This is a genomic window from Streptomyces sp. NPDC059582 (genome assembly GCF_042735715.1).
Lineage (GTDB): Bacteria > Actinomycetota > Actinomycetes > Streptomycetales > Streptomycetaceae > Streptomyces.
In genome coordinates this window covers 1-113,087 of the sequence record NZ_JBHWCC010000008.1, presented here as the reverse complement: position 1 = coordinate 113,087, position 113,087 = coordinate 1, and the positions used below count along the sequence as shown (strand labels likewise).

At 70.9% G+C, this 113,087-nt stretch carries 109 protein-coding genes and 4 pseudogenes (1 of these 113 running past the window's edge); 31 read left to right on the top strand and 82 right to left on the bottom strand.

The window, feature by feature from the left end:
- Together ACFV0T_RS10220 and ACFV0T_RS10215 are read left to right on the top strand one after the other, a co-directional pair.
- On the top strand, positions 1-427 hold the 3' end of the coding sequence (locus ACFV0T_RS10220) for an NlpC/P60 family protein (RefSeq protein ID WP_385776497.1). The gene continues 647 nt to the left of window position 1, outside the view; only the last 427 of its 1,074 coding nucleotides appear in the window; its start codon lies off the left edge, out of view; the stop codon is at positions 425-427.
- A gap of 247 nt (positions 428-674) precedes the next feature.
- Positions 675-1,307, top strand: a complete 633-nt coding sequence (locus ACFV0T_RS10215) for a hypothetical protein (protein ID WP_385776495.1) — start codon at positions 675-677, stop codon at positions 1,305-1,307.
- A 31-nt stretch (positions 1,308-1,338) separates the two neighbouring features.
- Here the strand turns inward: ACFV0T_RS10215 and ACFV0T_RS10210 are convergent, their stop codons facing one another.
- Complete coding sequence (locus tag ACFV0T_RS10210) at positions 1,339-2,052, bottom strand: LuxR C-terminal-related transcriptional regulator (RefSeq protein WP_385776493.1); 714 nt, start codon at positions 2,050-2,052, stop codon at positions 1,339-1,341.
- Positions 2,049-3,341, bottom strand: a complete 1,293-nt coding sequence (locus ACFV0T_RS10205; RefSeq protein ID WP_385776491.1) for a PspC domain-containing protein — start codon at positions 3,339-3,341, stop codon at positions 2,049-2,051. Before ACFV0T_RS10205 ends, ACFV0T_RS10210 begins: the two co-directional genes overlap by 4 nt.
- Positions 3,342-3,539: 198 nt before the next feature.
- Between ACFV0T_RS10205 and ACFV0T_RS10200 the strand changes: the two genes are divergently transcribed.
- A complete protein-coding gene (locus tag ACFV0T_RS10200) occupies positions 3,540-4,988 on the top strand; it encodes a PspC domain-containing protein (protein WP_385776489.1) in 1,449 nt (482 codons plus the stop codon).
- Positions 4,975-5,217: a hypothetical protein gene (locus ACFV0T_RS10195; protein WP_385776487.1), complete on the top strand. Its 243-nt coding sequence runs from the start codon at positions 4,975-4,977 to the stop codon at positions 5,215-5,217. The genes ACFV0T_RS10200 and ACFV0T_RS10195 overlap by 14 nt, the downstream gene beginning before the upstream one ends.
- Before the next feature lie 26 nt (positions 5,218-5,243).
- Here ACFV0T_RS10195 and ACFV0T_RS10190 read toward each other — a convergent pair whose 3' ends face one another.
- Together ACFV0T_RS10190 and ACFV0T_RS10185 are read right to left on the bottom strand one after the other, a co-directional pair.
- On the bottom strand, positions 5,244-5,771 hold the full coding sequence (locus ACFV0T_RS10190; RefSeq protein ID WP_385776486.1) for a DoxX family protein: 528 nt from the start codon (positions 5,769-5,771) through the stop codon (positions 5,244-5,246).
- 163 nt (positions 5,772-5,934) lie between these two features.
- Positions 5,935-7,212, bottom strand: coding sequence for a hypothetical protein (locus ACFV0T_RS10185; RefSeq protein ID WP_385776485.1), 1,278 nt, complete (start codon positions 7,210-7,212; stop codon positions 5,935-5,937).
- A 201-nt stretch (positions 7,213-7,413) separates the two neighbouring features.
- On the opposite strand from ACFV0T_RS10185, the gene ACFV0T_RS10180 reads away from it, so the two are divergent.
- Complete coding sequence (locus tag ACFV0T_RS10180; RefSeq protein WP_385776484.1) at positions 7,414-8,301, top strand: DUF4429 domain-containing protein; 888 nt, start codon at positions 7,414-7,416, stop codon at positions 8,299-8,301.
- Between the two features lie 164 nt (positions 8,302-8,465).
- Here the strand turns inward: ACFV0T_RS10180 and ACFV0T_RS10175 are convergent, their stop codons facing one another.
- Entirely contained in the window at positions 8,466-9,260 is a 795-nt protein-coding gene (locus ACFV0T_RS10175) for a class II aldolase/adducin family protein (RefSeq protein WP_385776481.1), read from the bottom strand.
- A 260-nt stretch (positions 9,261-9,520) separates the two neighbouring features.
- On the opposite strand from ACFV0T_RS10175, the gene ACFV0T_RS10170 reads away from it, so the two are divergent.
- The gene (locus ACFV0T_RS10170) at positions 9,521-9,988 is read left to right on the top strand and encodes a pyridoxamine 5'-phosphate oxidase family protein (protein WP_385776478.1); all 468 of its coding nucleotides are present in this window, start codon (positions 9,521-9,523) and stop codon (positions 9,986-9,988) included.
- 10 nt (positions 9,989-9,998) lie between these two features.
- On the opposite strand, the gene guaA is transcribed toward ACFV0T_RS10170, so the two are convergent.
- Complete coding sequence (gene guaA / locus ACFV0T_RS10165; protein ID WP_385776476.1) at positions 9,999-11,579, bottom strand: glutamine-hydrolyzing GMP synthase; 1,581 nt, start codon at positions 11,577-11,579, stop codon at positions 9,999-10,001.
- 289 nt (positions 11,580-11,868) lie between these two features.
- On the opposite strand from guaA, the pseudogene ACFV0T_RS10160 reads away from it, so the two are divergent.
- Positions 11,869-12,183: pseudogene (locus ACFV0T_RS10160) on the top strand (chorismate mutase); the annotation flags it as partial.
- Positions 12,184-12,950: 767 nt separating this feature from the next.
- Positions 12,951-13,997, top strand: a complete 1,047-nt coding sequence (locus tag ACFV0T_RS10155; RefSeq protein ID WP_385776474.1) for a hypothetical protein — start codon at positions 12,951-12,953, stop codon at positions 13,995-13,997.
- Between the two features lie 137 nt (positions 13,998-14,134).
- On the opposite strand, the gene ACFV0T_RS10150 is transcribed toward ACFV0T_RS10155, so the two are convergent.
- The 4 genes from ACFV0T_RS10150 to ACFV0T_RS10135 form a co-directional block, all read right to left on the bottom strand.
- Complete coding sequence (locus ACFV0T_RS10150) at positions 14,135-15,916, bottom strand: GMC oxidoreductase (protein WP_385776472.1); 1,782 nt, start codon at positions 15,914-15,916, stop codon at positions 14,135-14,137.
- A 75-nt stretch (positions 15,917-15,991) separates the two neighbouring features.
- On the bottom strand, positions 15,992-17,629 hold the full coding sequence (locus ACFV0T_RS10145; protein WP_385776470.1) for a succinic semialdehyde dehydrogenase: 1,638 nt from the start codon (positions 17,627-17,629) through the stop codon (positions 15,992-15,994).
- 137 nt (positions 17,630-17,766) lie between these two features.
- Complete coding sequence (locus tag ACFV0T_RS10140; protein ID WP_385776468.1) at positions 17,767-19,734, bottom strand: protein kinase; 1,968 nt, start codon at positions 19,732-19,734, stop codon at positions 17,767-17,769.
- A gap of 43 nt (positions 19,735-19,777) precedes the next feature.
- Positions 19,778-20,680: an MBL fold metallo-hydrolase gene (locus tag ACFV0T_RS10135; protein ID WP_385776466.1), complete on the bottom strand. Its 903-nt coding sequence runs from the start codon at positions 20,678-20,680 to the stop codon at positions 19,778-19,780.
- 104 nt (positions 20,681-20,784) lie between these two features.
- Here ACFV0T_RS10135 and ACFV0T_RS10130 point away from each other — a divergent pair, with 104 nt between their 5' ends.
- Complete coding sequence (locus ACFV0T_RS10130; RefSeq protein ID WP_385776464.1) at positions 20,785-21,696, top strand: AraC family transcriptional regulator; 912 nt, start codon at positions 20,785-20,787, stop codon at positions 21,694-21,696.
- Positions 21,697-21,964: 268 nt separating this feature from the next.
- Positions 21,965-23,962: a glycosyltransferase family 2 protein gene (locus tag ACFV0T_RS10125; protein ID WP_385776672.1), complete on the top strand. Its 1,998-nt coding sequence runs from the start codon at positions 21,965-21,967 to the stop codon at positions 23,960-23,962.
- A 68-nt stretch (positions 23,963-24,030) separates the two neighbouring features.
- Here the strand turns inward: ACFV0T_RS10125 and ACFV0T_RS10120 are convergent, their stop codons facing one another.
- The 5 genes from ACFV0T_RS10120 to ACFV0T_RS10100 all read right to left on the bottom strand — a co-directional run bounded on the left by ACFV0T_RS10120 (position 24,031) and on the right by ACFV0T_RS10100 (position 34,350).
- Positions 24,031-25,713: a serine/threonine-protein kinase gene (locus tag ACFV0T_RS10120; RefSeq protein ID WP_385776462.1), complete on the bottom strand. Its 1,683-nt coding sequence runs from the start codon at positions 25,711-25,713 to the stop codon at positions 24,031-24,033.
- Positions 25,714-25,823: 110 nt separating this feature from the next.
- Positions 25,824-27,452 (bottom strand): serine/threonine-protein kinase, encoded by a 1,629-nt coding sequence (locus tag ACFV0T_RS10115; RefSeq protein ID WP_385776460.1) that lies wholly within the window; start codon positions 27,450-27,452, stop codon positions 25,824-25,826.
- Between the two features lie 114 nt (positions 27,453-27,566).
- Positions 27,567-29,297, bottom strand: a complete 1,731-nt coding sequence (locus ACFV0T_RS10110; protein WP_385776458.1) for a protein kinase — start codon at positions 29,295-29,297, stop codon at positions 27,567-27,569.
- 190 nt (positions 29,298-29,487) lie between these two features.
- Complete coding sequence (locus ACFV0T_RS10105; RefSeq protein ID WP_385776455.1) at positions 29,488-32,115, bottom strand: protein kinase; 2,628 nt, start codon at positions 32,113-32,115, stop codon at positions 29,488-29,490.
- A gap of 165 nt (positions 32,116-32,280) precedes the next feature.
- Positions 32,281-34,350, bottom strand: a complete 2,070-nt coding sequence (locus tag ACFV0T_RS10100) for a protein kinase (RefSeq protein ID WP_385776453.1) — start codon at positions 34,348-34,350, stop codon at positions 32,281-32,283.
- 240 nt (positions 34,351-34,590) lie between these two features.
- Between ACFV0T_RS10100 and ACFV0T_RS10095 the strand changes: the two genes are divergently transcribed.
- Positions 34,591-35,634: a serine hydrolase domain-containing protein gene (locus ACFV0T_RS10095; RefSeq protein ID WP_385776451.1), complete on the top strand. Its 1,044-nt coding sequence runs from the start codon at positions 34,591-34,593 to the stop codon at positions 35,632-35,634.
- Between the two features lie 206 nt (positions 35,635-35,840).
- On the opposite strand, the gene ACFV0T_RS10090 is transcribed toward ACFV0T_RS10095, so the two are convergent.
- Positions 35,841-37,547: a glycerol-3-phosphate dehydrogenase/oxidase gene (locus ACFV0T_RS10090; RefSeq protein WP_385776449.1), complete on the bottom strand. Its 1,707-nt coding sequence runs from the start codon at positions 37,545-37,547 to the stop codon at positions 35,841-35,843.
- Between the two features lie 274 nt (positions 37,548-37,821).
- Here ACFV0T_RS10090 and ACFV0T_RS10085 point away from each other — a divergent pair, with 274 nt between their 5' ends.
- On the top strand, positions 37,822-39,030 hold the full coding sequence (locus ACFV0T_RS10085) for a nucleotide sugar dehydrogenase (RefSeq protein ID WP_385776447.1): 1,209 nt from the start codon (positions 37,822-37,824) through the stop codon (positions 39,028-39,030).
- Between the two features lie 135 nt (positions 39,031-39,165).
- On the opposite strand, the gene ACFV0T_RS10080 is transcribed toward ACFV0T_RS10085, so the two are convergent.
- From ACFV0T_RS10080 to ACFV0T_RS10065, 4 genes are all read right to left on the bottom strand, one after another.
- Positions 39,166-40,290: a GuaB3 family IMP dehydrogenase-related protein gene (locus ACFV0T_RS10080; RefSeq protein WP_385776443.1), complete on the bottom strand. Its 1,125-nt coding sequence runs from the start codon at positions 40,288-40,290 to the stop codon at positions 39,166-39,168.
- A gap of 127 nt (positions 40,291-40,417) precedes the next feature.
- Positions 40,418-41,926 (bottom strand): IMP dehydrogenase, encoded by a 1,509-nt coding sequence (guaB, locus tag ACFV0T_RS10075; RefSeq protein WP_385776441.1) that lies wholly within the window; start codon positions 41,924-41,926, stop codon positions 40,418-40,420.
- Between the two features lie 166 nt (positions 41,927-42,092).
- On the bottom strand, positions 42,093-42,680 hold the full coding sequence (locus ACFV0T_RS10070) for a sigma-70 family RNA polymerase sigma factor (protein WP_385776439.1): 588 nt from the start codon (positions 42,678-42,680) through the stop codon (positions 42,093-42,095).
- Positions 42,681-42,975: 295 nt separating this feature from the next.
- A complete protein-coding gene (locus ACFV0T_RS10065; protein ID WP_003948568.1) occupies positions 42,976-43,587 on the bottom strand; it encodes a response regulator transcription factor in 612 nt (203 codons plus the stop codon).
- 381 nt (positions 43,588-43,968) lie between these two features.
- Between ACFV0T_RS10065 and ACFV0T_RS10060 the strand changes: the two genes are divergently transcribed.
- Positions 43,969-44,298: a WhiB family transcriptional regulator gene (locus ACFV0T_RS10060; RefSeq protein WP_385776437.1), complete on the top strand. Its 330-nt coding sequence runs from the start codon at positions 43,969-43,971 to the stop codon at positions 44,296-44,298.
- 144 nt (positions 44,299-44,442) lie between these two features.
- Here the strand turns inward: ACFV0T_RS10060 and ACFV0T_RS10055 are convergent, their stop codons facing one another.
- A complete protein-coding gene (locus tag ACFV0T_RS10055; protein WP_385776435.1) occupies positions 44,443-45,339 on the bottom strand; it encodes a LysR family transcriptional regulator in 897 nt (298 codons plus the stop codon).
- An 80-nt stretch (positions 45,340-45,419) separates the two neighbouring features.
- Between ACFV0T_RS10055 and ACFV0T_RS10050 the strand changes: the two genes are divergently transcribed.
- The 3 genes from ACFV0T_RS10050 to ACFV0T_RS10040 all read left to right on the top strand — a co-directional run bounded on the left by ACFV0T_RS10050 (position 45,420) and on the right by ACFV0T_RS10040 (position 47,755).
- Positions 45,420-46,088 (top strand): MOSC domain-containing protein, encoded by a 669-nt coding sequence (locus ACFV0T_RS10050; RefSeq protein ID WP_385776433.1) that lies wholly within the window; start codon positions 45,420-45,422, stop codon positions 46,086-46,088.
- A 98-nt stretch (positions 46,089-46,186) separates the two neighbouring features.
- Entirely contained in the window at positions 46,187-46,960 is a 774-nt protein-coding gene (locus tag ACFV0T_RS10045) for an SDR family NAD(P)-dependent oxidoreductase (protein WP_385776431.1), read from the top strand.
- An 87-nt stretch (positions 46,961-47,047) separates the two neighbouring features.
- Complete coding sequence (locus tag ACFV0T_RS10040) at positions 47,048-47,755, top strand: ester cyclase (RefSeq protein ID WP_385776429.1); 708 nt, start codon at positions 47,048-47,050, stop codon at positions 47,753-47,755.
- A gap of 110 nt (positions 47,756-47,865) precedes the next feature.
- On the opposite strand, the gene groL is transcribed toward ACFV0T_RS10040, so the two are convergent.
- The 4 genes from groL to ACFV0T_RS10020 form a co-directional block, all read right to left on the bottom strand.
- Positions 47,866-49,491, bottom strand: a complete 1,626-nt coding sequence (gene groL, locus ACFV0T_RS10035; RefSeq protein WP_385776426.1) for a chaperonin GroEL — start codon at positions 49,489-49,491, stop codon at positions 47,866-47,868.
- Between the two features lie 139 nt (positions 49,492-49,630).
- On the bottom strand, positions 49,631-49,939 hold the full coding sequence (groES, locus tag ACFV0T_RS10030; RefSeq protein WP_171145943.1) for a co-chaperone GroES: 309 nt from the start codon (positions 49,937-49,939) through the stop codon (positions 49,631-49,633).
- Positions 49,940-50,294: 355 nt separating this feature from the next.
- Entirely contained in the window at positions 50,295-51,104 is an 810-nt protein-coding gene (locus tag ACFV0T_RS10025; RefSeq protein WP_385776423.1) for a polysaccharide deacetylase family protein, read from the bottom strand.
- Positions 51,101-51,970 carry a polysaccharide deacetylase family protein gene (locus ACFV0T_RS10020; RefSeq protein WP_385776670.1) on the bottom strand — a complete coding sequence of 290 codons (870 nt, stop codon included), beginning with the start codon at positions 51,968-51,970 and terminating at the stop codon, positions 51,101-51,103. Before ACFV0T_RS10020 ends, ACFV0T_RS10025 begins: the two co-directional genes overlap by 4 nt.
- Positions 51,971-52,201: 231 nt before the next feature.
- Between ACFV0T_RS10020 and ACFV0T_RS10015 the strand changes: the two genes are divergently transcribed.
- Positions 52,202-53,371 (top strand): methyltransferase domain-containing protein, encoded by a 1,170-nt coding sequence (locus ACFV0T_RS10015; protein WP_385776421.1) that lies wholly within the window; start codon positions 52,202-52,204, stop codon positions 53,369-53,371.
- On the opposite strand, the gene ACFV0T_RS10010 is transcribed toward ACFV0T_RS10015, so the two are convergent.
- The 5 genes and pseudogenes from ACFV0T_RS10010 to ACFV0T_RS09990 form a co-directional block, all read right to left on the bottom strand.
- Positions 53,368-54,663, bottom strand: coding sequence for an RNA polymerase sigma factor (locus ACFV0T_RS10010; RefSeq protein WP_385776419.1), 1,296 nt, complete (start codon positions 54,661-54,663; stop codon positions 53,368-53,370). The genes ACFV0T_RS10015 and ACFV0T_RS10010 overlap by 4 nt on opposite strands.
- A gap of 44 nt (positions 54,664-54,707) precedes the next feature.
- Positions 54,708-55,064 (bottom strand): YciI family protein, encoded by a 357-nt coding sequence (locus tag ACFV0T_RS10005; RefSeq protein WP_385776417.1) that lies wholly within the window; start codon positions 55,062-55,064, stop codon positions 54,708-54,710.
- Between the two features lie 197 nt (positions 55,065-55,261).
- Entirely contained in the window at positions 55,262-56,272 is a 1,011-nt protein-coding gene (locus tag ACFV0T_RS10000) for an LCP family protein (protein WP_385776668.1), read from the bottom strand.
- A gap of 229 nt (positions 56,273-56,501) precedes the next feature.
- Positions 56,502-56,743: pseudogene (locus tag ACFV0T_RS09995) on the bottom strand (cellulose binding domain-containing protein); the annotation flags it as partial.
- Between the two features lie 75 nt (positions 56,744-56,818).
- Complete coding sequence (locus ACFV0T_RS09990) at positions 56,819-57,874, bottom strand: LacI family DNA-binding transcriptional regulator (RefSeq protein ID WP_385776415.1); 1,056 nt, start codon at positions 57,872-57,874, stop codon at positions 56,819-56,821.
- A gap of 109 nt (positions 57,875-57,983) precedes the next feature.
- On the opposite strand from ACFV0T_RS09990, the gene ACFV0T_RS09985 reads away from it, so the two are divergent.
- The 3 genes from ACFV0T_RS09985 (at position 57,984) to ACFV0T_RS09975 (ending at position 62,918) form a co-directional block, all read left to right on the top strand.
- Entirely contained in the window at positions 57,984-60,293 is a 2,310-nt protein-coding gene (locus ACFV0T_RS09985; RefSeq protein WP_385776413.1) for a glycoside hydrolase family 3 N-terminal domain-containing protein, read from the top strand.
- Positions 60,294-60,453: 160 nt separating this feature from the next.
- Positions 60,454-61,917, top strand: coding sequence for a M48 family metalloprotease (locus ACFV0T_RS09980; protein WP_385776411.1), 1,464 nt, complete (start codon positions 60,454-60,456; stop codon positions 61,915-61,917).
- Complete coding sequence (locus ACFV0T_RS09975) at positions 61,914-62,918, top strand: hypothetical protein (RefSeq protein ID WP_385776409.1); 1,005 nt, start codon at positions 61,914-61,916, stop codon at positions 62,916-62,918. Before ACFV0T_RS09980 ends, ACFV0T_RS09975 begins: the two co-directional genes overlap by 4 nt.
- Positions 62,919-62,935: 17 nt before the next feature.
- On the opposite strand, the gene ACFV0T_RS09970 is transcribed toward ACFV0T_RS09975, so the two are convergent.
- The 4 genes from ACFV0T_RS09970 to tsaB are packed head-to-tail and all read right to left on the bottom strand — an operon-like array spanning position 62,936 to position 65,457.
- Positions 62,936-63,193 carry a hypothetical protein gene (locus ACFV0T_RS09970; RefSeq protein WP_385776407.1) on the bottom strand — a complete coding sequence of 86 codons (258 nt, stop codon included), beginning with the start codon at positions 63,191-63,193 and terminating at the stop codon, positions 62,936-62,938.
- Positions 63,190-64,293: a tRNA (adenosine(37)-N6)-threonylcarbamoyltransferase complex transferase subunit TsaD gene (gene tsaD / locus ACFV0T_RS09965; protein WP_385776405.1), complete on the bottom strand. Its 1,104-nt coding sequence runs from the start codon at positions 64,291-64,293 to the stop codon at positions 63,190-63,192. The genes ACFV0T_RS09970 and tsaD overlap by 4 nt, the downstream gene beginning before the upstream one ends.
- Positions 64,286-64,804 (bottom strand): ribosomal protein S18-alanine N-acetyltransferase, encoded by a 519-nt coding sequence (gene rimI, locus ACFV0T_RS09960; RefSeq protein WP_385776403.1) that lies wholly within the window; start codon positions 64,802-64,804, stop codon positions 64,286-64,288. Before rimI ends, tsaD begins: the two co-directional genes overlap by 8 nt.
- Positions 64,801-65,457, bottom strand: coding sequence for a tRNA (adenosine(37)-N6)-threonylcarbamoyltransferase complex dimerization subunit type 1 TsaB (gene tsaB, locus ACFV0T_RS09955; protein WP_385776401.1), 657 nt, complete (start codon positions 65,455-65,457; stop codon positions 64,801-64,803). Before tsaB ends, rimI begins: the two co-directional genes overlap by 4 nt.
- A gap of 192 nt (positions 65,458-65,649) precedes the next feature.
- Between tsaB and ACFV0T_RS09950 the strand changes: the two genes are divergently transcribed.
- Positions 65,650-66,204 carry a hypothetical protein gene (locus ACFV0T_RS09950; RefSeq protein WP_385776399.1) on the top strand — a complete coding sequence of 185 codons (555 nt, stop codon included), beginning with the start codon at positions 65,650-65,652 and terminating at the stop codon, positions 66,202-66,204.
- Between the two features lie 181 nt (positions 66,205-66,385).
- On the opposite strand, the gene ACFV0T_RS09945 is transcribed toward ACFV0T_RS09950, so the two are convergent.
- The 7 genes from ACFV0T_RS09945 to ACFV0T_RS09915 form a co-directional block, all read right to left on the bottom strand.
- On the bottom strand, positions 66,386-66,547 hold the full coding sequence (locus ACFV0T_RS09945; protein WP_385776397.1) for a hypothetical protein: 162 nt from the start codon (positions 66,545-66,547) through the stop codon (positions 66,386-66,388).
- Between the two features lie 150 nt (positions 66,548-66,697).
- Complete coding sequence (gene tsaE / locus ACFV0T_RS09940; protein ID WP_385776395.1) at positions 66,698-67,210, bottom strand: tRNA (adenosine(37)-N6)-threonylcarbamoyltransferase complex ATPase subunit type 1 TsaE; 513 nt, start codon at positions 67,208-67,210, stop codon at positions 66,698-66,700.
- The gene (locus tag ACFV0T_RS09935; protein ID WP_385776393.1) at positions 67,176-68,423 is read right to left on the bottom strand and encodes an alpha/beta fold hydrolase; all 1,248 of its coding nucleotides are present in this window, start codon (positions 68,421-68,423) and stop codon (positions 67,176-67,178) included. The genes tsaE and ACFV0T_RS09935 overlap by 35 nt, the downstream gene beginning before the upstream one ends.
- Positions 68,420-69,745 carry an alanine racemase gene (gene alr / locus ACFV0T_RS09930; RefSeq protein WP_385776391.1) on the bottom strand — a complete coding sequence of 442 codons (1,326 nt, stop codon included), beginning with the start codon at positions 69,743-69,745 and terminating at the stop codon, positions 68,420-68,422. Before alr ends, ACFV0T_RS09935 begins: the two co-directional genes overlap by 4 nt.
- Before the next feature lie 96 nt (positions 69,746-69,841).
- Positions 69,842-70,579 (bottom strand): L,D-transpeptidase family protein, encoded by a 738-nt coding sequence (locus tag ACFV0T_RS09925; protein WP_385776389.1) that lies wholly within the window; start codon positions 70,577-70,579, stop codon positions 69,842-69,844.
- A gap of 177 nt (positions 70,580-70,756) precedes the next feature.
- Positions 70,757-72,196 carry an NAD(P)H-hydrate dehydratase gene (locus ACFV0T_RS09920; RefSeq protein ID WP_385776387.1) on the bottom strand — a complete coding sequence of 480 codons (1,440 nt, stop codon included), beginning with the start codon at positions 72,194-72,196 and terminating at the stop codon, positions 70,757-70,759.
- 117 nt (positions 72,197-72,313) lie between these two features.
- Complete coding sequence (locus ACFV0T_RS09915; RefSeq protein ID WP_385776385.1) at positions 72,314-72,685, bottom strand: holo-ACP synthase; 372 nt, start codon at positions 72,683-72,685, stop codon at positions 72,314-72,316.
- Between the two features lie 178 nt (positions 72,686-72,863).
- Here ACFV0T_RS09915 and ACFV0T_RS09910 point away from each other — a divergent pair, with 178 nt between their 5' ends.
- Together ACFV0T_RS09910 and ACFV0T_RS09905 are read left to right on the top strand one after the other, a co-directional pair.
- Positions 72,864-73,835 (top strand): tetratricopeptide repeat protein, encoded by a 972-nt coding sequence (locus ACFV0T_RS09910; protein WP_385776383.1) that lies wholly within the window; start codon positions 72,864-72,866, stop codon positions 73,833-73,835.
- Positions 73,836-73,849: 14 nt separating this feature from the next.
- Positions 73,850-75,577 carry a M16 family metallopeptidase gene (locus ACFV0T_RS09905; protein WP_385776381.1) on the top strand — a complete coding sequence of 576 codons (1,728 nt, stop codon included), beginning with the start codon at positions 73,850-73,852 and terminating at the stop codon, positions 75,575-75,577.
- Between the two features lie 59 nt (positions 75,578-75,636).
- Here the strand turns inward: ACFV0T_RS09905 and ACFV0T_RS09900 are convergent, their stop codons facing one another.
- The 3 genes from ACFV0T_RS09900 to ACFV0T_RS09890 all read right to left on the bottom strand — a co-directional run bounded on the left by ACFV0T_RS09900 (position 75,637) and on the right by ACFV0T_RS09890 (position 79,763).
- On the bottom strand, positions 75,637-76,794 hold the full coding sequence (locus tag ACFV0T_RS09900; RefSeq protein WP_385776379.1) for a hypothetical protein: 1,158 nt from the start codon (positions 76,792-76,794) through the stop codon (positions 75,637-75,639).
- A 238-nt stretch (positions 76,795-77,032) separates the two neighbouring features.
- On the bottom strand, positions 77,033-78,880 hold the full coding sequence (glmS, locus tag ACFV0T_RS09895) for a glutamine--fructose-6-phosphate transaminase (isomerizing) (RefSeq protein WP_385776377.1): 1,848 nt from the start codon (positions 78,878-78,880) through the stop codon (positions 77,033-77,035).
- Positions 78,881-78,980: 100 nt separating this feature from the next.
- Complete coding sequence (locus ACFV0T_RS09890; RefSeq protein WP_385776375.1) at positions 78,981-79,763, bottom strand: hypothetical protein; 783 nt, start codon at positions 79,761-79,763, stop codon at positions 78,981-78,983.
- Between the two features lie 295 nt (positions 79,764-80,058).
- On the opposite strand from ACFV0T_RS09890, the gene coaA reads away from it, so the two are divergent.
- Positions 80,059-81,027, top strand: a complete 969-nt coding sequence (gene coaA, locus ACFV0T_RS09885; RefSeq protein ID WP_385776666.1) for a type I pantothenate kinase — start codon at positions 80,059-80,061, stop codon at positions 81,025-81,027.
- Between the two features lie 16 nt (positions 81,028-81,043).
- Entirely contained in the window at positions 81,044-81,988 is a 945-nt protein-coding gene (locus ACFV0T_RS09880; protein WP_385776373.1) for a DUF389 domain-containing protein, read from the top strand.
- On the opposite strand, the gene glmM is transcribed toward ACFV0T_RS09880, so the two are convergent.
- From glmM to rplM, 3 genes are all read right to left on the bottom strand, one after another.
- Complete coding sequence (gene glmM, locus ACFV0T_RS09875) at positions 81,985-83,343, bottom strand: phosphoglucosamine mutase (protein WP_385776371.1); 1,359 nt, start codon at positions 83,341-83,343, stop codon at positions 81,985-81,987. The two genes, ACFV0T_RS09880 and glmM, sit on opposite strands and share 4 nt — an antisense overlap.
- 219 nt (positions 83,344-83,562) lie before the next feature.
- Positions 83,563-84,084 (bottom strand): 30S ribosomal protein S9, encoded by a 522-nt coding sequence (gene rpsI / locus ACFV0T_RS09870; protein ID WP_385776369.1) that lies wholly within the window; start codon positions 84,082-84,084, stop codon positions 83,563-83,565.
- Positions 84,085-84,126: 42 nt separating this feature from the next.
- Positions 84,127-84,570 (bottom strand): 50S ribosomal protein L13, encoded by a 444-nt coding sequence (rplM, locus tag ACFV0T_RS09865; RefSeq protein ID WP_162468603.1) that lies wholly within the window; start codon positions 84,568-84,570, stop codon positions 84,127-84,129.
- Between the two features lie 820 nt (positions 84,571-85,390).
- On the opposite strand from rplM, the gene ACFV0T_RS09860 reads away from it, so the two are divergent.
- Entirely contained in the window at positions 85,391-86,272 is an 882-nt protein-coding gene (locus tag ACFV0T_RS09860) for a hypothetical protein (protein ID WP_385776367.1), read from the top strand.
- Positions 86,273-86,346: 74 nt separating this feature from the next.
- Here the strand turns inward: ACFV0T_RS09860 and truA are convergent, their stop codons facing one another.
- The 31 genes from truA to rpsJ all read right to left on the bottom strand — a co-directional run bounded on the left by truA (position 86,347) and on the right by rpsJ (position 103,707).
- On the bottom strand, positions 86,347-87,204 hold the full coding sequence (gene truA / locus ACFV0T_RS09855) for a tRNA pseudouridine(38-40) synthase TruA (RefSeq protein ID WP_385776365.1): 858 nt from the start codon (positions 87,202-87,204) through the stop codon (positions 86,347-86,349).
- 86 nt (positions 87,205-87,290) lie between these two features.
- Positions 87,291-87,791, bottom strand: coding sequence for a 50S ribosomal protein L17 (gene rplQ / locus ACFV0T_RS09850; protein WP_385776363.1), 501 nt, complete (start codon positions 87,789-87,791; stop codon positions 87,291-87,293).
- Between the two features lie 181 nt (positions 87,792-87,972).
- Positions 87,973-88,995, bottom strand: a complete 1,023-nt coding sequence (locus ACFV0T_RS09845; RefSeq protein ID WP_053661878.1) for a DNA-directed RNA polymerase subunit alpha — start codon at positions 88,993-88,995, stop codon at positions 87,973-87,975.
- A gap of 150 nt (positions 88,996-89,145) precedes the next feature.
- A complete protein-coding gene (rpsK, locus tag ACFV0T_RS09840) occupies positions 89,146-89,550 on the bottom strand; it encodes a 30S ribosomal protein S11 (RefSeq protein ID WP_003956432.1) in 405 nt (134 codons plus the stop codon).
- 64 nt (positions 89,551-89,614) lie between these two features.
- On the bottom strand, positions 89,615-89,995 hold the full coding sequence (gene rpsM / locus ACFV0T_RS09835; RefSeq protein ID WP_030811707.1) for a 30S ribosomal protein S13: 381 nt from the start codon (positions 89,993-89,995) through the stop codon (positions 89,615-89,617).
- Between the two features lie 193 nt (positions 89,996-90,188).
- On the bottom strand, positions 90,189-90,302 hold the full coding sequence (rpmJ, locus tag ACFV0T_RS09830) for a 50S ribosomal protein L36 (protein WP_003998809.1): 114 nt from the start codon (positions 90,300-90,302) through the stop codon (positions 90,189-90,191).
- 58 nt (positions 90,303-90,360) lie between these two features.
- Positions 90,361-90,582: a translation initiation factor IF-1 gene (gene infA, locus ACFV0T_RS09825; protein ID WP_003948620.1), complete on the bottom strand. Its 222-nt coding sequence runs from the start codon at positions 90,580-90,582 to the stop codon at positions 90,361-90,363.
- A gap of 141 nt (positions 90,583-90,723) precedes the next feature.
- Positions 90,724-91,560, bottom strand: a complete 837-nt coding sequence (gene map, locus ACFV0T_RS09820; RefSeq protein ID WP_385776360.1) for a type I methionyl aminopeptidase — start codon at positions 91,558-91,560, stop codon at positions 90,724-90,726.
- Between the two features lie 162 nt (positions 91,561-91,722).
- Positions 91,723-92,385 carry an adenylate kinase gene (locus tag ACFV0T_RS09815; protein WP_385776358.1) on the bottom strand — a complete coding sequence of 221 codons (663 nt, stop codon included), beginning with the start codon at positions 92,383-92,385 and terminating at the stop codon, positions 91,723-91,725.
- Positions 92,385-93,698, bottom strand: a complete 1,314-nt coding sequence (gene secY / locus ACFV0T_RS09810) for a preprotein translocase subunit SecY (RefSeq protein ID WP_385776356.1) — start codon at positions 93,696-93,698, stop codon at positions 92,385-92,387. The genes ACFV0T_RS09815 and secY overlap by 1 nt, the downstream gene beginning before the upstream one ends.
- 243 nt (positions 93,699-93,941) lie before the next feature.
- Entirely contained in the window at positions 93,942-94,397 is a 456-nt protein-coding gene (rplO, locus tag ACFV0T_RS09805; RefSeq protein ID WP_327184613.1) for a 50S ribosomal protein L15, read from the bottom strand.
- Between the two features lie 2 nt (positions 94,398-94,399).
- Positions 94,400-94,582: a 50S ribosomal protein L30 gene (rpmD, locus tag ACFV0T_RS09800; RefSeq protein ID WP_006140898.1), complete on the bottom strand. Its 183-nt coding sequence runs from the start codon at positions 94,580-94,582 to the stop codon at positions 94,400-94,402.
- Entirely contained in the window at positions 94,582-95,187 is a 606-nt protein-coding gene (gene rpsE, locus ACFV0T_RS09795; protein ID WP_020132624.1) for a 30S ribosomal protein S5, read from the bottom strand. Before rpsE ends, rpmD begins: the two co-directional genes overlap by 1 nt.
- Before the next feature lie 41 nt (positions 95,188-95,228).
- Positions 95,229-95,612: a 50S ribosomal protein L18 gene (gene rplR / locus ACFV0T_RS09790; protein WP_152888011.1), complete on the bottom strand. Its 384-nt coding sequence runs from the start codon at positions 95,610-95,612 to the stop codon at positions 95,229-95,231.
- A 3-nt stretch (positions 95,613-95,615) separates the two neighbouring features.
- Positions 95,616-96,155 carry a 50S ribosomal protein L6 gene (gene rplF, locus ACFV0T_RS09785; protein WP_317444886.1) on the bottom strand — a complete coding sequence of 180 codons (540 nt, stop codon included), beginning with the start codon at positions 96,153-96,155 and terminating at the stop codon, positions 95,616-95,618.
- A 24-nt stretch (positions 96,156-96,179) separates the two neighbouring features.
- The gene (gene rpsH, locus ACFV0T_RS09780; RefSeq protein WP_007384075.1) at positions 96,180-96,578 is read right to left on the bottom strand and encodes a 30S ribosomal protein S8; all 399 of its coding nucleotides are present in this window, start codon (positions 96,576-96,578) and stop codon (positions 96,180-96,182) included.
- A gap of 213 nt (positions 96,579-96,791) precedes the next feature.
- Complete coding sequence (locus tag ACFV0T_RS09775) at positions 96,792-96,977, bottom strand: type Z 30S ribosomal protein S14 (RefSeq protein WP_003948630.1); 186 nt, start codon at positions 96,975-96,977, stop codon at positions 96,792-96,794.
- Positions 96,978-96,982: 5 nt separating this feature from the next.
- Positions 96,983-97,540 (bottom strand): 50S ribosomal protein L5, encoded by a 558-nt coding sequence (rplE, locus tag ACFV0T_RS09770; RefSeq protein WP_189311919.1) that lies wholly within the window; start codon positions 97,538-97,540, stop codon positions 96,983-96,985.
- Complete coding sequence (gene rplX, locus ACFV0T_RS09765) at positions 97,540-97,863, bottom strand: 50S ribosomal protein L24 (protein ID WP_033272457.1); 324 nt, start codon at positions 97,861-97,863, stop codon at positions 97,540-97,542. Before rplX ends, rplE begins: the two co-directional genes overlap by 1 nt.
- Positions 97,864-97,865: 2 nt before the next feature.
- Positions 97,866-98,234 carry a 50S ribosomal protein L14 gene (gene rplN, locus ACFV0T_RS09760; RefSeq protein WP_003998823.1) on the bottom strand — a complete coding sequence of 123 codons (369 nt, stop codon included), beginning with the start codon at positions 98,232-98,234 and terminating at the stop codon, positions 97,866-97,868.
- A gap of 101 nt (positions 98,235-98,335) precedes the next feature.
- On the bottom strand, positions 98,336-98,620 hold the full coding sequence (gene rpsQ / locus ACFV0T_RS09755; protein ID WP_385776350.1) for a 30S ribosomal protein S17: 285 nt from the start codon (positions 98,618-98,620) through the stop codon (positions 98,336-98,338).
- Positions 98,620-98,844: a 50S ribosomal protein L29 gene (gene rpmC, locus ACFV0T_RS09750; protein ID WP_003998824.1), complete on the bottom strand. Its 225-nt coding sequence runs from the start codon at positions 98,842-98,844 to the stop codon at positions 98,620-98,622. The genes rpsQ and rpmC overlap by 1 nt, the downstream gene beginning before the upstream one ends.
- Complete coding sequence (gene rplP, locus ACFV0T_RS09745) at positions 98,844-99,263, bottom strand: 50S ribosomal protein L16 (RefSeq protein WP_006140905.1); 420 nt, start codon at positions 99,261-99,263, stop codon at positions 98,844-98,846. The genes rpmC and rplP overlap by 1 nt, the downstream gene beginning before the upstream one ends.
- A 5-nt stretch (positions 99,264-99,268) precedes the next feature.
- Positions 99,269-100,096: a 30S ribosomal protein S3 gene (rpsC, locus tag ACFV0T_RS09740; protein WP_004927271.1), complete on the bottom strand. Its 828-nt coding sequence runs from the start codon at positions 100,094-100,096 to the stop codon at positions 99,269-99,271.
- On the bottom strand, positions 100,096-100,443 hold the full coding sequence (gene rplV, locus ACFV0T_RS09735; protein WP_003974262.1) for a 50S ribosomal protein L22: 348 nt from the start codon (positions 100,441-100,443) through the stop codon (positions 100,096-100,098). The genes rpsC and rplV overlap by 1 nt, the downstream gene beginning before the upstream one ends.
- A gap of 42 nt (positions 100,444-100,485) precedes the next feature.
- Entirely contained in the window at positions 100,486-100,767 is a 282-nt protein-coding gene (rpsS, locus tag ACFV0T_RS09730; protein WP_005481224.1) for a 30S ribosomal protein S19, read from the bottom strand.
- Between the two features lie 12 nt (positions 100,768-100,779).
- A complete protein-coding gene (gene rplB / locus ACFV0T_RS09725) occupies positions 100,780-101,616 on the bottom strand; it encodes a 50S ribosomal protein L2 (protein WP_007494772.1) in 837 nt (278 codons plus the stop codon).
- Between the two features lie 38 nt (positions 101,617-101,654).
- The gene (rplW, locus tag ACFV0T_RS09720; RefSeq protein WP_152888000.1) at positions 101,655-102,074 is read right to left on the bottom strand and encodes a 50S ribosomal protein L23; all 420 of its coding nucleotides are present in this window, start codon (positions 102,072-102,074) and stop codon (positions 101,655-101,657) included.
- Entirely contained in the window at positions 102,074-102,727 is a 654-nt protein-coding gene (gene rplD, locus ACFV0T_RS09715; RefSeq protein WP_385776346.1) for a 50S ribosomal protein L4, read from the bottom strand. Before rplD ends, rplW begins: the two co-directional genes overlap by 1 nt.
- Positions 102,728-102,735: 8 nt before the next feature.
- On the bottom strand, positions 102,736-103,380 hold the full coding sequence (gene rplC, locus ACFV0T_RS09710) for a 50S ribosomal protein L3 (RefSeq protein WP_007384065.1): 645 nt from the start codon (positions 103,378-103,380) through the stop codon (positions 102,736-102,738).
- A gap of 18 nt (positions 103,381-103,398) precedes the next feature.
- Positions 103,399-103,707: a 30S ribosomal protein S10 gene (gene rpsJ, locus ACFV0T_RS09705; protein WP_003948644.1), complete on the bottom strand. Its 309-nt coding sequence runs from the start codon at positions 103,705-103,707 to the stop codon at positions 103,399-103,401.
- 449 nt (positions 103,708-104,156) lie between these two features.
- Here rpsJ and ACFV0T_RS09700 point away from each other — a divergent pair, with 449 nt between their 5' ends.
- The 3 genes and pseudogenes from ACFV0T_RS09700 to ACFV0T_RS09690 form a co-directional block, all read left to right on the top strand.
- Positions 104,157-104,861 (top strand): hypothetical protein, encoded by a 705-nt coding sequence (locus tag ACFV0T_RS09700; protein ID WP_385776343.1) that lies wholly within the window; start codon positions 104,157-104,159, stop codon positions 104,859-104,861.
- 449 nt (positions 104,862-105,310) lie between these two features.
- Positions 105,311-105,902: pseudogene (locus tag ACFV0T_RS09695) on the top strand (helix-turn-helix domain-containing protein); the annotation flags it as partial.
- Positions 105,862-106,313: pseudogene (locus ACFV0T_RS09690) on the top strand (Uma2 family endonuclease); the annotation flags it as partial. The pseudogenes ACFV0T_RS09695 and ACFV0T_RS09690, both read left to right, overlap by 41 nt.
- Before the next feature lie 192 nt (positions 106,314-106,505).
- Here the strand turns inward: ACFV0T_RS09690 and tuf are convergent.
- The 4 genes from tuf to rpsL all read right to left on the bottom strand — a co-directional run bounded on the left by tuf (position 106,506) and on the right by rpsL (position 110,853).
- Positions 106,506-107,699, bottom strand: coding sequence for an elongation factor Tu (gene tuf, locus ACFV0T_RS09685; protein WP_385776341.1), 1,194 nt, complete (start codon positions 107,697-107,699; stop codon positions 106,506-106,508).
- A 143-nt stretch (positions 107,700-107,842) separates the two neighbouring features.
- Positions 107,843-109,969, bottom strand: a complete 2,127-nt coding sequence (fusA, locus tag ACFV0T_RS09680; RefSeq protein ID WP_385776339.1) for an elongation factor G — start codon at positions 109,967-109,969, stop codon at positions 107,843-107,845.
- A gap of 39 nt (positions 109,970-110,008) precedes the next feature.
- Positions 110,009-110,479 carry a 30S ribosomal protein S7 gene (gene rpsG / locus ACFV0T_RS09675; protein WP_005481264.1) on the bottom strand — a complete coding sequence of 157 codons (471 nt, stop codon included), beginning with the start codon at positions 110,477-110,479 and terminating at the stop codon, positions 110,009-110,011.
- Positions 110,480-110,481: 2 nt separating this feature from the next.
- The gene (gene rpsL / locus ACFV0T_RS09670) at positions 110,482-110,853 is read right to left on the bottom strand and encodes a 30S ribosomal protein S12 (protein ID WP_003948652.1); all 372 of its coding nucleotides are present in this window, start codon (positions 110,851-110,853) and stop codon (positions 110,482-110,484) included.
- 633 nt (positions 110,854-111,486) lie between these two features.
- Here rpsL and ACFV0T_RS09665 point away from each other — a divergent pair.
- A complete protein-coding gene (locus tag ACFV0T_RS09665) occupies positions 111,487-112,242 on the top strand; it encodes a Crp/Fnr family transcriptional regulator (protein ID WP_385776337.1) in 756 nt (251 codons plus the stop codon).
- 167 nt (positions 112,243-112,409) lie between these two features.
- On the top strand, positions 112,410-113,087 hold a 678-nt coding region (locus ACFV0T_RS09660; RefSeq protein WP_385776335.1), incomplete at its 3' end, for a hypothetical protein.

Below are 113,087 nucleotides of genomic sequence, written 5' to 3'. Positions count from 1 at the left end.
GGCCTCGCGGGCGTCGACGGCCGGACGTGACAGCCTGGCGGCACCCGGGAGCACGACGGCCACGTCCGCCGCGCCCAACTCCCGCGCGGCGGACGCCGTCTCCTACGCCTACTCGAAGCTCGGCAGCCCCTATGTGTGGGGCGCCACCGGACCGGACGCCTTCGACTGCTCGGGCCTCGCCCAGGCCGCGTACCGCGCCGCCGGCCTCTCCCTGCCCCGCACGACGTACGCGCAGATCGACGCGGGCCGCCGGGTCTCCCGCTCCGAACTGCTCCCGGGCGACCTGGTGTTCTTCTACTCGGGTATCACCCACGTAGGGATCTACGTCGGCGACGGACAGATGATCCACGCCCCGAACCCCTCGGCGCCGGTACGGCTGGCGCCCATCGACCAGATGCCGTTCGCGGGGGCCACCCGGGTCGTGTGACGTGACCGCGACGGGTGTGACGGGTACCGCGAGCCCCGCCTGCCGGGTGCCGTGTGTGAGGGGAGAACCAAAGGGCCTGAAGGGGGTCGAGAGCCGCTCGGGGATGGCCTGATGAGGCCGGGCGGGGCGGCGCCGGGACGGGCATGAGCGCGGCGGCACGGTAGCGTCGGCGCGCGGGATGGCGGTGTGCCTCCCGTACGCAGTCCGCCGATCCGTCGCCGTCCCGGCGCCGTCCGAAAGGGTGCCGATGTCCTCGTCCACGCTGCCGCCGCCCCCGCCGCCCGCGCACGTGCGGACCTGGCCGGACCGGGGAGCGCTGCTGGCCGACCGGGGGCGAGTGCTGGAGGAGCTGCGGCGGCGCAGCCTCGGCGTGCACCGGGTGCTGCTGCTGTGGCTGCTGGCGCTCGCGGCGATCATCGGCTGGTCGCTGCTGGTGCTGCCGCTCCAGCAGTTCGAGGAGGAGGACCCGACGGGGCTCGTCCTCGGACCCGTATTCCTGCTCCTCGGCCTGGCGGCTCTGACCCCGCCCGTCGTCGCCGTCGTCCTCGCCGTCCGCCGGGACGACCAGATACGCCGGCTCCTCGACGCCTGGCTCGCCCTGGACCGCCACCAGCCGACGGACGCCCGTCTGCGCTCCCCCGGCCTCAGCCTCTTCTGGCTGCTGTCGTCCCTCACGGTCTGCGCGACCGGCCTGTGGGCGGCCCTCGCGGCCACGGCGGGCGCGACGCCCGGCCGCTCGGCCCACAGTGAGGTCGTCCTCGGCCTGGGCATCGGCACGATCCTGTGGCTGACGGGCCTGATCGGCGTGGTGAAGGCCGTACGGCACTACCGGTGGGCGCTGCGGGTATTGGCGCCGGCGCCGATCGCACAGCACCGCTAGGGGCGACGGCCGCGGCCCCGGCGCCCGCCGCTCACACCAGTCGTCGCGCCGTCGCCCACCGGGTCAGCTCGTGCCGGTTGGACAGCTGCAGCTTGCGCAGCACCGCCGAGACATGGGACTCGACCGTCTTCACCGAGATGAAGAGCTGTTTGGCGATCTCCTTGTAGGCGTAACCGCGGGCGATCAGCCGCAGCACCTCGCGCTCGCGCTGGGTGAGGCGGTCCATGTCCTCGTCGACGGGCGGGGCGTCGGTGGAGGCGAAGGCGTCGAGGACGAATCCGGCGAGGCGCGGGGAGAAGACCGCGTCGCCGTCCTGGACGCGGAAGACGGAGTCCACGAGATCCGTGCCGGTGATCGTCTTGGTCACGTACCCCCGGGCGCCGCCGCGGATCACGCCGATCACGTCCTCCGCCGCGTCCGAGACGGACAGGGCGAGGAAGCGGACGGGCTGCTCGGCGTCGGCCATCAACGGGGCGCAGCGGCGGAGCACTTCGACGCCGCCGCCGCCCGGGAGGTGGACGTCGAGCAGGACCACCTCGGGCCGGGTCGCGGTGATGACCGTGACCGCCTGGTCGACGTCGGCGGCCTCGCCGACCACCTCGACACCGGTCTCGTCGGTCCGTCCGATCTCGGCCTGTACGCCTGTGCGGAACATGCGGTGGTCGTCGACGAGGACCACGCGCACGTGGCGCCCGGCCGCCTGCTCCGCCCCCGCCGAACCGATCGCCTCGGTCGGATCGCTCATGACGTCTTCTCCACCCTCTCCATCTCCAGCTCGACCTCCGTGCCGCCGTCCGGCACCGCCCGCAGCCGGGCCGTGCCGCCGTACCGCTCCATGCGGCCGATGATCGATTCTCTGACGCCCATGCGGTCGGCGGGTATCGAGTCGAGGTCGAAGCCGGGACCGCGGTCCCGGACGGACACGAAGACCGTCTGTCCCTCGACCTCGGCGTAGACCTGTACGGCGCCGCCCTCGCCACCGTACTTGGCGGCGTTCACCATTGCTTCCCTCGCGGCCTGCATCTGTGCGCCGGTGCGCTCGTCGAGCGCGCAGTCGCCGACGACCACGACCTCGATGGGGACGCCGTGCTTGTCCTCGACCTCGGCGGCGTTGCGCCGCACCGCGTCGGCGAGGGTGGTCGGCTCGTCGGCCTCGTCCTTGCCGGTGCCCTCGGGCTTGTAGAGCCAGGTGCGCAGGTCGCGCTCCTGGGCGCGGGCGAGTCTGCGCACCTCGTTCGCGTTCTCCGCGTTGCGCTGGATCAGGGTCAGGGTGTGCAGTACCGAGTCGTGCACGTGTGCGGCGACCTCCGCGCGCTCCTGGGCGCGGATGCGCATCAGGCGCTCCTCGGAGAGGTCCTGGGTCATACGGACGAGATAGGGACCGGCGAGCAGCGTGATGCCGACGAGGACGGCCAGGGCCGCCTGGAGCACCGAGCCGAGGTGGGCGGCGGAGCCCTGGAGCACGAAGATGCCGGAGACGCCCGCGGTGACCAGCAGTACGCCGCCGACGGCACGCAGCAGGGACAGCGTGCGCCGGCGCCGCCCGACCTCGACCCAGCGGGCCCGGCGGGCGTTGTCCGCCTGCCGCCAGACGAGGGCGACACCCGCGCCGACCAGGACGGCCGGCAGCAGGTACGCCTTGGCACCACTGCCCAGGTTCACACTGCTGACGAAGACCATGGCCACGGCGACCATGAGCAGCAGGGCGACGATCTGCCCCTTGTCCGGCTTGCGGGCGACGAGCCGGCGCCGGCCCTCGGGCGAGGTCTCGGCGCTGACGAGGGACGGAGGCTTCTGGTCGCCCACACCGCCCACGCCGAGCGGGACGAAGAACCAGAACGCGGCGTACAGCAGCGCGCCGAGGCCGTTCGCCATGAACAGGCCGACGAAGACCAGCCGCACCCAGATCACGGGCAGCCCGAGGTGCCCGGCGAGCCCCCGCGCCACGCCACCCAGCCAGCGTCCGTCGCTGCTGCGGTAGAGCTTGCGCGGGGGCCGCGGCTCGACGAGTGGCGCTGTTGCGGCTTCCGGCATGCCACCGATGGTCACACGGACCGGCGGGCCGGGGCATCAGGGTGCAGCCCCGAGACTCCCCTGATCTCGCCACACCGAGCCGGTGAGCCGGGCTCGCGGGGTTCGGACGTTTTCCCGCCGCGGCTCAGGGCCGAAATCAGGGTCGTGCCAGGGTCATCCCGACTGCCGCGACGGCGGCTCGCCCGTCACCATGGACCCATGACTGATCACCAGCACGCCGCGGACGCCGTGCCCGACGAGAACGCCTCGTCCGGCGCGCCCGCCGACGCGGCCGCCGCGGGTGCGGGTGAGGGACCGCCGCGCGCGCACGAGCGGGCGGGAGCGGGTGAAGGGACGAGCGGACCCGACGGCACCGGGGCGACCGATTCGCCCGGGACGCCGCACGGGTTCCGGCGTGATCGGCGGTTCAAGACGCTCGCGGGGGTGTGTTCCGGACTCGGGCGGCACTTCGACATGGACCCGGTGATCTTCCGGATCACCCTCGCGGTCCTCGCCGCGACCGGCGGCATAGGCCTGATCTTCTACGGCTTCGTCTGGCTCTTCGTCCCGTACGAGGACGAGAGCGAGAACGAGGTGCACAAGCTCCTGACCGGCCGTGTCGACGGTCAGGCGCTGGCCGCCGTGCTGTTCGCGCTGGTCGGCTGCGGGGTGTTCCTGTCGATGCTGACCAACGGCGGGGTGCTGACCTTCGCCTTCGTCCTCTCCTTCCTCCTCGCGGGCGCGGGGTACTGGTCGCAGCGGCGCGGTGCCCCGGACCCCGATCCGCTGGCCGCCCAGGCCGCGGCGGACGCCCCGCCGGAGGCCCAGGCACCACCGGTCCCCAGCGCCTACCCGTCCTGGTGGCGCGACCCGATCGTCAAGGACGGGACGCATGTCGGCGGCACGGGCTATCTGTGGGGCCCCGGGGACTCGCGCGAGCGGGACGTCGCGGCGGCCGTCGACACCAGCCGCGGCCCGTACGGCGGCGGCCAGGGCGACCTGCGCACCCCACAGGCCCGGCGGACCGGGGCGCGCGGACCCCGCTGGATCGGCGGCTGGGTCTTCCTGCTGGCCCTGGTCGCGGGCGGCCTCGGCACCGGTCTGACCTGGCACGGGCATCCGCTCGGCACCAGCCTGCAGGCGGGACTGGCCGCCGCGCTCATCGTGTTCGGCGTGGGCATCGCGGTCAGCTCGGCCCTGGGGCGTACGGGTGCGGGGTCGGTGCTCCTGGCGTTCGTCACGGCCGCCCTGCTCGCGGGGGCGACGGTGCTCCCCAAGGACATCGGCACGCAGTGGACGCACACGACGTGGCGGCCCGCCGCGGTGGCCGACGTGCGGCAGAAGTACGACCTCGGCAACGGCGTCGGGACCCTGGACCTGTCCCGGCTGGACCTGTCCGACGGCGGAACGGTGTCGGCGGAGGCGAGTGTGGGAGTGGGCCGGCTGCACGTGATCGTGCCGCCGGACGTCACGGTGAAGCTGTCCGCCGAGGTCGGGGTGGGCGACATCCAGTTGCCGGGCGACGAGGCGAAGGACGTGGACGTGGCACCCGACAAGCACCAGCAGGTGACCCTGCCACCTGCCTCGGCCGGTGCGCGGGCCGGGACGCTCGACCTGGATCTCCAGGTCGGCGTGGGACAGGTGGAGGTGACCCGTGCTGCGTCATGAGTTCCAGCCGGGGAGGCTGGTGGCCGGGGCCTGTCTGATCGTCGCGGGTGTCCTGTACGCGGGAGACGCGGGCGGGCTCTGGGACACCCCGTGGTTCGTGATCATTCCGCTGGTCCTGGGCGGCCACTGCCTGGCAGGCGCCGTCGGGGTCCTGGCCAAGGGCATCCGCGGACGCCGCGGCCGGAACCGGAGCCTCAGCGGGCAGACACGTCCGCAGGCTCCGGTCTGACCGGGCAGAGCGCCGGAAACCGCCGGCTACAGATACCCGCCACCTCGTCGCCGCCGTGCGCGCAGCGCGGCGTCCAGGGAGAACACGGGGGCGCCCGCCAGGATCAGGGGCAGCCAGGCCATCAGGTAGGGGAGGTCGTTGCCGAAGTAGTAGGGGTCGGTGGACCAGCTGACGGTCAGCCAGAGGCTGAGGGAGATCAGCGCGCCGCCGAGTGCGGCGAGACGGGACAGCAGGCCGACCAGGGTGCCGAGGCCGACGGCGAGTTCGCCGAAGGCGATGGCGTAGCCGAAGCCGACAGGGCTCTTCAGGGCCAGGTCGACCAGGGCCGGGATGGCCGAGGAGTCGCGGACGGCGCGCATCGTGTCGCCGATCGAGCCCGCGCCGGAGCTCTTCATGAAGGCGCTGTCCATGAGCTTGTCGAGCCCGGCGTAGAGAAAGGTGACGCCGAGGAAGATCCGGAGTGGGAGCAGGGCGTAGCGGCCGGCGGTGTCCCGCCAGGTTCCGCCGCCGTCGAGATAGGAGGTGTGCGTATCCGTACGAATGCCGTGAGTCATCGCTCGTAGCCGCCTCTCGCCGCGGTGACATGGCCCCTCGACAGACCATACGTACGAAAGAGGCGTCCGGCTCAACCCCGCCGCCGCTGTTTTCCCGGTTTCCACCCCAGCGGCACACCCCGGGCGACGCCTCCCCCGGCATCGGCGCCGGTCTGTCGGCCTGTCAGTCCGTCACATCGATCTCGTAGCGGTTGGTCTCCACCCCGGCGGCGGTGACCACCTGTACCTCCACCCGGCCCGGTTCCACGTCCGCCGGGACGGGAACGGTGAGGAGGGCGTCCGTGGGGTTGCGGAAGCCGCCGGTGACCGGGACCAGGGGGACATGGACATGGACCGGGCCGATGCGGACGACCATCCGGGACAGCCGGTCCGCGTCCTGGGCGCCCAGCGGTACGAAGCCGGCTCCGCGGATCTCGATGTCGTCGCCGGTACGGATGGGGGCGTCCAGGTCGCCGGCCTCACGGGCCCGTACGACGGAGAGGATCACCGGGCGGCCGCCCTCGGCGTACTTGCCGGCCAGGTAGGTCGCCGCCGACACCAGGACCACCACGGCCAGGCCCCAGGGCAGATCGGGCAGCTGGTCGGGGCGGCGGGCCAGGCGTACCGCGCCGAACAGCAGGGCGACCGTGCTGATCACGACGTACTGGATGTCGGCGAAGGTGCCCCGCCCGGCGTCGTCGGTCAGCAGGTCGGCCGCGCGGGGACGGTGTGCGCGCACCTTCTGGAGCTTCTGTCCCAGCACCCGCAGCCCGACCACCCGCCGCACCAGTACCGCGATCCCGCACACCACCGCGAGCACGGTCACCGCACCCGCCCCGCGGGCGAGTTCGAAGCCGGAGATCAGCGCGTCGCGCTCGGCGTGGTGGGAGGCGGCGGCCAGCCGCCCGACCAGGACGAGCACGGCGTAGGCCACGAACAGCACCCAGGCGACCGCGACCGCGCGTGAGGTGGACAGGCGGTTGTCGTCGCCGATGACGGGGGCCAGCGCTCCGCCGCGCGCCCGGTGGAACCACGACGCGGCGGTCAGGGCACCCGCCACCACCACCGCCGCCACCAGCCCGGCCGTGCGGGCCGATGTCCAGCCCGCGCCGATCGCCGTCAGCGACTGCGCCAGCAGCAGCGCGACGACCGTCGCCCAGACCGTGAAGGCGGTCCGGCGCCACAGCCGGCCGAGCCAGGCGTCGCCTTCGGCGCGGCCGCGTTCGGCGACGGCTTCCGCGGACTGCGCCAGTTCCTCCGAGACCCACTGCCGGGACGCCGAGGCCGAGTGCGCCACGCCTGCCGGCAGACCCTGCCCGGCGGCGAACTCGTCCCGCTTCAGCAGGAACGCGACGACCGCGCGCCGGTGTCCCTCACGAGCCCCGTGCGGGCAGCCCCCGCAGGTACAGCCGCCCGCGTGCGCGCCCGAATCCGCGCCCTGTCTCGCCTCCTGCACCGCCACGTCCGACGCCTGCCTTCCCGCAACCACGACCAACCGAACCGGCGGCTCTCCGCAGAGCCCGGACTTCGCCGCCGGCCCTCGAACAACTCCCGGGCGACGAAAGCGAATTGTGCCCTACGGCACACCGTGTGTGTCCGGCAGGTCTGGTCAGGGCGGGTGACGCGGCGGCGGCCGTGTTGACCCGGCTGCGAGAATTTCCGTATGGCCGAGATCATCCAGCGTGACGGGACCTGGGCCTTCGACGGCACAACGGTCCGGATCACGCCGGGACTCCACCGCTCCGTACCGCTGTTCCGGCAGACGTACGGGGAGGTCGCCGTACCGCTGGAGGCGGTCGCGGGCGTCGCCTACGAGCCGGAACGCAAGCGCGGCAGGCTGCGTATGCGGCTGCGCGAGGGGGCCGATCCGCTGCTCCAGGCGACGGGGGGCCGGCTTCCGGACGCGGCGGATCCGTACCGGCTGACGGTGGATACCGACAATTCCGGGGTCGCCGAGTACGTGGCCGAGGAGATCCGGCACGCGTTGCTGCTCGACCAGATCCCCAAGGAACCGACGCAGGCCTATCTGCTGCCGGGTCCACCGGTTCCGGTCTCTGTGCGGTCCTCGGACGGCACGGTGTCGTTCGACGGCACCCAGGTGCGGATCGACTGGTCCGACACCTCCGACCGGGTCAAGCGGGCCACGGGGCCGCGGATCATCGCCGTCGGTGATCTAGTCGAGGTCGAGTGGCTGCCCAACTCCGGTTACGAGGACGGCTTCCTGCGTTTCGTCACCCGCGGGACGGCACTCTCCAAGCTGCCGCCCGAGAAGGACCCGTACGCCCTGGACCTGTGGGGCAGCGCCCGTCGCGACCTGCTCACCGCACTCGTCGCGACCGCGGTCACCGCCCGGCTGCCGCACCCCTCCGCCCGTGCCGGGGGCGAGTACGCCGACCGCCCGCGGCACCCCGGCCGGACCGTCCCGCGCCAGGCCGACCATCACGACGTGCTGCTGCGCCGGCTGCGGGAGCTGGGCGAGCTGCACCGGGACGGCGTGCTCACGGACGAGGAGTTCGCGACGACGAAGGCGGCGGTACTCAGAGGGTTCTAGAAGCCGGCCTCCAGGAACCGCCTTCTCGGCCCGCCTTCCAAGGCCCGGCGCCCGCCTTCCAAGACCCGGCGCCCGCCTTCCAGGATCCGGCGCCCGGGAGCCAGGTCCCGGGCGCCGGGCGCCGGGCGCCGGGTCCTGGCTCCCGGGACCCGTCGGGGCGGTCCCTAGCTCAGCAGGTCCGGTTCGCTGCGGCTGATGTCCTGCCACATCGGCTGGTAGTTGATCCAGGCCACCAGGTCGCCGCCCAGCTGCTCCCGGGTCGTCGTGGCCATCTTGTGGTCGATGAGCATCGGCCTGCCCGCCGCCTTCGCCATCAGCTGCACCTGGCAGGACCGCTCCAGCGACAGGAACCACCAGGCCGCCGCGTCCACCGAGTCGCCGACGGTCAGCAGGCCGTGGTTGCGCAGGACGAGTGCCTTGCGCGAGTCGAGCGCGTTCGCGATGCGCCGGCCCTCCTCGGCGTCGACGGCGACACCGGTGTAGGCGTCGTAGAGGGCGTGGTCCTCGTAGAAGGCGCAGCTCTCCTGGGTGATCGGGTCCAGCAGGTCGCCGAGCGCCGACAGGGCTCGGCCGTGCACCGAGTGGCAGTGGGCGACGGCGACGACGTCGGGGCGGGCGGCGTGGACCTGGGAGTGCACGGTGAACGCGGCCTGGTTCACGTGGTACCGGCCCTCGATCACCTGGCCGTCCTCGTTGGCCAGCACCAGGTCGCTCACCGTGACGTGCTTGAACGGCATGCCGAACGGGTTGACCCAGAAGCAGTCACTGAACTCCGGGTCGCGTGCGGTGATGTGCCCCGAGACGCCGTCCTCGAAGCCGAGCCGCCCGAAGATCCGCAGCGCACCCGCCAGCCGCTCCTTGCGGTGCCTGCGCTCGTCATCGAGCGAGTCGTGCATCGGCGGCATCGCGAACTGGAGCTGGTCCGTGGGCAGGGGCAGGGGCGGAGTGGGCCCGTGCATAGATCCTCCAGCGCTGAGTTGCTTTACGGGGCGGAAGTTACCGTCGGTCAGCGCAGGAGAACAGGGATGTTATGCAAAGATGACGCACGCAACAGAAATTCGTGCGCATCCGCCCCGGACCGGCCCCGCTCCCCGCGCCCGCCGACGTCCGTCCCCCGGCGCCCGGCGCCCGCCGATCCCGCTCCCCACACCTGGCGAGGGCCCTCGTCCTCGCCGATACCCGACAGAAGATGTCCGGTATCCGCGCAAGACTGGGCTGTATGAACTGGGCAGATTTCTCCGCGGCCGAACCCGACCTCGCCGGCACCGTCGAAGCGCGGTTCGACGCCTTCACCCATCACGTCCTCGCGACCCTGCGCAAGGACGGCTCCCCGCGCACCAGCGGCCTGGAGGCTCGCTTCCTGCTGGGCGAACTGTGGTTCGGCATGATGCCGGGCTCGCTCAAGGCGCTCGACCTGCGCCGCGATCCGCGCTTCACGCTCCAGGCGAACCCCGGCGACGGCACCGGGATGGGCGGCGGGGACGTGCGGATCAGCGGGCGCGCGGTCGAGGTGGACGATCCGGCGACGAAGGGCGCGTACGCGAAAGAGGTGGAACCGCCGCAGCCGTTCCACCTCTTCCGCACCGAGCTGACGGAGGTCGTCAGAACCTACGTCGAGGACGACACGTATCTGGTCGTCGAGGTCTGGCAGCCCGGGGAGCCGGTGCGGGCTCTCAAGCGGACCTGACCCTGCGGGACTACTCCCACTCGATGGTGCCCGGCGGCTTCGAGGTCACGTCGAGGACGACCCGGTTGACGTCCCGCACCTCGTTCGTGATGCGGGTCGAGATCTTCCCGAGCACCTCGTACGGCAGGCGGGACCAGTCCGCGGTCATCGCGTCCTCGGAGGAGACCGGGCGCAGGACGATCGGGTGGCCGTAGGTACGGCCGTCGCCCTGGACGCCGACGCTGCGGACGTCCGCGAGCAGCACCACCGGGCACTGCCAGATCTCGCGGTCGAGACCGGCCGCCGTCAGCTCCTCGCGGGCGATGGCGTCGGCCTCGCGCAGCAGGTCCAGGCGGTCCTTGGTGACCTCGCCGACGATGCGGATGCCGAGGCCGGGGCCGGGGAACGGCTGGCGCTGGACGATCTCCTCCGGGAGCCCGAGCTCCTGGCCGGCCATCCGCACCTCGTCCTTGAAGAGCTTGCGGAGCGGCTCGATGAGCTGGAACTCCAGGTCCTCGGGGAGGCCGCCGACGTTGTGGTGGGACTTGATGTTCGCCGTGCCGGTGCCGCCGCCGGACTCGACGACGTCCGGGTAGAGCGTGCCCTGGACCAGGAAGGCCACCTCGGGGCCCGCGTCCGCGATGATCTCCGCCTGGGCCTGCTCGAACACGCGGATGAACTCGCGCCCGATGATCTTCCGCTTCTCCTCGGGGTCGGAGACCCCCTTGAGCGCGGTGAGGAAGCGCTCCTCGGCGTCGACGACCTTCAGCTGGACGCCGGTGGCGGCCACGAAGTCCTTCTCGACCTGCTCGGTCTCGCCCTTGCGCATCAGACCGTGGTCGACGTACACGCAGGTCAGCTGGGAGCCGATGGCCTTCTGCACCAGGGCGGCGGCCACGGCGGAGTCCACGCCGCCGGACAGCCCGCAGATGGCGCGCCTGTCGCCGACCTGCTCGCGGATCGCGGCGACCTGCTCCTCGATCACGTTGCCGGTGGTCCAGGAGGGGGTGAGACCCGCGCCACGGTAGAGGAAGTGCTCCAGCACCTGCTGGCCGTGCGTGGAGTGCATCACCTCGGGGTGGTACTGGACGCCGTAGAGCTTCTTCTCGTCGTCCTCGAACGCGGCGACCGGGACGACGTCCGTGGAGGCCGTGACGGTGAAGCCCTCGGGGGCGGCGGAGCAGGCGTCGCCGTGCGACATCCACACCGGCTGCTCGGCCGGGGTGCCCTCGAAGAGGGTCGAACCGGGCTTGCTGACCTGCAGGGGCGTACGGCCGTACTCGCGGGCTCCGGAGTTGTCGACCGTGCCGCCGAGGGTCGTCGCCATCAGCTGGAAGCCGTAGCACATGCCGAAGACGGGGACGCCGGCCTCGAAGATCTCGCGGTCGAGGCGGGGCGCGCCCTCCGCGTAGACGGACGAGGGGCCGCCGGAGAGGATGATCGCCGCCGGGTTCTTCGCGAGCATCTCCGCGACCGGCATGGTGCTCGGGACGATCTCGCTGTAGACCCGGGCCTCACGGACGCGACGGGCGATGAGCTGGGCGTACTGCGCGCCGAAGTCGACGACCAGGACGGTGTCGGGGGCGGCGGCAGCGGGAGTCGCTGATGACACGGGTTGCCTTCCGGCGGCTGGGCGGGGGGTCTGTGCTGCCGATTCTACCGGGGCGGGCGTGGCCGGACTCGCCCGCCGGTGACGGGCGGGGCTTTGGACGGGTGCCGTCCCCGGTGCATACTGGGTACATGCTCACGCACCCGACCTTCCTGTTTACCTATGGCAACCGGCCCGCCGGCTGCCATGGTCGTGCTGCTTGAGCAACTGACAAGCGACTTCCCAGGCGCCCCGGGCCGACAAGGCCCGGGGCGCCTGTCGTTCTCCGGGTCCTGCCGCCTCGGGGCACCTCACCGCACCCGACCCGACGAGGAGCCCCACCATGGCCGACGTACTCGACAAGACCGGCGCCCGCACCGACGAGGCCGCCGACGTGATCACCGGTGCCCGTGAGCGCATCGACGCCCTCGACGACCGGATCATCGGTCTCGTCCAGGAACGGATGGCTGTCTCCGCCGTCATCCAGGAGGCGCGGATCGCCTCCGGAGGCCGGCGCGTGAACCTCTCCCGTGAGATGGAGGTCCTCGGCCACTACCGGGAGGCGCTGGGCAAGCCCGGCACGTCCGTGGCGATGCTGCTGCTGGAGCTGTGCCGGGGTCGCATCTGAGTTCGGGCCCGTTCTCACCCGTACGGCGCGTGACCGCCTCGCGAGCCGCTTCGTTGGTCCCGGTGTCCGTGCCAGCCAGGGGCGGGCCCGAAAGACCACGCGTGGCTTGCTGGAGCGATGAGGCGTACGGATCGTGCCGTATGTCGTGGGACCTCGCTCCAGGGAAGTGACCGGACGGCAGGGGACAGCAGCCCGGTCACCCAAGAGAACGGTCGGCTCCGGGGACGCTCGGGGCCGACCGGCGGGTAACACAAAAACGCACAATGCCGGGTCAAACGGTTGCGGAGGCCGCGCCCATCCAGCACGATGCGTGAAAGCCCCAGTCCCACCGCAGACAACTGCATGGCACTGCACTGCCTGACCGCCAGAGGTCGAGACCCTCCGTGCGCCCCGAGTGCGCCGGGGCGCCGACCGACAGCACCCCGGGGCAGTGACGACAAGCGGCGCAACCCCCCGGCGCCGCTCCCAGGCACCGGCGCCGCCCTGACGTCGGTGCTGACGGAAGAAGGGCCCCGCGACTCCGTCCCGCGGGGCCCTTCGCCATGCCCGCTGCCCCCGCACCCGCACCCGCGGTCGCGCCTGCGCCTCGTCCGGCGGCCGAGGTCACGAATTGCTGAACACACGCCGGGAGCGGACAACCATCGGGCCGCAGCGACGATCGAACCAGGCGAATCAAGGGCCAACACCGCGGCCCCACTCGCGGTGGCCTCCACCAGTCGAGCGCGGCGCTCCGTCCCGGCCGCGGCGCAACACACCCCGAGGTCTTCATGAAGATTCGCCGAGCACTGGCAGGCGCGGCCGCGACCGCGGTCCTGGCGCCGCTCGCCCTGCTCTCGGCCCCCGTCGCCTTCGCCGACGGAACTCCCGGCACCTCCACCGCGACGCCCGCGCCGGGTGCGAGCAGTCCCGCCGCCGGCGACCCGGCTCCCGCGCCGGGTCCGAGCGGCGGGGCCGACGAGGGCGACGGTCCGGGGCAGAGCCCCGGCGCCGGTACGCCGAACGGCATCACGTCCTCGACGCCGAGCGAGTCGGGCTCCCCGGCCGAGGGGCCGGCCGGGCAACCCACCGAATGCCCGAGCCCCACCGGTGGCGTCGACCCGGAAAGCCGGCTGGACACCTCCGTGTCCGGCCTGCCCGACAAGATCGCCGCGGGCAGCGGCTGGCACGGTTTCACGCTCACGCTCAGCAACAAGGGCGAGAAGTCCCTCGGCACGGTGAGGTGGGGGACGTTCTTCAGCGACACCGGGATGAGCGACCCCGGACGGGACCGGCTGGAGTACCACATAACCATCCAGCACTTCGACCCTCGCACCCACTCCTGGGAGGGACTTCCCGACACGGCCCAGGGCAATGGCTACCTCTACGGAACGACGGAGATCGGCCCCAAGGGGACCGCGGTCCTGAAGTTGCGCGCCGAGATCGACAGCGATGTCGACTTCAGCATCAACGGTTATGACGTCGACCGGATCAACGCTCAGGCCGACAGCGGCGGCCGGTACACGGACGGCGAGACGACGTGCGAGCACTTCACCAAATCGCTCGACCTGTTCACGGTCCTCAAGCCCGGCAGCGGCGGCGGTGACGACGGCAACGGCGACGACCCGGGCGAGGCCACGCAGGACCCGACCGGCGAACCGGCCGGCGGCGACCATCCACAGGGCGGCCCCGGCGAGACCCCGGCCACGGGAGACCTCGCCTCCACCGGCGCCGGCTCCGCGCTTCCGGTGATCGCGCTGGCCGGCGGCGTCGCCGTCGTGGCGGGCGCGGGCACGGTGTTCACCGTGCGCCGCCGCAGGGGCGGATCGCACGCGTAGGACAGACGGGGGCCCGAGCCCGTCGGGCCCGGGCCCCTCCCGTACGTCGGCCGGGCCGTACGTCAGGCGGGCCGTACCTCCGTCGATCGGTACGTCAGCCGGTCCGTACACCGGTCATGAGTCGGCTCACACGCACGTCACTTCGGCTGCTTCGGCGGCACCGTCGGCAGGCCCAGGAACGGCAGTCGCAGCGCGCCGAACGCCTCCGTCGGAACCACCGGCGACTTCGGCTCGACGGCGTGCAGGCGTTCGTAGGCCGCTCCCTGTGCGGGGCGCAGGTCCTCCTCGCCCTTGTTGGGCCAGTACGACATCGCGCGCTCGGCCTGCGCGGTGATCGTCAGGGACGGGTTCACGCCCAGGTTCGCCGAGACCGCGGAACCGTCGACGACCGAGATGCCGGGGTGGCCGTAGAGGCGGTGGTAGGGGTCGATGACGCCGCTCTCGCGGGTGGCGCCGATCGGACAGCCGCCGAGGAAGTGGGCGGTGAGCGGGGTGCCCATCAGCTCGCCCACGTTCGAGCCCGCGAAGCCGTTGATCTCGGCGGCGATGGCCGAGGCGCCCTCGGACGCGGCCTTGATCTGCTTGGGGTTGGGGGCGCCGTGGCCCTGGCGGGCGGTGAGCAGCCCCTTGCCGACGCCGTCCGCTTTCAGGTACGTCGTCAGGGAGTTGTCCAGGGACTGCATCACCAGGCCGATGATGGTCCGCTCCGACCAGCGCCTGTTGGACAGGGAGCGCAGCACCAGCACGGGGTGGCGGGCGGCGTTCGCCAGCCAGGCCGCCAGCCGGGAGGAGCCCTCGGTGTACGGGACCTGGAGGATCGACAGACCGCCCATCGAGTTGGAGCCCTTGCCGTAGCGGACCGGCTCGATGTGGGTGTTCTCGTCGGGGTGGACCGAGGACGTGATGGCCACCCCGCGGGTGAAGTCGACCTTCGGTTCGCCGGTCGCCTTGCGGTAGCGGCGGTCGTCGGTCTGGGCGCCGACCAGCGCCTCGGAGTTCGTACGGGTCAGCTCGCCGAGCTTCTCCGAGACGTACGGCAGCTGCCGGCCCGCCTTCATGCGGTGCAGCAGCGTCTGGGTGCCGTACGTGCCGGCGGCGAGGACGACCCGGCGGGCCGTGAACGTGCGGCCCTCGTCCTTCTTCCGGTCCGTCGGGAGGGTGGCGACCGCGTAGCCGCCGCGCGAGTCCTCGGTGACCGACATGACCGTGGTCATGGGGTGCACGACCGCGCCCGCCTTCTCGGCGAGGTACAGATAGTTCTCGTTGAGGGTGTTCTTCGCGCCGTGCCGGCAGCCCGTCATGCACTCGCCGCACTCGGTACAGGCCTTGCGCGCGGGGCCCGCCCCGCCGAAATACGGGTCCGCCGCCTGCTCGCCGGGCTTGGCCCTGGCCCCGCCGTCGGCGTCCTGGCCGTCCCCGAAGAACACCCCGACGGGCGCCATGTGGAAGGTGTCGCCCACCCCCATCCGCTGTGCCGCCGCCTTGAGGTGCACGTCGGACGGGGTCATGGTCGGGTTGAGCCGTACGCCGAGCATGCGCCGGGCCTGGTCGTAGTACGGCGCCAGCTCCTCCTGCCAGTCGGTGATGTCCCGCCACTGGGGGTCGTCGAAGAACGGCTTCGGCGGTACGTAGAGGGTGTTGGCGTAGTTGAGGGAGCCGCCGCCGACCCCGGCGCCCGCGAGCACCATCACGTTGCCCAGCAGATGGATGCGCTGGATGCCGTACATGCCGAGTTTCGGGGCCCAGAGGTAGTTCTTGAGGTCCCAGGAGTTCTTCGGGAGCGTATCCGGGGTGAAACGGCGGCCGGCTTCCAGGACGCCGACGTCGTAGCCCTTCTCGGTGAGGCGCAGGGCGGTGACCGAGCCGCCAAACCCTGAGCCGACGACGATCACGTCGTAGTCGTAGGCATCCTTCGGCACGTGCGTCTCCCCTTTGAGTGTGCAGTGCGGGTGATCGGTGGCTGATCGCGCGGTTCCCCGCGCCCCGTGGGCCGGCTACCTGAGCCGGAGCGCCTTCATGACCCTCAGGCTCGTGCTCATGAACGCCGCGTACTTCTCGTCGTCCATGCCGAGCGAGGGGGCCATCGGCAGCAGTCGCTGCTGGGCGACCGTCTGGGCCTCGGTGTACTTGAGGATGCCCTCGGAGCCGTGGCGGCGGCCGAGGCCGGAGTCCTTCATGCCGCCCATCGGCGACTGGACGCTGCCGTAGGCGGGGGCGTAGCCCTCGTTGACGTTGACCGTGCCGGTGCGCAGCCGGGCGCCGACCGCGCGCCCGCGCCGGCCGTCCTTCGTCCAGACGGAGGAGTTCAGGCCGTACGGCGTGGAGTTGGCGTGCTCGACCGCCTCGTCCTCGGAGGTGAAGCGGTAGAGGGAGACGACCGGGCCGAAGGTCTCCTCCGTGCACACCGCCATGGGCGCCTCGACGCCGTCGAGGATGGTGGGCTCGAAGAAGTACGGGCCGATGTCGGGGCGGGCGACCCCGCCGGCGACGACCTTCGCGCCCTTGGCGACGGCCTCCTCCACATGCCGCTTGACGGTCTCCAGCTGGCGTTCGCCGACCAGGGAGCCCATGTCGGCGCCGTAGGCGAGGGAGGTGCCGAGCCGCATGGCCCTGGTGCGGGCGGCGAAGCGCTCCAGGAAGGCGTCCGCGATCGACTCGTGGACGTACAACCGCTCGATGGAGATGCAGAGTTGACCGGCGGAGGAGAAACAGGCGCGGACGGCGCCCGCGGCGGCCTTCTCGATGTCGGCGTCCTCCAGGACCAGCATGGCGTTCTTGCCGCCGAGTTCGAGGGAGACGCCGATGAGGCGGGCGGCTGCGCCCTGGGCGACCTCGCGGCCGGTGCGGGTGGAGCCGGTGAAGGAGACGTAGTCCGCGTGCTTGACGACCTCGGGGCCGACCACCGGTCCGTCGCCGAGCACGACCTGGAAGACACCGGCGGGCAGTCCGGCCTCGATGAGCAGGTCACGGGCCCACAGGGCGGTGAGGCAGGTCTCGGTGTCCGGCTTCATCACGACGGCGTTGCCCGCGACGAAGGCGGGAAGCGCGTCGCCGACGGACAGTTCGAGCGGGTAGTTCCAGGGGGCGATCTGGCCGACGACACCGCGCGGGTGGCGCAGCTCGGTGACCTTGGTGAGGGTGGGCATGGCGCCCGCGTGCCGCTTGGGCCTCAGGTAGGCGGGGGCCTTGCGGCCGTAGTGGCGGGCCGCGACGACCACGGCCTGCACTTCCTCGTGCGCGTGCAGGCGTGCCTTGCCCGTCTCCAGCTGGATCAGGTCGAGCACCTCGGCCTGGCGTTCGAGGACGAGGTCGTGGAAGCGGAGCAGGACGGCGGCGCGCTGCCGTACGGGGGTCCGCGCCCAGACGGCCTGGGCGACGCGGGCCGCCTCGAAGGCCTCGCGTACGTCCTCCGGGGTGGACTCGGGCAGGTCGGCGAGCTTCTCGCCGGTGAACGGCGTGTGGTTGGCGGTCCGGCCCGAGCCGACCACACCCTTGGTGAGCTGGGCGACCAGCTCGGGGGTGACCACGTCGGCGGCGGTACGGGCGCCCGTGGGAGCGGGGGCGAGGGGATTGCTGCCGGTCTGTTCGGGGGTGCCCGTGCCGGTCTTCTCCGGGGCCTGCGAGTCCGTCATGAGCCGCAGGGTATGCCGGTGTGCAGGCTTTGGGTACCCGTCGGTAATAGGGATTCACCGAGTGCTCACACGGCGCCAGTGGTCACTGGCAACGAACGTGCTGATCAGGCCGTTGTTCCAGGCCGGTGAGGCACGGTTCAGTCACGTCCGATCGTCAGGCGGTCGCGGGCGGCCTTGAAGACGGCCGTGCCCTTCTTCTCGTCGGCCGTGCCCTTGGGCATGTCGACGCGCAGCTCGTACATGCGGTCGTCGTCGGTGCGGATCATCAGTTCCATGACCCGGGTCGGGTTGCTCCCGAAGCCGTACGCGGTGTCGGCGAGGACTGCTTCGTGACCGTCGAAGGTGGTGCGGGTGTACTGCGTGTTCGCGTCGCCGTCGTAGCTGTTCCAGGTGTCGTGGGCGTTCCGTGCCTGGCCCATCGGGGTGCGGGGCGCGCGGTCCCACAGGGTGAGGCGGACGTCGACGCCGCCCGACGAGTAGACGACCAGGCGGGGCTGGGAGTCGGCGCCGCCCTGCCGGGCGAGTTCGGTGTAGTCGGCCGGAAGGAAGAGGACGGCGTGCATGGCCTTCTCGGGGTGCCTGGTCCAGCTCTCGGGGGCGGGGGTGCCGCTGCCGCTGCCGTTGTCGTCGCCGCTGCCGCTGCCGCTCTCGCCCTGGAGCGGGATGTAGGTGCCGGAGTACTCCGCGGCCCCTGCGCCGCCGCGGTCGCCGCCGTGCGAGACGCCCAGCCAGGCGGCCCCCGCGAGGAGCACCACGGCGAGGAGGACGCAGCCGGCGAGAAGGGGCGCGGGAACGGGGAGACGGCGGGGGCGGGTGGTCGACTTCGGGGGGTCGAGGGATTCCAGGGCGCCGGCGGACGCCGAGGTACCGGCGGACTCCGGGGCGCCCGCGGCTTCCGGGACGCCGGCCTGCTGCGGCTCGGTGTCGGCTTGCTGCGGCTCGGTGACAGCCGGCCCCGGCTCGGTGTCGGACGGCTCCCGCCGGATGCCGGTCAGCCGCGGCTCGATGTCAGTCGCCTCCCGCCCGGTCACGATCGGCCCCGACTCGGTGTCACTCGCCTCCCGCCCCGCGTCGGCTCGCCCCTGGTGGGGGCCGGTCGGCCCCGGCTCGGTGTCGGTTCGCGCCGTCGTCAGCCGTACCGTCCCGGCGTCGTCCCCGAACTCCTCCAGGGCGGAGGGGTCCTGGGGCTCCGCGGCCGCCGCGTGCGCCGGGTCCGGCACGGGCCACCCCTCCGCCACCGCCTCCAGCACCGCGCCGACCTCCTGCGCGTCGGGCCGGCGCTCGGGGTCCTTCTCCAGCAGCCGTACGACGAGCGGTCCGAGCGGCCCCGCCTGTTCGGGTTCGGGGGGCTGCCCGGCGAGGATCGCGGCGAGCGTGGCCTCCAGCGTCGTACGGCGGAACGGGGACCAGCCCTCGACGGCGGCGTACAGCAGCACGCCGAGCGACCAGAGGTCGGAGGCGGGGCCCGCGCCCCGGCCGGACATCCGCTCCGGCGCGATGAACTCCAGCGAGCCGACGAACTCGCCGCTGACGGTGAGGGACTCCTCGCCCTGGATGTGGGCGATGCCGAAGTCGGTGAGGACGACCCGGCGGTGGGGGCGCCCCCGCTCGAGCGAATTCGAGAGTGGGGGAGGGCCGAGCAGCACGTTGGCGGGTTTCACGTCGCGGTGCACGATGCCGACGGCGTGCGCGGCCCGCAGCGCGCCGAGGACGGCGAGGCCGATACGGGCGGACTCGGCGGGTTCCAGGGGCCCGCGCCGGAGCAGTTCGTGCAGGGACTCCCCGCGGACCAGCTCCATCACGATCCAGGGCAGTCCGTCCTCGCCCTCCTCCTCCACGACGACGTCGTGGATGGAGACGGCGGAGGGATGGTCGACGCGGGCGGCGGCCCGGGCCTCGCGGTAGAGCCGGTGGGCGGCCCGCCGACGGCTCTCGTCCGCCGGGTCGCCGGGCAGTCGCGGCTGCTTGACGGCGACCTCGCGCTCCATCAGCTCGTCGCGCGCCCGCCATACGGTGCCCATGCCGCCGGAGCCGATGCGCTCGATCAGCCGGTAGCGTCCGCCGACCAGACGTCCGTCGCGCAGGTGTTCGCCGCCGTCGCTCATGCCCCATGACTACCGCGCGGAACGTCTCCTTGTCGACGCGGGCCTACCCCGCCCACGCGACGGCCGCGAACGCGCTGCCCTGCCGGCGCACTTCCATCACGCCCGTACCGCCGAAGTGCGCCGGAATGACCAACTCGCCGAGATCGGCCGCCTGTTCCAGTACCCGTCGGCGACTGGCGGCCGCCTGCCCCGGGTCGAGGCAGAAGCAGCTGCTGCACTCGGGGTGCAGGATCTGCACCGGGCTGTGCAGCACGTCCCCGACGAAGACGGCCCGTTCACCGCGGGAGGCGACGCGCAGGACGGCGGAGCCGGGGGTGTGTCCGGGGGCGGCCTCCAGGGTGAGGTGCGCGTCGACACGGTGGGCGCCCTCCCAGAGCACGGCCTGTCCGGCGCGGTGCACGGGCGCGATGCTGTCCTCGTAGATCAGCCGGTCGTCCACCCGTACGCCGCCCCCGTACCCGCCCGCCGGGCCGAAGTGGGCGTCGTCGGCGGCCGGGAGGAGATAACGGGCGGCGGGGAAGGCGGGCACCCACTCCCCCGCCAGGTCCCGGGTGTTCCAGCCGACGTGGTCGCCGTGGATGTGGGTGTTGACGACGACGTCGACGTCCTCGGGCCGCACCCCGGCCCGCGCCAGCCGCCCCAGGAGGTCCCCGGTCCGCCGGTGGAACAGGGGGTTGCCGGGCCGCTCGCGCCCGTCGCCGACGCCGGTGTCGACCAGCACGGTCCGTCCGCCGCCGCGCACCACCCAGGTCTGGAGCGCGACCACGGCCCGGTCGCTGCCGGGATCCCAGTGGTCCGGGGCGAGCAGCTCCCGGTGGTCCTGCCAGACCTCGGGGCCGCAATCCGGGACGAGGTCGCGGGCGGGGGCGTAGGGGGCCTGCCACTCGACGACGCGGAGGATCTCGACGTCACCGAGGACGAATCGCTGCACGTGTTCATCGGTCATGGGGGGAGCGTAGGCAGCGGCGGGTGAGCTTCACGATGCCTGATCTGCTCCTCCTGATACGCGAGCGTCTCACTCCGGTGTCCGCACGGAGCTACGCTGCCCTCATGGACGTGGTCAGCGACGCGATCTCCGCCGTGCGCGTCGGGCGGCCCTCCTCCCGGCGGCTGCGGGTCGGCGGGCGCTGGTGCACACGGCTCGCCCCGTACGAGGGGGCCGGCTTCCACGTCGTCCTCGCGGGCGACTGCTGGCTGCTGCCGGACGGCGGCGGCGAGCCCGTGGCCCTGGGCGCGGGCGACGTGGTGCTCCTGCCGCACGGGGCGGGTCATGTGCTGGCCGACGGACCGGCCGACGCGGCGGAGGTGGACCGGGCGGTGCCGTTCGAGCAGCTGAGCGAGCCGCCCGGAGCACCGGCGGGCGGCGCGGTGGAGCTGCTGTGCGGCAAGTACCGGCTGGACCGCAGCCGGGTGCACCCGCTGATGGCGGAGCTGCCGGAGGTGGTGCACCTGCCCGACCGGGCCGGCCGCCACCCCGAGCTCCGCGCCGCCGTGGACCTGCTGGCGCGCGAGCTCGACGACGCGGCCGGCCGGCCGGGAGCCTGCCTGGCCCTGCCGAGCCTGCTGGACCTGCTCCTCGTCTACATGATCCGGGCGTGGATGACGGAGGCGGCGACGGGCACCTGGCCGACGGTGCTCGGTGACCCGGTGGCGACGACCGCGCTGCGCGCCCTGCACTCCGACCCGGCGGCCCCCTGGAGCAACGACCGTCTGGCCGCGGCGGCCGGCGTCTCCCGGGCGACCCTGGCCCGCCGCTTCACGCCCCTGGTCGGCCGGCCACCGATGGCCTACCTGACGTGGTGGCGGCTGACCCTGGCGGCGACGCGCCTGCGGGACACGGACGCTCCGCTGGGGACGGTGGCCCGGGAGGCGGGGTACGGAAGTCCGTACGCGCTCTCGCACGCGTTCCGCCGCGAGTTCGGGGTCACGCCGGGGAGATACCGGGAGCGACTGCGGGACTAAAGAGCGCGCCACGTTCTGACGCTTTCTCGCAGCAAAGTTTTGGAATGCAGCGTGAAATTGATCAGTGGCGGATCGGGCATATCCAGTGATCCGCATCACGCCGAGGTAAACAAAAGGTTTCGCCGTTTGGACACCGGGTATTCATCGGCGGCTCATGGTATCTTCACATTCCTTCCGGCACCTTTCCCCAAGCAAACGGAGGCTGAGCCAGCACCTGCGAAGCCGACCATGATCCGGGGCGTGCCCCGTATTCTTGGAGAGCGTGACGATGGCCGGCCCCACCGTTTCGGTGATCATCGCTGCGTACAACGCGATGCCTTATCTGACGCGTTGCGTCGAGTCCGTCGCGGACCAGACCATCGGCCGTGAGCGGCTGGAAGTGATCGCCGTCAACGACGGCTCCACGGACACGACCCCGGCCGAGCTCGAACGCCTGGCCGGTCTGTACCCGAAGCTGATGCGCGTCGTCCACCAGGAGAACTCCGGCGGCCCCGCCGCCCCCCGCAACGCCGGTCTGGACCTCGCGCGCGGCACGTACGTCTTCTTCCTGGACGCCGACGACTACCTGGGCCCCGAGGCCCTGGAACGCATGGTGGCCATGGCCGAGCAGAACGGCACCGACGTCGTCCTCGGCAAGATGGTCGGCGTCGGCGGGCGCGGCGCGCCCAAGTCGATGTTCCAGCGCGACCAGCCGAAGACCGATGTCTTCACCTCCCGTGTCTGGTGGACCCTCAGCCCCATGAAGCTGTTCCGCCGCACGCTGCTGGAACGGCTCGGACTGCGTTTCCCGACCGATTTGCGCACCGGCGAGGACCAGCCGTTCGTGGGCCGGGCGTACCTGGCGGCGTCGGGCATCTCCGTCGTCGCCGACTACGACTGCGTGTTCTGGGTGCTGCGGGACGACGGCAACAACGTCACCAAGACCACCTCCGGCTCGGAGCCGCGGCTGCGCTATCTCGCCCGCATGGTCGACATGATGGTGGACAGCGTTCCGGCCGGCCCGAACCGCGACCACCTGGCGCACCGGCACCTGACGGTCGAGGTGCGCACCCTGGTCCGCTGGCACCTCGCACGCGAGCCGCGTGAGCAGCAGGAGAAGACCCTCGCCCGGCTCGCCGAGATCATCGACCCGCTGCTCCACGAGGGCCTGCGCGAGCGGATCACCGGACTGGCCTGGCTGCGGCTGCACTTCATCCGGGAGCGGATGCTCGACGAACTCCTTGAGGTCGACCGCTTCGAGATCCAGGAGAGCGCGTCGAAGTCCGCCACCCCGCTGCTCGTCGAAGACGGCCGGGCCTATGTGCGCCACCCCTTCCTGCGCGACCCGGCCCGCTCCGTCCCCGACGCCTACTACGACGTCACCGACCGGCTCGGCACCCGCCACCACGTCTCCCGCGCCGAACTGCGCGGCACCGCGCTGCACCTGGCCGGGCACGCCTACCTGCACCGCGTGGCGACCGACGAGGTGAGCACCGCCCTCCTGCTGCGCGAGCGCGACAGCAAGGTCGAGTACCGGCTGCCCGTGACGCACACCCCGACCCCGGGACTCGGTGCCGACGACGACGCGGGGAACTTCGTCTACGAGCGGGCCGGCTTCGAGGCCGTCGTCGACCTGGACACCGCGGCCGACGGCGAGCCCCTGGCCGACGGCCTCTGGGACATCCACCTCAGCGTGGGCGCGCAGGGCCTGTCCCGTGAGGCCCGCATCGGCGGCAAGCGGGACCGGTCCCTGGACGGCGGCCCGGACGTACGGGTCGTGGACACCGCGCGGGGCGCCCGTGCCGTCACCCTGTACACCACCAAGCCGCACGGCAACTACACGCTCGACCTCGGCGAGCGCAAGCACCGGGTCATGTCACGGCTGCCCGTCGAGACGTTCCGCTGGTCGGCGAGCGACCCGGGCCTCCTGGTGGTCACCGGCCGGAGCACGCTCGGCGCCTACCCGGACGGCGACCTCACCGTCGTCCTGACCTGCGAGGGGACCAGCGTGGCCTTCCCCACCGAACGCACCCCGCACACCGACTCCTTCACCGCGAACGTCCAGGTGTCCGAGCTGCCCGCCGGTCTCTGGCGCGGTGAACTCCGTCTCGGCGACCGGACGGCACCGCTTCCGGCGCTCCCGAAGACCCTTCCGGCCGCCAAGTGGCACCGGCGCGGCCGGGCCTGGTACGCCAAGCCGGCCTCCGGCGGCGACGGCAGGAAGTTCGGGCTGCGGGTGGCACGGACCGGCCTGGTCAAGTCGCTCGCGGACCGGCTGAGGCCGTGAGGCCCAGCGAACCACTGGATCCCTGAGGCCCCGCGGCCCGGGCGGCACGGAGCGCGGGAGGGGGCTCGTCAGAGCCGGTCGACGTCCAGGTTCGCGATGGCCGTCCGCGCCACCTCCCGGCCCCGCCCCGTGACATCCCCCTTGCCCGGGTAGCTCACGGTGAGCTTGTACATGTCCCCGGCGGCGCTCTTGTAGTAGAAGATCCGCGCCTCGCGGGGACGGGAGTGCTGGGTGTCGTCGGTCTCGTAGACGATCGTGTTCTCGGCGGCCTTCCTGCCGCGGTACGTCATCTCGCCCTCGGGGGTGGTTTTCGCGCCCTTGGACATGTCGAGGTCGTAGCTGCCCTGCTCCCTGAACTTGCTGTCGTCGTCGTACATCTCGGCCGCCGCGGACCCGGCGATGGTACGGCTCGTGTCCTCGGCCTTCCGTTCCAGGGACAGGCCGATGGAGATGGTGCCGCTCAAGTCGGTGTACGTGACCCAGTGGCCCTGGTCCGACTTACGGTCGGGATGCGCGCGCTCGTAGCCGTGCGGCACCGCGAGGGTCGCGGCGACGTCCTTCTCCCGGTGCTTGTCCCAGCCGCCGGGCAGCGGGCCCGCGAACGGGTCGGCGAGCACCAGATACGCCACCGCCGCCACCGCGACGACCGCCGCACCGAGCCCGACCCACGCCGTGCGGCCGAGCCGCGGGCCCGTCCGCGGTCCGTTCCGCGGGCCTTCGCCCGCCTCGGTCCGCACCAGCTGGGTGGGTTCGGGGGCGGGCGGGTGCGCGACCGTCTCCAGCAGGGCGCGGACCTGGGCGGTGCCCGGGCGGCGGGCCGGGTCCTTCTGGAGCAGGCCGTTGATGGCCTCGGCGAGCGCGCCCTGCGCGGAGGCGGGCGGAGCGGGCGTGCCGTTGAGGACGGACTGAAGCGTGGCGGGCGTGTTGCTGCGGCGGAAGGGCGACACGCCCTCCGTGACCGCGTACAGCACCACGCCCAGCGACCACAGGTCGCTCGCCGGGCCCGGACGCTGGCCCAGCACCCGCTCCGGCGCGATGTACTCGGGCGAGCCGACGAAGCCGCCGGTGTCGGTCAGATTCGTCTCGCCCTCGATCTGAGCGATGCCGAAGTCGGTGAGGACGACCCGGCCGTACCGGCCGAGCAGCACGTTGTCCGGCTTGACGTCCCGGTGCAGAATGCCCGCCGCGTGCGCGGCCTCCAGCGCGCCCAGCACCTCCAGGCCGATCCTGGCGGCCTCGCGCGCGCCGAGCGTGCCCTCCTGGAGCGCGTCCCCGAGGGAACGTCCCCGCACCAGCTCCATCACGATCCACGGCCGGCCGTCGACCACGGCCACGTCGTACACGTCCACGACGGCCGGATGGTCCAGCCGGGCCGCGGCGCGCGCCTCACGGCGCATCCGCTCGAAGGCGTTGTCACGTTCGCGTTCGGGGAGGTGGTCCGGGACGCGTGGCTCCTTCACCGCGACCTCGCGGTCCACCGTCTCGTCCTTGGCCCGCCACACCGTACCCATGCCGCCGTGCCCGAGCCTGGCCAGCAGCCGGTACCGGTCGCCGATGAGCCGTCCGGTGCCGTCGTCCGCGGACTGCGGCGGCACGGCGGTGGCCGCGTTCGGCGGTTGTGCGACCACGGTGGGGTTGGGTGGTTGCGCTGACGCGGCCTGGTTCGGCGATTGCGCGGCCTGGTTCGGCGGCCGCAGAGCGAAACTTGTCGGCTCGTCGGCCCCGTGACGGCGCCCCCCGTTGCTCCTCATGACCCCATCCCTATCGCGCCATGAGCTCCCGCATCCACACGGAACGCACACCGGTCACAGACCCGTGACGCAGGTGGTCGCCTATCTCCGGCTTATGCCGGTTTCGTCGCTCAGGTCCGTACGAACGTGTCGACCGCGACGTCGAAGTACTCCCGGGCCTCCCGCACCTTCCCGACCGGCGCCGACACCCATACGTCGTACATCTGCCCGTTCTCCTCCCAGCACAGGTCGTAGGTGTGCCGGGGGCCCTCGGCCGTGCTGAAGCCCTTCCAGCTGAACTCCCACAGGGCGGCGGGCCGTCCGCCGTGCGCGGTCTCGACGACCCGGCCGTCGTGGTACCCGGGGTTCGTGTCGGGGCCCTCGGCGTCCGCGCGCCGCATCACCTCGAGCGGGCCGCCCGGTTCGGGGGCGGTGACCTTGACGCCGAGGCGGAAGGTCTCCCCCGGCGACATGTAGAAGATCCGCTCGCCCTGGGGCTCGCGGGTGAAGTCCTCCGGCACGGCGAGCGAGAACCCGGCCGGGTCGTCGGCGACGCGGTAGCCGGAGGGGGCGGTGGGGCGGTCCTCGGACACGGGGGACGGGGAACGCGTCGCGGAGACCGAGGGCGAGGGCGAGAGCGAGCGCGAGCGCGAAGGCGACGCGGAGTGCGTGCGCGGGGCGGACGACGAGGGAGTGGGCCTGGGGCTCGTGGAACTTCCCGGTGCCGAACTCACCGGCGTCCTGCCCCCGTCCCCGCCCCGGTCCATCAGCAGCGCCGCCGCGGACAGACCCGCCCCCGCCACCGCGGCGACGAGCAGCGCGGCCACCAGCACGCCCCGCCGGGAGAGTGCCGCAGGCGAGGGAGCCGGGGCCGAGCGGGCGGGCAGGTCCCGCCGGGTCGGCGTGTAGCCGGAGGGCGGCGGCAGCGGCGTACGGCCCGTGTCCAGGAAGCCGCGCAGCATCCGCTCCGCCTCCGCCGCGTCCAGCCGCCGCTCCGGATCGCGTTCGAGCAGCCCCCGTACGACCGGGAGCAGCGGCTCGGCCTGCGCGGGTGTACGGATGTCGGCGAAGACCACGGCGTGCAGGATGCCGCCCAACGAGTCGCGCCGGAAGGGCGATTCACCGCTGAGGGCCGTGCACAGCAGCGCGCCGAGCGACCACAGGTCGGAGGCGGGTCCGGTCCCGGCGCCGGACATCCGCTCGGGCGCGGTGTACTCGGGCGAGCCGACGAAGGCGCCGGTGTCGGTGATCGTGGTGGCGCCCGCGACCTGGGCGATGCCGAAGTCGGTGAGGACGACCCGGCCGTCCTCGGCGACCAGGACGTTCGCGGGCTTGATGTCCCGGTGCAGGACACCGGCCGTGTGCGCCGCGCGCAGCGCGCTCAGCAGGGCGATGCCGATCCGGGCGGCCTCACCGACGTCGATCGGCCCGCGCCGGGAGATCCGGTCGGCCAGCGAGCCGCCGTCGATCAACTCCATGACGATGTACGGACGTTCGTCCTGCTCGACGACGTCGTGCACGACGATGACATGCGGGTGACGCAGCTGGGCGACCGCGCGGGCCTCGCGCAGCGTCCGGTCGCGCTGGCGTCGAGCCTCCTCCGGGGAGAGGGTCTCGTCGAGGGCGAGCTCCTTGACCGCCACCTGCCGGCCGAGCAGTTGGTCGGTGGCACGCCAGACGACGCCCATGCCGCCGCGTCCCAGCCGCGCCTCCAGCCGGTAGCGGCCCGCGATCACACGGAAGTCCCCCTCGGTCCCCATGAGCCCCATCATGCCGCACCGGACGGCCGGGCTCCGGGGCGCCGACCGGCCAAGCCCGCGGCGAAAGGCCGCTCGGCGCCGACGGGTTGAGCCGGCCTTCCGGAACCGCGCAGGTCACGAAGTCTTGGGCTGCCAGCTCCGCAACAGCGCCGTGAACTGCTCCTGCGCGGTCGGCCAGTCCTCGGCCGGCGAGGACAGGTAGATCGCGTACTCCACGCCGTCCCGGCCGATGTACGTCTCGTCGATCGCGCGACGCGGCCCGGGGAACTTCGTGTCCTTCGCCTGCGCGGTCCAGGTGTACTCCCACAGCGAGGCCCTGCGGTCGCGGTAGGTGTTGGCCTCCAGCCGCACCTGGTGGTAGTCGACCAACCGGTTGAGCTGCTGGTCCAGGTCGCGCTGGTGCTCGTAGGGGTCGGCGAAGTCGGGCGAGGCGTCGACGGCGATCCGGACGAAGTGCCTGCCGCCGTCCGGCGAGTAGTCGATCTGGTTCAGGTCGCCTTCGTCGCTGAAGACCGACCGCGTCCAGCCCTTGGGCAGGGCGAGGCCGAAGCCCAGCGGGTCGTCGATGTGCTCCCAGTTGTCGGGGACCGTCTCCGCACCGGGGCTCGGCGTGCTCGACGTGCTCGGCGTGCTCGGCGACGGGCCGGTGCTCGTGCCGGTCGAGGCGGGCGAGCCGCTCTGATTCCGCCGCCCCTCGTCCCACTTCTGAAGGCCCACCGCAGTGGCCCCGCCGACGAGCGCGGCGAGCACGATCACCAGGGCGAGCGAGCGCAGCCGACGGCGTCTCGGGGGCCCGGACGTGACGGTCCCGGTCCCCACCACGGGGGTTCCACCGGGGCCCGCCGGTCCCAGCACCGTCGGCCCGACGGCCGTCGCGCCCGTCGCGGGACGGTACGCCGTGGCCGCCTCCGGCCCGTACGACGCCCCGCCGGTCCCCGTCTCCTGCCCGACGGGCTGCCCGGCCGTCCGCCGGCCCGCCTCCCCGGTGCCGCCGTACTGCGTCGGCACGAACGCCTGTGCGGTGCTGGGCCGCCGCCCCTCCGCCGCCTCGGCGAGCATCTGCTCGGCCTGGGCCGCGTCCGGCCGGGTGGCCGGGTCCTTGCGCAGGAGGGCGCTGATGACGGGCTCCAGCGGACCGGCGTACTGCGGTCCCGCGGCCTCCTCCTCGACGACCGCCTGCATGGTGGTCAGCGGTGAGGTACGGCGGAACGGCGACCGGCCCTCGACCGCCGTGTACAGCGTCGCGCCGAGCGCCCACAGGTCGGAGGACGGACCGGGGTCGTGGCCGCGGACGCGCTCCGGTGCCAGGTAGTCGACCGAGCCGACGACCTCTCCGGTACGGGTGATGGTGGTGTCGCCCTCGATCTGGGCGATGCCGAAGTCGGTGAGCAGGACGCGGCCGTCGTGGCCGAGCAGGACGTTGCCGGGCTTGACGTCCCGGTGCAGCACGCCCGCGGCGTGCGCCGCGGTCAGGGCGCGCAGCACCCACAGACCGATCCGCGCGGCCTCGGTGGCCTCGACGCGTCCCTGTTCCTTGACCTCGTCGGCCAGCGAGCGGCCCTCGACCAGCTCCATCACGATCCACGGCCGGCCGTCGTGCTCGAGGACGTCGTGCACGGTGACGACGGCCGAGTGGTTGATCCGCGCGGCGGCCCGGGCTTCCGCGCGGGTACGCGCGAGCAGCACGCCCTGTTCGCTCTCCGAGACGTACAGCGCGGCGGTCAACTCCTTGACCGCGACAGCCCGGTGCAGCAGCTCGTCGTGCGCCCGCCACACCCGGCCCATGCCACCGCTGCCGATCGAGTCGGCCAGCCGGTACCGGCCCGCGAGGAGCAGGCCCTGCATCTGATTCACGTTGCCCCGCAATGCTCTTGACAGGCTCAGACTAAGGACCGGCCCGCGTCCAGGGAACAAGCGGGGTACCACGGAAACCGCACTGTGACGGTTGTCGCTTCTGCCGACCGGCGGGAACCGAACCCGGGCAGTCGACGAAGGCGCCGAAACACCGTGGCCGTCCGGCGAGCCGGATACCGGGTCAGCCGGTGAACTGGTAGGTCGCCGACACCTGCTCGTACAACCGCGTCACCTCGTCGCGCTCGGCCTCGGGGCCGCGGACCTGCACCACGTGGTACCGCCCGTCGACGAGCATCGCCAGGTTGCGCACGAACAGCTCGCGCCCGCTGTCGTCGGTCCAGGTGAACTGCCCCTCGGCCATGGTCCGCCCACCCACCTCGATCGTCCGCAGGCCGCCGGAGGTGGCCCAGCTGGACGCGCGGTACGGCCCCAGCTCGTACTCCTTCTCGCGCTGGTAGACCATCGGGTCGGTGCCGTAGGTCGCCGCGCGGTCCCGGCCCGGTACGACGATCAGCTCGAAGTCCCCGTGCGCGTAGACCACCTGTCCGAGCCCGTTCTTCGGCGTGCGGTCCCAGCCGTTCGCCACGGCCACCCGGAAGCCCTCGGCGTCCTTGCGCAGGGTGAAGCCGTCGGCGACCTCGGGGCCGCTGGGCTGTGTCTCGCCGGTACCGGCGGACGCGGAGGGGGTGTTCTCCCGCGCGGGCGAGGTCTGGTCGGGCCGGGGCTCACTGCTCGCGTCGGGGTCCGTGTCCGACCGTGTCGGAGCCGGGCTCACCCGCCCGGCGCTGCCGGCCGCGCCGGTGTCCTTGGCCTTCGGCATGAACAGCACGGCGTACGCGATCGCCCCGGCCAGCACGAGCAGGATCAGCACGAGCAGGGTGCGCCCGAGGCTGCGCGGTGAGCCGGAGGACTCCTGCTTGGCGCGTTTGTGCCGACCGTGCGGACTGTTGGCGGGCAGTCCCGCGCGCCGCCTGCGCACCAACTCGCCCCGCCGCCGCACGATCGGCAGCCGGCGCGGGTCCACGGGCGGCGCGGCCACGACGTGCACCCCGGCCTCCGGCTCGGGCGCCGAACGCACCAGCGAGCGCAGCCAGCCGCCCACCTCCTCGAAGTCGAGCCGCTCGGTGGGGTCCTGGCGCAGCAGCGACTCGACGACCGGCCGCAGCGGTCCGCACTCCTCGGCGAAGGCGGGCGGCTCCGCGCACACCATCTGGACCAGTTCGGCGGTCGATTCCTCCGGGTACGGCGCATGCCCCTGTACGACCCTGAAGAGCAGCGCGCCCAGCGCCCACAGGTCGGTCGCGGGCCCGATCGGCGCGGCCAGCTGCCAGTTCTCGTGCACGGGACCCGCCTGCTCCGGGGCCCAGCGCTCGGTCACGGGCCCCACGAGCGCCATCCGCGCCTGCCGCGCCCGCTCGGCGGCCAGCGCGGTCGCCGGACCACGCCGGACGGGGGCACTGGCCAGGAGATCGTCCCAACGGGCCGGCTGCCCGGCACCGGCGGGAAGAGCGCCACCGGGGGCGCCCGGCGGTACGGCACCGGCGGGCAGCGCGCCACCAGGCGCTCCCGGCGCCACGGCCCCGGCGGGGAGGCCGCCGGCTGGCGCCCCCGGCGCGGGCGCCGCGGGGCGGGGCACCGCGCCCTGCCAGGGCGCTCCGCGCACGCCGTAGGGGTCGGCGATCTGCCCGGGCGGCACCACACCGCCGCCGGGGCGACTCCGCACGGCCCCGGTCGGGCCCCGCGCATCGCTCCCGGCGGTGTACGGCGACGGCGGGCGGCCGTCGGTCGTGTTGTCGCCCTCGGGGGCCGGACGGGCCCCGGGCAGTGCCGCCCGGCCGTTCTGCTGTGCCTCCTGCACCCGGGCCGCGGCCCGTGCGCCCGCGCGATACGCGGCGATCGCCCCGGCACGCGCGGCCCGGACATCCCCACCGCTCTCCAGGGCCGCCCGGCGGCCGGAGGGGGCCGAGGCGTTCGCCCCGTGCGTGCCGTGCGCCGCGTCCGGACCGGCCGACGGCAGCCCACCGGCAGCGCGCGCCTCGATGGCGGCCCGCCGCGCGGCCTCGGCCTCCACGGCACCGAGCCCGTCACCCCCACCGACACCGCCGGGCGCGCCGAAACCACCCCTCGGGCCCGTGACGCCACCGCGCCCTTCCACGGGCCCGGCGCCGCCGCTCTCGTCGACCTCCTCGACCGGCACCGGGTCGTACCCGCACAGCGCTTCCTCCGCCGCGCCGACCGCGAGTCCGGTCAGCATGACCCGGCCGTCGTCGCAGACGAGCACCGTGCGGGAGGTGATGTTGCGGTGGACCCAGCCGTGCGCGTGCAGCACCCGCAGGGCCATGAGCACGTCGGAGGCGACCTCCGCCGCCCGGTAGGGCGACAGCGGCTTCTCGGCGAGCAGCGCCGCCAGCGGCCGCGCGGCCACCAGTTCGCTGACCACCCAGAGCGAACCGCCCTCGGCGAACACGTCGAAGACCTGGTCGAGCCGCGGATGGTCGGGTATCCGGGCGGCCGCCTGCGCGGCCTCGACCGCCCGCCGCACGACGGGATCGGCCGGCCGCCGCGTGCTCGCGCCCGCGCGCGCCGCCGGTCGGCGCGGGCCGCGCTCACGCGCCGTGAACCCCTCGGGCAGCCCCTCGGCGTCGAGCACCTCCGCCTCGACGACCTCCGGCAACGGCACCTGCCTGACCAGGACTTCCTGCCCGCTGTAGGTGTCGAAGGCCCGGGTCTCGGCGAGTTCGTACTCGTCGGACGGCGGCAGCGGCAGGCGGTAGCGGTCGGCGAGCACCCGACCCGCGTAGTCGTCCACTTTGCCTCCCCCGGCCGCCCGGTTGGTCAAATCCGTTCGTCTCGCGGACCGTTCCGGCCGTATAGCTGGATGCGTACGGTCCGCAAGCACTCACGATACGTGCCGGAGGCAACCTGCAAAGAGGGGTTGACCGATCTCAGGCCCCAAACCCGCGGGCCGCCCGGATCACTTCTTCGGTTCGAAGGTCTCCGCCAGCGTCCGCCACGTGTTCTTCCGCAGATCGCCGTCCCAGATCGACGCCGGCGCCGTGTACATCAGGGCGTACCCGAGATGGTCGTTGACGACGAATCCGCGGTCGACGGTCCGGTACTTCGTGCCGCTCTCCGTGTAGGTGAATTCCCAGTCGGCGGTCTTCCAGCCGCGATAGTCCACCGTCACGATCTGGATCTTCCGGTACTGCGAGCGCGTCATGTAGCGCTCCTGGTTCTCCCAGTCCGCCTTCGGGTCGTCCTTCGGCGTGGTCGTCCAGGCGACCAGCAGCTTCTGCCCTCCGGGACCGGTGAAACGGTCCCCCGCGGAGCCCGAGGACTGGAACGTCCATCCCTCGGGCAGTCCTATCGAGTAACCCTGCCCGCCCTTGTGCTTCGACGCCACCTGGTCGTCAGAGGCGCCGGTGCCGGTGCTTGTGCCTGTGCCGGTGTCGCCCGAGCCGCCGGACGCCGCGCCCGCCGTGGCGTCCGGCGCCGACCCGTCCGCGGAGTCCGAGTCGTCGCCCGTCGAGGCGGACTGCGACGCGTCGTCGCCCGACCCCGACCCGTCGCTCGTGTCCTCCTTGGTGCCGGCACTCCCGCTCGCACTGGCCGCGGTACTCGCACCGCCGCCGCTCTTGGAGCCCTTGGCACTGTTGTCGTCGCCACCGAGCGTCAGGGCCAGCACGGTACCGATCACCGCGAGCACCACCACCAGGGCGATGATCACCAGCGTCCGCTTCGGCACCACGTCGGTCAGCGGCGCCTTGGGCACGGACCGCGGCGGCAGATCCGGCGGCGTCATGACGGGCCACCCCGAACTACGCCCGCCGGGAGCCGCGTTACCGCTCCCCTGAGCAGACCGCCCACCGCCACCGGCCGTGTCGGCCGACGTACCGCCGGACACCGGCGCGGAGGCAGACCCGGAAGCAGTTGTCGACGCCGGCGCGGACGCGGAGACCGCCGTCGTCCCGGCGCCGCCCGCGGCCGCTCCGCTGTCGGCGGACTTGGCACGCGTCGCGGCAGCCGAGGTGGCCGCACCGGCCGCGACGGCGGCCTTGCGCACCGAACGCAGCGCCCCGCGCAGCTTGTCCGCCGCCTCTTCGCCCCGCTTGCCACCGGGCGCGTCCGGCTGCGCCGGCAGGGGCACCACCTTCGTCGCGTCCGCGGGCTCCGGCTCGGCGGCCCTGGGCTCGGGCGCCTGGACCACCTTGGTCAGCATGGCCCGCGCGCCCGCGTCGTCGAGTCGCTGCGCCGGGTCCTTGGTGAGCAGCCCGTAGATGACGTCCTTCAGCGGACCCGCGTGCTTCGGCTCCTCCAGCGGCTCGGTCATCACCGCCGTGAGCGTCGCGATCGCGGAGCCCTTGTCGTACGGCGGAGCACCCTCGACCGCCGCGTACAACAGACCGCCGAGCGACCACAGGTCGGCCGCGGGGCCCGGCTTGTGGCCGCGGGCGCGCTCCGGGGAGATGTAGGAGGGAGCACCGACGAGCATGCCGGTGGAGGTGATCGACGGGTCACCCTCGACCTGGGCGATGCCGAAGTCGGTCAGCACGACCCGGCCGTCCTCGGCGATCAGCACGTTCGACGGCTTCACGTCACGGTGCAGGATGCCCTCGCGATGCGCCGACCGCAGCACGTCGAGGATGGCCAGGCCGACCTCCGCCGCGCGCTTCGGCTCCAGCAGACCGTCCTCACGGATGGCCTCGGCGAGGGACTTGCCCTCGACGAGCTCCATCACGATCCACGGCCGGTCGTCCTCGTCGACCACGTCGAAGACCGTCACCGCGCTCTTGTTGCGGATCCGGGCGATGGCCTTGGCCTCGCGCAGCGTCCGCGTGATCAGCCGGCGTTTCTCCTCGTCGTCGATGTTCGACGGGAACCGCAGCTCCTTGACGGCAACCGTGCGGCCGAGGGTCTCGTCCTCGGCGCGCCACACCGTTCCCATGCCGCCGCGGCCGAGCACATCTCCCAGCCGGTACCGCCCGGCGAGGAGACGTGCGCTCTTGTCCTGACGGGATGTCCCCGCCCGCTCCGCCTCCGACATGCGTCCCCTCATGCAACCCGCCCTGACAGAGCCTCCATTGTCCCTCACCCGACAAGTGCTCGACGCCCAGGGTGCCCCTGACCGCGCCACGGGGTCCGCGCGCTCCGGCCCGGGAGCCCGCGGATCTCACCGACTGATACCGGCCACCTGCTCCGACCTGGGCTCCAGCCGGTTCGTGGGGCCCGGTGAGGCCCATGTTCCGGGGCCCTGCATGATGGGCCGCGACAAGGGAGGGCCGCGATGGCGCCGCTACGGACACTGCTGGCCGTGCCTTTGTCCTTGGCCCTTCTCTGCCTGGTACCGGCCGGTTCGCAGGCGCGCTCCACCCCGCCCACCGACACCGTCCTGCCGCTGTTGGTCACCCGGGGCGAGGCACCCGCCGCGGCCCTGCTGGCCCGGGAGGGGGTGAACACCCGTTACGCCCAGGCCGGTCCGGGAATATCCCCTACCGACCACTTCCGTGCCGGCAGCATCACCAAGACCTTCGTCGCGACGATCGTGCTGCAACTGGCCGACGAACACCGGCTGTCCCTGTCCGACACCGTGGAGCGGCACCTGCCCGGCCTGGTGCGTGGAGCGGGCAACGACGGGCGCGCGCTGACCCTGCGCTCCCTGCTCACCCACACCAGCGGCCTGTACGACTTCACCCGGGACACCGGGGGCACCGTGCCCCTCACCCCTCTTCAGTCCGTGCGTATCGCGCTCACCCACCCTCCGGCCGACCGCGGCCGCTTCGCCTACTCGAACACCAACTACGTCCTGCTCGGCCTGGTCGTCGAGCAGGTCACCGGCCGCTCGTACGCCGCCGAGGCCGAGCGCCGCGTCATCGCTCCGTTGGGTCTGACGGGCACCTCCTTTCCCGGATCCCGCACATCCCTCCCCGTCCCGCACGGCCGCGCCTACGCCGCCGACGGGTCCGACGTCACCGAACTCGACCCGCGGGTGGCCGGGGCCGCGGGCGAGCTGGTGACCACGCTCGCCGATCTGGACCGCTTCTACGCGGCGCTGCTCGGCGGTGAGCTGCTGTCCCCGCACAGGCTGCGCGAGATGCTCGACACCCGTGCCGCACACGGCTCGTACGGCATGGGCCTGTTCCCCGTGAAGCTCCCGTGTGGGACCACGGTGTGGGGGCACAACGGACGCGTCCCGGGCAGCTACGTGCGCACCGCGGCCACCGTGGACGGCCGTCGCGTCCTCACCTTCCGGGTGAACACGACCGCGGTCGCAGACCCCGACCTCGAACCGGCGCTGCTCGCCGCCGAGTTCTGCCCCCGCACCTCGTAGAACGGCCGAGATTCGACCAGAGATCCCGGCCCGCGACACTCGTTCGAGTGATAACGAGTGGCCGGAGAGCGGCGAGTGCCGACAGGCCCGCAGCCCGCAGCCCCCACCGAGCGGGCCGCGGGACGGCTGCGGGCTGCGGGCTGCGGGCTGCGGGCTGCGGGCTGCGGGCTGCGGGCTGCGGGCTGCGGGCTGCGGGCTGCGGGGGCCTACAGCGGCACGATGTCCGGCGCACCCAGCCGTGCCGCGTCCGCCGTCAGGTCGTCCGGCTGGAGCTGCGACTCCCGCTCCGCCTCCACCCGCTTCTCGTAGTGCTCGACCTCGCGCTCGATCTGGTCCTTGTCCCAGCCGAGCACCGGCGCCATCAGCTCCGCGGCCTCGCGGGCGCTGCGCGTGCCCCGGTCGAAGGTCTCGATGGAGATGCGGGTGCGCCGGGTCAGCACGTCGTCCAGATGACGGGCGCCCTCGTGCGAGGCGGCGTAGACGATCTCGGCGCGCAGGTAGTCGTCGGCCGCCTGCAGGGGCTCGCCCAGGGAGGGGTCGGCCGCGATGAGGTCGAGCACCTCCTGCGCCGCCGAACCGAACCGGTTCAGCAGGTGCTCCACGCGCACCACGTGCAGACCGGTCTTCGCGGCGATCCGCGCCCGCGCGTTCCACAGCGCCCGGTAGCCCTCCGCGCCCAGCAGCGGAACGTCCTCGGTGACGCACTCGGCGACCCGCATGTCGAGGCCGTGCACGGCCTCGTCCACCGCGTCCTTGGCCATCACCCGGTAGGTGGTGTACTTGCCGCCCGCCACGACCACGAGCCCCGGCACGGGATGCGCCACGGTGTGCTCGCGCGACAGCTTGCTGGTGGCGTCCGACTCGCCGGCCAGCAGCGGACGCAGTCCCGCGTACACGCCCTCTACGTCGTCGCGGGTCAGCGGCACCGAGAGGACCGAGTTCACATGCTCCAGCAGGTAGTCGATGTCGGCGCTGGAGGCGGCCGGGTGGGCCTTGTCGAGGCTCCAGTCGGTGTCGGTGGTCCCGATGATCCAGTGCCGGCCCCACGGGATGACGAAGAGGACGGACTTCTCGGTGCGCAGGATCAGTCCGGTCGCGGAGTTGATGCGGTCCTTGGGCACGACCAGGTGGATGCCCTTGGACGCCCGGACGTGGAACTGCCCGCGCTCCCCGACCATGGCCTGCGTGTCGTCGGTCCACACACCGGTGGCGTTGACGACCTGCTTGGCGTGGACCTCGTACTCCCCGCCCCCTTCGACGTCCTGGACCCGGGCGCCGACCACCCGTTCGCCCTCGCGCAGGAAGCCGGTCACCCGCGCGCGGTTGGCGACGAGCGCGCCGTACGAGGCGGCCGTGCGCACCAGCGTGGCCACGTACCGGGCGTCGTCCATCTGGGCGTCGTAGTACTGGAGGGCGCCGACGAGCGCGTCCTTCTTCAGGCACGGGGCGACACGCAGGGCGTGACGGTGGGACAGATGACGGTGCGCGGGCAGTCCCCGGCCGTGGCCGCGGGCCATCGACATGGCGTCGTAGAGCGCGACGCCCGAACCGGCGTACAGCCGCTCCCAGCCGCGGTGCTGGAGCGGGTACAGGAACGCCACCGGCTTGACCAGGTGCGGCGCGAGCCGCTCCAGCAGCAGGCCGCGCTCCTTCAGCGCCTCCCGGACCAGCGCGAAGTCCAGCATCTCCAGATAGCGCAGTCCGCCGTGGATCAGCTTGCTGGACCTGCTCGACGTGCCCGATGCCCAGTCACGGGCCTCGACCAGCCCCGTGGACAGGCCGCGCGTCACGGCGTCGAGCGCGGTGCCCGCGCCGACGACACCGGCGCCGACGACCAGCACGTCCAGTTCTCGCTCGGCCATGGCTGCCAGTGACTCGGCGCGCTGCGCCGGTCCCAGTGTCGCTGTCCTCACCGCTGCCTCCCACTCGTCGGTCGGTCCGGCCGCACCCGTGGGGCGAGACCCGGCCCGTATGCCCCCATGCCCCAATCCTGACCGGGTTGCCCGACTTCAGCCACCAGTCGCCCCCAGCCTGTGGACAACATTCGCGGGACTACCGGAAAACGCAGCCGACCAATCCCACATAACGGTCATATTTACTCCTAGTCTGACATTGCGCTTCGCTCGTCCTGTCCACAGGGCTTGCGCACCTGTCCCGCTTCGGCTATTGGGAAGGACGGCCCACTCCATGCCCGCAGATCTCGCCGTCATCGGACTCGGTCCTCTCGGCCTGCCCCTGGCCCAGGCAGCCGTCGCCGCCGGCATCGCCACGCTCGGTTACCGGACCGGGCCCGAGCCCGGTTCCCTCAGCCCCGCCGAACTGCGCCGGATGCTCTCGGGGGGCTTCCGGACCGCGACCGACCCGGCCGGCCTCGGCCGGGTCCGCACCGCCGTCATCTGCGCGCCGACCCCACGCGCCGCCGACGGCGGGTTCGACCTGAACCAGGTGGAGTCGGCCGCCCGCACCCTGGCCGAACGCCTGCGACCGCACACCACCGTGATCCTGGAATCGCCCGTGTACCCCGGGACGACCGAGGAATTCCTGCGCCCCCTGCTGGAAGAGGTCTCGGGACTGCGGGCCGGCCGCGACTTCCATCTCGCCTACTCGCCCGGCCGGGTGGACCCCGGCAACCGGGACTTCACCCCCGCCAACACCCCCAAGGTCATCGGCGGCCTCACGCCCGCGTGCACCGAGTCGGCAGCCACCTTCTACGGCCGGCTCACCGACAAGGTGGTACGCGCGCGTGGACCCCGCGAAGCCGAGACCGTGCACCTCCTGGAGACCAACTACCGCCACGTCAACATCGCCCTCGTCAACGAGATGGCCGTCCTCTGTCACGACCTCGGCGTCGACCTCTGGGACGTCATCCGCTGCGCGGAGACCAAGCCGTTCGGCTTCCAGGCCTTCCGTCCCGGTCCCGGCGTCGGCGGCCACGCCGTCCCCCAGGACCTGAGCGCCCACGCGGGCCGCACCCTGCGCATGGTGGAGCTGGCCCAGCAGGTCAACAGCCGGATGCCCCGGTACGTCGTCCAGCGCGCCGCGGCCCTGCTGAACGAGCACGGGAAGTCAGCCCGCGGAGCGCGTGTGCTGCTGCTCGGCGTCACCTACAAGGCCGACCTGGCCGACCAGCAGGCCACGCCCGCCCAGGAGATCGCGGTCCGGCTGATGGAACTCGGCGCCTCCGTCAGCTACCACGACCCGCACATCCCATCGTGGAGCGTTCTGAACCGCCCGGTGCCGCGCGCGGACTCCCTCTACGAGGCGGCCGCCCACGCCGACCTGACGATCCTCCTCCAGCAGCACCGCACATACGACCTGCAGGGCCTGTCGGTGAAGGCCCAACTCCTGCTCGACACGCGGGGCGCCACACCGACGGGGGCGGCGCACCGGCTCTGACGGCGGCGGACCCGGGCGGATCCGGCAAGCAGCTGACAAGCCCGGTTGCCCGGTCCGACGGCGAAGGGCCCGTTCACCCAGTGGTGAACGGGCCCTTCGCGCGTGATCGACGTACTACCGCGATCGACGTACGGCCTAGCGCTTGTGCTGCGAGTCCGCCACCGTCACCTCGACGCGCTGGAACTCCTTGAGCTCGCTGTAGCCGGTGGTGGCCATGGCGCGGCGCAGGGCGCCGAAGAGGTTCATCGAGCCGTCCGGGGTGTGCGACGGGCCGGTGAGGACCTCCTCGATGGTGCCGACCGTGCCGAGGTCGACCTTCTTGCCGCGCGGCAGCTCCTCGTTGACGGCCTCCATGCCCCAGTGGTGGCCCTTGCCGGGCGCGTCCGTGGCGCGGGCGAGTGGGGAGCCCATCATCACCGAGTCGGCGCCGCAGGCGATCGCCTTGGGCAGGTCGCCGGACCAGCCGACGCCGCCGTCCGCGATCACGTGCACGTACCGGCCGCCGGACTCGTCCATGTAGTCACGGCGGGCGGCCGCGACGTCGGCGACGGCCGTGGCCATCGGGACCTGGATGCCCAGCACGTTGCGCGTGGTGTGCGCGGCGCCGCCGCCGAAGCCGACCAGCACGCCGGCCGCCCCGGTGCGCATCAGGTGCAGCGCCGCGGTGTACGTGGCGCAGCCGCCGACGATGACCGGGACGTCGAGTTCGTAGATGAACTGCTTCAGGTTCAGCGGCTCGTGCGAGCCGGACACGTGCTCCGCCGACACCGTCGTACCGCGGATGACGAAGATGTCCACGCCCGCGTCGACGACCGCCTTGGAGAACTGGGCCGTGCGCTGCGGGGAGAGCGCGGCCGCCGTGACCACACCGGAGTCGCGCACCTCCTTGATGCGCTGCCCGATCAGCTCCTCCTTGATGGGAGCCGCGTAGATCTCCTGGAGGCGCCGGGTCGCGGTCTCGTCGTCCAGCCCGGTGATCTCGTCGAGCAGCGGCTGCGGGTCCTCGTACCGCGTCCACAGGCCCTCGAGGTTCAGCACGCCCAGACCGCCGAGCTCACCGATGCGGATCGCGGTGGCCGGGGAGACGACCGAGTCCATCGGGGCGGCCAGGAAGGGCAGCTCGAAGCGGTAGGCGTCGATCTGCCAGGCGATCGAGACCTCCTTCGGGTCCCGCGTGCGGCGGCTGGGGACGACGGCGATGTCGTCGAAGGCGTACGCCCGGCGGCCGCGCTTGCCGCGCCCGATCTCGATCTCAGTCACGTTTGTGGCCTTTCCCTCTGCGTTTCAGCGTCTTCCAGTATCGCCGACGGGTACGACAAGGGCGGCCCCGGAGTGTTCCGGGGCCGCCCTCGGCGTACCTCACAGGCGCTTCACGCGTACGTGCGTGTCACTTGTTGCGGCTGTAGTTCGGTGCTTCGACCGTCATCTGGATGTCGTGCGGGTGGCTCTCCTTGAGGCCCGCCGACGTGATCCGTACGAACCGGCCGTTCTCCTGGAGGGCCGGGACCGTCTGGCCGCCGACGTAGAACATCGACTGGCGCAGACCGCCGACCAACTGGTGGACGACCGAGGACAGCGGGCCGCGGTAGGGCACCTGGCCCTCGATGCCCTCGGGGATCAGCTGCTCGTCGGAGGCGACGCCCTCCTGGAAGTAGCGGTCCTTGGAGAACGACTTGCGGTCGCCACGGGTCTGCATGGCGCCCAGGGAGCCCATGCCGCGGTACGACTTGAACTGCTTGCCGTTGATGAACATCAGCTCGCCCGGCGACTCCTCGCAGCCCGCGAGCAGCGAGCCCAGCATCACCGTGTCGGCGCCGGCGACCAGGGCCTTGGCGATGTCGCCGGAGTACTGCAGGCCACCGTCGCCGATGACCGGGACGCCGGCCGCGCGGGCGGCGAGCGCGGCCTCGTAGATGGCCGTGACCTGCGGGACGCCGACGCCGGCGACCACACGGGTCGTGCAGATGGAACCGGGGCCGACACCGACCTTGATCCCGTCGGCGCCCGCGTCGACGAGGGCCTGGGCGCCGTCGCGCGTGGCGACGTTGCCGCCGATGACGTCGACGCCGGCGGAGTTCGACTTGATCTTGGCGATCATGTCGCCGACCAGCCGGGAGTGACCGTGCGCGGTGTCGACGACGATGAAGTCGGCGCCCGCCTCGACCAGTGCCTGAGCCCGCTCGAAGGCGTCACCGGCGACACCCACGGCGGCGCCGACCAGCAGCCGGCCCTTGGCGTCCTTCGCGGCGTTCGGGTACTTCTCCGCCTTGACGAAGTCCTTGACCGTGATCAGGCCCTTGAGCACACCCCGGTCGTCGACCAGCGGCAGCTTCTCGATCTTGTGGCGGCGCAGCAGCTCCATGGCCTCGACGCCGGAGATGCCGACCTTGCCGGTGACCAGCGGCATCGGGGTCATGACCTCGCGGACCCGGCGGGTGCGGTCGCTCTCGAAGGCCATGTCACGGTTGGTGACGATGCCGAGCAGCTTGCCGGCGCCCTCGGTGACCGGGACGCCGCTGATGCGGAACTTGGCGCACAGCGCGTCCGCCTCGGCGAGCGTGGCGTCCGGGTGGATGGTGATCGGATCGGCCACCATGCCGGACTCGGAGCGCTTGACCAGGTCGACCTGGTTGGCCTGGTCCTCGATGGAGAGATTGCGGTGCAGCACGCCGACGCCGCCCTGGCGGGCCATCGCGATCGCCATGCGCGACTCGGTGACCTTGTCCATGGCGGCGGACAGCAGCGGGATGTTGACCCGCACGTTCTTGGAGACGTACGAGGCGGTGTCGATCTCGTCGGGCGCCATGTCCGACGCGCCCGGCAGCAGCAGCACGTCGTCGTAGGTCAGCCCGAGTGTCGCGAATTTACCGGGCACTCCGTCGACGTTGGCAGTCATGACACCTTCCCCAAATGGCCTTGATCGGTGCGGATGTCCATGCTAACGGGAAGCGGAGCTCCCTCATTCCACGGTTCCCGCCGACTCCTGGCTTCGTATGTTCGTACGGACACGACGGGGCGCCTGTTCAGGACGGGCCGCCGCCAAGGCTCTCGACAAGGAGCCGCTACTGCTCGGCGAGCGCCCGCAACCGGCTCAGCGCCCGGTGTTGCGCCACCCGGACCGCGCCGGGTGACATTCCCAACATCTGACCCGTTTCCTCTGCCGTCAGCCCCACCGCGATGCGCAGCAGCAGCAGCTCACGTTGGTTCTCCGGGAGGTTGGCCAGCAGTTTCTTCGCCCACTCGGCGTCGCTGCTGAGCAGTGCCCGCTCCTCGGGGCCCAGCGAGTCGTCGGGCCGTTCCGGCATCTCGTCGGACGGGACGACCGTCGAGCCCGGATGCCGCATCGCCGCGCGCTGGAGGTCGGCCACCTTGTGCGCGGCGATCGCGAAGACGAACGCCTCGAAGGGGCGGCCGGTGTCGCGGTAGCGGGGCAGGGCGAGGAGGACGGCCACGCAGACCTCCTGGGCCAGGTCCTCCACGAAGTGCCGCGCGTCGCCGGGCAGCCGGGACAGCCGGGTGCGGCAGTACCGGATGGCCAGGGGGTGGACATGGGCGAGCAGGTCGTGCGTGGCCTGCTCGTCCCCGTCGACGGCGCGGTGGACCAGTGCACCGATCGCCCCTGGGGCAGTGGCCACGTCGTCCTCGCGCATCGGACCATGGTGCCCTGCGGCCGACTGCTCCGTGGCACCGCGTCCATCGTTGTGCACCGAAGCGTTATGAGCAGGTGCGCTGGAACTCATCCCTTGCGCCCTCCCCTTCCGCTTGACCGACTCGTCCCCGAGGAACTCCACACCTCAAGGATGCGGCATCCGCGGCGAAACGAGCAGCGGGCACCGGGCGAGCCCGGTTGCCACCCCCGCCCACCATGAGGTAGGCGGGGATTACCTGGGACTTCCTACGGGTCCTGCTGACCCCGCGACGACACGCTCCGCACACCCGGCACGCCTAGCGCACCAGACCCCAGCGGAACCCGAGCGCCACCGCGTGCGCCCGGTCCGAGGCGCCGAGCTTCTTGAAGAGGCGTCGGGCGTGAGTCTTGACCGTGTCCTCGGAGAGGAACAGCTCACGGCCGATCTCCGCGTTGGAGCGCCCGTGGCTCATGCCCTCCAAGACCTGGATCTCCCGCGCGGTGAGCGTGGGCGCGGCGCCCATCTCGGCCGAGCGCAGTCTGCGCGGGGCGAGACGCCAGGTCGGGTCGGCGAGAGCCTGCGTGACCGTGGCACGCAGTTCGGCGCGCGAGGCGTCCTTGTGCAGATAGCCGCGGGCGCCGGCGGCCACCGCGAGGGCGACTCCGTCCAGGTCCTCGGCGACGGTGAGCATGATGATGCGCGCACCGGGGTCGGCGGACAGCAGCCGCCGTACGGTCTCGACGCCGCCCAGGCCGGGCATGCGTACGTCCATCAGAATCAGGTCCGAGCGGTCGGCACCCCAGCGGCGGAGGACTTCCTCGCCGTTGGCCGCCGTCGTCACGCGCTCTACACCGGGTACGGTCGCGACCGCGCGGCGGAGCGCCTCTCGGGCAAGCGGGGAGTCGTCGCAGACGAGGACGGATGTCATGGCCGCCCTCCGCAGCTGATGCGCGTCACCTTGTGCCTCCAGGCTGGTACGAAATCGTCACCTGTGCGGTCGACCGTCTCGGACGCCTGCCCGAGCGTTTGCATTCTCAACCGCCTCCGCACTCTCAACGACGGTCACTCGAAAGAGTTACGGGGCCGTGTGCCATCTTCGGCACTCTACGTGAGGGGACGGACACGGCGCAGATGCGCGCGGCAGACCCTCAACCTTTCATCACAACCCGTGCCCCATTTAGCCCTATTTCTTCCCTTCTGCTGGTGTCTGAGGCTAGATTCGCAATGAGTCATATTTTCATCTCCTTAGACCGTAGATGTACGGTCGTGAGCACCGTATCCGCTCAGAACGGCTGCAAGGGGTCACGTAATGGCAGATTTCTCCCGCCTTCCCGGACCGAACGCGGACCTGTGGGACTGGCAGCTCCTCGCCGCCTGCCGCGGGGTGGACAGCTCGCTGTTCTTCCACCCGGAGGGCGAGCGCGGGGCGGCCCGGAGTGCTCGTGAGAATTCGGCCAAGGAGGTCTGTATGAGGTGCCCGGTCCGCGCGCAGTGCGCGGCGCACGCGTTGGCGGTGCGCGAGCCGTACGGCGTGTGGGGCGGACTGACCGAGGACGAACGCGAGGAACTCATGGGCCGGGCGCGCAACCGGCTGGTATCGGCGTCGGCCACCGGCGGGGACGGCGGCTCGAACAACTGAAGGAACGTTTCTTCAGATGTGTATGAATACGGATGTACTGCTGAACACAGATGTTCAGGTGACTACAGATGTACGGATGAACAGAGGGCACGCGTACGCGTGCCCGCCGACTTTTCCGCTTACCGAATTTTCAGGCACACGTTTTCAGCGCACGGCCGCCCGCTCCAGCTGCTCCAGCGTCGCCGCCACCGCCGGCACCTGAGCCAGGTCGGGCAGCGTGAGTGCGACGATCTTCCGCCGTACCGGCGGTTCCACCGTCACTGTCCGTACTCCCCGGGGCCGCACGGACTCGACGGCGAGCTGGGGCAGGACGGCGACGCCGAGACCGGCGCCCACCAGTCCGACCACCGCCGGGTAGTCGTCGGTGGCGAAGTCGATGCGCGGGGTGAAGCCCGCCTTCTCGCACGCCTCCACCAGCTGACCGCGACAGCGCGGGCAGCCCGCGATCCACGGTTCCCGGGCGAGTTCGCCGATCGCGACGGACTCGGCGCGCGCGAGCCGGTGGCGTTCGGGTACCAGGCCCACCAGCCGGTCGGTCAGCAGCGGCCGTACGACGAGGTCGTCCCACTCCTCCTCGCCCGCAGCGTCCTCGTAGCGGAAAGCGAGCGCTACGTCGCAGTCGCCGTCGCGGAGCTTCTCGACCGACTCGGGCGGCTCGGCCTCCTCCAGGGAGACCCGGGTGCCGGGGTGCGCGTCCCGCAGGGCGGCGAGGGCGGTGGGGACGAGCGTGGAACTGCCGCTGGGGAAGGAGACCAGCCGGACCCGGCCCGCTCGCAGGCCGGCGATGGCGGCGACCTCCTCCTCGGCCGCGGTGAGGCCGGCGAGAATGCCGGCCGCGTGCCGGACCAGGGCCTCCCCCGCCTGGGTCAGACGCATCTCGCGGCCGGTGCGGACGAGCAGCGGGGTGCCGACCGATGCCTCCAGTGCCTTCATCTGCTGGCTGACGGCGGGCTGGGTGCAGCCCAGCTCGCGCCCCGCCGCCGAGAAGGAACCGGTGGTGGCGACGGCACGCAGGACACGGAGATGACGGGCCTCGATCACCCCTCGAGCATAAGCGGGCCTTGGGTGCCGTGCCCGATATCGCGTCGACGCTTTGGGTCACGGTCGTCTAACGTGCGGCCATGAAGCTTCTCTCGGTGAACCTGGGCCGTCCGCGGGTGGTGCCCTACACGGACCATCCGGGGGGCCTGACCGGCATCGACAAGCGGCCGACGGACGAGCCGGTGCGGGTGACCGCGCCCGGACCGAAGGGGACCGGCGCGAGCGGGCTGGCCGGGGACGCGGTGTGCGACAAGCGCCATCACGGCGGCGACGACCAGGCCGTGTACGCGGTCGCGCGCGAGGACCTCGACGACTGGGAGCGCGAGCTCGGCCGGACGCTCGGCAACGGCGCGTTCGGCGAGAACCTCACCACCTCGGGCCTCGACGTGTCCGGCGCCCTGATCGGCGAGCGCTGGCGGGTCGGGCCCGAGCTGGTGCTGGAAATCACCTGCGGACGGATCCCGTGCCGCACGTTCCAGGACCATCTGGGCGAGCGGGGGTGGGTGAAACGGTTCACGCGGAAGGGTGCCCCGGGCGCCTACCTCCGGGTGATCGAGCCCGGTGAGATCCGGTCCGGTGATCCGGTCGAGATCGTGCACCGGCCGGACCACGATGTGACGGTGGCCCTTCAGTTCCGGGCGGGGACCACCGAGCGGGAGCTGCTGCCGAGGCTGCTCCCGGCGGGCGCGGCACTGCATCCGGAGGCGCTGGCGGCGGCACAGAAGTACGTCGAGCGGTACGGAGCCTGATCCGTCGTCACGCGCCCCGCCCTCACCGCGGCCGCACGGCCCCGGGGGCCCCGGTGGACGGAGCGGACGGGAACGGTCCGGGTAACTACCCTTGGGCCATGACAACGGCTCTGATTACGGGATCGACCGCGGGCATCGGTGCCGCGTTCGCGCGGCGGCTCGCCTCGGACGGGCACAACCTCGTTCTGGTGGCGCGCGACACCAAGCGGCTTCGGGAGCAGGCGACCGAACTGCACGACCGGCACGGCATCGAGGCGGAGGTGCTGACGGCGGACCTCGCGACGGACGACGGCATCGACACGGTGGCCGCCCGGCTCGCCGACCGCAGGAACCCCGTCGACCTGCTGGTCAACAACGCGGGCTTCGGCAACAAGGGCCGCTTCCTCGAGGCGTCGATGGCCGACGAGCTGAAGATGCTCAAGGTGCACTGCGAGGCGGTGCTGCGGCTGACGGCGGCGGCGACCGAGGGGATGCGGGAGCGTGGCCGCGGCGGAGTCGTCAACGTGGCCTCGGTCGCGGCCTTCGTACCCCGGGGGACGTACGGGGCGTCCAAGGCGTGGGTCGTGCAGTTCACGCAGGGCGTCGCGCGGGATCTGACCGGCACCGGCGTTCGGCTGATGGCGCTGTGCCCCGGCTTCGTGCGGACCGAGTTCCACGAGCGGGCCGGGATGGGCACGGACAACATCCCGGGCTGGATGTGGCTGGACGCCGACAAACTGGTCGCGGCGGCGCTGGACGATCTGGCGCGCGGGAAGTCGTTGTCCGTCCCGGACCCGCGGTACAAGGCGCTGATGGGACTGGTGAAGGTGACACCGCGGGGGCTGCTGGGCGGCGTCACCTCGAGGACGGGGCGCAAGTACGGGCCCCAGTGAATCCCGGCGCGAAGAGGGTGACGTCGCCGCTCCGGTGGGAGAATGGGAGTGAGGGATCCCGGACCCAGGGGGGCCGGAGGCGGCGTCATGACGTTCGTGCAGCTCATCGAGTGCAAGACGAGCCGGTTCGACGAGATGAACCGGCTGATGGACACCTGGGTCGAGCAGACCAGGGGAAAGCGCAGCGCGACGCACGATCTGGTCGCCAGGGACAGATCCGACGGCTCGCACTTCATAGAGATCGTGGAGTTCCCCTCGTACGAGGACGCCATGCGGAACTCGAACCTCCCCGAGACCGACAAGATCTTCCGGGAGATCGTCGCCCTCTGCGACGAGATGCCGACGTTCACGGATCTCGAGGTGGTGCGCGACGAGCAGTTGTACGCGGCCAACGCGCGCAGGTTCTTCGACCTGATCGCCACCCGCGGTGAACTGCCGCCGCTGAACGAGGTGATGACGGAGAACTACCACGACCACGATCCCGCCAATGAGCAGGACATCCTCGGCCTGGACGGCCTGCGGCGCGAGTTGGAGATGTGGCGGGGCGCCTTCGACTTCGCGTTCACCGTGGAGGACCAGATCGCCCAGGGCGAGCAGGTGTGCACGCGCTGGACGTGGCAGGGCACGCACCGCGGCGACTTCCTGGGGATCGCGGCCACCGGCAGGCAGGTCTCGATGACCGGCACGACCGTCTTCCGCTGCGGCGCGGACGGAAAGATCGTCGAGGGCTGGTGGCAGTACGACAGGCTGGGGCTGATGGCACAGCTGGGGGTGCTGGACGCACTGGAGAACTGAGCGACGCCATTCCATGGACCCGCGAGGGGCGAAGCCCCCGTTCCCGGACAGTCGGGAACGGGGGCTTCATCAGGTACTGCGGGTACCGCTGTGAGGCGGTAGCGCGTGCCTCAGTGGGAGTGGCCGTGGCTGTGGCCCCCGGCGGCCGGCTCTTCCTCTTCCTTCTTCTCGACGACCAGGGTCTCGGTCGTCAGGAGGAGGGAGGCGATGGAGGCGGCGTTCTCCAGGGCGGAGCGGGTGACCTTCACCGGGTCGATGACGCCGGCCTTGACCAGGTCGCCGTACTCGCCGGTGGCGGCGTTGAAGCCCTGGCCCTTGTCGAGCTCGGCGACCTTGGAGGTGATGACGTAACCCTCCAGGCCGGCGTTCTCGGCGATCCAGCGCAGCGGCTCGACGACCGCGCGGCGGACGACGGCCACACCGGTGGCCTCGTCGCCGGTCTTGCCGAGGTTGCCCTCGAGGACCTTGGCGGCGTGGACCAGAGCGGAGCCACCACCGGAGACGATGCCCTCCTCGACCGCGGCGCGGGTCGCGGAGATGGCGTCCTCCAGACGGTGCTTCTTCTCCTTCAGCTCCACCTCGGTGGCGGCGCCGACCTTGATCACGCACACGCCGCCGGCCAGCTTCGCGAGGCGCTCCTGGAGCTTCTCGCGGTCCCAGTCGGAGTCGGTGTTCTCGATCTCGGCCTTGATCTGCGCGACGCGGCCGTGGACGTCCGCGGTGTTGCCGGCGCCGTCGACGACCGTGGTGTCGTCCTTGGTGATGGTGACGCGGCGGGCCGAGCCGAGCACGTCGATGCCGGCCTGGTCGAGCTTGAGGCCGACCTCCTCGGCGATGACCGTGGCGCCGGTGAGGATCGCCATGTCCTCCAGCATCGCCTTGCGGCGGTCACCGAAGCCGGGGGCCTTGATCGCGACGGCGTTGAACGTGCCGCGGATCTTGTTGACGACCAGGGTCGACAGGGCCTCGCCCTCGACGTCCTCGGCGATGATCAGCAGCGGCTTCGAGGAGTTGGTCTGGATGACCTTCTCCAGCAGCGGCAGCAGGTCCTGGATGGAGGAGATCTTGCCCTGGTTGATGAGGATGTAGGGGTCCTCCAGGACGGCCTCCATGCGCTCCTGGTCCGTCACGAAGTACGGCGACAGGTAGCCCTTGTCGAAGGCCATGCCCTCGGTGAAGTCCAGCTCCAGACCGAAGGTGTTGGACTCCTCGACGGTGATGACACCGTCCTTGCCGACCTTGTCCATCGCCTCGGCGATGAGCTCGCCGACCTGCTGGTCCTGGGCGGACAGCGCGGCGACGGCGGCGATGTCGGACTTCTCGTCGATCGGGCGGGCCGAGGCGAGCAGCTCCTCCGAGACGGCCTTGACGGCGGCGTCGATGCCCTTCTTCAGGGCGGCCGGGGAGGCGCCGGCGGCGACGTTCTTGAGGCCCTCGCGCACGAGCGCCTGGGCGAGCACGGTGGCGGTGGTGGTGCCGTCACCAGCGACGTCGTTGGTCTTGGTGGCCACCTCCTTCACCAGCTGGGCACCGAGGTTCTCGTACGGGTCCTCGATCTCGACCTCGCGGGCGATGGTGACGCCGTCGTTGGTGATGGTCGGGGCGCCGAACTTCTTGTCGATGACGACGTTGCGGCCCTTGGGGCCGATCGTCACCTTGACCGTGTCGGCAAGCTTGTTGACGCCGCGCTCGAGGGCGCGACGGGCGTCCTCGTCGAACTTCAGGATCTTCGCCATGGGAGCGTTGGCCCTCTCGGAAATCTCGAGGTGAATCTCAGGGTGAACGACGCTGCGCCCCCGACGCCCGGCTGATTAATGGTCGCGGGGGCCAGGGGCGCAGCTGAAAAGCAATGTGCTTCGCGAAGAAGCGAGGTGACTACTTCTCGATGATCGCGAGAACGTCGCGAGCCGAGAGGACGAGGTACTCCTCGCCGTTGTACTTCACCTCGGTGCCGCCGTACTTGCTGTACAGCACGATGTCGCCGACGGCGACGTCGAGCGGAAGACGGTTACCGTCCTCGAAGCGGCCCGGGCCCACGGCCAGGACGACGCCCTCCTGGGGCTTCTCCTTGGCCGTGTCCGGGATGACCAGGCCAGAGGCCGTGGTCTGCTCGGCGTCCAGCGGCTGGACCACAATGCGGTCCTCGAGCGGCTTGATGGCAACCTTGGAGCTGGTGGTCGTCACGATCCGACCTCCCCCTTCGGAGATCTCACGGGGTTAACTGTCTGAGGTGGCGACCAGGTGGATCCGTCGTCGCGGGTGCCGGACCTGCCCGTCGCGTGTTGGCACTCTCCAGGGGGGAGTGCCAGGGCCGAGACTATGACTGCGATTAGCACTCGGTCAAGCGGAGTGCCAATTGCACGCGGCGCGGCGTGGATATTCGGGTGCGTCGGACCCCTGTACCGGCCCTCAGCCGCCCCCGGGCTCCGCCCCCGGCCCCGCACCGCTCGTCCCCTCCTGGGGGCCGCGCCCCGGCCCCGCTTCGGCCCTGCCGGCCTGGTCCTCGCACGCCGGCCCGGCTGAAGCGCGCGAGGGGGAATCAGACGTAGTCCTCCAGGCGGCCCACCGTCAGGCCCTGTTCCTGGATTTCGCGCAGCAGGCGTGTCGTGCGTTGGCGAAGGGTCGGGGTCGGGGTCTCGTCCGGGCCGACGGCCACGATGTCGCCCGGCAGGAGCCGGTGGGCGCCCCCGGCGTACGTCAGGTCGTCGGTGCCCATCGACACCCGCCACAGCACCACCGTCGAGATCCCGCAGTCGGCCGCGGCCCGCAGGGTGGCGTCGTCGTACGTCCCGTACGGCGGCCGGAACAGGCGCGGGCGCAGGCCGAAGCGGGCCCTGAGCTTGTCCTGCTGGCCGCAGATCTCCGCGCGCTGGCCCGCGTAGGGCAGCCCCCGCAGGGAGGGATGGTCGAGGGTGTGGTTCTGGAGGTTCGCGCCCACCGACCGCAGCCGCGCGAAGTGGCCGTACGCCGGTCCGACGACGCTGTCCGTGAGGAACATGCTGACCGGCAGGCGCAGTTCACGGACCATGTCGACGAACAGCGGATCGCGCTCGGCGCCGTCGTCGTAGGTGAGGAAGACGACCTTGTCCCGGGTCGCCACGTGGTCGACCACCGGTGGAAGGCCTCGGCCCGTGGTGCCGGCGAGCGGCCGGGCCGCCGGACTGGGCGCCGGGGCCAGCGGAGCGGTCAGGCCCCAGTGCCGGTAGGCCGGCCGACCGGCCGGGCCGTGCGGCCGTACCCGCTGGGCCGCCTTCTTGCCCAGCCGCTCGATCGGGTCGACGGACTGGGCGCAGCCGGTGAGCAGTACGGCCGACGCCAGCACTCCCGCGGTCAGCACCCGCAGCCTCACAGGTAGTCCTCCAGGCGGGCCACCGCGTACCCCTCGTCGGTCACCTTCTTCAGGAACCGGCGGATCATGTCGGGCATCGTGCCGTCCCAGTCGGACCGGCCCCGGAAGTGGGTGAGGACGATGTCCCCGGGGTGCAGGTCCTGGTCCCACTCGCGGTACTCCCAGTGGTCGACGAAGACTTCCTCGTCCCAGATCGGGGCGTACTTGATGCCGCAGGACTTCGCGGCGAGCAGGGTGTCCTGGTTGTAGTTGCCGTAGGGCGGGCGGAAGACGGTCGGTCGCTTGCCGTAGTGCTTCTCGATCACGTCCTGCATGTCGCAGATCTCGTGCTTCTGCTCGTCGTACGACAGCCCGGGCAGGTAGGGGTGGTGGAGGGTGTGGTTGTTCAGGACCACTCCCCTGCGCTGCATCTTCTTGAAGAACCCGTAGTCGTCCTTGATCAGGTAGTCGCTGAGGAAGGCGGTGTACGGGATCTTCAGGTCGCTCATCATGCGCAGGAACGTCGGGTCCTTGTCGGAGCCGTCGTCGATGGTGAGGAAGACGATCTTCTTCTTGGTGGGGATCGCGGTGAAGACCGGGGGCAGGTCCAGCTCCTCCTGGCCGTCGACCTCGAAGCCGTCGCGCGCGGTGATCTTCGGCTTGCGCGCCGGGGGCCGCGGGGGCAGCAGGGGGACCTTCGCCAGACCCCAGTGCTTGGCCGCGGCGGCCCGGGTCGCGTAGTCGGCACGCAGCTTGCCCGCGTAGGAGTCGAGGGCGCGGGCCGGGGGTGCCAGGAGTGGCCGCGGCTGTCCGGGGGTCCCGCGGAGCCCCGCGTCGTCGCCCTGCGCACAGCCCGAGGCGACGGCGGCGACGGCGAGCACGGCGATGCCCCCACGAAGCCGGGAGAGCCGGGAGGACCGGGAGGGTGAGAGCCGGGGGGACCGGGAGAGCCGGGAGAGCCGGCAGAACCTGGAGACCCTCGAAGTCCCGACAAAACTACTTTTGTCATCTTGTACGACCACTCGCATGTTGCCGGATCCTCCCAGGCCACAGCCCCGAACCCGCCCCGACACCGCCACCGGAGGCAGACCATCCACCGACTGGCCCACAATGAGCCGGTGAACGACCTGCACGCCCTCCTCACGCCCGAAGGCCGCGCCCTCCTCGACGAGGTGCGCGACACCGCCCCGGCCGACGAACTCGCCGTCGCCACCCGGCTGCGCCGCGACCACCCCGCCGAACTGGTCTCGGCGGCGCTCGGACAGGCGCGGCTGCGCCAGCGGGCGGCGGCGAAGTTCGCGGCCGAGGACGCGCGGCGGATGTTCTTCACGCCCAACGGGGTGGAGCAGTCCACCCGGACGTCGGTGGCGACGTACCGCGCGCGGAGGTTCGCGGAGCTCGGCGTGACCTCGGTCGCCGACCTGTGCTGCGGGATCGGCGGCGACGCGATCGCGCTCGCCCGCGCCGGTATCCGCGTCCTGGCCGTGGACCGCGACCCGTCGACGGCGGCGGTGGCGCGCGCGAACGCCGACGCGCTGGGGCTCGCCGGTCTGATCGAGGTGCGGGAGTCGGACGTCACGGAGGTGGACGCCGCCGCGTACGACGCCGTCTTCGTGGACCCGGCGCGCCGGGGCGGCCGCGGCCGCGTCTTCGATCCGGAGGCGTACTCGCCGCCGCTGTCCTGGGCGGTGGACGCGGCCCGGAAGGCCCGGCACGCCGCACTGAAGGTCGCGCCCGGCATTCCGCACGAGGCGGTTCCCGCCGAGGCCGAGGCCGAGTGGATCTCGGACGGCGGGGACGTGAAGGAGGCCGTGCTGTGGTTCGGCACGGACCCGGGGGTGGTGCGCGCCACCCTGCTGCCCGGCCCGCGCACCCTGCTCTCCCGTGGCCTGCCGAACCCCGGGGTCCGTCCCGTCGGCCGCTATCTGTACGAGCCGGACGGCGCCGTCATCCGCGCCCATCTGGTCGCCGAGGCGGCCGAGGAGGTCGGCGGCGGACTCGTCGACGAGACCATCGCGTACGTCACGGCGGACGAGCTGCGCCCGACGGTGTACGCCTCGGCGTACGAGATCACCGACCAGCTCCACTTCAGCGTCAAGAGGCTGAAGGCGCTGCTGCGGGAGCGGGAGGTCGGGGTGCTGACCGTCAAGAAGCGCGGGTCGGCGGTGGAGCCGGAGGAACTGCGCCGCAAGGTCAAGCCGCAGGGGCCCAACGCGGCGACGGTGTTCCTCACCCGGGTCGCGGGCGCGCCGACGATGCTGATCGGCCACCCCGCCCCGGCCGGTTAGGACAGCTCCGCCGCCCGGCGCAGGACCAACTCCCGTTCCCGTTCGTTGCGCGCCAGCGCCGCCGCCCGTTCGAACTCCGCGCGCGCCTGCGCCGTTCGCCCCAGCCGCGCCAGCAGGTCGCCCCGCACGCTGGGCAGCAAGTGGTAGTCCCGCAGGGCGGGTTCGGCGGCGAGCGCGTCGACGATGGCCAGGGCCGGGGCCGGTCCCTGCGCCATCGACACGGCCACCGCGCGGTTGAGTTCGACGACCGGGGAGGGCGCGCGGGCGGCGAGCAGGCCGTAGAGCGTGGCGATGGTCGGCCAGTCGGTCTCCTCGTAGGTGGACGCGTGGGCGTGGCAGGCGGCGATCGTGGCCTGGAGGACGTAGGGGCCGGGGGCGCCGGATGGGGATCCCTCCGCTCGGGCGAAGCCGGGAGTGGGGGAGGTGACGTCGGCGCGGGCGAGGGCGTCGACGCCGCGGGCGACGAGCATGCGGTTCCAGCGGCGGCTGTTCTGGTCCCTGAGCAGGATCGGTGCGCCGTCGGGGCCGGTGCGGGCGGCCGTGCGCGAGGCCTGGAACTCCAGCAACGCCACCAGGCCGTGCACCTCCGGCTCCTTGGGCATCAGCGCCGCCAGCTGCCGGGCGAGCCGCAGGGCGTCCTCGCACAGCGCCGGGCGCAGCCAGTCGTCGCCTGCCGTGGCCGCGTACCCCTCGTTGAAGATCAGGTAGATGACGTCGAGGACCGAGCCGAGCCGGGCCTCGCGGTCGGGGCCGTGGGGCACCTCGAAGGCGACGTTCTTCGTGGCCAGGGTGCGTTTCGCGCGGACGATGCGCTGGGCGATCGTCGGTTCCGGGGTGAGGAAGGCACGGGCGATCTCGGGTGTGGTGAGGCCGCCGAGCAGCCGCAGGGTGAGGGCGGTACGGGCCTCGGCGGACAGCACCGGATGGCAAGCGGTGAAGACGAGCCGGAGCAGGTCGTCGTCGATGTCGTCCGGGTCGGCGGGCTCCTCCGCGGGCACGGTGGTCTCCAGGTCGCGGCCGATCTCCGCGAGCTTTCGGGCGTAGTTCTCCCTGCGGCGGACCAGGTCGACGGCGCGGCGGCGGGCGGCGGTGACGAGCCAGGCGCCCGGGTTGTCGGGCACGCCGTCGCGCGGCCACTGCTCCAGGGCCGCGACCAGCGCGTCCTGCGCCAGTTCCTCCGCGATGCCGACGTCGCGCACCACCCGGGCGACGGCGGCGATGACGCGGGGGGACTCCAGGCGGAAGACGGTCTCGATGGCGCCGCGCGGGTCGGCGGGGGGCTGCGGGCTCACAGTCCCCCATCGAACACCTCTGCCCGGCTCAGGCCAAGGAGGGCTCAGCCCTCGGCGATCTCCCGCACCTCGCAGGTCACCGTCCAGTACTCCTCGTGGACCTTCAGGAACCGCTTGGTCCACTCGATGGCCTCGGCGAGGTCCTTGCACTGCATGATGGCGTAGCCGCCGACGACCTCCTTGGCCTCGGTGAACGGCCCGTCGGTGACGGAGATCCGCCCGCCCTCCCAGCGCACCCGGGTGCCCTGCGCGGTCGGGGTCAGCCCGGCGGTGTCGAGCATGACGCCGGCCTTGGTGACCTCCTCGATCAGCTCGCCCATCCGCTGCATCAGCTCGGGGCTGGGTCCTTCGGCGGGTGCGGCGGACTCGTCGATCTGCACGAGCGACAGGTAGCGGGGCATGGTGACTCCTCACGGCGGTGGGCGACCCGTACGGTGACGAGTCTCCCGGGCGGGGTCTCTCCCCGCCTCTCACCTGTGCGTCGAACGGGAACCGGGCGGATCGACACGGCCGACGGGATTCCTCGGAGAATTCTTCTCGGGGCTCGGCGGCCGGCCACCGATCAGCCGACTGTCACCAAGGTCATGACCGACCAGACCTATCGCAGGGACTCCCACAGCTCGCTCGCCGCCGGTTCCCGCGCGACCACCCGGTTGGCGTCCGAGGGGGCGGTGACCACCGGCATCATCACCGTCCTGACGTCGTCGGCCGACAAGTCCTTCACGCTCGCGCCCAGGTCGCTGAGTTCGCCCAGCGAGTCGAGGCCGGTGTCGGTGGTCAGGCTGCCGGTGACGGCGTCGGCGACCTCGTAGAGCCTGGCGGGGTCGGTCAGCAGGTCGGTCGAGGCGATCTGCTCCAGCAGCGCCTTCACCAGTTTCTGCTGGAGGCCGATGCGGCCGAGGTCGCTGCCGTCGCCTATGCCGTGCCGGGTGCGGGCGAGCGCGAGGGCCTGCTTGCCGTCGAGGTGGTGGGTGCCCGCCTTCAGGTGCAGATGGCTGTCGTCGTCGTCGATGTCCTTGTCCGTGGTGACGGTGACCCCGCCGAGGGCGTCCACCAGCTTCGCGAAGCCCGCGAAGTCGATCTCGATGTAGTGGTCCATGCGCACGTCGGTGATCGACTCGACGGTCTTCACCGCGCAGACCGGACCGCCCACCGAATAAGCGCTGTTGAACATCGCGCCGTACGCCACCGCCGTCGAACCCCCCGACGCCAGTGGGCAGGACGGACGGGTGACCAGCGTGTCGCGCGGGATGCTGACGACGGTGGCCGTCGTGCGCCCGGCGTCGATGTGCACGACCATCGCCGTGTCGGAGCGGGCGCCGGAGCTGCTGCCGCCGCCGAGTTCCTGGTTCTCGGTGCCGCTGCGCGAGTCCGAGCCGAGGACCAGGATGTTCAGCGCCTCGGTCGGCACCGGGGAGGCTGCGGCCGACGGGGACGCCGGTCCGGCGGGCGTCGGTGTGGTCACCGACCTGGCCGGACGGTCGTCGCCGAGCGCGCTGTCGATGTCGACGCTCCTGATGTTGCTGTTCAGATGCCAGTAGGCCCAGCCCGCCGCCCCGCTGCCGAGCACCAGGGCGCCCGCGAGGGTGAGACCGGCGGCCTTGAGGATGGTCGACCGCCGGCCTCCGCGTCTGCCCGCTTGCCCGTTCTTGTCCTCGTTCTTGTCCTCGTTCTTGTCCTCGTTCTTGTTCTCGTTCTTGTCCTCGTTCTGGTTCTCGTCCTTGTTCTCGTCGTGTCCGGTCACGAAGAGGAACGTAAGTCCGAATTATGCAACAGTCGCGCCCGGGGTGTCTTTCTTGGGAAAATCTCACTTTTCTCAGGACGAACCAAGCCCTGTGTCATCCCAGGGTCACCGTGGGCAGCGGATTGCTGCCGCTCCAGGACGCGTTGAAGCCGAACGACACCGAACCGCCGTCCGGGACCGATCCGTTGTAGGAGGCGTTCACGCACGACACGGCCGCCCCCGACCGGGTGCAGGTCGCGTTCCAGGCCTGACCGATCTGCCGGCCGGCGCCGTAGGTCCAGTCGCCTTCCAGGAGGAGAGCGAGGCGCCGGAGCAGGCGATCCGCACCTGGCGGGGACCTCCGAAAGTTTCGGTCGTCCAACCGATTGACTTCGGTGGAGTGTGGAGGCGCCGACCCCACCCGTCAATACGTCAACTTCCGGCCGCGGGCGCCCCGGTACTGGATCGCACCACCAGGCTGGTGGCCAGCTCCACCCGGGTCGCCGTCGGCGCTCCCTCCCCGCGCGCCAGCTCCAGCACCAGCCGCGCCGCCGCCTCCGCCATCTCCGTCAGCGGCTGCCGGACGGTGGTCAGCGGCGGCCCCACCCAGCGCGCCACCGGCAGGTCGTCGAACCCGACCACGCTCAGGTCGTCCGGGACGCGCAGCCCCATCTCGCGGGCGGCCTCGTAGAGCCCGAGGGCCTGGAGGTCGTTGCCGGCGAAGACGGCGGTGGGCCGGTCCGGCAGGTTCAGCAGTTCGCGGCCGAGGCGGTAGCCGGCCTCGTGATGGAAGTCCCCGGTCTTGATCAGTGCCCGGTCGACGGGCAGGCCGGCCGTCTCCAGGGCGGCCCGGTAGCCGTCCACCCGGGCACGGCTGCACATCATGGTCGCCGGTCCGCTGATGGCGCCGATGCGGGTGTGCCCGAGGTCGACCAGGTGCCGGGTGGCGGCGAGGCCGCCCTGCCAGTTGGTGGCGCCGATGGACGGCACGTCGGCGCCCGGGTCGCCGGCCGGGTCCATCACCACGAACGGGATGGACCTGCTGGTCAGCAGTGCGCGCTGGGACTCGTCGAGGCCGGACAGGACCAGGATCACGCCGTGCGGACGACGGGCGGCGACCTGGTCGGCCCAGGTCCGCCCCGGGGTGAGCCGCCCGGCGCTCTCGCTGAGCACCACGCTCAGCCCGGCGTCCCGGGCCACGTTCTCCACACCCCGGATGACCTCCATCGCCCAGGCGCTCTCCAGTTCGTGGAAGACCAGGTCGATCAGCGGCGAGCGGCTGGCCTCGGCCCGGCGGCGCCGGTAGCCGTGGGCGCGCAGCAGTTCCTCCACGCGGAGCCGGGTGGCGGGGGCGACGTCGGCGCGGCCGTTGAGGACCTTCGAAACAGTCGGCGCCGACACACCTGCCTCGCGGGCGATCTCGGCGAGGGTCGCGGTCCGGGCGGACCGCGCTGTCGTCTGGGATTCGGCGGGCTCCGGGGCTGTCATGGCGGCGATCGTATCCCTGCGCGACCTCTTGACGAACCCCCTGTCGAGCCATAGGTTCCCGGAACATTCGGGTTTCCAGTCGAAACATTCGAACTACGAGTGGAGCTTCATGACCACCGCCCCCTGGCGTGACCCCGCTCTGCCCGCCGCCACCCGTGTCGACGACCTCCTCGCCCGGATGACCCTGGAGGAGAAGACCGCCCAGCTCTACGGCGTGTGGGTGGGCGCCGCCACGGACGGCGACGGGGTCGCCCCGCACCAGCACGACATGACCGCCGACCGGGCCGAGCACGAATGGGACGAGCTGATCGCCCTCGGCCTCGGCCAGCTCACCCGCTCCTTCGGGACGGCCCCCGTCGACCCCGGCCTCGGCGCCCGCGCCCTGGCCCGCGCCCAGCGCCGGATCGTGGCGGCGGGCCGTTTCGGCATCCCGGCCGTCGCGCACGAGGAGTGCCTGGCCGGCTTCACGGCCTGGCGGGCCACGGCGTATCCCGTGCCGCTGGCCTGGGGCGCGAGCTTCGACCCGCCGCTGGTCGAGGAGATGGCCCGGCACATCGGCCGCGACCTGCGCTCGGTGGGCGTGCACCAGGGGCTGGCCCCGGTCCTGGACGTGGTCCGCGATCCCCGCTGGGGCCGGGTCGAGGAGACCATCGGCGAGGACCCGTACCTGGTCGGCACGGTCGGCAGCGCCTATGTGCGCGGCCTGGAGTCGGCCGGTGTCATCGCCACGCTCAAGCACTTCGCGGGGTACGCGTCCTCGGCGGGCGCCCGCAATCTGGCCCCGGCGCGGGCCGGCGTCCGGGAGCTCGCCGACATCACGCTGCCGCCCTTCGAGATGGCACTGCGCGAGGGCGGGGCGCGCTCGGTGATGGCGGCGTACAACGAGACGGACGGCGTACCGGCGTCGGCGGACCCGTGGCTGCTGACCGAACTTCTGCGGGAGGAGTGGGGCTTCACTGGCACGGTGGTCGCCGACTACTTCGGCATCGGTTTCCTGGAGACCCTGCACCGGGTCGCCGGCTCGCCCGCCGAGGCGGCCCACCTGGCCCTCGCGGCCGGCATCGACGTCGAACTGCCGACGCTGAAGTGCTACGGGCCGGAGCTGGTCGCGGCGGTACGGGCCGGTACGGTCCCGGCGGACCTGGTGGACCGGGCGGCCCGCCGCGTGCTGCTCCAGAAGTGCGAACTGGGCCTGCTGGACGAGGACTGGACCCCGGAACCGGCGGAGCCGGTCGACCTGGACTCGGCGGCGAACCGGACCCTGGCCCGGCGCCTCGCCGAGGAGTCGGTGGTCCTGCTGGACAACCCCGACGGCATCCTCCCCCTGGCCCCCGACACCCGTATCGCGGTGGTCGGCCCCCGCGCGGCGGACGCGCTCGCGATGCTGGGCTGCTACTCGTTCCCGTCGCACGTGCTGACGCATCACCCGCAGGTGCCGATGGGGATCGAGATCCCCACGGCCGTGGAGGCGCTGCGCGCCGAACTGCCGGACGCGAAGGTCACGTTCGCCGAGGGCTGCGGGGTCACGGACCCGGACGACTCGGGCTTCGAGGAGGCGGTGGCGCGGGCGTCGGAGGCGGACGTGTGCGTGGCGTTTTTGGGCGACCGGGCCGGGCTGTTCGGCCGGGGCACCTCCGGCGAGGGCTGCGATGTGGCGGACCTTCGGCTGCCCGGGGCCCAGGGCGACCTGCTGGACCGGCTGGTGGCGACGGGCGTCCCGGTGGTACTGGTTCTGCTGACCGGCCGCCCGTACGCGCTGGGCCGCTGGCACGGGCGGCTGGGAGCGGTGGTCCAGGCGTTCTTCCCGGGCGAGGAGGGCGGCCCGGCGGTGGCGGGCGTCCTCTCGGGCCGGGTCAATCCGTCGGGCCGCCTGCCGGTGAGCGTGCCGCGCGAGCCGGGGGGCCAGCCGTGGACGTACCTCCAGCCGCCGCTGGGGCTGGCGGGCGAGGTCAGCAGCCTGGACCCGACCCCGCTGTACGCGTTCGGGCACGGGCGCTCGTACACGGCGTTCGCGTGGGAGGACTTCGCGGGCGCCGCGGCGGAGATCGGCACGGACGGCTCGTACGACGTCTCGGTGACCGTCCGCAACACGGGCGACCGGGCGGGCACGGAGGTCGTCCAGCTGTACCTGCACGACCCGGTGGCGTCGGTGACCCGCCCGGACGTGCGCCTGATCGGCTACCAGCGGGTGGAGCTGGCGCCGGGCGCGGCGCGGCGCGTGACGTTCCGCTTCCACGCGGACCTGTCCGCCTTCACCGACCGGCGGGGACACCGGGTGGTCGAACCCGGGGCCCTGGAGCTTCGGTTGGGCGTCTCCATCGCGAAGATCCGGCACACGGCCCGGCTGACCCTCACGGGGCCGGTACGGGTGCTGGGGCCGGACCGCGGACTCCGGTGCGAGGTGACCGAAGGCGCGTGAGCGAGAGCGGGTGGGCACACGGGCGGGAGCGCGTGGGTCCGGGGTGGTGTCGGCGCTGAAGCCGGTCCCCCGGTTGACGCCCGACGAGCGAGGGGATCCGGCCACCTCGGTATGCCACAATCCGCCGACATCTCACCCGCACGACAGGAACGCACGCTCGATGGACATACAACCGAAGCCGCTCCGTGAGTGGCTGCTCATCGGCGCGATGCTGGCCGTGGCCGGTCTGCCGCTGGTCATCGTCCCGCTCGGGCTGATCCTCGCGAGCATGCTGTGGGACGCCCCGTGGCCCGTCCTGATACCGCTCCTGTGGCCGCTCGGGACGGTAGTGGCCGGGGCGGTGGGTACCGTCACGGGACGGGACCGGATTCCCGGGCGGGCCGTGCGGCCGAAGGACGAACCGGAGCTGTGCGCGCTGGTGCGGGACGTGGCCGAGCGGGCCGGCTTCCAGGAGCCGCTGCTCGTACAGGTCGTCCCGGATGCGGACGCGTCGCTGGGGCGGGTGAGGGCCGGCGGCGTACGCGCCTACGCCCTGGTGCTCGGTCTGCCCTTGCTGCGCGCGCTGACCGCGGCCGAGCTGGCGTCGGTGATCGCGCACGAACTGGGGCACGAGCGGCACATCCGCGACCGGCGCACGCACCTGCTCCAGCTGGCCCGCGGCGCCCTCACGGCCCGTCTGGACCGCCGCTTCCGCCCGCTCGCGCCGCTGGCCACGCCGCTGCTGCGGGCCACCCAGCCACAGGTGTGGCGGGCGGAGACGGCGGCCGACGCCGACGCCGTCCGGGTCGCCGGCACCGCGGCCACCGCCGAGGCACTGCGCCGGAGCGGGATGCTCCACGCGGCGTTCGAGGGGCTCGGCGGCGCCTGGTGGGCCGAGTGCGCCGAGAAGGACATGTACCCCGAGGACTTCTACGACGCCCTCGACACCGCCCTGCGCGACCCGCTCGTGGCCCACCACACGGCTCGCGCCGCCGCCGCGGACGAGGAAGAGGCCGCCCTCGACCCGTACGCCATGGAGGGCCACCCGCCGACCGCCGAGCGGATCGCCGCGCTGCCTGCCGATGTCGAAGCGTCGTCGCCCTACGGCGACGCGCCCGTCGTGCTGCGGACCGCGGAGTCCCTCGAGAGCTGGTGCGTGAAGGAGATCGCCGAGGTGGAGGACGCGGCGGTCGACAACTGCCGTCCCGTGCGCCTCCTCGATCTGCCCGACGACGAACTGCACGACCTCGACGACGGCATGGCCCGCGCGCTCCTGCTGCGCGCGACCGGCCAGGAGGCGCTGGAGCAGGCGGTGTCCGCCGCCCTGGACTCCGTCGCCGACGGCACCTGGCCGCGGCTGGCCCGCCGTCTCGAACCAGGGTTGCGGTGGATGCCGGCCACGGTGCGTCCGGTGACCGCCCGCAGGGTGCTGGCCGTCGCCGTGACATCCGGGCTGGAATCCGTACTGCGCGAGGCCGGCTGGACCTACGCCGGGCGCTGGCTGAACAGCGTCCTCACCACGCCCGAGGGCACGGTGGTCGTCGACCTGCGTGAACTGGTCACCGACGCCCTGACGGACGGGGAACCGGCGCCCGTACGGGACCTGCTGGCGACCGCCGGAACCCGACAGGAGACGGCCGCGTGAGACACCCCGGCCCCGCCCTGCGCGTCGCGCTGCTCGGCATCGCCGTCACCGTCGTCGGCTACGCCCTGTTCGCCGCGTGGCTCGCCGGTCACGCGCACGCCTACGAGAGCGCCCGCGACCGGGCCACGGCAACGGCCACCGGGTTGATCGTCGAGGACGGTATCGGCGACGACGCGGACATCCGCGTGCGCTGGACGGACGCGGTCGGCCACACGCGCGTACAGCGCTTCGGCGTCTACGACACCGAGCGCTACGCCGAGGGCAGGCACTTCCGCGTCGCCTACGACCCCGTGCGGGCGGATCCGCGGGGCTTCCCTGCGGACCCCGACGAGACCGTGGCCGAGGAAGACCTCGAAGTGCCCGTCGTGCTCGGCGCGATCGCGGTCGTCCCGCTGTGCGGGATCTGGGTCTGGCGCGGGGTGCGGTTCCGCTGGGCGTCACGGTGGCAGGGCCGCCCGATGACGGCGGCGGTGCACTGCGGGAGGCGTACGGGGAGCCTGTGGCGGAGCGCGGAAACGACGTGGCTGGCGCTGACGCCGGCGGACGGGCCGGAACGGCCGGACCACCCGGAGCTTTCCAAGCTGCCCGAGCGCTGGCAGCGGGTCATGTGGCACCCGGCGCTCGCCGATCTCGCCGACGGCCCGGTGCCGGTGACCGTGCACGCGCGCGGGAAGCGGCCCGCCGTGGTGCGACTGCCCGACGGCACCCGCCTGGTGCCGCTGGGACGGTCGCGCCGGAAGCTGCCGTCCGGGTTCGACATCGGTGACCACGCCGTGCGGGCCGACCTGCGGAACACCTTCGTCCTCCCGGTCGGCGCCGTGCTGCGCCCCGCCCGTCCCTGGTGGCGGGAGGGCGCGGTCATCGCGGGTCTGGGTGCCGTGTTCGGCGTCGTCCTGGGCTTCACGGCCGGCGGCGGAACACTGGTCGCGGTGGTGGGGTTCGTCCTGTGCCTGCCGCCCCTGTTCTTCTCGTCCTGGGCCCTCTCCGCGCCGCAGCCCTGAGCGGGTGCCCGGCGCAGTCAGTCCTCCGCCACCTGCTCGAACCGCCACCGGTGCACCGCCCGGGTCACCAACCCGGCCGCCGGCTCGGGAAGTTCGGGCAGCTCGGCGTCGTGGGCCGCGTCCCACCAAGTGATGACGAGGACCCGGTCCTGCGGGGCCCGGAAGGTCTCCCGGCGCAGTGGCGCAGGCGTCAGAGGCTGGGCGCGGGCCCAGGTCAGCAGGTCCTCCCCGCGCCCGGTGACCGCCCGCGCCTCCCACATCAACGCGACGGTCACGAGTAGAGGTTGTCCTTGCTGACCTCGTGAACGTGGTCGTGGCTGTGGCCGTGGTCGTGGCCCGGCACATGGGGGTCCGTCACCGGCAGCGAGGAGTCCGCCGAGAGGTCCCAGCCGGAGGCCGGCCGGTTGCGGGCGACCATCTCCGCGCCGAGCGCGGCCACCATCGCCCCGTTGTCGGTGCACAGCTTGGGGCGCGGTACCCGCAGCCGGATGCCGGCCGCCTCGCAGCGCTCCTGGGCCAGCACCCGCAACCGGGAGTTGGCGGCGACGCCGCCACCGATCATCAGGTGGTCGACGCCCTCGTCCTTGCAGGCCCGGACGGCCTTGCGGGTCAGGACGTCCACGACCGCCTCCTGGAAGGAGGCCGCCACGTCACGGACCGGGACGTCCTCCCCCGCCGCCCGCTTGGCCTCGATCCAGCGGGCGACGGAGGTCTTCAGCCCGGAGAAGGAGAAGTCGTACGCCGGGTCGCGCGGCCCGGTCAGCCCGCGCGGGAAGGCGATGGCGCGCGGGTCGCCCTCCTTGGCGTACCGGTCGATGACCGGACCGCCGGGGAAGCCGAGGTTCAGCACCCGGGCGATCTTGTCGAAGGCCTCGCCGGCCGCGTCGTCGATGGTCGCGCCCATGGGGCGGACGTCCGAGGTGATGTCCGAGGACAGCAGCAGCGACGAGTGGCCGCCGGAGACCAGCAGGGCCATCGTCGGCTCGGGCAACGCGCCGTGCTCCAGCTGGTCGACGCAGATGTGCGAGGCGAGGTGGTTCACGCCGTAGAGCGGCTTGCCGAGCGCGTACGCGTACGCCTTCGCCGCCGAGACGCCGACCAGCAGGGCGCCCGCCAGGCCGGGGCCCGCCGTGACCGCGATGCCGTCCAGGTCGCTCGCGCTGACCCCCGCCTCCTTCAGCGCGCGGTCGATGGTGGGGACCATCGCCTCCAGGTGGGCGCGGGACGCCACCTCCGGCACCACCCCGCCGAACCGGGCGTGCTCGTCGACGCTGGACGCGATGGCGTCCGCCAGCAGGGTGGTGCCGCGCACGATGCCGACGCCGGTCTCGTCGCAGGAGGTCTCGATCCCCAGGACCAGGGGTTCGTCAGTCATTGATCTCGGTTCCTTGTTCGGGGGTGGAACCCGCGGCGGATTCCGTGGTCAGCCGCATCACCAGGGCGTCGACGTTGCCCGGCTGGTAGTAGCCGCGTCTGAATCCGATGGGCTCGAAGCCGAAGCGCTCGTAGAGCTTCTGGGCGCTGACGTTGTCGACCCGGCATTCGAGCATGACCTCGTCGCACTCGAAGGTGGTCGCGGCCCGCAGCAGGTCGGTCAGCAGACGCGAGCCCAGGCCCGTGCCCTGGTGGTCGCGGGCGACGGCGATGGTCTGGACGTCCGCCAGGTCGCCGGAGGCGGCCAGGCCCGCGTAGCCGACGACGCGGTCGCCGACCTCGGCCACGACGTACCGCCGGGTCGCCTCGGGGCCTCGCGAATGGGCCAGCTCGGACCAGAACATGCCCCGCGACCAGGCGTCCTCGGGGAAGAGGTCCTTCTCCAGCTCCAGCACGGTGTCGATGTCCCACCAGCGCATCTCGCGCAGGCGCGGGGTCAGGGGTCCGGTCACTTGGGGGTGACCACCTTGTAGTTCTTGGGCACCTGCGCGTCGGGACGGCGCAGGTACAGCGGCCGGGGCGGCTCCAGTTCCTCGCCCGCGGCCAGTTTCTCGGCGGCCAGGGCGGCGAGCGCGGCGGCGGACACGTGCTCGGGCTCGTGGGCGACCGGGAAGGTCTCGGGGTAGAGCAGCGCGCCCGCGCCGACCGCCGGCAGCCCGGCCACCTGGTCGGCGATGTCGGCGGGCCGGTCCACGGCGGGGCCGGTCAGCCGGGTCCGGGAGTCGGCGTACGTCGCCCAGTAGACCTCCTTGCGGCGGGCGTCGGTCGCCACGACGAAGGGGCCCTTGTCGATGTCGGCGGCGTACGCGAGGCCGTCCAGCGTGCACAGGCCGTAGACCGGCACGCCGAGCGCGAGCCCGAAGGTGTCGGCGGTCATCAGGCCGACCCGCAGCCCGGTGTACGGACCGGGTCCGGTGCCGACGACGACCGCGGTGACGGCGTCCAGCTTCAGTCCGGCCTCGGCGAGCACTCGGTCGACGGCGGGCAGCAGCAGCTCGCCGTGCCGGCGGGCGTCCACCTGGCTGGACGAGGCGATGACGTCCGTGCCGTCGTGCAGGGCGACGGTGACGGCGGGGGTGGCGGTATCCAGAGCGAGCAAGAGCACGCAAACAGCCTACGGCTCCGCGAGGCGTGTCGGACGCGCTGTGCTCAGCCCGGGTGGGAGCGGGATCCGTCGCGGGGCGTCCGACACGGGCGCCGGCCCCGGGCACGGACGCCCGGGTCGGGCGGAGCCCGCTGCTAACGTCGCGAGGAGTCACGACGTACGGCGCTCGGTACAGATGCAGAGGTGGCAGCGGTGGCAAGCAGCAGCGCGGGATTCGTGGCCGGGCTCACCGCGGTGGCCGTGGTGACGGTCGGCTTCCTCACCTACCAGGCCGCGGCGACCGTCCCGGCGGGCTTCAGCGGCGACGCCCGTGCGAGTGCGTCCCCCACGACGGCCGCGAAGGCGCCCCGGGACAAGAAGAACCCCACCGCGCTGCCCGGGGGCTCAGGTACGGGTGAACGGGTCGTGTACTCGGTGGACGACGACCGGGTGTGGCTGGTCGCCGCGACCGGCCGGGTCGAGCGCACCTTCATGGTCACGCCGGGCAGCGTCGACCCGGTGCCGGGTTCCTACGCCGTGACCTCCCGCTCGAAGGCGGTCACCGGCACCGACGGCACCCCCATCGAGCACGTCGTCCGTTTCACCAGCGTGGGCGAGGTGGTCATCGGTTTCAGCGCGGCGGTGGACAACGCTCCGCCGCCGATCGAGACGACCGTGAAGACGGGCGGTATCCGGGAGTCCCGCAAGGACGGCGACGCGATGTGGGTGTTCGCGACGATCGGCCAGCGGATCGTCGTCATCCGCTAGCTCGTACCTGTTCCCGGTGTCCGCTGCGTCCGCTGTTCCCGGTGACCGCTGTTCCCGGTGACCGGTATCCCCGGTGATCGGTATCCCCGGCGGGAAGCCGGCGTGACCGCCGCGTCCACCGCGTCCACCGCGTCCACCGCGTCCACCGCGTCCACCGCGTCCACCGCGTCCACCGCGAAAGCTACGCGGCCTCGCGGTGGCCGTCCGCGGGCACGACGGCCTCGGGGGCCCGCGGCGGAGTGGAGATCACGTCCGCCGCCGCGCACGACGCCAGCAGCTCGCGCATGAACAGCCCTGGCTGCACGCGCTGTGCGGGCTGCACCTGGGGTTCCGAAGCGGGCATGGACGCCTCCTGAGGGCCGGGGGCGGACGTGGTTAGGTAGACCTAACTACGGACTGGATACCATGTGACCACGCCCGGAGCGCCTGACGCAATATCTTGCCGACGCCTTGTCGGAACCTTCATACGGTCGTCTCAGGCCGCGAGACGCGCTCAGGCCGAGAGCACTCTCAGGTCGACCGCCGTCCAGCGCTCCCCCAGCCCGGTCACCGTCACGTGCCGCACCTCGTCGGTCGTGTCCCCCACGGCCCGGTGGATCCGCACCTGGAGCCGCTCGTCCGTCAGCTCCTCGACCTTGCCCTCGCCCCACTCCACGACGATCACCGACTCGGGCAGCGAGACATCGAGGTCGAGGTCCTCCATCTCGTCCAGACCGCCGCCCAGCCGGTAGGCGTCGACGTGCACGAGCGGCGGCCCGTCGCCGAGCGAGGGGTGAACCCGGGCGATCACGAAGGTCGGGGACGTGACGGCGCCGCGCACGCCGAGCCCCTCACCGAGTCCGCGGGAGAGCGTGGTCTTGCCCGCGCCGAGCTCCCCGCTGAGCATCACCAGGTCGCCCGCGCGCAGCAGCTTGGCCAGACGGCGGCCCAGTTCCCGCATCTGGTCGGGCGAGGTGACGGTCAGTTCGAGGTCAGCCGGGTTGCGCGGTGCTGCTGGTGCTTCCATAGCCACCCACGGTAGCCCCTGCGGGCACCGCGCCCGCGCGGGTGAGCAGGTCGGCAAGGCGGTCGGTGACCGCTTCCGGGTGCTCCAGCATCACCAGGTGCCCGGCGTCCGGTACGAGGACGAGTTCGGCGTCGGGCAGCAGGTCGGCGATGGCCTCGCTGTGCTCGCTCGGGGTGACCAGGTCCCTGACCCCGGCCAGCACGAGCACCGGCATCTCCTGGAACAGGGCGAGCGCCCCGGTCTTGTCGTGGTCGGTGAACGCCGGATAGAACTCGGCGACCACGTCGATCGGCGTGCTCTCGATCATCCGCTCGGCGAACCGCTCGACCGCGGGATCCACGTCCCTGGACGCGAACGAGTACCGCTTGATGATCCCGGCGAACAGCTCCGCCGTCGCCCTGCGCCCCTTCTCCACCAGTTCGGCCTGCTGCCCCAGCGCCTTCAGCACACCGGGGAGCACCCGTCGCACCGCGTTGACGCCGGCGACGGGCAGCCCGAAGTTGACCTCGCCGAGCCGCCCGGACGAGCTGCCGACGAAGGCCGCGGCGACGACCCGGTCCCGGATCAGCTCCGGATACTGGGCCGCCAGCGCCATCACGGTCATCCCGCCCATGGAGTGCCCGACCAGCACGATCGGCCCGTCCGGCACGGCCGCGTCTATGACGGTCTTCAGGTCCTGCCCGAGCTGGTCGATGGTGACCGGCACACCGTCCTGGATCTGCGCCGCGCCGCGCCCGGACCGGCCGTGGCTGCGCTGGTCCCAGTGCACGGTCCGTACGACACCCCGCAGCGCCGCCCGCTGGAAGTGCCAGGAGTCCTGGTTGAGGCAGTAGCCGTGGCTGAAGACGACGGTGACCGGGAGGGGGGCCTTGCGGCCGAAGAGCCGGCGCCTGCGGGGTGCCGGACCTCCCTCGGGCTCGACGTCGTCGACCTCGTAGTACAACTCGGTGCCGTCGTCGGCGTACGCCTTGCCGGGCGTGCCGCGCAGCGCGCCGTACGGTCCGGTCGAGTCCAGCGCGAGCCTGGCGCGCCTGCGCATCCCGCGTCCGACCGTCATCCGCTCGACGGCGACACCGGCCGCCGCGCCCGCCGCCAGCACGCCTATCGCGGCTCCCGCGAGACCGGTCGTCCTGCGCCAGCCGCCGGACGCCGCCGCTGCGGAGGCGACGGCCGCTGTGGCGCTCGCGACGGCCTCCGCACTGCTCTCGCTCACGTACCGCTCCTCTTCGCCGTGCCGGCCGGGCCAGCCGTGGGGGCGGTGGCGGCCGCACTGGTCGTCGTAGTCGTCGTGTTCTTCGGCGTACTTGTCGTAGCCGTCGTGTACTTCGTCGTGGTCGTTGTGTTCGTAGTACCGCTTTCCGGTTTCTCGTTCACATAGACGCGTGGAACGCGCGTTCCGATGCGCGTGACGATTTCGTACGCGATGGTGCCGGCGGACTGCGCCCAGTCCTCGGCGGTGGGCTCGCCGTGGTCGCCCGGGCCGAAGAGCACGGCGGGGGAACCCTCCTCGGGCTCGTCCCCGCCGAGGTCGACGACGAACTGGTCCATCGCGATCCGTCCCGCGACCGTGCGCCACTTGCCGCCGACCAGGACCGGTCCGCTGCCGGAGGCGTGCCGCGGGATGCCGTCCGCGTAGCCGACGGGCACCAGGCCGAGGGTGGTCTCGCCGGGGGTGACGTAATGGTGGCCGTAGCTCACGCCGTGACCGGCCGGGACCCGCTTCACCAGCGCGACGGACGCCGACAGCGTCATCACGGGGCGCAGCCCGAAGTCGGCGGGCGTGCCGAGCTCGGGGCTGGGCGAGATGCCGTAGACGGCGATCCCGGTGCGGACCAGGTCGAAGTGGCTCTCGGGAAGGGTGAGCGTGGCGGGCGAGTTGGCGATGTGCCGCACCTCGGGGCGGACGCCCTGCGCCTCCGCGTACGCCACCATCTCCCGGAAGAGCGTGAGCTGGGCGGCGATGGAGGGATGCCCGGGTTCGTCGGCGCAGGCGAAGTGCGACCAGAGTCCGGTGATCCGCAGCGTCCCCTCGGCCTCGGCGGCCAGGGCCGCGCCGACCAGTTCGGTCCAGTCGTCGCCGGGCTGGCAGCCGCCCCGGCCGAGCCCCGTGTCGGCCTTGAGCTGTACGCGCGCGGGCACTCCGGCCGCCCGCGCCGCCTCCGTGACCTCACGCAGCGCCCACATCCCGCTGAGGGACACGTCGACGTCGGCCTCGATCGCCGCCCGCCAGGGCCCGCCGGGCGTCCACAGCCAGCACATGATCCGCCCCGGCAGCCCGGCGGCACGCAGCGCCAGCGCCTCCTCGGGCGTGGCCGTACCGAGCCAGGTCGCGCCCGCCTCGACGGCCGCGCGGGCACACTCCACCGCGCCGTGGCCGTACGCGTCGGACTTCACGACGGCCATGAGGGCCGCGCCCGGCGCGAGGGCGCGCAGGGTCCGCACATTGGCCCGCAGGGCGGCCAGGTCGATCTCGGCGCGGGCCCGCAGGGGTGCGGTCGGCGAGGGCACGGTCGGCGAAGGTGCTGTCTCATTCATGGCGCCCCCAGTGTCTCAGAGGGGGGTGACAGCCCCCCGGCACCGGGCCGGGGTCCTGGGCCGGGTCCGGGTCCGGGCCATCCGCGGGCCGGCGGGCTACGGCCCCGGCCTGTGCCCCCACACGTACACGCGGTCGTTCTTCCTCAGCACACCCCACAGCTTGCGCGCGTCGCGCAGCGTCAGGTTCACACAGCCCCAGGAACCGACGGTCGTGTGGATGCTGCCGTACACGGCGTGGAAGGCCTGCCCACCGCTGAAGAACTGGGCGTACGGCATGGCGGTGTGGTAGATCGTCGACACGTGGTGCTCGTGCCGCCAGTAGACCGTGTGCCATCCGGCACGCGTGCGGTGACCGGCCCGGCCGCTGCGCATGGACACGGGCCCGAACACCACCTTCTTGCCCTGCTGCACCCACGTCACCTGCCGGTCGAGGTCGACACAGGCCACGCGGTACGTCCGCACCGGACATCTCTTGGCCGCGTTGGGGTTCTTCGTCGCGGAATTCAGCGTCATGCGGGCCCAGGTGACGGGCCCGGCGAACCCGATGGCGGGCTCGATCTTCTCCTTCTGCTGGAACGCCCGGACGGCCCGGCAGTCGGCCGCCGACTGCTTCCCGTCCACCTTCCGCTCCAGCCACCGCTCGACCTGGCGTTGATACGGCCCGGCCTGCTTGCTGCACGACACGCGCGCGGCGTCCCGCGGTTCCAGCTCGGCCTCGGTCCCGGGCGCGGTGAGCGGGGGCACGGCGTGGGCGACGGCACCGACGCCGCCGAGGGGCAGGACGGTGAGGGTGGTGAGCAGGACGGCCAGACTTCGCATACGTACGCTGATCATGCGAGCAGCGAATCGCGGGGAGAGGGCAGCGCAGGGGCTGGCGCGCGGCGAGGTCACCCGTCCAGCCCGTCCGGCGCTCGAGGACGAGGCCGTCACGGCCGGATCGGGGGTCTGGGGGCGGCAGCCCCCCGGGGACGGGAAGGGTAGGGGCGGCGGGGGCGAGAAGACGAGAGGCCCTCAGTCCCGCCGCACGTCCCGCCACGCCCCCGGAATCGCCTCGGCGACATCATGCGCCCCCACCGGCGCCCCGTCCGACGCGAACCTCCCCGCCAGCCCGTGCAGATACGCCGCCACACTCCCCGCGTCCACCGCGCTCAGCCCCGCCGCCAGCAACGACCCGCCCAGCCCCGACAGCACATCTCCGCTCCCGGCCGTGGCCAGCCAGGACGTCCCGGTCGGGTTCACCCGTACGGGCCCGCCCCCGGGGCCGGCGACCAGCGTCGTCGACCCCTTCAGCAGCACCGCCGCCCCGTAGCGCCCCGCCAGCTCCCGCACCGACTCCAGCCGAGCCCCCTCGACCTCCTCCCGCGCCACCCCGAGCAGCGCCGCGGCCTCCCCCGCGTGCGGCGTCATCAGCGTCGGCGCCGTACGCGCCCGCACCGCCCCGGCGTCCGCCAGCCGCAGCCCGTCCGCGTCGAGCAGCACCGGCACGTCCGCCGCCAGCACCTCCGCCACGTCGGCCGCGTCGTCCCCGGCGCCCGGCCCGACGACCCATGCCTGCACGCGCCCGGCGTGCTTGGGCCCCCGGTCCGACACGAGGGTCTCCGGGAACCGGGCGATGACGGAGTCCCCCGCGGGCCCGACGTACCGCACGGCCCCGGCCCCGCCCCGCAGCGCCCCCGCCACGGCCAGGACGGCCGCCCCCGGATAGCGCGCCGACCCGGCGGCGATGCCGACGACACCGCGCCGGTACTTGTCGCTCTCCGCGCCCGGCACCGGCAGCAGCGCGGCGACGTCCGCGTGCTGCAACGCCTCCAGTTCGGCCGTGGCGGGCAGTTCGGGCCCGAGCCCGATGTCCACGAGCCGCACCGACCCGGCGTACTCGCGCGCCGGGTCGATCAGCAGCCCCGGCTTGTGCGTCCCGAAGGTCACCGTCAGATCGGCGCGTACGGCGGCGCCCTCCACCTCGCCGGTGTCCGCCGCCACCCCGCTCGGCAGGTCGACGGCGACGACGGCCGCACGGGACTCGGCGACGAGCGCGGCCAGGGCCGCCGCGTCCGGGCGCAGCCCGCCCCGGCCGCCGATCCCCACGATGCCGTCGAGGACGAGATCGGCCCGCAGGACCGGCCCCTCGGCGGCGTCCGGGGCGACCGTCACACCGCCGGCCCGGCGCAGCGCCGTGAGCCCGCCCGCGTGGGTCCGGTCGGGCGCCGGCAGCACCGCCGTGACACCCGCGCCGCGCCGGGCCAGCCGGGCCCCGGCGTACAGGGCGTCGCCGCCGTTGTCGCCGCTGCCGACCAGCAGCACGATCCGGCTGCCGTAGACCCGCCCGAGCAAGTCCGCGCAGGCGGCGGCCAGTCCGGCGGCGGCGCGCTGCATGAGCGCACCCTCCGGAAGCCGTGCCATCAGCTCCCGCTCGGCAGCCCTTACCGTCTCCACGCTGTACGCAGTACGCATGGGACCGAGTCTTCCCTACCGCACCCGCACCACGCAGGTTCTGGCCCTCCCCACGAGCAGCACGCAGGCCCCCCGGCCCGGCCGTCGTGGGGGGCCTACCCGGTCACCACGGAGCACCTACCCCTCCGCCACCACCACCGCCGACGCCACCCCCGCGTCATGGCTGAGCGACACATGCCAGGACCGCACCCCGAGCTCCGCCGCCCGCGCCGCCACCGTCCCCGTCACCCGCAGCCGCGGCTGTCCGCTGGCCTCGACGAACACCTCGGCGTCCGTCCAGTGCAGGCCGGCCGGTGCGCCCAGCGCCTTGGCCACCGCCTCCTTCGCCGCGAACCGCGCCGCGAGTGAGGCGATGCCTCTGCGCCCTCCGCTCGGCAGCATCAACTCACTCTCCAGGAACAGCCGTTGGGCCAGTCCGGGGGTGCGCTCCAGAGATGCCGCGAACCGCTCGATCTCGGCCACGTCGATACCGACCCCGATGATGCTCATACCGAGCACCCTACGGGGGAGGTCCTCCGTCGAAGCGCGTGTCACAGCAGGCTGCTAGCCTGCGGCAACTTGCCACTTCAGTCATACCAAGCGCATCACTCACACCATCACATTCACCACGGCGCGCCCTGGGGGGCCAGTCGGCGCGTCGTGGTCGGCATCGCCAGGGGGCGGAGGAATGAGCAGCACCAGCATCGGCAGGGCCAGAGCATCCGGAGGTACTCCGGTCCCGGTGTCCGACCCGTTCGACCACCTGCCCGAACTCGCCCCGCTGCGTCCCGCGGCGCAGGCCGGCGACTGGACCGCCGTACGGGCCTTCTTCACGGGCCTGGACTCCGTCGAGAAGGTCTCCTACGCCTCCAGCCTCCTCGCCGACATCGCCGGCGCCGAGGGCTTCCTGGAGCGGGCGGCCGCCGCACTGCCCGGTGACCCGCTGCCGCGCACGCTGCTGGCCGAGCGGTACATCCGCATCGGCTGGGACATCCGCAGCAGCTCCCGCGCCCAGCACGTCTCGCGCGATCAGTTCGACCAGTTCCACGCCTGGCTGCGCAAGGCCGAGCAACTGCTGATCGAGGTGTGCGCCGAACAGCCCGCGTACGCGCCCGCCTGGACGGCCCGGCTGCTCACGGCGCGCGGTCTGGAGCTGGGGCAGGCCGAGGCCCGCCGACGCTACGACCGGCTGTCCGCCCACCACCCCCACCACTACCGCGCGCAGATCCAGCTGCTCCAGCAGGTGTGTCCCAAGTGGAGCGGTTCCTGGGACGAGGCGCACGGCTTCGCCCGGGAGTGCGCGAGCGCCGCGCCCGACGGCTCGCCCGCCGGCGCCCTGGTCGCGCTCGCCCACATCGAGCACTGGCTGGACCTCGACAGCGGCGCGGACGCGGCGTACATGCGGGGTCTGCCGGTCCGTGACGACCTGCGGTTCGCCGCCCAGGTGTCCGTGCTGCACCGCGACCACCGCCCCGACTGGAACACGATCGGCGCGCACAGCGCGTTCGCCATGGCCTTCTCGATCGGCGGCCACTTCGAGGACGCGGCCCCGCACTTCGCCGCCCTGGGCGAGCGGGCCACGGAGTCCCCGTGGCAGTACCTGCCGGACTGGCGCGGCCAGTTCACCAAGTTCCGCAAGAACGCGCTCGCGAAGGTCTGAGGGGAAGACGGCACATGACCACGGAAGCGAACACCGACCTCGCCGCCCTCGACGGCCTGATCTCCCACACCACCACCCAGGGCGTCCCGACGCTCTACGCCCCGCGCCCCGGCGAGATCACCGCCGGGCTCTTCTTCCGGGTGGGCCGCGCCGACGAGACCCTGGCCACCGCCGGGATCACCCATCTCGTCGAGCACCTCGCCCTGCACCGCCTGGGCCTGTCCGACCTGCACTACAACGGCGCCACGTCGAACACGTACACCCTCTTCCACGTCACCGGCAGCGAGGAAGAGGTCGTCTCGTACCTCAACAGCGTCTGCGCGGCCCTGCGCGACCTGCCGCTCGCCCGGCTGGAGACGGAACGGGAGATCCTGCGCACCGAGGCGGCGAGCCGCAACGGCGGCCCCGGCTCCCAGCTGCCGCTGTGGCGCTACGGCGCCCAGAGCTACGGCCTGACCAGCTACAACGAGCTGGGCACCTGGGACCTGACCGCCGACCAGATCCGTCACTGGGCCGAGACCCGCTTCACCCGCGACAACGCGGTGCTGTGGCTGACCAGCGACAGGGTCCCGGAGGGACTGGACCTGACCCTGCCCGCCGGCACCCGCCACCCGGCCCCCGTCGCGACCAGCGCGCTGCCCACGACCCCCGCGTACATCCACGGCGACGACGGGCATGTCGTGTTCAACGCGGTCCTGCCCCGTTCCACCGCGGCCGCGGTCTTCGCGGACGTCCTGGGCCGGGCCCTCTTCCAGGACCTGCGCCAGGAGGGCGGCTACTCCTACTCGGCGGAGGCCGACTACTCCCCGCGCGACGCGGACTGGGCGACCCTCACCGCGTACGCCGACGCGCTGCCGAAGAAGCAGGACGCGGTGGTCGGCGGGTTCGTCGACACCCTCGCCCGCCTGCGGGCGGGCCGCATCGAACAGTCCGAACTGGACTCGGCGCGCGCCAAGATGCTCAAGATGTACGACACCCCCGACCTCGGCGCGGCCACCGTCCCGTCGTACGCCCTCGGCCTGCTCCTCGGGCACCGCATCCTCTCGCCCGAGCAGCACCGGGCCGAGCTGACCGCGGTCACGATCACCGACCTGCGCGACGTGGCGCGGGCGGCGTGGGCGAACGGCCTGCTCCAGGTGCCCGGCCGAGGCGCCGACTGGGCGGGCTTCACCCTCGCCCCGCAGTACTCCCAGGACGCCCTGACCGGCACCCGCCACCAGTCCCTGGAGGACGACCGGGTCACCCTGGTGATCGGCGCGGCGGGCGTCAGCCTCATCACCCCCGGCGGCCCGATCACGGTCGGCTACGACTCCTGCGCGGCCATGACCACCCGCCCCGACGGCGCCCGCAGCCTCACCGGCCGGGACGGCTTCTGCGTGTCGATCGAGCCGACCCTCTACCGAGGCGTGACCCCGGAGCGCATCGCGACGGTGGACGCGTCCGTCCCGCCGGCCGCGGTGGTCCACATGCCCGCCCGGGCCCCGGAACAGATCCCCCGGCCCCGCAAGCGGACCCCGGCCCAGGACTCCCCCAAGAAGTCGACCTGGGCGTGGACCCTCGCCCTGTCGGTCATCGGCTCACTCACAGCGGTCTGGTGCCTGCTGGCGGCGATCGTCACCGCCGACGAGGCCGACGCCGCGAACCCGGCGTGGGACGCGGTCGTCGGCGTATGGGGACTGGCCCTGCCCCTGCTCCTGGTGACCTGGAAACTCCACCAGGCCCGGCGGCGCAGACGCGGCTGACGTCCTCGCCGCCAGGTCCGCAGGGTCCGCAGGTCCGCAGAGTCCGCGGGGTCCACCGGTCAGGTGCGGGACGCCGTCCCGCACTCCCCCGTCCGCTCCTTCTCGAGGTCCCGGCTGCGGTCGTACGGGTCGATCGTCGGCCCGGTCGGGGACGCGCCCGCGGGGACACCGGCGGTACGGAACTCGGGGTGCAGATAGCCGTCGTAGACGTCGCAGGCGGAGTTGCCGAACTCCTCGGTGTAGAACGTGACGGAGACTTTTCCAGGGGTGACCCGGTACTTGGCCGGGTCGGACAGTTCGAGGTCGAGCACCCGGCGCACGATGGTCCGGGCCACCTCGGTGCTGCTGTTGTCGGCGCGGGTGAGCGGATAGACGAAGGTGTAGTCGGCGTGCACGGCGACGGAGCCGTGCTCGCCGGCCTTGAACGTGACACGCCCGCGGTCCTTGACCACATCGCCGACCAGCCGCACCTCGTCGGGATCGAACCGGCTGAACATGAGCAGCGGGTCGTGCTTCCGGTCCGGCTTGCGGAGCGAGGTGTTCAGCAGATCGATCAGTTCGGTCTGCTGGGGTTCGATCACGCCGAGCGCGGCGGTGGGCCGCTTTCCGCGCAGCGTGGCCGCGTCGAGGTTCGCGTCCACCAGCAGCGTCCTGGTCTGCCGCAACGCCTGTGCCACCTGCGCCTTGGAGAACGACCCGACGGCCTTCGCCTCCGGCAGCACGATCCCCTTGACGCCGTCGGACCAGGCGGCCGCCGGGGAACCGGCGAACGGCCGGTCCAGCGTCGGCACATCGGGGTCCACCGACTCCGGCGCGGCGGTCGGGGCCGCGGTCTCCACCGGCAACGGCGAGGCGGCGACGGGCTCCCGCGTGGTGTGGAAGGGATCACCGGGAATCAACGAGGGCCGCACCGCCACCACGGCCAAGGCGATGGCCACGGGCACGCCCAGGATCGCCCACAACCGCCGCCGCCGAGCCGCCCGCCCGTCCATCTCCCTCCACGCGGGCCCGGTCCGCCACCCCTCGGGCACCCCGCCCTGCGCCTCTTCCCGCCGCAGCCGCTCGGTGACCATACGGGCCCGAGCCGAGGGCTCCTTGGGCGCGGAGCCAGGTATCCCGCTCTCGCTGTCCCGCAGGAACTTCGCCCACTCCTCGTCGGATATGGAACCCGAACCGGCATCGCCGGAACGGGACTCCTCGGACGGTCTCTCGGCCATGGCAGACAGCACTTTCTCTCGTTCGGTCGCGGGGGGGCAGGCAGAGCGTATGACAGCCCGTCCGGCTTCATACGCGGCCCCCACCTCGCACCACACGAACGTTCCCCGGTTCCCGAACCTGGACAACGGCGGCCGGCCCCACTCATCGGCACACGCCCGTACCAGAACCGGGCCGGCCGTCCTCCGCTTCCCGACCGGGGCCTTCACCCTGTTCGTGGAAGCCCTGGAAGGCGGCGGCTCACTCGACCGTCACCGACTTCGCCAGGTTGCGCGGCTGATCCACCTCGTTGCCCCGCGCCGTGGCCAGCTCGCACGCGAAGACCTGCAACGGCACCGTGGCCACCAGTGGTTGGAGCAAGGTCGGGGTGACCGGGATGCGGATCAGGTGGTCGGCGTACGGGACCACCGCCTCGTCCCCCTCCTCCGCGATCACGATCGTGCGCGCGCCCCGGGCCCGGATCTCCTGGATGTTGGACACGATCTTGTCGTGGAGGACGGACCGGCCGCGCGGCGACGGCGCGACGACGACCACCGGCAGGTCCTCCTCGATCAGCGCGATCGGCCCGTGCTTCAGCTCGCCGGCCGCGAAGCCCTCGGCGTGCATGTACGCCAACTCCTTGAGCTTCAAAGCGCCTTCGAGAGCGACCGGGTATCCCACGTGCCGCCCCAGGAAGAGCACGGTCTTCTTGTCGGCCAGCGTGCGCGCGAGTTCCCGTACCGGCTGCATGGTCTCCAGGACCCGCTCGACCTCGGCGGGCATCTTCGCCAGGTCGCGGACGACGGCCCGGATCTCGTCGGCCCACTTGGTGCCGCGTACCTGGCCCAGGTACAGGGCGACGAGGTAGCAGGCGACGAGCTGGGTGAGGAACGCCTTGGTGGAGGCGACCGCGACTTCGGGACCGGCGTGCGTGTACAGCACGGCGTCGGACTCCCGGGGGATCGTCGAGCCGTTGGTGTTGCAGATGGCGAGGACCTTGGAGCCCTGCTCACGAGCGTGCCGGAGGGCCATCAGGGTGTCCATGGTCTCGCCGGACTGGGAGATGGCGATGACCAGGGAGCGGGAGTCGAGGATCGGATCGCGGTAGCGGAACTCGCTCGCGAGTTCCACCTCGCACGGGATGCGGGTCCAGTGCTCGATGGCGTACTTGGCGATCATCCCGGCGTGGAAGGCCGTACCGCAGGCGACGACGACGACCTTGTCGATCTCCCGCAGCACCCTCGGGGGGATCCGCACCTCGTCGAGGGTCAGCGAGCCGGCCGCGTCGATACGGCCCAGCAGGGTGTCGGCGACCGCCTTGGGCTGCTCGGCGATCTCCTTGAGCATGAAGTAGTCGTAGCCGCCCTTCTCCGCGGCGGACGCGTCCCAGTCGACGTGGTACGAGTGCACCTCGGCCGGCAGGCCGTCGAAGCCGGTCACCGTCACGCCGTCCCGGCGCAGTTCGACGACCTGGTCCTGACCGAGTTCGATCGCCGCGCGGGTGTGGGCGATGAAGGCGGCGACGTCCGAGGCGAGAAAGGCCTCGCCCTCGCCGACGCCGACGACGAGCGGGGAGTTCCGCCGCGCCCCGACGACGACGTCGGGCTCGTCCGCGTGCACGGCGACGAGGGTGAACGCGCCCTCGAGACGGCGGCACACCAGTCGCATCGCCTGCGCGAGGTCGGCGCAGGAGGAGAACTCCTCGGCGAGCAGATGGGCGACGACCTCGGTGTCCGTCTCGGAGGCCAGGTCGTGCCCGCGCTCGGCCAACTCGGCGCGCAGGGCGGCGAAGTTCTCGATGATCCCGTTGTGGACGACCGCGACGCGCCCCGCGTTGTCGAGATGCGGATGCGCGTTGGCGTCCGTGGGGCCGCCGTGCGTGGCCCAGCGCGTGTGTCCGATGCCCGTCGCCCCGGTCGGCAACGGCCGCTCGGACAGCTCCTTCTCCAGGTTGACCAGCTTCCCGGCCCGCTTGGCCGCGGCCAGGCCGCCGTCCGCCAGCACGGCGACGCCCGCCGAGTCGTACCCCCTGTACTCCAGTCGCTTCAGTCCGGCCATCACGACATCGAGCGCCGGCCGCGACCCCACGTATCCCACGATTCCGCACATGCCCGGCAGCCTAAGCGCCGAGGGCCGCCGAAAAGAGCCGAAGCGTGCCCGAAATCGGAAATTCACACCGGGGCACGAAGGCCCCGGTGCTGAGTCGACGTCAGCCGAGCTTGCCGAGCTGGGCGTCGACGATCTCCGTGGGGAAGTCGAAGTCCTTGCCGGAGGCGGCCGCGGCGATGTTGATGGCGGGGAGGTAGGCGAGGGTGGCGCCCTTGCGGACGACGACTCCCTTGACCGGCGCCTTCATGCCCTCGTCGGCCTCGAAGGTGGTGGTGAGGGCGATCGCCTCGTCGGCGCCCTTGGGCGCGTCGGTCGTGACGACCTTCAGGTTCTTGGTCGTGTCGCCGGCCACCGTGAAGCTGAAGCCGCCGGCGCACTTCGTCGCGGCCGCGTTCAGGTCCTTCATCGCCTGCTCGGCGCCGCCGTCCTCGTAGGAGGCCAGCGTCACCAGGACCGAGGGGGCGTCCACACCGGCGAGGAACTTCTCCTCGTCGGTCGCGCCCGCGGCGGGCTTCTTCGGGTCACCCTTCCACTCACGCGTCGCGGTGGCCGCGGGCTTGCCCACGTAGGAGCCGATCTGGAGGTAGGCGAGCGGGGCGCACGCCGCGTCGTCGGCCTTCACCTTGTCCTGCGTGACCAGGTCCGCCGCCGGCACCTTCTCGGTGACCTTGCCGCTCTTGACGTCCGCCTGGGTCAGCGCGGCCTTCTCCAACTCGGCGGCGGTGAGCGCCTTGGCGGCCGGGGCGGAGGACGCGGTCGCGCCACCCTTGTCCTCACCACCGCTCTTGTCGGCCTTGTCGTCTCCGCCGCACGCGGTGGCGAACAGAGCGAGGGTGGCCACGGAAGCGGCGAGGGCGGTACGGCGAACGGCGGTGGATCTCAAGGCGGCAGCTCTTTCTCTCTGTCTCCTGTGCACAACCTGTGCACACCCATCAGGCACGCTACGCGGAAGATCAACCCCACGAACACGAGAGGATCACTCGACATCCGATCGTGACGCCGACGTGATGGGGACACGCCCGAAACCTGGAATCGAACGGGGCCCGCGTCCTTCCACAGCAGGCGGGGGGGGGTGAACGACCGCAAGCCGTGACGACAGCCGCGCAGCGTGACGCACCCCACCCCCCACCCCGTTCAAACTCCGTTAACAATGGACTGTGATCTCTCCGGTCTCCTCGATGCCCCGGAGCGCCCACCGGCACAGGCCGGAGGCGACTCCCTACGTCGACCTCACCCGCTCCGAGTGGAGCGCGCTGCGTGAGAAGACGCCGCTGCCCCTCACCGCCGAGGAGGTCGAGAAGCTGCGCGGTCTGGGCGATGTCATCGACCTCGACGAGGTGCGTGACATCTACCTCCCGCTGTCGCGGCTGCTCAACCTGTACATCGGCGCCACCGACGGGCTCAGAGGGGCACTCAACACCTTCCTGGGCGAACAGGGCTCCCAGTCCGGCACCCCGTTCGTCATAGGGGTCGCGGGCTCGGTCGCCGTCGGCAAGTCCACGGTCGCCCGGCTCCTCCAGGCGCTGCTCTCCCGCTGGCCAGAACACCCCCGCGTCGAACTGGTGACCACGGACGGTTTCCTGCTGCCCACCAGGGAGCTGGAGGCCCGTGGCCTGATGTCGCGGAAGGGGTTCCCCGAGTCCTACGACCGCCGTGCCCTGACCCGTTTCGTCGCCGACATCAAGGCCGGCAAGGACGAGGTGACGGCCCCCGTCTACTCGCACCTCATCTACGACATCGTCCCCGACCAGCGGCTCACGGTCCGCCGCCCGGACATCCTGATCGTCGAGGGCCTGAACGTCCTGCAGCCCGCCCTGCCCGGCAGCGACGGCCGCACCCGGGTCGGCCTCGCCGACTACTTCGACTTCAGCGTGTACGTCGACGCCCGCGCCGAGGACATCGAGCGCTGGTACCTCAACCGGTTCAAGAAACTGCGCGCGACCGCCTTCCAGGACCCGTCCTCGTACTTCCGCAAGTACACCCAGGTCTCCGAGGAGGAGGCCCTCGACTACGCCCGCACCACCTGGCGGACCATCAACAAGCCCAACCTCGTGGAGAACGTGGCCCCCACCCGCGGCCGCGCGACCCTGATCGTGCGCAAGGGAGCGGACCACAAGGTGCAACGGCTGAGCCTGCGCAAACTCTGACGACTACCCTGCCCCCATGCTGCATCTGCGCCTGATCACACCGTCCGGCCAGACCGACGACGTGGTCCGGCTGATCGAGAAGACGGTCGGCACCACCCACCTCGTGGTGCTGCCGGGGGCCGCCCGCAATCCCGCGGGGGACGTGGTGATGTGCGACGTGGCCCGCGAGGCGGGGGACGAACTGCTCAGCGGGCTTCAGGAGTTGGGCCTGGACCGGACCGGTTCCATCGCCGTCGAGAACATCGAACTGTCGCTGTCGAAACGCGCCGACAAGGCCGAGGCCGAGGCACCCGGCGAGGGCGCGGACGCGGTGCTGTGGGAGCACCTGACCGAGGAGACGCACGAGGAGTCGACGCTGTCGGTCACCTACCTCGCCTTCATCACGATCGCCACCATGATCGCGGCCTGCGGTGTGGTGCTGGACAACGCGATCCTGATCGTGGGCGCGATGGCCGTGGGCCCGGAGTTCGGGCCGCTCGCGGGGGTGTGCACCTCGATCGTGCAGCGTGCTCCGAGGCTGGCGCTGCGGTCGCTGATCGCCCTGTTGGCGGGCTTCGCGGTGGCGATGGCGGTGACGGTGGGCTTCAGTCTCCTCATGGACGGCGTCGGCCTGTTCACCAAGGGACAGCTGGAGGGCGACCGGCCCCAGACCGGCTTCGTCTACGCCCCCGACTGGTTCTCCTTCGTCGTGGCGATCCTCGCCGGAGCCGCCGGCACCCTCTCCCTGACGTCCGCCAAGTCGGGCGCCCTGGTCGGCGTGGCGATCTCCGTGACGACGGTGCCCGCGGCGGCCAACGCCGCACTCGCTCTGAGCTTCGGCGACACCCGGCAGACCGTCGGCTCCACCGAGCAGTTGCTGCTGAACCTGCTCGGCATCATCTTGGCGGGCACCCTGACGCTGCTGGCCCAGAAGTGGTTCTGGGCCAGGCAACGCAAGGGGTTCGCCCAGGAACCGGCCTAGCCCAGCGCCGACTTCACCGCGTCGGCCAGCCGTCCGGCCACCGACCGCGCCTGGTCGATGTCCGCCGCCTCGACCATCACGCGCACCAACGGCTCGGTGCCGGACGGGCGCAGCAACACCCGCCCCGTGGAGCCGAGTTCGCGCTCCGCCTCGGTCACCGCCGCGGCGAGCTCCGCGGACGTCCCGACCCGGCTCCTGTCCACGTCCGGAACGTTGACGAGCACCTGCGGCAGCCGCTCCATCACCGAGGCGAGATCCCGCAGCGAACGCCCGGTCTCCGCGACCCGGGCGGCCAGCATCAGCCCGGTGAGCGTGCCGTCGCCGGTCGTCGCGTGGTCGAGGATGATCACGTGCCCGGACTGCTCGCCGCCGAGGGCGTAGCCGTGCTCCTTCATCTCCTCCAGGACGTAGCGGTCGCCGACCGCGGTCTGGATGAGCTTGAGCCCCTCGCGCTCCAGCGCCAGCTTGAAGCCCAGGTTGGACATCACGGTCGCGACGACGGTGTCGGAGCGCAGTGCGGAACGCTCCCGCATCGCCAGCGCGATCACGGCCAGGATCTGGTCGCCGTCGACCTCGGCGCCGGTGTGGTCCACGGCGAGGCAGCGGTCGGCGTCGCCGTCGTGCGCGACACCGAAGTCGGCGCCGTGCGCGAGGACGGCTTCCTTCAGCGGGCCCAGGTGGGTGGAGCCGCAGCCGTCGTTGATGTTGAGCCCGTCCGGCTCGGCACCGATGGTGATCACTTCGGCACCGGCCCGCGCGAACGCCTCGGGCGAGACCCGGGCGGCGGCACCGTGCGCCTCGTCCAGGACGATCTTCAGGCCGTCCAGCCGGTTCGGGAGTACGGCCACGAGGTGGGCGACGTACTTGTCGAACCCTTCGTCGTACGACCGCACCCGGCCGACACCCGCACCCGTCGGCCGCTCCCAGGGAGCGCCGGTGCGGTGCTCCTCGTAGACGGACTCGATGCGGTCCTCCAGCTCGTCGGCGAGCTTGTGGCCGCCGCGGGCGAAGAACTTGATGCCGTTGTCGGGCATGGCGTTGTGGCTGGCGGACAGCATCACGCCGAGGTCGGCACCGAGCGAGCCCGTGAGGTACGCCACGGCCGGGGTCGGCAGCACGCCGACACGCAGCACGTCCACGCCCGCGCTCGCGAGACCCGCGACCACCGCGGCCTCCAGGAACTCCCCGGACGCGCGTGGGTCACGTCCGACGACAGCTGTCGGCCGGTGGCCGGCGAACGTACCCGCCTCGGCCAGTACGTGTGCCGCCGCGACGGACAGACCGAGCGCCAGCTCGGCTGTCAGATCCGCGTTGGCGACACCGCGCACACCGTCCGTGCCGAAGAGTCGTCCCACGTGTCCTCCTGAGGAAGCATCAATCACGGAAGCCGTGTGCCGGTGCGGCCCACGCACGGGACTTCCGCGTCCCAGACATTCGATGCCTGAACATCCGATAACACAAGCTGTTGAGCGTCTTGTGCCGTTATACGCCCGAAGGCTGTGATAAACGAACGCCCCGGCGGCACTGTGGCGTGCCGCCGGGGCGTTCGGAGTACGTGCAGAGGCAGCTGGTGATTAGCGCTTGCTGTACTGCGGGGCCTTACGGGCCTTCTTCAGACCGGCCTTCTTGCGCTCGACCGCACGGTCGTCGCGCTTGAGGAAGCCGGCCTTCTTGAGGGCGCCGCGGTTGTTGTCCACGTCCGCCTCGTTCAGGGCGCGGGCCACGCCGAGGCGCAGGGCGCCGGCCTGACCGGAGACACCGCCACCCGCGATGCGGGCGATGACGTCGTAGCGACCCTCGAGCTCGAGCACCTTGAAGGGCTCGTTGACTTCCTGCTGGTGCACCTTGTTCGGGAAGTAGTCCTCGAGGGTGCGACCGTTGATCTTCCACTTGCCGGTGCCCGGGACGATCCGGACGCGGGCGATGGCGTTCTTGCGACGGCCCAGGCCGGCGGCCGGCTGCGGGTCGCCGAAGCGGGACGCCATCGACTCCGAGGTGTACTCGCCCTCGACGGGGACCTCGGACTCGGTGGTGTAGCTGTCAATGTCGACAAGCTCGGTCTCTTCGACCGGCTGCTCAACGGTGGTCTCGGCCACGATTCTCCTCAGATTTCTTTTCGTCTTAGGGGGTGGCCGGAACTACTGCGCGACCTGGGTGATCTCGAACGGCACCGGCTGCTGGGCAGCGTGCGGGTGCTGGTCGCCCGAGTAGACCTTCAGCTTCGAGAGCATCTGACGGCCCAGGGTGTTCTTGGGAAGCATGCCCTTGACGGCCTTCTCGACGGCCTTCTCGGGGTTCTTGGCGAGCAGCTCGTCGTAGCGGACGGAGCGCAGACCGCCCGGGTAACCCGAGTGGCGGTACGCCATCTTCTGGGTCCGCTTGTTGCCGGAGAGGTGCACCTTGTCGGCGTTGATGATGACGACGAAGTCACCGGTGTCGACGTGCGGGGCGTAGATCGGCTTGTGCTTGCCGCGCAGGAGGCTGGCGGCAGTGGTGGCGAGACGACCCAGGACGATGTCCTGAGCGTCGATGACGTGCCACTGGCGCGTCACATCGCCGGGCTTGGGGCTGTACGTACGCACGGTTCGTAGCCTTCGCTTCTTCAGTGAATGGTCCTGACAGGTCACCGAAGACGATCACGACAGCCCAGACCGCACTGCGGTGACGCAAACCGCGTGCTGGTCGCTGGTCATCGGCCCGGTGGACCGGTGTAAGGGCCCGTCCCGTGAGAATGAGCAAGCCAATACACAACGAAGAATCAGAGTACCCGGGCTTCCATGGGCGGGTCAAAACGAGGGCGCGCACGCACCTCGCGCGCCCCCTCGGTGAGCCCCTCCCGGGCCCCCGTGCGCCGCCCGTCACCCGGCCGCCGCCGTATCGCACACGGGCCGCGCGCCGGTCCGGCGCTCCGCTCCGGCGCACCGATGTGACATCGGGCACCTCGACCGGGTCGTACCAGCTCACAGGGGTCAACCGCGCCGTCGCGACGCCGCGGACGCCTCGCCGGGCGCCCTACGGGCGACCCCTCACCTACAGCTTCGCACGCACCCTTCCGGCACGCTCGCCCGCCACGGAGGACGAAGGTGACGCCGACATCGCCGTCACACGGCGGCACGTCCCCGCACGTCCCCGCACGTCCCCCGCACGTCCTCGCACGTCCCGCGCTTCCCCGCGCCTGCCGGACGTCCCGAACAGCCGCACAGCCGGACAGCCGCACATGTAAGTACATGCCACATGACCGTCCGTAGCGTCGCCGGCATCCGCGCAGGTCCGGCCCTTCCGCCCTTGGCGCGGACCACTCCGACATGTCGCCTATAACCCTCCTTATATCCCGAACGCCCGTGGCTCCAGGGCTCGTTGAGGCGGAACCGCATACCCCGTGTCCCGTCTAAGATGCGCCCCATGAGCTATGGGCAGGGGGGACCCCAGTCCCAGTGGGATCCCTGGAAACCGAATTCGCAGCAGCCGTGGACCCCCGGCAGCGACGGGCACTCCCCGGACTGGGCGGCACTCGCCGAGGCGTCGGAGTCACGCAACAAGCGGCGGCGGGTCCTCTTCATCGTCGGCGGTGTGCTGGCCACGGTCGGCATCGGCACGGCCGTCGCCATGGGCGTGGTCTCGGCGAACGGCGACTCGGAGGCGTCGAACCAACCGGCCTCCCAGCTGCCGGCGACCGCGGACATACCGAGCGGCGGCGGCTCGACGCCGTCGTTCGCCCCGACGACCGCCCCGCCCCCGCTGGATCCGAAGGACTTCATCGCCAGCGCCAAGAAGGACACGGCACCGCTCGGCCCGGACATCCTCTTCCCGGGCACACAGCTGACCATGAACCAGACCGTGTACAAGAAGAGCGCCACGGCGGACGCCAAGAGCTGCGCCGCGGCCGCCCAGGGCACGCTGCCGAAGATCCTCACGGCCAACGGCTGCACCCGGTTGATGCGCGTCACCTATACCAAGGACGACGTCGCGGTGACGGTCGGCGTGGCCGTCTTCGACACCGAGGCGCAGGCCACCAAGGCCAAGGGCCAGGCGGACAGCAAGAGCATCATCAAGGCGCTGTCCGGCAAGGGCGTCAAGGCCTTCTGCAGCGGCGCCGTCTGCCGTTCCACGACGAACGCCTACGGCCGCTACGCCTACTTCACCATCAGCGGCTTCCCCGCCGGGAAGGACGTCACCACGAAGGACACCAAGGTGTTCAGCGCGGGTGACGACCTCGCCCAGTTCGCGTTCCAGCAGATCCGCAGGCGCGGCGAGGCCCAGGCGTCGGCCGCGGCCAACGGGTGACGCCCCGCTAGAGCGGGGACACCCGCCGAGGCGGGGGCACCCACCGAGGCGGGCTCAGGCCCGGAGCCGCCGGCTCAGCAGCACCCGGCTCCGGGCAGCGAGCGCTTGTTGCGCGCCTCCTTGTTACGGGCGGCGAGCAGTTCGTCGGCCGGATAGCCGACCTCCTCCAGCGTCAGCCCGTGCGGCCGTACGACGTGCACGGCCGAGTCCCGTACGCCCGCGGCCAGCACCTTGCCCGGCCAGTCCGGCGTCCGGTGCCCGTCCCCCACGAACAGCAGCGCCCCGATGAGCGAGCGCACCATGTTGTGGCAGAAGGCGTCGGCGCGGACGGTGGCGGCGATGATCCCGTCGGCGTCACGCTCCAGGCTCAGTTCCTGGAGCGTGCGGATCGTGGTGGCCCCCTCCCGCTTCTTGCAGTAGGCGGCGAAGTCGTGCTCCCCCAGCAGGGCCCGGGCGGCCTCGTTCATGGCGTCGACGTCGAGGGGCCAGTCGTGCCACAGGACATGACCCCGCAGCAGCGGGTCCACACCGCCGGGGTTGTCGGTGACGCGGTAGGCGTACCGTCGCCAGATCGCCGAGAAACGCGCGTTGAAGCCGGCCGGGGCCTCGGTGAGGGACCACACCCGCACGTCCTTCGACAGCCGCCCGGCGAGCCGCTTCAGCAGCTTCTCCCGGTGCTCGGCCCACAGCTCCCCGGGCAGGTCCACGTGGGCCACCTGTCCGCGCGCGTGCACACCGGCGTCGGTGCGTCCGGCCACCGTCAGCTCGTACGTCGTGTCCTTCGACCGGGTCACGGTCCGCAGCGCGTCCTCGATCTCCCCCTGCACGGTCCGCTTCCCGCCGGCCTGTTTGGCCCAGCCGTGGAAGTCGCTGCCGTCGTAGGACAGATCGAGGCGGATACGGACGTGTCCGGGCTGTGCTTCGTCACTCACCTCTAGATCCTCTCAGGGCGGATCCGCCCGAAGAAACGCGAAAGCGGGCCCGCCCCGAAGGGCGGACCCGCTCAGCAGGCAGAGCCTCAGGCGTCCTTGGACTCCTCGGACGCCGCCGCGTCCTCGACGACCTCGTCGGCCTTGGTCTCCTCGACCTTGGTCTCCTCGGCCTCCTTGACGGCGCGCTTGGTCGCCGCCTCGGCCTCACCGGTGGCCTGCTGGGCCACGGTCAGGGCCTCCACCAGCTCGATGACAGCCATGGGCGCGTTGTCGCCACGGCGGTTACCGATCTTGGTGATACGGGTGTAGCCACCCGGGCGGTTCTCGTAGCGCGGGCCGATCTCGGTGAAGAGCGTGTGCACGACGCTCTTGTCCGTGATCACCTGGAGCACCTGACGGCGGTTGTGAAGGTCGCCCTTCTTCGCCTTGGTGACCAGACGCTCCGCGTAGGGACGCAGGCGGCGGGCCTTGGCCTCGGTGGTGGTGATGCGGCCGTGCTCGAAGAGCGACTTCGCGAGGTTCGCGAGAAGCAGCTTCTCGTGCGCGGCGCTGCCGCCCAGACGGGCACCCTTGGTGGGCTTCGGCATGGTGTTTCTCCTAGGTGTCTGCCCCGGCCGTATCAGGTACCGAGGTCAGTGTCCGAGCGGGCGATCGCCCGTCGGAGATCCAGAAGCCCCCGGAGGGGCATCTGGAAGGGGCGCGGGGAACCGCGTGACCAGCCACAGCCGGCCCGCAGACGCAGTACCGCCTCCCCGCGGAGCGATCAGATCAGTACTGCTCGGTCTCCACGAACCCGGCGTCCGCGTCGTCGTCGGCGCCGAAGGCGTCGGCGGCGGCGGTCGGGTCGAATCCGGGCGGGCTGTCCTTGAGGGCCAGGCCCATGCCGGCCAGCTTCGCCTTGACCTCGTCGATGGACTTCGCACCGAAGTTGCGGATGTCCAGGAGGTCGGCCTCGGAGCGGGCGACGAGCTCACCCACGGAGTGGATGCCCTCACGCTTGAGGCAGTTGTACGACCGAACGGTGAGCTCCAGCTCCTCGATCGGCAGCGCCAGATCAGCGGCCAGGGCGGCGTCCGTGGGCGAGGGGCCCATGTCGATGCCCTCGGCGTCGATGTTGAGCTCGCGGGCCAGACCGAACAGCTCGACCAGGGTCTTACCGGCCGACGCCATGGCGTCACGGGGACGCATGGCCTGCTTGGTCTCGACGTCGACGATCAGCTTGTCGAAGTCGGTGCGCTGCTCGACACGCGTCGCCTCGACCTTGTACGTGACCTTGAGAACCGGCGAGTAGATCGAGTCGACCGGGATACGGCCGATCTCCTGGCCCACCTGCTTGTTCTGCACGGCGGAGACGTAACCACGGCCACGCTCGACCGTGAGCTCCATCTCCAGCTTGCCCTTGCCGTTGAGCGTGGCGAGGACGAGGTCGGGGTTGTGTACCTCGACACCGGCCGGGGGCGCGATGTCGGCGGCGGTGACCAGACCCGGGCCCTGCTTGCGCAGGTACATCACGACCGGCTCGTCGTGCTCCGAGGAGACGACCAGCTGCTTGATGTTGAGGATCAGGTCGGTCACGTCCTCCTTGACGCCCGGCACGGTGGTGAACTCGTGCAGGACACCGTCGACGCGGATGCTGGTGACAGCGGCGCCGGGGATGGACGACAGGAGGGTGCGGCGGAGGGAGTTGCCGAGGGTGTAGCCGAAGCCCGGCTCCAGCGGCTCGATCACGAACCGGGAGCGGAACTCGTCGACGACCTCTTCGGTCAACGAGGGACGCTGAGCAATCAGCATGTTGCGTTCCTTCAGTCAGGGGCACCCACTATTTGATGCCCTGAGTCACCGGGCGGTGGCCCGATGGTGCTACGTGCAAGGGTACGGGCGATACGGCCCTTTTACGGAGCCGTACCGCCCGGAAACCTCAGACCGACAAGCGGCCGTGCGTCAGACGCGACGGCGCTTCGGCGGACGGCAGCCGTTGTGCGGGGTGGGGGTGACGTCCTGGATGGAGCCGACCTCGAGGCCCGTGGCCTGGAGGGAGCGGATCGCGGTCTCGCGACCGGAGCCCGGGCCCTTCACGAAGACGTCGACCTTGCGCATGCCGTGCTCCTGCGCGCGACGCGCGGCCGACTCGGCGGCCATCTGCGCGGCGAACGGGGTCGACTTGCGCGAGCCCTTGAAGCCGACGTGGCCGGCGGAGGCCCAGGAGATCACGTTGCCCGAGGGGTCCGTGATCGAGACGATCGTGTTGTTGAACGTGCTCTTGATGTGAGCGTGCCCGTGAGCGACGTTCTTCTTTTCCTTGCGGCGCACCTTCTTGGCAGCGCCCTGACGACCCTTGGGGGGCATCTATATCTCCTACGGGAGGTGGTCGGTCCTACAGCGAAGACCGTGGACAGAGGTCCGCTGCGGACTACTTCTTGCCCGGCTTCTTCTTGCCGGCGATGGCGCGACGCGGGCCCTTGCGGGTGCGAGCGTTGGTGCTGGTGCGCTGACCGCGGACGGGCAGACCGCGGCGGTGCCGCAGACCCTGGTAGCAGCCGATCTCGACCTTGCGGCGGATGTCGGCCTGGATCTCGCGACGGAGGTCACCCTCGGTCTTGATGTTGTTGTCGACGTACTCGCGGATCGCGACGAGCTGCTCCTCGGAGAGGTCGCGAACGCGGGTGTTCGGGTCGACGCCGGTCGCTGCCAGCGTCTCCTGCGAGAGGGTCCGGCCGATGCCGAACACGTAGGTGAGGGCGACCTCCACGCGCTTTTCGCGCGGGATGTCAACACCGGAAACGCGTGCCATTCAATGGCTCCAGTTGAATCTTCGGAGGTCTTCCGCAGAACCGATTCCCAGTCGCCGTACTAGGTACGAACTGGGTCCCCGGCCTCCGAGCCGGGGGTGTCAGACCTGATGTACTCAGGCCTGGGTGCTGCGTATGAACATATTCAGCTTGCGTCGCGCGAATTTCTGCGAAATGCAGAGGTGCGGTCCTGCGTCAGCCCTGGCGCTGCTTGTGGCGCGGGTTCTCGCAGATGACCATGACCCGGCCGTGACGGCGGATCACCCTGCACTTGTCGCAGATCTTCTTGACGCTCGGCTTGACCTTCATTGGTGAGGTTCTCCGGGTCAGTGCCATCGCCACGGGAGGCCCGGGGCGCGGGCAAGATCTACTTGTAGCGGTAGACGATCCGGCCACGCGTCAGGTCGTACGGAGACAACTCCACCACGACCCGGTCGTCAGGGAGGATACGGATGTAGTGCATACGCATCTTGCCGCTGATGTGTGCCAGGACCTGGTGGCCGTTCTGGAGCTCGACCTTGAACATGGCGTTCGGAAGAGACTCGACGACAGTGCCCTCGATCTCGATGGCACCTTGCTTCTTGGCCACGCTTCGCCCTTCGAATCGACTACCTTGATCGACTCCGTACGAGCGCATGCAGGCATGCGGGTGCACGAGAGCCGACGAGTCAGTCTACGTCAGCGCACCCGGAAACACGAATCGAGGAAGTTTGCCCCATGTGCAAGATCATCATGCCAGCGGGTCCGGCGCGGCCGTGACACCGTGCTCCGCCAGCTTCGCCCGGCCGCCGTCCGGTGCCGTCAGGACCAGCGGACCCGCCTCCGTCAGGGCGACGGAGTGCTCCCAGTGCGAGGACCAGGTGCCGTCGGTGGTGATGACCGTCCAGTCGTCCTCGAGGACCTCGGTCCTCGGGGTGCCGAGGGAGACCATCGGCTCGATGGCGAGGCAGAAGCCCGGGATCAGCTTGGCGCCCTTGCCGCGGCGGCGGTCGACGTAGTTCAGCAGGTGCGGGTCCATGTGCATCTCGGTGCCGATGCCGTGGCCGCCGTAGTCCTCGATGATCCCGTACCGGCCGCCGCCGGGCTTCGGCTGGCGGCGGATGTACGTCTCGATGGCGCGGGAGACGTCGACGAGACGGTTTCCCTGCTTCATCGCCGCGATACCGGCCCACATCGACTCCTCGGTCACCCGGGAGAGCTCGATCAGCTCCGGTGCGTGACCGGAGCCCACGAAGGCGGTGTAGGCGGCGTCGCCGTGCCAGCCGTCGACGATCGCGCCGCAGTCGATGGAGATGATGTCGCCGTCCTTGAGGACGACGTCCTCGGAGGGGATGCCGTGGACCACGACGTCGTTCGCGGAGGTGCAGATCGTCGCGGGGAAACCGCCGTAGCCGAGGAAGTTCGACTTCGCGCCGTGCTCAGCGAGCACCTTGCGCGCCACCTCGTCCAGGTCCTTGGTCGTCGCCCCCGGCACGGCCGCCTCCCGCGTCGCCGCGTGGATGGCGGCGACGACCAGGCCCGCCGCACGCATCTTGGCGATCTGCTCGGGGGTCTTGATCTGCAGCATGGGGTCTACGGCCTTTCTGTCCTCCGGACCGGAGGGACTGCGGATGGGCTACGGCCTGCGGACTGCCGGACACCTCAACGATACGTGGGAGCACACGCGCCCCCCACACAGCAGCCGCGGTCCCCTCCCAAGGGAACCGCGGCTACGGCGACGTACGGACGGCTAGTTGTCGCCGTCCTCGCGCTTGAGTGCTTCGAGCGATCGCTTCGTGACCTCGTCCACCGGACCCAGCGCCGAGATCGTGACGACCAGGCCCTGCGTCTTGTAGTAGTCGATGATCGGCTCGGTCTGCGTGTGGTAGACCTCGAGCCGCTTGCGCACGGTGCCCTCGGAGTCGTCGTCCCGCTGGTACAGCTCGCCGCCGCAGACGTCACAGACGCCTTCCTTGGCGGCCGGCTTGTACGTCACGTGGAAGACGTGCGAGGAGTCGTTGCGGCAGATGCGCCGGCCGGCGATCCGCTTGACGACCTCCTCCTCGGGGGCCTCCAGGTCCAGTACCGCGTCCAGCGTGATGCCCTCGCCTGTGAGGAGCTCGTCCAGCGCCTCGGCCTGCGAGACATTGCGCGGGAAACCGTCGAGCAGGAAGCCGTTCTCGGCGTCCGGCTGCTCCATGCGGTCCTTGGCCATCGCGATGGTGACCTCGTCGGGGACGAGGTTGCCGGCGTCCATGTAGGACTTCGCGAGCTTCCCGAGCTCCGTCTGCTGGCTGATGTTGGCGCGGAACAGGTCGCCCGTGGAGATGTGGGGGACGCGCAGCTTCTCGGCCAGCCGAGTGGCCTGCGTTCCCTTACCGGCACCCGGCGGCCCGACGAGGACGATTCGCATCAGCGGAGGAACCCTTCGTAATTGCGCTGCTGGAGCTGGCTCTCGATCTGCTTCACCGTCTCGAGACCCACACCCACGATGATGAGGATGCTGGTCCCACCGAACGGGAAGTTCTGGCTTGCCCCGAAGCCGACCAACGCCATCGTCGGTACAAGAGCGATCAGTCCCAGATACAGCGAACCCGGCCAGGTGATCCGGTTGAGTACGTAGCTCAGGTACTCAGCGGTCGGTCGGCCAGCCCGGATGCCCGGGATGAAGCCACCATACTTCTTCATGTTGTCGGCGACTTCCTCGGGGTTGAAGGAGATCGCCACGTAGAAGAACGCGAAGAAAACGATGAGCAAGAAGTACATGGTGATGTAAATCGGGTGGTCACCCTTGACCAGGTTCTGCTGGATCCAGGTCTTCCAGGCGGAATCACCACCGGAGAACTGCGCGACGAGTGCCGGGATGTACAGCAGCGACGAGGCGAAGATGACGGGGATCACACCCGCCTGGTTCACCTTCAGCGGGATGTACGTCGACGTCCCGCCGTAGGAACGGCGACCGATCATGCGCTTCGCGTACTGCACGGGGATACGGCGCTGGGCCTGCTCGACGAAGACCACCAGGGCGACCATGACCAGGCCGACCAGGATGACGGTGCTGAACTCGATCCAGCCGTCGGCCAGCGTGCCCGACGTCTTGATGGCCCACAGCGCGGACGGGAAGGTCGCGGCGATCGAGATGAACATGAGGATCGACATGCCGTTGCCGATACCACGGTCGGTGATCAGCTCGCCCAGCCACATGACGACGGCCGTACCGGCCGTCATGCAGATGACCATCGTGATGGTGGTGAAGATCGCGCGGTCCGGGACGATGCTCGAGGCGACCGTGCAGCCGGAGAACAGGGCGCCGCTGCGAGCGGTGGCCACCAGGCCGGTGCCCTGGAGGATGGCGAGCGCCACCGTCAGGTAGCGGGTGTACTGCGTGATCTTCGCTGTGCCGGCCTGGCCCTCCTTCTTGAGGGCTTCCAGACGCGGGATCACCACGGTCAGCAGCTGGAGGATGATGCTCGCCGTGATGTACGGCATGATCCCGAGCGCGAAGATCGTGATCTGGAGCAGCGCGCCGCCGCTGAACATGTTGACCAGACCGAAGAGGCCCTGGTTGCCGGACGCCTCGTCCACGCACTGCTGAACGGACTTGTAGTTGACGCCCGGGATCGGGATGTGGGTACCGACCCGGTAGACCACAATGATCGCGAGCGTGAAGAGCAGCTTCTTGCGCAGGTCGGGCGTCCTGAACGCCCGGGCGAACGCGGTGAGCACGGTGCCTCCTGCGACCCCCGCGCAACTGCGTCAAGGGTGACGGTCTTGAGAATCCAATGGGGATGACGACTTGAGAACGGTCAACTGCCGCTCAGGGTGCCCCATACGAAGCACCCAGGAAAGTGGGCAGTGCAGGCCACCTTACCGGCGAGACCGCCCCCCTTGGAACGACCAACCGGGGATACCCCATTTGTGGGGTATCCCCGGTCGGGATCGTTCAAGTCATCGAGACGCCTGAGTGGCTCAGACGAGCTCGGTGACGGTACCGCCGGCGGCGGTGATCTTCTCCTTGGCGGAGCCGGAGACGGCGTCGACCGTCACCTGCAGCGCCACCGAGATCTCGCCCTGGCCGAGGACCTTGACGAGGCTGTTCTTGCGAACGGCACCCTTGGCCACCAGACCCTCGACGGTGACTTCGCCACCCTCGGGGTAGAGCGCGGCCAGCTTGTCGAGGTTCACGACCTGGAACTCGGTCTTGAACGGGTTCTTGAAGCCCTTCAGCTTCGGAAGACGCATGTGGAGGGGCATCTGGCCACCCTCGAAGCGCTCCGGAACCTGGTAGCGGGCCTTCGTGCCCTTGGTACCACGACCAGCCGTCTTACCCTTCGACGCCTCACCACGACCCACACGGGTCTTGGCGGTCTTGGCGCCCGGGGCGGGACGGAGGTTGTGGATCTTGAGCGGGTTGCTCTCCGCCATGATCAGTCGACCTCCTCGACCGACACGAGGTGGCGGACGGTGTGCACCATTCCGCGGAACTCGGGGCGGTCCTCCTTGACGACCTGCGTGTTGATGCCCTTGAGACCAAGGGAACGCAGGGTGTCACGGTGGTTCTGCTTGCTGCCGATGTACGACTTCACCTGCGTGATCTTGAGCTGCGCCATTACGCACCAGCCCCGGCACGCGCACGGAGAAGAGCCGCGGGAGCGACGTCCTCGAGGGGCAGACCGCGGCGGGCCGCGATCTCCTCGGGACGCTGCAGGCCCTTCAGGGCCTCCACGGTCGCGTGCACGATGTTGATCGCGTTGGACGAGCCGAGCGACTTCGACAGGATGTCGTGCACGCCCGCGCACTCGAGCACGGCACGCACCGGGCCACCGGCGATGACGCCGGTACCGGGAGAAGCAGGCTTGAGCAGGACGACGCCCGCGGCCTTCTCGCCCGTGATCGGGTGCGGGATGGTGCCCTGGATACGGGGGACCTTGAAGAAGTGCTTCTTGGCCTCCTCAACACCCTTGGCGATGGCGGCCGGCACCTCCTTGGCCTTGCCGTAACCGACACCCACGGTGCCGTCACCGTCGCCCACCACGACCAGCGCGGTGAAGCTGAAGCGACGACCACCCTTCACAACCTTGGCGACGCGGTTGATCGCGACGACACGCTCAACGTAAGCGGTCTTCTCGGCGGCAGCTGCGCCGCCGTCACGGCCCTTCCGGTCCCGCCGCTCGCCGCCACCGGCACCGCTTCCACGGCGCTGGGGTCCAGCCATTGGAATTACCTCTCTCTGTTTCCGCTAGCTACGGAACCGGCTCAGAACTTCAGGCCGGCTTCGCGGGCGGCGTCCGCCAGGGCGGCGATGCGCCCGGCGTACTGGTTGCCACCACGGTCGAATACGACAGCCTCGACGCCCGCGGCCTTCGCACGTTCGGCGACAAGCGCGCCGACCTGCTTGGCCTGGGCCGACTTGTCACCCTCGCCACCGCGGATCGAGGTGTCCAGGGTGGACGCCGACGCAAGGGTGTGCCCCTTGAGGTCGTCGATCACCTGGGCCACGATGTGGCGGTTGGAACGGGTAACGACCAGGCGGGGACGCTCGGCCGTACCACCGATCCGCTTGCGGATCCGGATGTGACGGCGCTTGATCGCGGCGCGCTTGTAGGCGTCGCCCTTCAGGATCTTCTGTCCGTATGCCATGGCTTACTTACCCGCCTTTCCGACCTTGCGGCGGATGACTTCGCCCTCGTACTTGACGCCCTTGGCCTTGTACGGGTCGGGCTTGCGCAGCTTGCGGATGTTGGCCGCAACCTCGCCGACCTTCTGCTTGTCGATGCCCTCGACCTGGAAGCGGGTCGGGGTCTCCACCTTGAAGGTGATGCCCTCGGGCGCCTCGACGGTGATCGGGTGGCTGTAGCCGAGCGCGAACTCGAGGTTCGAACCCTTGGCCGTAACGCGGTAACCGACACCGCTGATCTCGAGCTTCTTCACGTAACCCTGGGTCACGCCGGTGATCATGTTCGCCACCAGCGTGCGGGACAGGCCGTGCAGGGCCTTGTTCTGACGCTCGTCGTTCGGGCGGGTGACGTTCAGAACGCCGTCCTCACCCTTGACGATGTCGATCGGCGCGACAACGGTGTGGGTCAGCGAGCCCTTGGGGCCCTTGACCGAGACCGTGCGGCCATCGATGGTGACGTCCACGCCGGCGGGAACCGTGATGGGGAGCTTGCCAATACGCGACATAGCTGTTTCCTCCGTTCCCTTCCGCTACCAGACGTAGGCGAGGACTTCCCCACCCACGCCCTTCTTGCCGGCCTGCTTGTCGGTGAGGAGACCGTGCGACGTGGAGATGATCGCCACGCCGAGGCCGCCGAGCACCTTCGGCAGGTTGGTGGACTTCGCGTAAACCCGGAGACCGGGCTTGGAAATCCGCTTGATGCCCGCGATGGAGCGCTCACGGTTGGGGCCGAACTTCAGCTCCAGGACGAGGTTCTTGCCGACTTCGGCGTCCTCGACCTTCCAGCCCGTGATGAAGCCCTCCTGCTGGAGGATCTCCGCGATGTGAGACTTGATCTTCGATGCCGGCATCGTCACGGAGTCGTGGTATGCCGAGTTCGCGTTCCGCAGACGCGTAAGCATGTCTGCGATCGGATCAGTCATGGTCATGAATTGGCCTTCGGCCTCTCTCGCCGGGGTTTCCTGGTGCGCCATCCCTCTCCCCGATCCGGGACGGGACGGGTGCGGCGCGGTGGACCTACGGCGTAGTAAGTCGTACGGGCGGCAGTCAGGCGCCCAACCCTCCAAGCCTAAGCCATGGAGAGGTGGGCACCTGACACGCCCAGTGCTTACCGAGAGCCCTTGGAATCCCTAAGTAGGGGATTACCAGGAGCTCTTGGTCACGCCCGGCAGCTCGCCACGGTGAGCCATCTCACGAAGGCACACGCGGCACAGGCCGAACTTGCGGTACACGGAGTGGGGACGGCCGCAGCGCTGGCAGCGCGTGTAGCCACGCACGCCGAACTTGGGCTTGCGAGCAGCCTTCGCGATCAGAGCCTTCTTCGCCATCTCGCTCACGCCTCCTTGAAGGGGAAGCCGAGGTGACGAAGGAGCGCGCGGCCCTCAGCGTCGTTGGTCGCCGTGGTGACCACGGTGATGTCCATACCCCGGACGCGGTCGATCTTGTCCTGGTCGATCTCGTGGAACATGACCTGCTCCGTGAGACCGAAGGTGTAGTTGCCACGGCCGTCGAACTGCTTGGGGGACAGGCCGCGGAAGTCGCGGATGCGCGGGAGCGCGAGCGACAGGGTGCGGTCCAGGAACTCCCACATGCGGTCGCCACGGAGCGTGACGTGGGCACCGATCGGCTGACCCTCACGCAGCTTGAACTGCGCGATGGACTTGCGGGCCTTGGTGATGGCCGGCTTCTGACCGGTGATCGTGGTCAGGTCACGGACGGCACCGTCCATGAGCTTCGAGTCACGGGCGGCGTCGCCGACACCCATGTTGACCACGATCTTGACGAGGCCGGGGATCTGCATGACGTTCTCGTACTTGAACTCGTCACGCAGCTTGCCCGCGATCTCCTCGCGGTACTTCTGCTTCAGACGCGGGGTGGTGGTGGTAGCCATCAGATGTCCTCACCCGTCCGCTTGGCAACGCGGATCTTGTTGCCCTCGTCGTCGAAGCGGTAACCGACACGCGTGACGACCTTGTTGCCGTCCTTCTCCACGACCAGCTGAACGTTGGAAACGTGGATCGGGGCCTCGGTGGTCACGATGCCGCCGGCCTGGGAACCGCTGGCGGTCGGGCCGGCCTTCGTGTGCTTCTTGACCCGGTTGACACCCTCGACCAGGACACGGTCCTCGCGGGGGAAGGCCGCGATGACCTTGCCCTGCTTGCCCTTGTCCTTACCGGTGATGACCTGGACCAGGTCGCCCTTCTTGATCTTCATGCTTACAGCACCTCCGGCGCGAGCGAGATGATCTTCATGAACTTCTTCTCGCGCAGCTCACGGCCGACGGGGCCGAAGATACGGGTGCCGCGAGGGTCGCCGTCGTTCTTCAGAATGACGGCGGCGTTCTCGTCGAAGCGGATGTACGAGCCGTCCGGACGGCGGCGCTCCTTGACGGTGCGAACGATGACGGCCTTGACGACGTCACCCTTCTTCACGTTGCCGCCGGGGATCGCGTCCTTGACGGTGGCGACGATGACGTCACCGATGCCCGCGTAGCGGCGACCGGAGCCACCGAGCACACGGATGCAAAGGATCTCCTTCGCACCAGTGTTGTCGGCGACACGCAGTCGCGACTCCTGCTGGATCACGTCTATCTCCTGGTTGTCTGCCGGTTCCCGGGGCGGTGCGCACGACGGCGACCCGCCCCGAGCCTGGCGGAACGATGCCTAGGGGGTCCCCCTAGGAGGGATTACTTGGCCTTCTCGAGGATCTCGACGATGCGCCAGCGCTTCGTCGCAGACAGCGGCCGGGTCTCCGCGAGGAGGACACGGTCGCCGACGCCGGCGGCGTTCTGCTCGTCGTGGGCCTTGAGCTTGTTCGTACGGCGGATGACCTTGCCGTACAGCGCGTGCTTCACGCGGTCCTCGACGGCGACGACGACGGTCTTGTCCATCTTGTCGCTGACGACCAGACCCTCACGGGTCTTGCGGAAACCACGCTGCTCGTTGGTCTCAGTCACGTTGCTCTCGCTCATCAGGCGCTCTCCACCGTCTCGATGCCCAGCTCGCGCTCACGCATCAGGGTGTAGATCCGCGCGATGTCCTTACGGACGGCCTTCAGCCGACCGTGGTTCTCGAGCTGACCCGTCGCCGCCTGGAAGCGGAGGTTGAACAGCTCTTCCTTGGCTTCGCGAAGCTTCGCCAGAAGCTCCTCGTCACCCAGTTCGCGCAGCTCGGACGCCTTGGTACCGGCCGACATCACGCTTCACCTGCCTCGCGCTTGACGATCCGGCACTTCATCGGCAGCTTGTGGGCTGCGCGAGTGAGGGCCTCACGGGCGATCTTCTCGTTGGGGTAGGACAGCTCGAACATGACCCGGCCCGGGTGCACGTTCGCGATCCACCATTCCGGAGAACCCTTACCGGAACCCATGCGGGTCTCGGCAGGCTTCTTCGTCAGCGGGCGGTCCGGGTAGATGTTGATCCAGACCTTGCCGCCACGCTTGATGTGGCGGGTCATCGCGATACGGGCCGCCTCGATCTGGCGGTTGGTCACGTACGCCGGCGTGAGGGCCTGAATGCCGTACTCGCCGAACGAGACCGTCGTACCGCCCTTGGCCTGACCACGGCGCTTCGGGTGGTGCTGCTTGCGGTGCTTGACCCTACGGGGGATCAGCATGTCGGTCAGGCCTCCGTTCCGGTGCTCTCAGCCGGAGCGGCAGCCGGAGCCTCGGCCTTGGGGGCCTCGGCAGCGGGAGCCTGCTGCGGCTTGCGACCGCGACCGCCACGCTCGCCACCGCGGCCACCACGGGCCGGGCGGTCAGCGCCGCCACGGGCCGGGCGGTTGCCGGCGCGGGCAGCAGCGTTCTCGGCGCGGACCTCGGCGATGTTCTTGACATCGCCCTTGTAGATCCAGACCTTCACGCCGATGCGGCCGAAGGTCGTCTTGGCCTCGAAGAAGCCGTAGTCCACGTTCGCGCGGAGCGTGTGCAGGGGCACACGGCCCTCGCGGTAGAACTCCGAGCGGGACATCTCGGCGCCACCGAGGCGGCCACCGCACTGGATCTTGATGCCCTTGGCGCCGGCCTTCATGGCGGACTGCATGCTCTTACGCATGGCCCGACGGAAGGAGACGCGGGAGGAGAGCTGCTCGGCGACGGCCTGGGCAACCAGCTGAGCGTCGGTCTCGGGGTTCTTGACCTCGAGGATGTTCAGCTGGACCTGCTTGCCCGTCAGCTTCTCGAGGTCACCGCGGATGCGGTCGGCCTCGGCGCCACGGCGGCCGATGACGATGCCCGGACGCGCGGTGTGGATGTCCACACGGACGCGGTCACGGGTGCGCTCGATCTCCACCTTCGAGATGCCGGCGCGCTCCATGCCGGACGTCATCATCCGACGGATGGCGACGTCTTCCTTGACGTAGTCCTTGTACAGCTTGTCGGCGTACCAACGCGACTTGAAGTCGGTCGTGACACCGAGCCGGAACCCATGCGGGTTTACCTTCTGGCCCATTACCGGGTTCCTTCCTTGCTGCTGACGACCACGGTGATGTGGCTGGTCCGCTTGCGGATCCGGTAGGCACGGCCCTGGGCACGCGGACGGAACCGCTTCAGGGTCGGACCCTCGTCGACGTACGCCTCGGAGATGAAGAGGCTGTCGGCGTCAGTGTGGTCGTAGTTGTGCGCGGCGTTGGCAATGGCGCTGTCCAGCACCTTGCCGACCGGCACGCTCGCGGCCTGCGGGGCGAAACGCAGGACCGCCTGAGCCTCCGTGGCGTCCATGCCACGGATAAGGTCCACCACCCGGCGGGCCTTCATGGGCGTGACGCGGATGTACCGCGCCTGGGCCCTGGCTTCCATGGTTGTCCTTCCAGTGTCTGTCATGGTCATTCCACCCCGCTACTAGCGGCGCTTCGACTTCCGGTCGTCCTTGACGTGACCCCGGAAGGTGCGCGTCGGCGAGAACTCGCCGAGCTTGTGGCCGACCATCGACTCGGTGACAAACACCGGAATGTGGGTCTTGCCGTTGTGCACCGCGATCGTGTGGCCCAGCATGGCCGGGATGATCATCGAGCGACGGGACCAGGTCTTGATGACGTTCTTGGTGCCGGCTTCGTTCTGTACGTCCACCTTCTTGATCAGGTGGTCGTCGACGAAGGGCCCCTTCTTGAGACTGCGCGGCATCTAAACCCGCTCCTAGCGCTTCTTGTTCGTCTTGCGGCGGCGGACGATGTACTTGTTCGAAGCCTTCTTCGGCGAACGAGTACGACCCTCCTTCTGACCCCACGGCGAGACCGGGTGACGACCACCGGAGGTCTTGCCCTCACCACCACCGTGCGGGTGGTCAACCGGGTTCATCGCCACACCGCGAACGGTCGGGCGGACGCCCAGCCAGCGCTTACGCCCGGCCTTGCCCCAGTTGATGTTGCTCTGCTCGGCGTTGCCGACCTCGCCGACCGTGGCGCGGCAGCGCTGGTCGACCAGGCGGATCTCACCGGAGGGCATGCGGAGGTGGGCCATCGAGCCCTCCTTCGCGAGCAGCTGCACCGAGGCGCCGGCGGAGCGGGCGAACTTGGCACCGCCACCGGGACGGAGCTCGATCGCGTGGATCGTGGTACCGACCGGGATGTTGCGGAGGGCCAGGTTGTTGCCCGGCTTGATGTCGGCCCCGGGACCGTTCTCGACGCGGTCACCCTGCTGCAGGTTGCGCGGGGCGAGGATGTAGCGCTTCTCGCCGTCCGCGTAGTGCAGCAGCGCGATGCGCGCGGTGCGGTTGGGGTCGTACTCGATGTGCGCGACCTTCGCCGGCACGCCGTCCTTGTCGTGACGACGGAAGTCGATCACGCGGTAGGCGCGCTTGTGTCCGCCACCCTGGTGGCGAACGGTCACACGACCGGCGTTGTTACGGCCGCCCTTGCTGTGCAGCGGGCGGACCAGCGACTTCTCCGGCGTGGACCGCGTGACCTCGACGAAGTCGGCGACGCTGGAGCCACGACGGCCCGGCGTAGTCGGCTTGTACTTGCGGATTCCCATTTCTCAGTCCTCGTCCGATATCGGACGATCCGACCCGCTTACGCGGTCGGACCGCCGAAGATGTCGATACGGTCGCCCTCGGCGAGGGTCACGATCGCGCGCTTGGTGTCCGCGCGCTTACCGAAACCACTCTTGGTGCGCTTGCGCTTGCCCTGGCGGTTGATCGTGTTGACCCCGGTGACCTTGACCGAGAAGACCGCCTGGACGGCCTCCTTGATCTGGGTCTTGTTGGAACCGGGCGCCACGACGAAGGTGTACTTGCCCTCGTCGAGCAGCGCGTAGCTCTTCTCCGAGACGACCGGCTTGAGGAGCACGTCACGGGGATCCGTGAAGGACTTGCTCAGCGGCGTCTCGACGGTGTTCTTGCCCTCGGTGGCGTGGCGCTTCGCCTTGGCGACGCGCGCGGCCTTGGCCGCCTTGGCCGCCTTCGAGGCGATGCTCGGGTGACGCGTAGCCATCAGGCCTCGCTCCCTTCGGTGTCATTGGCCTTCGGGCCGGACACGAAGGACTCGAACGCGGACTGGGTGAAGACCACGTCGTCCGAGACGAGAACGTCGTACGTGTTCAGCTGGCCCGGCTCCAGGATGTGGACCTGGGGCAGGTTGCGGGCGGACAGCCACGCGGTCTCGTCGCTGCGCTCGACGACCAGGAGCAGGTTCTTGCGCTCCGAGATCTTGCCGAACAGCGTCTTCGCGGCCTTGGTGGAGATGTCGCCCTCGACCACGCCGGTGACGACGTGGATGCGGTTGTGACGGGCCCGGTCGGTGAGGGCGTGGCGCAGGGCCGCGGCCTTCATCTTCTTCGGGGTCCGCTGCGAGTAGTCACGCGGCTGCGGGCCGTGGACGACGCCACCACCGGCGAACTGCGGCGCGCGGGTCGAACCCTGACGGGCGCGACCGGTGCCCTTCTGGCGGTACGGCTTCTTGCCGCCACCACGGACCTCACCGCGACGCTTGGTCTTGTGCGTGCCCTGACGGGCAGCGGCGTTCTGCGCGACGACGACCTGGTGGATCAGCGGGATGCTGATCTTCTCCACGCCGAAGATCTCCGCGGGGAGCTCGACGCTACCGGTCTTCTCGCCGGCAGGCGAAAGGATGTCAACAGTGCTCATCGGTTACCTCAGGCCCCCTTGGCCGCGGTGCGGACCAGGACGAGGCCGCCGTTCGGACCGGGAACCGCGCCCTTGATGAGCAGCAGACCCTTCTCCGCGTCAACGGCGTGGACGGTCAGGTTCTGGGTGGTGACCCGCTCGTTGCCCATGCGACCCGCCATGCGGAGGCCCTTGAACACGCGGCCCGGGGTGGCGCAGCCACCGATGGAACCGGGGGAGCGGTGCTTGCGCTGGGTGCCGTGTCCGGCGCCGAGGCCCTTGAAGTTGTGACGCTTCATGACACCGGCGAAGCCCTTGCCCTTACTCTTGCCGGTCACGTCGACCTTGATGCCGGCCTCGAACACCTCGGCGGTGATCTCCTGGCCGAGGGTGTACTCGCTGGCGTCAGCGGTACGGATCTCGACGAGGTGGCGGCGGGGAGTGACGTCGGCCTTGGCGAAGTGGCCCTTGAGGGGCTTGTTCACCTTGCGCGGGTCGATCTCGCCGAAGGCGATCTGGACCGACTCGTAGCCGTCGGCGTCGTTCGTACGGACCTGGGTGACGACGTTGGGGCCGGCCTTGACGACGGTGACCGGAACAACGCGGTTGTTCTCGTCCCACACCTGCGTCATGCCGAGCTTCTCGCCCAGGATGCCCTTGATCTGCTTAGCCATTCTTCAGATCACCGGCCTTCAGAGCTTGATCTCGATGTCGACACCGGCCGGGAGGTCGAGTCGCATCAGAGAGTCAACGGTCTTCGGAGTCGGGTCGAGAATGTCGATCAGGCGCTTGTGCGTGCGCATCTCGAAGTGCTCGCGCGAGTCCTTGTACTTGTGCGGCGACTTGATGACGCAGTACACGTTCTTCTCGGTGGGGAGCGGCACCGGGCCCGCGACCGACGCACCAGTCCTGGTCACCGTCTCGACGATCTTCTTCGCCGAGGAGTCGATGACCTCGTGGTCGTAGGCCTTGAGCCGGATGCGGATCTTCTGTCCCGCCATGGCTACTCAGTAGTCCTGTCTCTTCGTACGCTCTGGAACCCGGTATTCCGTGCACTTCCTCCGACCCACGCGGTCGGGCGTGTCGCGTTCCCACTCACACAGATGTCCCACTTGAGACATCCCTTGCTGGGGAACACGGCCCTTTCGGAACCGCAGGTCGGGGGCCGATAGGCCCACCGGGTGCCTGGCCGGTGCTGCACTGACACTTCCCGGAAGATTCCCGTACGTCCGTCCCAGCGCTGCCCAGGGGCAGTTAGGACGACGAGTACTGTGGGACTCGCTTCCGGTCCTCCCGGCGGGAGGCGCGCAGCATCAACACTCGACCGAGCAACTCCGACAGTCTGCCATATGGGGCAGGGCCTCCGCCAATCGAGCCGGAGACAATACCCCCGGAGTGACGTAGGTCAAACCCGGGGAAGCCCCGATCCGCGTGCGTCAGGATGATCGACGTGAGACAGCGGATGAATCTGGACGAGGCCGCGGCGCGGCTGGAGGTCCGCCGGCCGCGCTGGCTGGCCGCCGGACTCCGGGTGTCCCCGGCCCTGTGGACGCCCGACCGCGCGCACCTGGCCGTACGGGTCACCGCGCCCGGCTGGCAGGTGGAGCTCACCGTCGAGGCGCATCAAGGCGGTTGGGCGTACGTCCACTTCGCCTCGGCGACGGGCACGCTCCAGGAAGCTCGCCGGGTCGGCTCACCGGCCGCGTGGGACGCACTGCTCGACGACTCCGTGGCGCGGGCGTCCCGTCTTCGGATGCGGCCCGCGAAGCTTCTGGCGGGCACCTGCACGACCGGCTGGCTGGACTGGGTCCACGGCGAACTGTGGCTGCTGCCCGACGCCCTGGTCCGCGTGCGGAGCGGGCTGCTGGGGTCCGTCGTGAACTCCACCGGCGGCTCCGGGGTCACGCCGCGGGCCCCGTACCGGGTCATGGGCTACGACCCCGAGGCCATCCGCGCGGCGCACCGTACCAACAAGGTGATCCCGCTCGCCGAGATCGAGCGTGCCCGTCTGCACGGTGGCGTCACCACGTCCGGCATGACGCTGACGATGGCCGACGGCACACACCACAAGCTCCTGTGGCTGTCCAGCGAACCGGCCCGGCGACTGCTGCGGGACCGGCTTCTGCCGACGCTCGGGCCCCGGCTCGCACACTGATCGGGCCCGCCCGTACCCAGTGGCCTCCCCGCGAGGCTCCGTGCGGCGGTCACCGGAACCCGGGCGCCCGTATCACGGCGCGAGGGGCGCTCTCCTCCAAGCACCACGAGGCGAAAAGACCCTGGCCGAGCCCCACCCCTCCCGCCCGCCGCGGGCACTCACTCCCCCGAGTGAACATCACCAACTCGGCTGGATCCAGAACCCGTTGTCTGCCTTACGCTCAGCGCGACCCAGCACAGCCTCAGACATGCGACGGCCCCCGCCGGGACTGGCATCCCGATGCGAGGGCCTGACCGCCGAGGAAGTAACGGAGCTTCCCGACGGATACGCAGCACCCTAGCGCGCCCCGGCGGGCCCAGTCCCGCACTGCGGGCAAGAACCACCCGGACCGACGGCACCCGCACTCCGGCGTCGTCCACGACAACGCCCGCCACACCACACGCTTCACGGTGATCGGCAACCACCTCGCCCAGCACCCGGAGCTGTCGCTGCTCGCGATCGGGCTGGCCGTCCACATCCAGTCCCTCCCGGCCGGCGCCCGCGTCGACATCAAGACGCTCACCGCCCGCCTCCCCAAGGGCTCCGCCCGCATCGCCGCCGCCCTGCGCGAACTCGAAGCCCACGGCTACCTGCGCCGCACCCGCGAACGCGTCCCCGACGGCCGCAACGTCACCCGCACGGTCTCCTGCAACCGGCCAGGACACCGCCACGAGCCCGCGAACCCCGGGACGCCCGCCCGACGGGCCGCCCAGGACGGCCGCCCACCCCGCAGGAAGCTCCCCGCGGTCCCCCAGCCCGCCTGCTCCTCCCCCCACCCTTCTCCAGACGGCCGCAGATCTCCTCGCGAGCCTCCGCCGTCACGACCCCCGGCTCCTGCTCTCGGCCACCGACGCGGAGCACCTCGCTCCGGGTGTCGCCGCCTGGCTGGAAAGGGAGTTCACCCCCACCGCCGTACGCCACGCCCTGACCGCGGACCTCCCCCAGGACCCGCTGCGCCGCCGGAGGACCGCACGAGGTCACGGCAGCACACATCAGCCGCCGGCTGGAGAAGTCATGCCGGACGAGCTGCTGGCCCACACCGGCACCCCCGACGTCGAGGACGAGCCCGCGGGCATCATGCGCCACCCTGACGTCATGGTGATCGCCTGGACCGATCTGGACACCGAATCCTCGATCGATCCACGCAGCCTCATCGCCGCCATCGAAGTGGTGTCCCGCTCCAATCCCGGCAACGACTGGGTCGGGAAGATACGCGACTACCCCCTGATCGGCATCCCCGTCTACGCCGTCTTCGACCCCCGCAGCGGCACGGGCGCCGTCCTCACCGACATCCACTCCACTCCCGACGGACCCCGTTACGCCACCCGCAAGGACTTCGTCTACGGCGAGGACGTCACCATCGCCGACTGGACGATCTCGACGGCGAACCTGCCCCTCTACCCGAGCGCCTGAGGCGACCACGGAACGCCGGCCGGCCCAGCCGGCGGCCGGTGGAGGAGCCCTGCGACAACGGGCCCGCACTTCCTGGGCCCGGCCCCACAGTGCCCCCGCGCCGCGGCACAGCGAAAGGGCCCGTACGACCGAAGTCGTACGGGCCCTTTCTGGAGCTCAGCTCAGGCTGGAGCTACCGGGTCAGGCTCAAGATCACTTCGTGATCTTGATGACCTGGCCGGCGCCGACCGTCCGGCCACCCTCACGGATGGCGAACTTCAGGCCCTCTTCCATGGCGATGGGCTGGATGAGCTCCACCTTCATCTCGGTGTTGTCACCCGGCATCACCATCTCGGTGCCCTCGGGGAGGGTCACAACGCCCGTCACGTCCGTCGTACGGAAGTAGAACTGCGGACGGTAGTTGTTGAAGAACGGCGTGTGACGGCCACCCTCGTCCTTGGACAGGATGTACGCCTGCGCCTCGAACTCGGTGTGCGGGGTGACCGAGCCCGGCTTGATGATGACCTGGCCGCGCTCGACGTCCTCGCGCTTGATGCCGCGGAGCAGCAGACCGACGTTCTCACCGGCCTGGCCCTCGTCGAGCAGCTTGCGGAACATCTCGATACCGGTGACCGTGGTGGTGGTCTTCTCGGTCTTGATGCCGATGATGTCGACGGTCTCGTTGACCTTCAGGACACCACGCTCGATACGGCCGGTGACGACCGTACCGCGACCGGTGATCGTGAAGACGTCCTCGATGGGCATGAGGAACGGCTTGTCGACGTCGCGCTCCGGCTCCGGGATGGCGGAGTCGACGGCGTCCATGAGGTCCAGAACGGTCTGGCCCCACTCGGCGTCGCCCTCGAGCGCCTTGAGCGCCGAGACCTTGACGACCGGAAGGTCGTCGCCCGGGAACTCGTACTCGGAGAGGAGCTCACGGACCTCGAGCTCGACGAGCTCCAGGATCTCCTCGTCGTCCACCATGTCGGCCTTGTTCAGGGCGACAACGATGTACGGCACGCCGACCTGGCGGGCCAGGAGCACGTGCTCCTTGGTCTGCGGCATCGGGCCGTCGGTGGCGGCGACCACGAGGATCGCGCCGTCCATCTGCGCGGCACCGGTGATCATGTTCTTGATGTAGTCCGCGTGACCCGGGCAGTCGACGTGGGCGTAGTGACGCGCCTCCGTCTGGTACTCGACGTGCGCGATGGAGATGGTGATACCGCGCTGACGCTCCTCAGGAGCCTTGTCGATCTGGTCGAAGGCCGAGGCCTCGTTCAGGTCCGGGTACTTGTCGTGCAGCACCTTGGTAATGGCGGCCGTGAGGGTCGTCTTACCGTGGTCGATGTGACCGATGGTGCCGATGTTGACGTGCGGCTTAGTCCGCTCGAACTTCGCCTTCGCCACTGGGGTCCTCCTACGGAGTGGTTCTGTACGCCTTACTCATCGGCGCCAGGTGATCTTTGCTGGGGTGCCGCCCGCCGGGGTTTTCCCTTACCGGTCGAACCCCGGCGGTCGGTGTCAAGCCTAAAGCGTGTGAACGAAGTGCGTTACTCGCCCTTGGCCTTCGCGATGATCTCCTCGGCGACGTTCCGCGGAACCTCGGCGTAGGAGTCGAACTGCATCGAGTAGCTTGCGCGACCCGAGGTCTTGCTGCGGAGGTCGCCGACGTAGCCGAACATCTCCGAGAGCGGCACCAGACCCTTGACGATCCGGGCGCCCATACGCTCCTCCATGGCCTGGATCTGACCACGGCGGGAGTTGATGTCGCCGATGACCTCACCCATGTAGTCCTCGGGCGTGGTGACCTCGACGGCCATCATCGGCTCGAGCAGCACGGGGCTGGCCTTGCGCGCGGCCTCCTTGAAGGCCTGCGAACCGGCGATCTTGAACGCGAGTTCGGAGGAGTCGACCTCGTGGTAGCCACCGTCGAGAAGAATGACGCGGACGCCCGTCATCTCGTAGCCGGCCAGGATGCCGAACTGCATGGCTTCCTGCGCACCGGCGTCGACCGAAGGGATGTACTCCTTCGGGATGCGGCCACCGGTGACCTTGTTCACGAACTCGTACGAGGCGTCGCCGCCCTCGATCGGCTCGATCGCGATCTGCACCTTGGCGAACTGACCGGTACCACCGGTCTGCTTCTTGTGGGTGTAGTCAAGACGCTCGACGGCCTTACGGATCGTCTCGCGGTACGCGACCTGCGGCTTGCCGACGTTGGCCTCGACCTTGAACTCACGGCGCATACGGTCGACCAGCACCTCGAGGTGCAGTTCGCCCATACCACCGATGATGGTCTGACCGGTCTCCTCGTCCGAGTGAACCTGGAAGGAGGGGTCCTCCTCCGCGAGACGCTGGATGGCGACACCCAGCTTCTCCTGGTCACCCTTGGACTTGGGCTCGATGGCGACCTGGATGACCGGCGCCGGGAAGTCCATGGACTCCAGGATGACCGGGTTCTTGTCGTCGCTCAGCGTCTCACCGGTGGTGGTCTGCTTGAGGCCCATCACGGCGACGATGTCGCCGGCGCCCACCGACTCGATCTCCTCACGCTTGTTCGCGTGCATGCGGTAGATCTTGCCGATGCGCTCCTTCTTGCCCTTGACCGAGTTCAGCACCGCGGTGCCGGACTCCAGGCGACCGGAGTAGATCCGGACGAACGTGAGCTTGCCCAGGTGCGGGTCGCTCATGATCTTGAAGGCGAGCGCGGACAGCGGCTCGTCGTCCGACGGCTTGCGCTTGACGACGACCTCGGGGTCCTTGACGTCGTGACCCTCGATGGCCTCGACGTCGAGCGGGGTCGGCAGGTAGCGCACGACCGCGTCGAGCAGGGGCTGGACGCCCTTGTTCTTGAACGCGGTGCCACAGAACACCGGGGTGACCGTGACGTCGTTGGACTTGCCGGACGCGATGGTGACGCGACGGATCGCGGCGTACAGCTGCTCCTCGGTGGGCTCCTGGCCCTCCAGGAACAGCTCCATGATCTCGTCGTCGTGCTCCGCGACGGTCTCGACCAGCTTGCCGCGGTACTCCTCGGCGGCCTCGGCGTGCGTGGCGGGGATGTCGACGACGTCGTACATCTCGCCCTTCGCCGCCTCGGCGGACCACACGAGCGCCTTCATGCGGACCAGGTCCACAACGCCCTTGAAGTCCATCTCGGCACCGATCGGCAGCTGCATGATGATCGGAACGGCGCCGAGCCGGTCCTTGATCATGTCGACGCAGCGGTGGAACTCGGCACCGGTGCGGTCCAGCTTGTTCACGAAGCAGATGCGCGGCACACCGTAACGGTCGGCCTGACGCCACACCGTCTCGGACTGCGGCTCGACACCGGCGACACCGTCGAACACCGTGACGGCACCGTCGAGGACGCGCAGCGAACGCTCCACCTCGACGGTGAAGTCGACGTGCCCCGGGGTGTCGATGATGTTGATCGTGTAGTCGTTGTCCTCGAGCGGCCAGTGACAGGTGGTGGCAGCAGAGGTGATCGTGATGCCACGCTCCTGCTCCTGCTCCATCCAGTCCATGGTGGCGGCGCCGTCGTGGACCTCACCGATCTTGTAGCTGACGCCGGTGTAGAAGAGGATCCGCTCGGTGGTGGTCGTCTTGCCCGCGTCGATGTGGGCCATGATCCCGATGTTGCGGACCTTGGCCAGGTCAAGTGAAGTGGTAGCCATAAGGCTTCAGTCTTCTCTCGGTCTCGATGGGGTCTGCGACTACCAGCGGTAGTGCGCGAAGGCCTTGTTGGACTCGGCCATCTTGTGGGTGTCCTCGCGCTTCTTCACAGCGGCACCGAGGCCGTTGGACGCGTCGAGAAGTTCGTTGAGCAGGCGCTCGGTCATGGTCTTCTCGCGACGGGCGCGCGAGTAACCGACGAGCCAGCGCAGCGCGAGGGTGTTGGCGCGACCGGGCTTGACCTCGATCGGAACCTGGTAGGTCGCGCCACCGACACGGCGGGACTTGACCTCAAGGGTGGGCTTGATGTTCTCCAGCGCGCGCTTCAGCGTGATGACCGGGTCGTTGCTGGTCTTCTCGCGCAGGCCCTCCATGGCGCCGTACACGATGCGCTCGGCGGTGGAGCGCTTGCCGTTCAGCAGCACCTTGTTGATCAGCGACGTGACAAGAGGAGAACCGTAGACCGGGTCGATGATGACCGGGCGCTTCGGGGCGGGGCCCTTACGAGGCATTCTTACTTCTCCTTCTTGGCGCCGTAGCGGCTGCGGGCCTGCTTGCGGTTCTTGACGCCCTGGGTGTCCAGGGAACCACGGATGATCTTGTAGCGAACACCCGGCAGGTCCTTCACACGGCCGCCGCGCACGAGCACGATGGAGTGCTCCTGCAGGTTGTGTCCCTCACCCGGAATGTAAGCAGTGACCTCGATACCGCTGGTCAGACGCACACGCGCGACCTTACGCAGGGCCGAGTTCGGCTTCTTCGGGGTGGTCGTGAACACACGCGTGCAGACGCCACGACGCTGGGGCGAACCCTCGAGTGCGGGCGTCTTGTTCTTCTCGACCTTGTCCTGCCGGCCCTTCCGGACCAGCTGCTGGATCGTAGGCACTACTTCTCCGGTTTCTGTGTGCCGAATGGTGAAGCTAACCTGGAACATTCGCCGACCCACGCGGTCGGGTGTGTCGAATCCCGCAGACCTTCGCCGTAAGGCGGAGAGAGCGCAGATTGCGGTGGCCGGTCCAGGACCCCGCGTGCGGTTCAAGGCACGCACGAGGGCCAGGGCACACCCCAGGCACAAGGTCCGAGGGTACCTACCTCATTCGCTGCGGTCAAAACAAATGGGTAGGGCCGGTCGACCCACAGCGAACAAGACGAAGCCGCGACCCCTCCGCGATCTTCGAATCCGCGGTTTCCACCCGCACCGCGACCCGAACGCCCCCATAACGCCCCTTGGTGTCGCCGAAGTGGCCGCCTGACACACCAGGCGGCGAATCTCAGGTTACCGGGGCGTCAAATTCTGGCCATGCGAGCCGACGGCGGACAGCCGGCCTGCGCCGCGATCGCCGTCCGACGGACGGGCGGGACACCGCCGAACGGGCCGGTTCAAGGCTTCTGGAGCACCGGCGGGCCGATCATTTCCAGAGATCTCTTCCATCATTGGCCGATTTGCGCCCTTTCACGCTCCGCGATCTTGCGCTTTCAGTACGTTGATCGATCCGCTGCGGGGAATCGGGGGATGGGCATGACAATCAGGACGACCGTGTACTCACCGGACGACGGCGGCCTGGACGACCGGGTCCCGTTCCTGGCCCGGCTGGAGAGCGAGGACCGCTCGGCGCTGCTGGCCCTGGGCCGCTCGCTGGACTTCACGCCCCGCATGGTCCTGGTCCGCCAGCACGAACCCTCCTCGCACGTGCTCTTCCTCGCCCACGGCTGGACCAAGGTCACCGCCTCGGCCGCCAACGGCTACGAGGCCCTGCTGGCCCTGCGCGGCCCCGGCGACATCGTCGGCGAGTCGGCGGCGCTGACCGGACGCCCGCGGTCGGCGACGGTGACCGCGCTGGAGCCTGTCCGGGCGGTGGCGGTGGAGCGCGACCGTTTCAAGGACTTCCTCAACCGCTCCCCCGCGGTCTCCTTCGCCCTGCTCGGGCTGACCGCGGACCGCACCCGCGCGGCCGACCGGCGCCGCCTGGAGTTCGCGTCGATGAGCGTGCGGGAGCGCTTCGCCATCCTGCTCCTGGACCTGGCCCGCACCCACGGCCGCCGCACCCCGCAAGGCATCGAACTGGCCGTACCGCTCAGCAAGCAGGAGTTGGCGGGCTCGGTCGGGGCGTCCCGGGAGATGGTGCAACGCCTGCTGCGGGAGCTGCGCGACAAGGAGGCCGTCGCCACGGGCCGCCGCACCATGCTGATCATGCGGCCGGACATCCTGCGCCGCATAGCCGCCACAGGCCCGGCGACGGGGATCCCGTCGCCGCCGGGGCCTACGGAGGACTGAGCGGGCCGCCGTCCTCCATCACGCGCGCCGCCGTCCTCCACCGCGCACCCCAGGGGCCCTTCTGTGCACACGGTCACACTCCGAGTGCGTCATACGCCCTCACCGCCGAGGCCGCCTCACCACCACGCTGCTGCTCTGCACGCGCACACCCCCCTCGAGAGGCGACCATGACCGACCCCGTGAGCCGCACGATCCTGTTGCTGGACATCGAGAGGTTCAGCGACCGGGACGACGTGGAGCAGGCCTATCTGCGGCGCATGCTCTACGACATCGCCGACCGCACGCTGGAGCGCGCGGGCATCGACGAGACCCGCCGGCTGCGGGCCGATCGCGGGGACTCGGTGATGGAGCTGATCGACGCGGGCGCCCCGGTCACGGCACTGCTGCGGGCCCTGCTCACGGAAGTCCCGGCGCAGCTGCGGACGGTCAACCGGATGGCGTCGAGCTCCGCGCAGATCCGGCTGCGCGGTGTCCTCGCCACCGGGTTCGTCGCCGTGGACAGGCACGACGGCTGGGTCGGCTCCGACCTCAACCACGCCTGCCGGCTGCTGGACGCGGACGTACTGCGGGCCGCCCTGCGCGAGCGCCGCGCCGACTTCGCCCTGTGCGTCTCGGACGCGCTGCACGCCGGGGTCGTACGCCACGACCATCCCGGCATCCCGGCCGCCGACTTCCACCCGGTGACGGTGGCGAGCAAGAACGGCCCGCTGAAGGCGTGGCTGCACGGACCGGTGCCCGAGGGGGCGGCCGGCAAGGACCACGGTGACACGGGGGCGGGGGAGGCGCCGGGCGGTTCGGGGGACCGCCCCGCGCCCCGCCGCCCCCCCCCCGCCGCCCGCCCCCCC

Coding starts and splice junctions, on each gene's coding strand:
- ACFV0T_RS10215 (WP_385776495.1), top strand. CDS start 675: ATGTCCTCGTCCACGCTGCCGCCGCCCCCGCCGCCCGCGCACGTGCGG.
- ACFV0T_RS10210 (WP_385776493.1), bottom strand. CDS start 2,052: ATGAGCGATCCGACCGAGGCGATCGGTTCGGCGGGGGCGGAGCAGGCG.
- ACFV0T_RS10205 (WP_385776491.1), bottom strand. CDS start 3,341: ATGCCGGAAGCCGCAACAGCGCCACTCGTCGAGCCGCGGCCCCCGCGC.
- ACFV0T_RS10200 (WP_385776489.1), top strand. CDS start 3,540: ATGACTGATCACCAGCACGCCGCGGACGCCGTGCCCGACGAGAACGCC.
- ACFV0T_RS10190 (WP_385776486.1), bottom strand. CDS start 5,771: ATGACTCACGGCATTCGTACGGATACGCACACCTCCTATCTCGACGGC.
- ACFV0T_RS10180 (WP_385776484.1), top strand. CDS start 7,414: ATGGCCGAGATCATCCAGCGTGACGGGACCTGGGCCTTCGACGGCACA.
- ACFV0T_RS10175 (WP_385776481.1), bottom strand. CDS start 9,260: ATGCACGGGCCCACTCCGCCCCTGCCCCTGCCCACGGACCAGCTCCAG.
- ACFV0T_RS10170 (WP_385776478.1), top strand. CDS start 9,521: ATGAACTGGGCAGATTTCTCCGCGGCCGAACCCGACCTCGCCGGCACC.
- ACFV0T_RS10155 (WP_385776474.1), top strand. CDS start 12,951: ATGAAGATTCGCCGAGCACTGGCAGGCGCGGCCGCGACCGCGGTCCTG.
- ACFV0T_RS10145 (WP_385776470.1), bottom strand. CDS start 17,629: ATGACGGACTCGCAGGCCCCGGAGAAGACCGGCACGGGCACCCCCGAA.
- ACFV0T_RS10140 (WP_385776468.1), bottom strand. CDS start 19,734: ATGAGCGACGGCGGCGAACACCTGCGCGACGGACGTCTGGTCGGCGGA.
- ACFV0T_RS10135 (WP_385776466.1), bottom strand. CDS start 20,680: ATGACCGATGAACACGTGCAGCGATTCGTCCTCGGTGACGTCGAGATC.
- ACFV0T_RS10130 (WP_385776464.1), top strand. CDS start 20,785: ATGGACGTGGTCAGCGACGCGATCTCCGCCGTGCGCGTCGGGCGGCCC.
- ACFV0T_RS10125 (WP_385776672.1), top strand. CDS start 21,965: ATGGCCGGCCCCACCGTTTCGGTGATCATCGCTGCGTACAACGCGATG.
- ACFV0T_RS10120 (WP_385776462.1), bottom strand. CDS start 25,713: ATGAGGAGCAACGGGGGGCGCCGTCACGGGGCCGACGAGCCGACAAGT.
- ACFV0T_RS10115 (WP_385776460.1), bottom strand. CDS start 27,452: ATGGGGACCGAGGGGGACTTCCGTGTGATCGCGGGCCGCTACCGGCTG.
- ACFV0T_RS10110 (WP_385776458.1), bottom strand. CDS start 29,297: ATGCAGGGCCTGCTCCTCGCGGGCCGGTACCGGCTGGCCGACTCGATC.
- ACFV0T_RS10100 (WP_385776453.1), bottom strand. CDS start 34,350: ATGTCGGAGGCGGAGCGGGCGGGGACATCCCGTCAGGACAAGAGCGCA.
- ACFV0T_RS10095 (WP_385776451.1), top strand. CDS start 34,591: ATGGCGCCGCTACGGACACTGCTGGCCGTGCCTTTGTCCTTGGCCCTT.
- ACFV0T_RS10085 (WP_385776447.1), top strand. CDS start 37,822: ATGCCCGCAGATCTCGCCGTCATCGGACTCGGTCCTCTCGGCCTGCCC.
- guaB (WP_385776441.1), bottom strand. CDS start 41,926: ATGACTGCCAACGTCGACGGAGTGCCCGGTAAATTCGCGACACTCGGG.
- ACFV0T_RS10070 (WP_385776439.1), bottom strand. CDS start 42,680: ATGCGCGAGGACGACGTGGCCACTGCCCCAGGGGCGATCGGTGCACTG.
- ACFV0T_RS10065 (WP_003948568.1), bottom strand. CDS start 43,587: ATGACATCCGTCCTCGTCTGCGACGACTCCCCGCTTGCCCGAGAGGCG.
- ACFV0T_RS10060 (WP_385776437.1), top strand. CDS start 43,969: ATGGCAGATTTCTCCCGCCTTCCCGGACCGAACGCGGACCTGTGGGAC.
- ACFV0T_RS10050 (WP_385776433.1), top strand. CDS start 45,420: ATGAAGCTTCTCTCGGTGAACCTGGGCCGTCCGCGGGTGGTGCCCTAC.
- ACFV0T_RS10045 (WP_385776431.1), top strand. CDS start 46,187: ATGACAACGGCTCTGATTACGGGATCGACCGCGGGCATCGGTGCCGCG.
- ACFV0T_RS10040 (WP_385776429.1), top strand. CDS start 47,048: ATGACGTTCGTGCAGCTCATCGAGTGCAAGACGAGCCGGTTCGACGAG.
- groL (WP_385776426.1), bottom strand. CDS start 49,491: ATGGCGAAGATCCTGAAGTTCGACGAGGACGCCCGTCGCGCCCTCGAG.
- ACFV0T_RS10005 (WP_385776417.1), bottom strand. CDS start 55,064: ATGCCCCGCTACCTGTCGCTCGTGCAGATCGACGAGTCCGCCGCACCC.
- ACFV0T_RS09990 (WP_385776415.1), bottom strand. CDS start 57,874: ATGACAGCCCCGGAGCCCGCCGAATCCCAGACGACAGCGCGGTCCGCC.
- ACFV0T_RS09985 (WP_385776413.1), top strand. CDS start 57,984: ATGACCACCGCCCCCTGGCGTGACCCCGCTCTGCCCGCCGCCACCCGT.
- ACFV0T_RS09980 (WP_385776411.1), top strand. CDS start 60,454: ATGGACATACAACCGAAGCCGCTCCGTGAGTGGCTGCTCATCGGCGCG.
- tsaD (WP_385776405.1), bottom strand. CDS start 64,293: ATGACTGACGAACCCCTGGTCCTGGGGATCGAGACCTCCTGCGACGAG.
- ACFV0T_RS09945 (WP_385776397.1), bottom strand. CDS start 66,547: ATGCCCGCTTCGGAACCCCAGGTGCAGCCCGCACAGCGCGTGCAGCCA.
- tsaE (WP_385776395.1), bottom strand. CDS start 67,210: ATGGAAGCACCAGCAGCACCGCGCAACCCGGCTGACCTCGAACTGACC.
- alr (WP_385776391.1), bottom strand. CDS start 69,745: ATGAATGAGACAGCACCTTCGCCGACCGTGCCCTCGCCGACCGCACCC.
- ACFV0T_RS09925 (WP_385776389.1), bottom strand. CDS start 70,579: ATGATCAGCGTACGTATGCGAAGTCTGGCCGTCCTGCTCACCACCCTC.
- ACFV0T_RS09920 (WP_385776387.1), bottom strand. CDS start 72,196: ATGCGTACTGCGTACAGCGTGGAGACGGTAAGGGCTGCCGAGCGGGAG.
- ACFV0T_RS09915 (WP_385776385.1), bottom strand. CDS start 72,685: ATGAGCATCATCGGGGTCGGTATCGACGTGGCCGAGATCGAGCGGTTC.
- ACFV0T_RS09910 (WP_385776383.1), top strand. CDS start 72,864: ATGAGCAGCACCAGCATCGGCAGGGCCAGAGCATCCGGAGGTACTCCG.
- ACFV0T_RS09905 (WP_385776381.1), top strand. CDS start 73,850: ATGACCACGGAAGCGAACACCGACCTCGCCGCCCTCGACGGCCTGATC.
- ACFV0T_RS09900 (WP_385776379.1), bottom strand. CDS start 76,794: ATGGCCGAGAGACCGTCCGAGGAGTCCCGTTCCGGCGATGCCGGTTCG.
- glmS (WP_385776377.1), bottom strand. CDS start 78,880: ATGTGCGGAATCGTGGGATACGTGGGGTCGCGGCCGGCGCTCGATGTC.
- coaA (WP_385776666.1), top strand. CDS start 80,059: ATGCCCCGGAGCGCCCACCGGCACAGGCCGGAGGCGACTCCCTACGTC.
- ACFV0T_RS09880 (WP_385776373.1), top strand. CDS start 81,044: ATGCTGCATCTGCGCCTGATCACACCGTCCGGCCAGACCGACGACGTG.
- ACFV0T_RS09860 (WP_385776367.1), top strand. CDS start 85,391: ATGAGCTATGGGCAGGGGGGACCCCAGTCCCAGTGGGATCCCTGGAAA.
- rplQ (WP_385776363.1), bottom strand. CDS start 87,791: ATGCCGAAGCCCACCAAGGGTGCCCGTCTGGGCGGCAGCGCCGCGCAC.
- ACFV0T_RS09845 (WP_053661878.1), bottom strand. CDS start 88,995: ATGCTGATTGCTCAGCGTCCCTCGTTGACCGAAGAGGTCGTCGACGAG.
- rpsK (WP_003956432.1), bottom strand. CDS start 89,550: ATGCCCCCCAAGGGTCGTCAGGGCGCTGCCAAGAAGGTGCGCCGCAAG.
- rpsM (WP_030811707.1), bottom strand. CDS start 89,995: ATGGCACGCGTTTCCGGTGTTGACATCCCGCGCGAAAAGCGCGTGGAG.
- rpmJ (WP_003998809.1), bottom strand. CDS start 90,302: ATGAAGGTCAAGCCGAGCGTCAAGAAGATCTGCGACAAGTGCAGGGTG.
- map (WP_385776360.1), bottom strand. CDS start 91,560: ATGCTGCAGATCAAGACCCCCGAGCAGATCGCCAAGATGCGTGCGGCG.
- ACFV0T_RS09815 (WP_385776358.1), bottom strand. CDS start 92,385: ATGCGAATCGTCCTCGTCGGGCCGCCGGGTGCCGGTAAGGGAACGCAG.
- rplO (WP_327184613.1), bottom strand. CDS start 94,397: ATGGCGGAGAGCAACCCGCTCAAGATCCACAACCTCCGTCCCGCCCCG.
- rpmD (WP_006140898.1), bottom strand. CDS start 94,582: ATGGCGCAGCTCAAGATCACGCAGGTGAAGTCGTACATCGGCAGCAAG.
- rpsE (WP_020132624.1), bottom strand. CDS start 95,187: ATGGCTGGACCCCAGCGCCGTGGAAGCGGTGCCGGTGGCGGCGAGCGG.
- rplR (WP_152888011.1), bottom strand. CDS start 95,612: ATGGCATACGGACAGAAGATCCTGAAGGGCGACGCCTACAAGCGCGCC.
- rplF (WP_317444886.1), bottom strand. CDS start 96,155: ATGTCGCGTATTGGCAAGCTCCCCATCACGGTTCCCGCCGGCGTGGAC.
- rpsH (WP_007384075.1), bottom strand. CDS start 96,578: ATGACCATGACTGATCCGATCGCAGACATGCTTACGCGTCTGCGGAAC.
- ACFV0T_RS09775 (WP_003948630.1), bottom strand. CDS start 96,977: ATGGCGAAGAAGGCTCTGATCGCGAAGGCTGCTCGCAAGCCCAAGTTC.
- rplE (WP_189311919.1), bottom strand. CDS start 97,540: ATGGCTACCACCACCACCCCGCGTCTGAAGCAGAAGTACCGCGAGGAG.
- rplX (WP_033272457.1), bottom strand. CDS start 97,863: ATGAAGATCAAGAAGGGCGACCTGGTCCAGGTCATCACCGGTAAGGAC.
- rpsQ (WP_385776350.1), bottom strand. CDS start 98,620: ATGAGCGAGAGCAACGTGACTGAGACCAACGAGCAGCGTGGTTTCCGC.
- rpmC (WP_003998824.1), bottom strand. CDS start 98,844: ATGTCGGCCGGTACCAAGGCGTCCGAGCTGCGCGAACTGGGTGACGAG.
- rplP (WP_006140905.1), bottom strand. CDS start 99,263: ATGCTGATCCCCCGTAGGGTCAAGCACCGCAAGCAGCACCACCCGAAG.
- rpsC (WP_004927271.1), bottom strand. CDS start 100,096: ATGGGCCAGAAGGTAAACCCGCATGGGTTCCGGCTCGGTGTCACGACC.
- rplV (WP_003974262.1), bottom strand. CDS start 100,443: ATGGAAGCCAGGGCCCAGGCGCGGTACATCCGCGTCACGCCCATGAAG.
- rpsS (WP_005481224.1), bottom strand. CDS start 100,767: ATGCCGCGCAGTCTCAAGAAGGGGCCCTTCGTCGACGACCACCTGATC.
- rplB (WP_007494772.1), bottom strand. CDS start 101,616: ATGGGAATCCGCAAGTACAAGCCGACTACGCCGGGCCGTCGTGGCTCC.
- rplW (WP_152888000.1), bottom strand. CDS start 102,074: ATGGCTACGCGTCACCCGAGCATCGCCTCGAAGGCGGCCAAGGCGGCC.
- rplD (WP_385776346.1), bottom strand. CDS start 102,727: ATGAGCACTGTTGACATCCTTTCGCCTGCCGGCGAGAAGACCGGTAGC.
- rplC (WP_007384065.1), bottom strand. CDS start 103,380: ATGGCTAAGCAGATCAAGGGCATCCTGGGCGAGAAGCTCGGCATGACG.
- rpsJ (WP_003948644.1), bottom strand. CDS start 103,707: ATGGCGGGACAGAAGATCCGCATCCGGCTCAAGGCCTACGACCACGAG.
- fusA (WP_385776339.1), bottom strand. CDS start 109,969: ATGGCTACCACTTCACTTGACCTGGCCAAGGTCCGCAACATCGGGATC.
- rpsG (WP_005481264.1), bottom strand. CDS start 110,479: ATGCCTCGTAAGGGCCCCGCCCCGAAGCGCCCGGTCATCATCGACCCG.
- ACFV0T_RS09665 (WP_385776337.1), top strand. CDS start 111,487: ATGACAATCAGGACGACCGTGTACTCACCGGACGACGGCGGCCTGGAC.